The following is a 99,324-nucleotide window of genomic DNA, read 5'->3' on the forward strand; positions in this document are numbered from 1 at the left end:
CTTGGCCCTTGGCCGGGAAATCACAGAGCTCCACACCGGCGACCTCGCGAGGCTCGGCCCTGATGAACTCTACGAGATTGTGGGCAGGCGCAGCCGCTTTGTGAAGATCGTCGGGCTCCGCGTTGATTTGGGACGTGTTGAGCGACTCCTTGCAGATCTTGGCCTGGCCGCCGCGGCCGCTGGCTCAGACGACGTCGTGGTTGCAGCAGTGGAAGGCCAACACGATCTTGCCTTGGTGGCCAAGAGCCTTGCGCAGGATCTGGGCGTCCCCCGCGGGGCCGTCCAACTGCATTCGGTCGCAGACATTCCACGGCTCGGCAACGGGAAGCCTGACTATCCGGCCATCCTGGCGTTGTCTGCGCACCCTGAGCCAGGCCAAGGGGCAGAATCCTCCGTTCGCGTCCCGGGGACAGAGACTGTGCTCGAGATTTTCGCAGACGTCCTGGAACGCCCGGACATTACAGAGACTGACAGCTTCGTTTCCCTCGGCGGAGATTCGCTCTCCTACGTGGCGGCGTCGGTACGGCTTGAGCGTGCACTTGGCCGCATCCCGCAAGGGTGGCACCTCATGCCCATTTGCGAGCTTGTCCCGGCACCCGCAGCTGCAGGCAATCCAGTCCACCCGGCCCATGAAGGTGCACGCGCCAAAGCACTTCTCCGGAACTGGCGGGGAACGCTGGCAGCGCAAATGGAGACGGGGATCGTGCTGCGCGCGCTGGCCATCATTTTCATCGTGGCCACGCACATCAAATTCTTCTCCTGGGAAGGCACCGCCCACGTGCTGATGGCGGTGGCCGGCTACAACTTTGCCCGCTTCCAACTAACGGGATCCCGGCGGGAACGGCTTCGGAGGCAATTACGTGCCGTCACGCGCATTGTCGTACCCAGCGTCGTTGTCATCGGCATCGCGTTCGCCGTCACCGACGATTACGGCTGGCACAACGTGTTCTTGTTGAACTCAGTCGTTGGTCCCCAAGGGTGGACGGACATGTCCCGCTTCTGGTTCGTTGAAGTGCTGGTTCACATCCTGATCGGGTTGGCTCTCCTGCTGGCCATACCCGCGGTGGACCGCGCCGCACGCAGATGGCCATGGGCATTTCCACTGGCGCTGGCCGGCGTCGACCTCCTGCAGCGCTTCGACATCATCGAGTTGCCCTACCCTGGGCAGGGACCTGTCCTTTGGCTGTTCGCCTTCGGATGGGCTGCGGCTGTTTCGCGGGAGTGGTGGCAACGTGCTGCCATGACCGCCTTCGCCCTACTGACGATTCCCGGGTCCTTCAGCAACGAATACCGCAGCGCCACCATCCTGGTAGGTTTCCTCATCCTCCTGTGGATTCCTACCTTGCCCGTGCCGCGCGGCCTGCATCGCATCACGGCTCTTTTGGCCAGCTCGTCACTGTATATCTACGTCACGCACTGGTTGGTCTACCCGCTCTTTGAACAGGCCCATAAAGGGCTGGCCCTCGCGGCGTCATTGCTTGTGGGCGTGGCTTACTGGGCTATGGCGACGCGTGCCATGGGCAGCGTGGAGCGGTGGCTGCGTGACCGGCAAAAGCGGCGCCAAGTCAATTCCTCCGACCCACGGCCGGACAGGGTTTCAGAACCGGGTAGGGTTTCAGGGCAAGGCGGGGTTTCAGTGCTGGGCGGGGTTTCAGTGCCGGGCGGGGTTTCAGTGCTGGATGCGAGGATGCCGCATCGAGCGGGTTCTCGCGGATGAGTGTGAGAAGACCGGGCGCGCGCCCGAAAACGCCCTCGTGTGACCCTCGCGGCGGCCCCTCCGGTTCGAGGAGGTCCCATCTTCCCGGGAATGCGACGGAGCCAGCAGCATCAGCGGCACAATGGTTATCCCCAGCCAGACAATCACAGCCAGCAACGCCAGCATCAGGCCTGTAGTAGGTTCCATAGGTTAAGAATAGGCCGATTTGCCCTTGACCATAAGGCGCCTTATTGGTATATCCGCCGCGCCGAAGGCATCCTCACATGAGCCTTCCAGCGAACTGTGGCAGTCTTGATTCAATGAATTCCCAGCAGTCCCGCCCCATAGCGATGTCCCTTGACCGGTCAGCACAAGGTCGCAAGCCCGGCGTCGGTACAGGACTGCTTTTCTGCTTGGCCACCATCGCCAGCGTGCTGGGTTTGGTTGTCACGTACTACTTCTTCGTGCGGACCACTTTGGGTCAGTTCATAGACGAGTCGGCATTGGTTGAAGCCACCGAACTGAGCGGGTCTGCGGGCAGGGCGTCTACCAGGTTCCTGGATATGCTGCCCATCCTGTCGGTGGCCATCGCCGCCATCGTGGTGCTCTTCGTGACCGTTGCGCGTCGCCGTTGGACGGCTGCCGGAATCGCCGTGGCCGCGTGCATCGCTGCCAACCTGGCCACGCAAGTCTTGAAGTTCTTTATCCCGGACAGGCCCGACCGCGGCGTGCAGACACTTGAACTCAACTCACTCCCCTCCGGCCACACAACGTTGGCAGCGTCTGCTGCGGCGGCGGTCTTCCTGATGGTCTCGCCCCGCTGGCGGCCTCTCGCGGGCTTCCTCGGCAGCACGTTCGCGGTGGCCACTGGAGTTTCGACCCTCATCAACCAATGGCATCGACCATCCGACGTCGTAGCCGCTTTCCTTGTGGTGGGCGCCGTCATGCTGCCGGCTGGCTGGCTAATCCTTCGCAGTGGCAGTGCCTGGAATGTTTGGAAGGGCTACGGCGAGCACTGGGCGGCATCACGGCTCTGGGTATGGCTGACCGCCGTTGCTTTGCTCCTGGCAGCTATCGTGGCCGGCTACTCACTGCTCCAGGTAATGCCGGGACTCAGCGCCGACAGCACTGCGGACTACTTCTGGGCCGGGACTGCATTCATTGTGGTTGCTGGATACTTGTCAGCCCTGGGCGGGACGTGGCTGTTCGGCTTGGCGGCCAGGAAGCGCTAGGGCACAGGGGATCGAAACGTTCGACGGCGGCAGCCCGGCTTTCAAGCGACGCTCAAGTCGCGCTGCCGGCCTGGAACTGGCCGCTTGTTTGGGTGCGCTCAGTCCTCCGGGCGGACAGAATCGAAGAACCTGGGATCCCCGGCGTACTCCTTCTTGCTGGCCCGTGCTTGGTCCTGGATGAATTCCCGGTCATCTTCGGTCAGCAATGTGCCTCCGTGCCCGTCAACAGGACCGTCCTCACCACTTTCATGGTTGAGCTTGGCCGTTACCGTACGCGGGATGATCATGCTCCCGGGATTGTCGATAAGCCATTGCCGCGTATCCGGAGAAAGCTGGTTCCAAATTTCCCTGATGTGCATTCTTATCAGCACTGCCCTTCAATAATGGGGTAGTTGGATGGGACTCGCTGCGATTTAGCGCAAGTGAAATTGAATGTGAAGGCCGCACAGAATGTGTACGTACATTGAGCGAACCCAACCGCCGGGCGGGTGACGCCAAGATGCGCCACGGAATGGCCCAGCGTTAGGAGCGATTATCCTCAAAGCTCAGGCTACGCCCTTTCCGCCCATTCCTGACCACAAGTCCCGCAGACTTTTCTGCCTGGCACGTCGGCGGTGGAAGGGTCGTCCGGTTACCTTTAATCTAATCGATGGATCAAGAGTTTCCTTTCCGTTTACACGTCGGCTCCTGAACGGGCCTGGACTGTCTCGGAAGCGCTTTGGTTGCCCCCGGCACGGTAGCGGTAGGTGATGTTTTCGTCCTGGACGACGAAGGTTTCCACTCCGCCGCGGGACCAGTGCAGGACCAGCAGTCCGTAGCGTTCCGCGAGTTTGGCCAGGGTGGCGAAGGTGGTGACGTCGATGACCGGCCGTCCCTGCGGTGCCGTAATCGGGTGGACCCTCACCAGCAGCGCGGCGTAGCGGCGGCGGATGGCCGCGGCTTCATCGCTTGGGACGGTTCGTTGCGCGAACACGATCAGGATGGCAGCGGTTGTCATCGCTCCCAGCAACAGCACTGCGGAGATGATTCTTGCGGTGAGCGCGGTAATGGACCAGCCGTTGAACCCAAGCATCCGGGGGGCTGTTATGACTTGCTGAACCGTAGAGGAGTCCGTGACGGTGAGCTCGGTTTGGTCGTTCGCCAGGCCGAACTGCAACGGCGTGAGGCTCAGTTTCAGCTTTGGTGTGAACTCCGCCCCCGCGGCCGTGGTCACCCGCGGGGTGATAGCGACGGCCACCGGGGCCGATGCTACGCCCGTTGCTGTAGCAGCGGCTTGTGCTTTCGCTTCCAGGGCGTTCAGGTCCAACCGGACCGTGCCGTGATACTCCTGGTCAGTGAAGGCTGTGGGTCCGGCAAGGGGCAGCGTTGAATGCCAGCCGGATGGAGTTGAGAGTTCAGCGGTGACGGCGATGGTTCCCGGATCACCCTTGTAGGAGTAAGTGATGTCAACGATGGTGGCGAGTTTACGGAACACCGGGTCCGGTGAATTGGCGGTGGTGCCGTCGTAGGCAGCGCTTCGCCCGACGGCGGCGCTGTATGAGAAATCCATCTTCGTTCCACTTTTGACCGCCGACGCCGATGACTCCTCCAGTGGGCCGGACCAGGCCAAAACGCCCAGGACGGTACCGAGGATCCCCAGAACAAGCGTGACAATGGCAGTCACCCTCAGGGTGGGCGGGAGACCAGCAACGGAGAGCGGCCTGACCGGGAGCTCGGTGGTGTGTCGGGACATGGCTGTTTTCCTTCGCTTGCGCCGTTCTCGGACTGTGGTGGCTGCACCGCCGCCCACTATCAGGGCGAACGCAACGACGCCCAGGACCGGAGGGCTAGTCAGCAACTCCAACCAAGCTCCCCCTTGGGGAATATGTAGCACTGCTCGACCGGTGAGCTCACGAGCACCCGGAGTGAGCGGGTCTATGGATTCGTTGTTATCGCCCTTGAAGACAAACCCCGAGGCGTCACCGGCGATGATGCGGTGCAATGCGACGTCGTTTTTCGCGGGGAGCTTGTAAGCGGCTATCTCGCCAATCCCATAGGACGAGGCGCGCTGCACGATCACCAGGTCACCCTGGTAATAGACGGGGTTCATACTGTTGCCATGGGTGATGACCACAGACACTTGGCCGCTCATCAGCACTACCGCTGACACGGTCAGCAGCAGCGCAGCCAGCCCGGACAGGACAAACCCCATCACCCGCCGTACCGCCCGATTAGCCATATGTATCCCCCAAAGAAGTGAGGGCGGAGGCGGCCCAGTCTTGGGCCGCCCCCGCCCCCGAACTAGCTGACAGTGACGGCGAGGCTAGTCAAGCCCGTGTAGCCCGTCTCCGTATCGGCAGGGACGAAGGTGCACGAGGAAGCGTTGGAAGCAGTGGCCGAGCAGGTGAACGTTCCACCGGAACCACCAGACGGGGTAGCGGCAACGGCACGGCCATTGACAGTGCCCGCGAACGTGAGAGTGATGCTGTTTACCCGTGTGTTGGCGTCGGCGTCATCGAAGCCATAGGCGATGGTTGTCAATGTGGCGCCACTGACCGTCTGGCTGACGGTACCGCCGACAAACTGGTCGGCTGATGCCTGGCCTGTTTTTGTGACACCCGTACCGGTGAAGGCGGAACCCGCGGCGACGGCGAGGCCGGCAACGGACAGGGCGGTGATGATCTTTGCAGACTTGCGCATATTGGTTCTCTTTCGGTTTGGTTTGCCCGGCAGCCCCTGAGCGGACCCCGTGACCTGGCCACCTTTTCTAGATGGGCGGCGTTTGCGATGGAGTCCGGCCCGCCAACACGAAAGAAGTAAAGTCATAGCGATTCCCCCAAATCGTATTCGCTGTGCCGCTTGACACCTGGCCGGACTAACCGGCCCTGTTTCGGCGGAAACCACATCGACACTACGAAGCTAACAGCCTCACCCGCCGGTCCGGCCCGAACTGGGCAAAACCTCGACGAAAACTGGGGAAACCCCATGAAAGCTCAGGTGGTTCGCAGAATAGTCAATACGCGTTCGCGTAGTTCCCGCACTCTGAAAGGCTTGGTCATGAATTCATCGACCCCAGCCGCGAGCATGCTATCCGCAACGTCCGTGCGTCCGGTCAGCACAAGAATGGGCACATCACTGAATTCCCTGATCCGCAACGCGACCTCAAGCCCATTTAAGTCCGGCAGCCCAAAATCCAGCACGACGATGTCCGGCTTATACTCCCGCGCGGCATCGACGCCGGCCGCACCGGTAGCGACACTACGAACACTGACGCCGACCGAACCAACCACGGCACTGACAAGGCTCCGGAAATCCAGGTCGTCCTCTATGACCAATCCCACCCGTTCTGCAGGCATTTCCATCCCCCCTTGGACGCACGTCCTGCTGTGCGAGCAGCTTGTCACGCAGTCAGTAATAAGCTGTCAATCTTTGTAATAATGATACTAAGACGAATCCGGCGTTCTTCCCCGAACGGCCATTAAAACTTGGTTTGCCAGCGCCGACCGAAGAGACCCATATCTTAGGGCGGCCGGGCACGGAGAGCACCCCTGACAGGATTTTTGGCTGTCCTCGATAGGCTGGCTGGATGACGACGATCGAGGCCTTGGTTCCGACCTTGCTGGGGGTCGTCCTCCTCGTGACCCTGACCGCGGCAGTGCTGACCGCCTATAGAGTGCCTTACAGGTGGGCGCCAGCGTTGGCGATCCTAAGGGGGACACTTCAGTTAGCTGCGATCAGTGTCATCCTCAGCGGTGTCATCTCAAGTCCCGCCTTCGTGGCGCTGGCGTTGCTGATCATGTTTGCTGTGGCTGCAGCCACTGCTGCCCGCCGCGTCGGGTGGAGTTGGAAAAACCTTGGCCTCGTCGGCGGATCCATGGGTCTTGGCATCGCCGTGACGCTCAGCATCATCTTCGCAACTGGCGCGGTTGAGCTGACTCCACGTTATGCATTGGCGATTGGTGGCATCATCATCGGCAACGCCATGACCACGGCGACTCTGGCCGGTCGCCGTTTCTCGGAGGCCGTCACTGATCATTGGGAGGAAGTGGAAGGGTGGTTGGCCCTGGGTGCGACACCTCGCCGGTCGACGTTGGAATTGGCCCGTCGCGCCGTCTATTCAGCGTTGATTCCCTCGATTGACCAAACGAAGACCACGGGGCTGGTAACTCTTCCCGGTGCTTTCGTCGGGGCGATCTTCGGCGGCGTTTCACCGCTTGAAGCCGGGAGGTTCCAGATTGTGGTCCTAGCCGGAATCATGGCGGCCGGTGCGTTCACCGCCGTTTCAGTCATCGCTTCCCGTGCCGCTGTTCGGGTGCGTCCGGCGCCGTTGGACCGGTGATTCGGCTACCGGCGTCGTGAAGGCCAACGGCGGACGGACCTTTGGGCCACACCTTCCCGTGGGAGTTCTGGCTTTGTCGTTGCTACGGGCAATGTGATCCTCATGGAGGTTCCTTGCGGGCCCGTGTAGGCCACGTCCGCGGAGCCGCCCGCAGCGACGGCTATCTCGCGAACAAGGGACAACCCGATGCCGAAGCTTCGTTGCTGCTGGCCCACGCCTTGATGGGCTGTTCGGGCGAATCGGTCAAAGATCCGGGCCCGGTCAATGCCGGTGATGCCTGGACCCGTATCGGTCACGGTGATCGTGGCCTGGCCGCCGGCCACGTTGGTGGCGACCGTTATGTGGCCTCCCGCTGGCGTATGGACGAGTGCGTTCTCGGCCAGACCCAGGATTGCACGGTGCAGTCTTTGAGGATTAATAAGCGCCTGCGCTTGCCCCATGCTGGAACAATCCAGGGTGATGCCTCGGTCAACGGCCAATTGGCGGACACTGTCCACCACGTCCTGGGCAACCCCGGCGACGTTGGTCAGGGCAATGTCCGGTTCCTGTCCTGTTCCGATGGCGGATTCCAGGAGTTCGTTGACTATCGCCGTCAGCGCGGCCGTGTCGCTCCGGATCCGGGCAAGCGCTTGGGCGGCCGCCGTATCAGGTGTTGTCCCCCGCTGTGCCAGTTGAATTCTGGCGTCCAGGATGGCCAAGGGCGTACGCATCTCATGGCTCGCGTCTTGGACGAAGCGCCGCTGCATCGCCAGCGCTTCGCCCAGCGGACGGATCGCGCTTCGGGCACTGACCCAGCCAATGCCCCCGGCCAGCAGGATGCCGGCCGCCCCCGCGACGATCATGGCTTTGATCAGATCGTTGGTATCAAGATAGGCGTACACGGCGCCGGGTTCAGCAGGTTGCGGGCTGCCGGACTGGTTAAGGAGGTAGAGCGTAGACGCCGCCAGGAGGCAGAGGACCAGAACGGCACAGGCGGCACTGATGCGAAGAGCGATTCTCATCGATGCCCTACGGAGGAATGCCTGGTCCTGGCCCAAAGGAGCAGGATGTTTAGTCATTCGCATCGCCGATCTGGTACCCCACTCCGTGCACGGTGCGGATGATCGATCTGGAGATCTTCCTGCGCAGGTGGTGGACGTAGGTGTCGATCACTCCAGGCAGTTCACCTTGGCTCAAGGTGGCATTGATTAGCTCTTCCCGCGTGAACACGCGGTCCGGTTGGGCGGCCATCGTAGCCAGCAATTCACTCTCCTTGGCGGTCAATGAGGCGAGGAATCCGTGAATGGAACGGATGGACCTGGAAGAAGGGTCCAGTTCCCAGTCTCCAATACTGAAGGTCTTGAAAACTTGCTGGTAGCTGCGGGTCAACGCCCTTAGCCGGGCCCCCAGTTCCAGGACGTCGAAGGGCTTGGTCATGTAGTCGTTCGCGCCGGCGTCGAGTCCCCTGACCTTCTCCTCCGTTGCGCCGAGGGCGGTGAGTATGAGGATAGGGGTGGCGATGCCCCTGGACCTGAGCGCGGCAATCAGCGCGACGCCGTCCATGCCGGGCAGGCCCCGGTCCACCACCATCACATCCCAGGTCCGGGAGAGTCCCCGATGCAGGCCTTCATGGCCGTCGACGGCGACGTGAACCTGGTAGTCCGGCTCGAGGAGATCGGCGATGAGCGGCCCGAGGACGACGTCGTCTTCGACCAGGAGCAGTGATGGCTTGCTTGCAGTGATCACGAATCCATTGTTGCGCGCTGGTCATTTTCCGACTTACGGGCCCGCTTGTGTTTGAGGAATTCGATCCCCCACGGCAGCACGGACACGAGGACCATGACGATTGCTATGACGTCAATGTTCTTGGCCACGAAGTCAAAGCGGCCCAGCCAGGAACCGAGCAGCGTCACCGAGGCGGCCCAGAGGATTGCCCCGGTGATGTTCCAGAGAGCGAAGGACTTGTAGTTGTAGCGGGCAATTCCGGCGCTGAGCGGGGCGAAGGTCCGCACCACGGGTACAAAGCGCGCCAGGACCAGTGCCGGGCCACCACGGCGCCGGAAGAACTCTTCTGCTTTTCTCAGGTGCGCAGACTTCAGTATGCGGGCATCATCCGAGAACCATCGGCGTCCGAACCGGCGACCAAGCAGGTAGCCTACTTGGTCGCCTGCGATCGCCGCCACGCTCACGACGGTGATGAGTACGGGCAGTGTCAGATTCAGTTGCTGGTGGAGCAGCCCGGCCGTGAAGAGCAGCGAGTCGCCCGGCAGGAACGGGAACAGGACACCGGACTCGATAAAGATGATCAGGGCCACGACTGCCAGCGTTGCAGGGCCCAAACCCTGCAGAAGATTGGCAGGATCCAGGATTGGCAGCAGTTCGGCGGGGCTCAGTGTCGGTGCCAGAGCGAGGGCGTCCATTATGGCTTCTTTCGATGGGGACTCGCGTGGGAACGGGATGACGAGGCTGACTGGAGCCGGGCAACAATCGAGGGTGCGTGACGGTTCCAGAGACCAGCCATCAGCACGACGACGCCAATGGTTGCCGGAAACGATGCCATGACATCCAGGGGATAGTGCGCGCCGATGTAGACACGGGACCAGGCGACGATCACTGCGAGGATCGTTCCTGTCCAGAGAACCGGCTTTTCCCAGCGGCTACCCCGGGCCAGGAAATACGCTGCAATGGCCAGGGCGACCGCCAAAGACGTGTGCCCGCTGGGAAAGCTGTTGGATACCGGCTCGGGGGCCAGCGGGTCCAACAAGAGTGCCGGGTCAGGCCGGATCCTGCCGATGACCACCTTGAACAGTTGGCAGGTCAACCATCCCGAACCCACCGTGAGGGCAAACAGCACAGCTTTCTGCGGGGAACGTCGAATCAGCAGGAGATACAGACTTGTAGCGAGCACCACCAGCGCTCCCACCACAGGTGCGAACAGCAGGTTCAAGGCCAGCGCTAAACCGGTCAGGACAGGGTTATGGTTGCGGCTGAAGTTCTGATCCACAGACAGCTCAGCCGACGTGAAGCCTGGCACGAGCTGGACCGCCAGCCCGACGGCGATGACGACTGCCACCAATATCAGCCCAATGGCCAGCCAGTGTTTGGGCGCGGGCAGCCGCTGTAGGGGTACAGAGCGAGGTGTATGTTGCGGGAACATGGGACCCTTCGGCAAGACGTATCGTTCTTCCAATCCTCCGCGTGGGCAATTAAGAACTCGTTAAGAAGTCCCAGGCCGGGCTGCGAGTTTAGGTTTTGGATGCCCATTTTTCCCCATTTTTGGTGTACTTCGGCAAGATGGAGCCCATGATGGAGGAATGCAACGGGTCATCGGTTGGCTGGCCGCAGCCATCATCGTCACTCTCATCTTCGGAAGTGCCTATGTCACGCTGCAGCAGTTGGGCCGGCGCGCAGCGAATGATGCGCCGACGGCTGCTGCTGCGGCACGGGTTGAAGCCATTGGTTCCGCGGCGCCGAGTGCGCCGCCGCTGGAATTGAACCCTGACAGCGGTGTCTTCGTCATTGTCTACGGGGCGGATAACAAACCGGTGTCCGGCACTGCCGCCCTTCATGGATCCTTTCCCGTCCTTCCTGCCGGAGTGCTCGAGGCGGCAAGACGGACCGGATCCGATGCTGTGACCTGGCAGCCGGAGCCGGATCTGCGGATGGCGGTGGTGGCGCGCCCGGCTGGCGAACAGGTAGTCGTCGCGGGCCAGTCGCTTAAGCCTGTCGAGGACAGGAACTTGATGGTCCTGATCTTCCTGTCGACGGCGTGGCTGGGCAGCATGATTGTCCTTGGCCTGGGATACGGCGCGGCAGAGATCTTTCGGGGACGTTCGCTCCGGCGCAGCAGCCTTAGTCCTCTACGCTGAAACCCAAGACGTCGGAAAGGACCTGTCATGGCTGCTGAAGGAACGAAGGAAGACCCATGGGCGCTGGTCACGGCACCGGGCTCGTCGGAGTACTCCATGTACCGCGACCCGGAATCAGACCCACCAGCCCTTATTTGCCAAGTAGGGTCGACGACCCTGAAGTATCACCTGCGGGCCATCGAGGATCTGTCCGCTTGGCTCCGTGAGCAGCAAAACTGGGTGCCTCTGGGCGCAGCCGATGAGAACAAACCAGCACCAGAGGGAAGCGTCGAGGCATGGGGACGGGATCCCGCCAACCCTGTATCCGGATGGTACGGGCTCCGCAAAGGCTACCGCGGCCGCTTTGGTATGTACCTCCCGCCGCTTCTCGAAAAACTCGGGCTGGTCGAACTAACCCACGAGAAACGCAACAACATGGTTCGAGCCATCCCCAACTAACCACACATTGCCGTGGAGCAAGCGACTCAGGAACACGCGGCTTCCTGACCTTCTTTGAGCTTCCCTCGGCCGGGAAACACCCTGAAGGGGTTGATTTGTGGCTCATGCAGCGTCAAACAGGGTCCCGAAGCAACGCCACCCAAGAGCCAGCCAAGAATTAGGGCTAGTAGTTCCGCCGATGTCTCAATCGAGGGATTGCGACGGCGAACACGGCTGCCGCTGCGAAGCCCAGGACACCCGTGGCCCAGACGCCAGCAGCAAGCGAAATGGCAGCAGTCAGGGCAGACAAGAGCACAGGCCCACCCGTCGCACCCGAATCAGCAATGAACCGCCAGATGCCAAGGAAGTGGCTCCTTCCGTTATCCGGTGAGAAGTCAGCGCCCAGTGTCATGATGAGCCCGGAGCTGATGCCGTTGCCAAAGCCAATCAGCAGGGCAACCAGGAGCAGCGGAACGAACCCACCAGTGAACGGGATGAGGATCAACGCCGTTCCCATGATCAGCGTGGACGGAACCGCCACCCACTGCCGTCCCTTGCGATCCATGAGCTTCCCCGCGGGATAGAACACCAGCATGTCGATGGCGCCGGAGAGGCCGTAGATCAGCGATGCTTGCGTGGCATCCATGCCTAAGTGGTCGGCCCACAGCGGGATGACCACTTGCCTCGAGGCGCGCAGAGCGCTCAGCAGCAGGATTCCGAAGCCCACAGACAGAAACACACCGGCATGGGAAGCCGCCACGTTTTGGAGTGTGGAGGCCGGAGGAACCGGACCGCCGTCGGACGTATCCGGAGCTACCAAATCCGGGATGGTGAGCGACAAACCAGCAGCCGCCATCATCCCTACAAAACCAACCCAGTAAGCCCCGCTGATTCCGGCGAACTGCATCACGCCGGCACCGATGAACGGGCCGATAAAGATGCCGATCCTTGTGACGCCGCCCAAGGTGGACAGCGCACGGGCGCGGAACATGACGGGGACCGCCTCGGTCAGGTACTTCTGACGGGCGAGATTGAAGACGCTGGCGGACATACCGACCAAGATCATCGCCGCGGCCAGCAACCAGATCCCGTGCTCCATCCGTGGTGCAAAAGCTGCTGCTCCGAGGGCAATGGCTCCTACGGCACCTGCCCCAACAATTGCCCAGCGTTCGCCGAACTTTATGGTGATGAGCGAAGCCGGAATATTGAAGAGCCAGGACCCCAAGCCGATCAGCGTCACGATCAACGCCGAGACTGCCACGGATGCTCCAAGATCACGCGCCGATAGCGCGATCACCGGAAGAACCGCCCCCTCGCCGATACAGAACAACAGAGCGGGCCCGAAGGCCGGTAGCGCAATGCTGCGAAGGCTGAAGTCTTGGTCTTCTCGAGTGGTTGTCATCCCCTTCATCCTAGGACTCCAACCCAGCCGCCTCGCAGTTGTCGCAGTTCCGGAGATCCGGAACCGCAACAACTGCTCGCGAGACCAGGCCTCGTCCAGGTGACTAGATGCGGTTAGCGGTTGCCTTCCGACGACCGCCTGCTGACAGCGCCAAGCCCGTGAGAAGAAGGCCAAGTGCCCAGAGGGTGAAGCTGCCGTCCAATCCCGTAGTGGCCAAAGAGTTGGAACTCCCGACGCCGGTCGCAAGGCCCGCTGTCAGCGCGCCTTGAGTGCCGCCTGCGTTCACCACACTGCCACCTGGTTGAGCGCCGCCGACGCCGGTGGTCCCGACGCCGGCGTTGCCGAATCCGGGACCCCCAATTTCGGTCCCCGGATTGTTGGTGCCAGTGTCAATGCCAAGTCCTCCACCACCAGCAGGCTGGTCAACGGTTGGCGGGTTGACGACAGGAGGGTTGACCACCGGCGGATTCACAACGGGAGGATTGACCACCGGAGGATTCACAACGGGAGGATTGACAACCGGCGGATTAACCACGGGCGGATTCACAACAGGTGGGTTCACAATGGGAGCCGTGGTGCCTCCGACTGAAGCGCCACCAATCCCAAGCGATGTGGAGTCGACCGTGACCGGAGCGGTGATTGGAACAACCACCTGGGTCCCGGAAGCAACGCCGCCCGATCCGTTAGTGGTAGCACCCGACGTTCCCGCAGGAGCAGTCCCACCGGAAGTACCGGCAGTGCCAGCCGAAGAATCACCCAGCACACCAGCCGACGTCGAACCAACAGGCACCGGAGCGGTAACCGGAGCAGCCACCTGAGTACCCGAACCGATGCCGTTGGATCCGCTTGTGCTGGAACCCGACGTTCCCGTGCCGGAAGTACCAGGTGAGGTGCCAGTGTTGCGGGCTGAAGAACCACCCAGCGCACCAACTGACGTCGAACCAACAGTCACAGGAGCTGTAACCGGAGCAGCCACCTGAGTCCCAGAACCGATGCCGTTAGATCCGCTGGTGCTGGACCCTGCGGCAGTTCCCGTGCCGGAGGTACCGGAGGTGCCAGTGTTGCGGGCTGAAGAATCACCCAGCACACCAGCCGACGTCGAACCAACAGTCACAGGAGCTGTAATCGGAGCAACCACCTGAGTCCCGGAGACAATGCCCTTGGATCCGGAGGTGCTGGACCCCGACGTTCCCGCTGGAGCGGTCCCGCCAGAAGTACCGGCAGTGCTGGCTGACGAATCGCCCAGCACACCCGCCGACGTCGAACCAACACTCACAGGAGCCGTAACTGGAGCAGCCACCTGTGTCCCGGAAGCAACGCCATCCGAACCGCTGGTGGTAGCAGCGGGAGTAGCGGCAGCAGGTGTGCTGCCTGTATTCGAGGGTGCGCCGGACGTGGCTGATGAATCTCCACCCACACCCGCGGCAGTGGCTCCGATGTTAACAGGGACCAATATCGGAGCCACTACCTGAGCGCCGGATGCGATGCTTTCTCCCCCCGACGTTGTTGCCTGCGCTGGCGCTTGGGCCGGCGCAGAACCTGATGTTGCTGCTGGTGTTGTCGTTGCCGATGAGTCCCCCAGGACACCCGTCGACGTCGATCCCACTGTTACGGGGACCGTCACCGGTGCAACTACTTGGGTACCGGAGGCTGTGCCGCCAGTACCGTTGGTGCCAGCCGCCGTCGTCGAACTGCTTGGTGCAGTTGGAGCGGCAGGTTTGGCTGGGCCCGTCGCAGTGGAGCCCCCCAGCAGACCCACTGATGACGAGCCCAGGTTTATGGGCGCTGTTACGGGCGCGACTACCTGTGTCCCGGAGCCAACACCGTTGGAACCGTTGGTGCTGGCAGCTGGCGCTGTCCGTGCAGCCGGAGCGGCTGCGGGCGCCTTTGTGGTTGAGGATGAATCTCCCACGAGGGCTAGTGATGTCGCGCCTGTGCTGACTGGCGCGGTCACCGGTGCCACCACCTGTGTACCGGAAAGGGTTCCGTCCTTTCCACTGGTCGTATCTGCCGCGTTGGCCGCGGTCCCGCCGAGGGCTATCAAGCCTCCGGCAAAGCATGTGCCGATCAGGCACCTGCGAATTGTCGAGTTCATTGTGATCTTCTCCTGAAGGTCGTGTTCCCAAAGACGTCCGATGACGGATCGTCCGGCTAACCATCGGCCGCATGTAGAGGCGCGGCTGGGTTGGGGAACTAGTCAGGAGATGAGCCGGGATCGAAAGATACCGGCTTTGGATGATCTTCATTGCTGGCCGCTGCTGGACCAGAAAGTGTGTCTGCAGGAACGATCAGCGCACCCTGAAGGAAGGCTGCGGCAGGGCTTGGTGGCCCGTTTTGTGAGGTACCTGAGCCCGCGCCGGTGACACCAAGGGGTGCCGCATCGGGGTCGGCAGGCAGCTCGGCTGGAGCCTCAGGTTCGACGATGACAGAGGCGCCGGTTACGGCACCTGGTGAAGCAGGGGCAAAACCTCGCGCCAGAACAAAGGCCAGTGAAACGTCGGTATTGAGGGCGGGCGGGGTTGTCCCGAGGGGCAGGCCAGCGGATTCATTGGCCGAACCTTCGGCGGCTGAAGTCGCTGGTGAGGTCCCGACGGCGGGTGGCGGCACAGCTCCAGCACCAGGCGTCGCGGGGAGCATAGCGCCGTCGCCGCCCAAGAGCGGCGGAAGCAGGTTTCCGGGTCCAGGTAGCGGAGGCAAGACGTTGCCCACAGACGGCAGGGTCCTGTCGATGACCTCAACGACGGGCGCTACAACCGGGTTGGTCACGTCCGTCACCGGCTCCACGCCGATGGGTTTCAGGACATCATTTACCGGAGGAACAGCCGCCTCGACGGTGTCGTCAACGGTTCCAGTGGCTGGTTTGACCACCGTATCCACAACGTTGCCGACCGTGTCACCGGGAACTGCCCGATGAACCACGGGGACTGTGGCTACGACCTTGTCCGTGGAGTGCGCAACATGCTCAACCACTGGGGTTACAGCGGGAACGTGCACGCTTATCGGTTTCGCCGGGACAACGGCTTTCGCGGGAGCCGGAAGAGGTACGTTCGGCACCGGGATAGTGACGGCGGCTTTGGAGGGCTTGGGCCCGACGGAAGTTGCAACGGACGCGGCCGCCTTCTTGACCGCACCCGTTGCAGAACTGAGTGCCTTGTTGGTTTGCTTGCCGGCGGTGTCGGCTGATGAAACGGTTGACGTCACGGAAGACGTCACTCCGCCCACCAGCGAATGCTTATCGGTGATCCCGGAATCGGCGTTGGCGGCGGTCGCGGACAACGCCATCCAAATTGCGGTACCGGCGCCAGCGATCATGACGGAGCGGAGAATCTGAGTAGCGCGCGGAATTACGCGAATGGCCTTCATCTCGACACCCCCCAGGTAGCCGCAAACCGATGGTCGACTTCATCCTAGGACTGGTGTTACCCAATAGTCCATGGGGAGACAGTAATCAAGATGACAAATTTATAAGCAACCTTCATTTATGAAGAAGGATAGAAGCCAGTCTTCTCGGGTCCAAAATCAGGCGTTGCCAAGGATCCACCAGCAGCCCTCCCGTGCTGGGCATTTGTCTCCTGGAGCCGCTTGATGAACCAGCGCGACTGCTCTGGTCCATAAGGCAGCACCGGAATGGCCTTGGTTGCATCGTTGGGCATATCGCGGATGGACTGGGTTGCCTGCCGCACTGCCGTGCTCATGGTGTCGGCCATGGTCTTGACGAATTCGTCGCTCGCAGGCTTGCCGTGGCCTGGAACCAGGAACTCGTACCGGTGACGCAATGCGGAGATGTGCCGGAGGACGTCCGCCCATTCCTCGGGATATGAGTCCTCAAACGAAGGATGCGCCCCCTGCTCCACGAGGTCCCCCACGAAGAGCGTCGAATTGGTCCCCACCAAGAGGTCACCGTCGGTGTGGGCGCGGCCCAGGTAGAACAGTGTGGCCGTAATTCCACCCAGGTCCACCAGAACAGGCTGGTCGCCAACTATCGCGTTCGGAACAACGATGTCGACGGCGTCACCCTCCCCCGCGGCCATCTCCGGTTCGTTGGTGGCGACGAAGCGACGCTGGTTGTCGGCGTCCCGCTCGATGGTTGCCGCACAGTTGGCGTGCGCCCAGAACTCTGTCACGCCGTCGTCGGCAAAAACAGCGTTGCCGAAGAAGTGGTCGTAATGGGCGTGGGTGTTGACTACCACCAGCGGAAGCTGGGTCTTTTCGCGGACAGCAGCGAGGATCTCGCGGCCTTGACGCGGGCCACATCCGGTGTCGATGACCATGGCGAGCTCACTGCCCACCACGAGCCCGGTGTTGAGTAAGGACCCCTCGGTCTCCAAGACGTAGTTGTCCGTGCCAAGTTCGTGCCAAGCTGACAATGAGTTCTCCGTATCCAGTGCAATCCGGCGATGTTCAGGCCTCGATTCTACCCATGCGCAGCTGGGAGAAGCCGGAATGACCCGGTGGCAGGTGAACTCGGCGCGGACTACACGATGGCTGTCATGACGTTCCAGCCGGAACCAATCTGCCGGGCAGGAAGCCAACCACCCGAACCGTCACCGGGGTACAACCACAAAACCCCGGAACTGTTGCGGGCAACAACATCAATCTTGCCGTCCCCGTTGAAGTCTCCCGGGCCTTCGATAGCGGTCATGACATTCCAGCCGGAACCAATCTGCCGGGCAGCAAGCCAACCACCGGAACCGTCACCCGGGTACAACCACAAAACTCCTGATCCGTTACGGGCCAGAACATCAACGTTGCCGTCCCCGTCAAAGTCACCGGGGCCTTCAATAGCGGTCATGACATTCCAGCCGGAACCAATCTGGCGGGCAGCAAGCCAACCACCTGACCCGTTGCCAGGATAAAGCCACAAAACACCATTGGCATCCCGGGCAATCACATCGGTTTTACCGTCCCCATTGAAGTCACCAGGTGCCTCGATCGCGGCCATCCCGTTCCAGCCAGTACCGATCTGGCGGGCGGCAAACCAGCCACCGGAACCGTTGCCTGGGTACAACCACAAAACACCGTTCGCATCCCGCGCGATGACATCCATCTTGCCGTCCCCATTAAAGTCACCGGGTGATTCAATGGACGTCATGGCATTCCAGCCTGCACCGATCTTGCGGGCTGCAAGCCAGCCCCCGGAACCGTTGCCTGGGTACAGCCACAAAATTCCACCGCTGTCCCTCGCAAGGACATCGCTCTTGCCGTCGCCGTCGAAATCGGTGATTTTTTGAACGGAGGTCTTGAAGGTGAACTTCCACTCGGCCACTACTGCTGGGGCCAACGCATAATCTGCAAGAGCCCTGACAGTAACAGTCACTGCTCCACTGCCCGCGTATGTGCCAGCGGCAAGAACCTTTCCGCCGACCAAGTATTCAACGCCGGCCGACGTGGGAATCGTGTAAGTATCGTTCGACGTGCCATCCCGGTCAGTGAAAACTACGAGTGCAGGCGTCACCGGAAGGTGCCCACCAAACTTTGTGAGGGCCGCGGTGGCATCAATCAAACCGGCGCCACATCCGGCCGGACAGCCAGCAGGAAGTGGGCGCGATGACTCCTTCAGTTGCTGTTCCACGTGCTCCGGAGTGAGAACAACGCCCTCTGCCGAAAAAAGGAGCGCTGCGAGGCCTGCCACGTGAGGGGCCGCCATCGACGTTCCCTGCATGAACGCATAACCGGGCGCTCCCTGCGTGGTTTTCCCGGAGTTGTAGGTGGACAAGATGCCGTTCGCGGCCGAGGAAGTCATGTCGCCACCGGGAGCAGTTACATCAATGACGCTCCCGTAGTTGGAGTACGGCGCCTTTGCGCCTGTCCTGTCGCTGGCGGCAACGGTGATGACATTCTGGCAATTGGCAGGGCTGGAATCAGCCGCCGGGCGGTTGGAATTTCCGGCAGCAACAATGACCGCCGCCCCAGCGTTATAGGCGAAATTGATGGCGTTCTGGTAGGTAGCAGAACACGGCCTGATGCCACCGAGACTGAGGTTGATGACGCGTGCGGGGTTGGGATTGATGGGGGCCCCGGTAACTACCCCGCCTGCGGCCCAAATGATTCCATCTGCGATATCCGATGAATACCCACCACAGGCACCCAACGCCCGCACTGGAAGGATTTTTGCCTTCGGGGCAACTCCGGTTACACCGTAAGTGTTGTTGCCGATGGCAGCGATTGTGCCTGCCACGTGGGTTCCATGCCAGGAAGAATTGATCTGTGCGCTGCCCACTTCGCATTGATTTGCTGTGGACCAATCCCCGGGGTCTGTAGGATCCGCGTCCCTACCAGTCCCATCGCGGGCATCGGTAGCATCGGACATCATGTCGTAGCCCGGCAGCACATTGGCGTCGAGCTCCGCGTGACTGGTGATCCCGGTGTCCACTACTGCGACGACTACGCCTTCGCCGTGGTTGTATTGCCATGCTCCAGAAGGCCGAATACCGGCAAAATCTTCGGATAGGTCCCACTGCATCGGGTAGTAGGCATCGTTCGGATCAGCCGCCACGTGCATAATGGCGTCGGCTTCGGCGTAGGCAACGTTGGGATCCGCACGAAGGGTTTTCAAGAATTCCTCGGCTTTTGTTCCTGAAAGTGCCTTAGCGAGTTTGATGACTTGCCCACCGGCAGCGTTCTGGTGCGAGCTCTTAACAGCGACTCCGAGCTTCGTTGCCGCGCGATCTGCAGCCTGCTCAGCAGTAGCCTTAGCTGCTTTGACGTTGTCCCGTAACCCAACAATAAATTGGTCCGTGGCCGCCTCGGGTGCCGGCTGGAGTGATTGTGGGGTGCTCGGGATGATGTCACTGTCTCCCGCTACTGCTGGCTGTACGGCCAGTCCCCCGGTAATGAGGAGCGTGGTCAGCGCGAAACCTACGGTCCTCAAGGATCGCATTGGGGAGTTTTTTACCATGGTTGGGCATCCTAGGACGGCGACTGAGCTTGGTACGGCTGGTCGCGGGCAACTGGAGACCACCAGCTGACCCCCACAGAAAATTGTACGCAGAGTTGGCTGTCTTTTTAGCCAAGTCTTTTGTGAGGATTTGTCGAGGATTTGCCCCGCAAAGAGCGTTCAATCTTCCACGATGTTCAATACGGTTGAACATCGTGGAAGATTGAACGGTAGCCAGGGTTCCAGGGCGGTCTTCAACAAATCAGCCCGTTCAACCTAGTTGAAAGCGAGGCAGCGAACCATACGTCAGGCTTGCTGCTAGTAATCCTGAGCCGCTAGCTGGGCACGCTCAAACCCCATGGCTGCGAGTCCGGATTGCCAATCGGGGCTTGCGGCGACCGTTAGCGCCTCGACGTGAATAGGTTTGGGCGGTGCGACATGTCCGTTTCCCCAGTCCCCAAGAAGGACATGGATTTCGTTGTCTGGGTGCGATGCCGCCAGAAAAGGATTCATGTGATCCTCAACGTGAGAGAAATCCGTGCTGTTCTGCATGTACGCAACAACGTTGCCTCGTGCCTCGCGATAGAGCTCAACAAGATTGGTCGTGACGTCGTGCGGAAGCCGGGACATAGGGTCCTCACCCTTGACGCCATAGCAAACTTCCGCAAAACGCTCAACGGCTGGCAACTCGTACTTGGCAACGTTTGTCTGAGGATTCGAAACAAGGGCCAGCGAGCCGGGGAAATGTGCAGAGAAGAACAGTGATGCAAAGCCGCCGCCTGATGCGCCGTAGAAGACCAGTCGCTGCTCTCCCCACGTGCCCACGATGTGCTTGATGATTTCCAGCAGGTTCTTCTGGATGTTCATGCGTGAATTGCCGACGAACCATCCGAGGTTCAGCCGGTCAGTCAGGACTAGGCTTGGGTCCGAGATGAAGATTCGATTCACGTGAGCGTCGGACGAGACGCCCATGCCGCCGAAAGCGGGAAGCGTCCATTTCGGATCGATGGCGCCTTGGAAGAAGACCACGGTGGTATCGAAACCACGGTTTTGGCAGTTGACATCGATGGGAAGACCGTTTTCCACGATGATCTGGTATCCAGGCGGGATCTTGGTCACATTAAGGAACGCTTGGACGCTCTTGTAGTTTGTGACCATGTGCTTTGAGGGGTCAATGATTCGGGGCCTGGTAGGACAGGGGTGGTCGGGCCCGTCATCTTGACCGTTTAGAAAGTACGCGTCGCCACAGAGCTCGCAGAATCCAAAGCCCATATCGAACGCGTAGGCTCGCTTCTCGTCAAGGTTTTCCATTTTCCCCATCAGGACAAGATACCCGAACATAACGAGGGTCCACGAACCGTGTGACTTGCGCTGCACGCTCCCAGAGGCTAATCTGGCGCTCTTTTGGGCCGGGCCAGACTTGTTAGGCTTGTGGAGTTTCTTCTCTACCTCACGGGGGTTTGTCATGCCAGGTATCTTCATCTACGGGAGCTGTGTCTCTCGGGACACAAAGCCCTTCCTCGGCGATGACTGGACAATCGTCGGCTATGTCGCCCGTCAGGGCATGATCAGCGCCGCGTCGCCCAGAGCTGTACTTCGGGGCGAAAGCGCGTTGAAATCCAAGTTCCAGAATGAGTGCGTCCGCAACGACATCCGGTCTTCCCTCTTCAGCGCCATTGAGGCGGACGGACAGAAGACCGACATCTTCGTTCTCGACCTGGTCGATGAAAGACTTGGCGTCTATGAGCTAGGAAATAGGACATATGTAACCCAGACTTGGGAACTCGAGGAGAGCAAACTGCTGCAACAGCAGAGCACGAAACCGCGTCTTATCCCGTTCGCTTCGGACGAGCATTTTGAGCTTTGGGTCAAAGCCGCAGATACGGTCCTGGAAAAGATCGAGGCAACCGGGAAGCCGCTCATTGTTTTGTCACCTGAATGGTCCGAGTCGGCCGACAACGGTCAGGACGCCCTTCAGTACCGGGGCTACTTCTCCTCCACATGGAACAAGCTGTACCAGCGCTACTTTGATCATCTCCGCGACCGAGGGTGCAACGTGCTGTCGATCGGCCAGGACGTCGTCAAGGCCGCGGCAGGACATCAGTGGGGCCTCGCGCCGTACCACTACGTAGACACGGTCTACCACCACATGCGAGACGCGATCACGGCGGCCGTGAAGTAACTGCACACACAGATGGGGCCGTTGCTACCGAGCAACGGCCCCATCCGTCTACATATCCGCGAGCGCCCCACCAGGGTTCTCGATAGCGTCGGCCACGTACCGGAGGAAGCCAGCAGCGGTCTCGCCGTCGCACACGCGGTGATCGAAGGCGAGGGTCAACTCGGTAACCTTGCGAACGGCAAGTTCACCGTTGACCACCCACGGCCTATCGATGATGCGACCCACCCCGAGCATCGCAACTTCGGGGTAGTTGATGATCGCGGCGGAGCCATCTACTCCGAACACACCATAGTTGTTCAGCGTGAACGTGCCTGAGCCGAGTTCCGTTGGGGTCGCCTTTCCGTCACGCGCGACGGCGGTCAGGCGCCGGATCTCGGCATCCAACTCGCGGGCGCTCAACTGGTGCGCGTTCCGGACTGACGGGACCATAAGACCGCGATCTGTCTGTGCTGCGAAACCAAGGTTGATTCCGTCAAAACCGACGATCTCCTGTGAGCCGTCCTCCCCGATTTCAAAGCGCGTGTTCAGTGCCGGGTACTTTTTTAACCCAGCAGTGACAAAACGAGCGATGAAAGCCAGCAGACCAGGTGTGTCATGCGGAGCGCGCTTCTTCAGTTCAGCCCGCATCTCAAGCAAAGCGGTTGCATCCACGTCCACCCAGACCGTCGCCTCAGGGATCTCTGTGCGGCTCTTGGTCATATTCGCGGCAACTGCCTTGCGAACTCCGCGGACCGGTGTCCGGGCAGACACAGCCAGGCCGGTACGGGAATCGAGCTCGCCATCAGCAACGGCGACAGCCGAGGCCGGAGCCTTCTCACGAACAGCAGGAGCTTCAGGAGCTTCAGGAACTGAAATAGCAGCTTCCACATCCCTGCGCATGATCAGCCCACTGGCACCGGAGCCCTCGATGTTCTCCAGCGARACACCGTGGTCCCTGGCCATCTTTCTGACGAGCGGGGAGATAACCGCGCTGAGCTTGCCGGGGATGCGCGTTCCGGCGACAACCGGCTCGGAAGCAACCGGCTGATCGGCTCGCGTCTCCGTGACGCGATCGACGACGCCGACGCTCGCCTTCCGCGGTCGGGTCCGGCCTCCAGTTACGCCACCAGGAGTGCCGTATCCGATGAGTACGTTACCGGAGCCAGCTTTCTCCTCAGTGCGATACGTCTCGGCGGCCGCATCAACCTCAGGGGATGTCACGACCCCAGTCGAGACCGCATCTTCGGCAGAGGAGGGAGCTTCCGGCGCAACGGGAGCAGCGCCTGAACGAGCGATCGAGATCAGCGGCTTGCCGACGTCGAGGGTTTGGCCGGCCTCACCGTGAAGCTCCGCGACGGTGCCCGCATAAGGTGAGGGAACCTCGACCATAGACTTTGCGGTTTCGACTTCAGCGATCGGCTGGTCCACCTTAATTTCGTCACCGACTGCGACTAGCCAGTTCACGAGTTCGGCCTCGGTGAGACCCTCCCCCAGGTCCGGCAGACGGAATACCTGCATATCTGAGCTCATGGTCAGTCCTCCCATTGAAGGTCGTCGACGGCGTCGAGGATGCGGTCGACGCTTGGCAGGTAGTAGTGCTCCAACTTGGGAGACGGGAACGGGACATCGAAGCCTGTTACGCGGCGGATCGGTGCGGCGAGGTAGTGGAACGCACGCTCCTGCACCCGGGCCACGATCTCGGACGACACGGAGGCGAAGCCGTGCGCCTCGGCGATCACGACGGCGCGTCCCGTCTTACGCACGGACGCGCAGACGGTTTCGTCGTCGAAGGGGACGAGTGTGCGGACATCGATGACCTCGAGCGAGCGACCCTCTTCGGCCGCAGCCGCCGCCGCTGCGAGCGCAGTGGGAACGGACGGACCGTAGGCGATCAGAGTCGCATCGGTGCCAGGACGCGCAACCGCTGCACGGCCCTCGGTGGAGGTGCCGGCGTCGTGTTCTGCGCGCAAGGCGTCCAGGTCCACCTGGTCCTTGGACCAGTAGAGCTTCTTGGGCTCCATGAACATGACGGGATCATCGGAATCGATGGCTTCGCGCAGCATCCGGTAACCGTCTGCGACGGTTGCTGGGGTGTAGACCTTCAGGCCAGCGGTGTGGGCGTAGTAGGACTCGGACGAGTCGCAGTGGTGCTCCACTCCCCCGATGCCGCCGGCGTAAGGAACGCGGATGACCAGGGGCATTTTGAGCTTGCCCTTGGTTCGGTTGTGCATTTTGGCGACGTGGCTGACGATCTGTTCGAAAGCCGGGTAGGCGAAGGCATCAAACTGCATTTCGATGACAGGCCGCATACCGTTGATGGCCATGCCGACAGCCATGCCGACGATGCCCGATTCTGCCAGCGGGGTATCGAAGCAGCGCTGCTCGCCGAACTCAGCCATAAGGCCGTCGGTGATGCGGAAGACGCCACCCAAGATGCCGACGTCCTCGCCGAAGACCAGGACCGAGGAGTCAGCACGCATGGCATCGGCCATGGCCGTGTTGAGCGCCTTGGCCATGGTGATGGACTGCGGTCCGCTCGCCTCAGCGGTAGCTGCAGCGGACGCGGCGGCGCTTGCGGTGGCGGCGCTGACGTTGCCGTTGACGTTGGTGGTGACGGTCATTTCGCGCTCTCCTCTCGGGCGAGTTCGCCGGCAAGCAGTTCAGACTGCTCTTTCAGCTGTGGGGTGGGCTTGGAGAAGACGTACTTAAAGAGGTCCAGCGGCTGTACCGGGACATCTTCACCGAGGCCTTCGCGCAATTGGGTGGCGACCGCTTCTGCATGTTCCGCAATGCGGTCGTTGGCTGCGTCGTCCAGGAGCCCCTTCTCGGTCAGATAGGACTTCATTCGGGTCAGCGGATCCTTCGCTTGCCATTCGGCCACCTCACTGTCGGGGCGGTAGCGCGTGGCATCGTCGGCGTTGGTGTGCGCCTGCATGCGGTAGGTGTGGGCCTCGATCAGGAGGGGTCCAGAGCCTTCGCGGGCCAGCTTCACGGCACGGTCCATCACGGCGAGGAGCGCGACGAGGTCGTTGCCGTCCACTCGCTCACCGGCCATGCCATAGCCAACAGCCTTATGGGCCAGCGACGGCGCCACCGACTGGTGGCTGAGAGGAACGGAAATGGCGTATTTGTTGTTCTGCACGAAGAAGATGACCGGCAGGTGGAAGACGGCAGCAAAGTTCAGGGCCTCGTGGAAGTCACCCTCACTCGTGGCGCCATCACCGCACATCGCCATCACCACGGTGTCCTCACCGCGGAGTTTGGCAGCATGCGCGACGCCGACTGCGTGCAGCAGCTGTGTGGTCAGCGGCGTGCACTGGATACCGACGTGGTGCTTCTTGGGGTCGTAGCCACCGTGCCAGTCACCGCGGAAAATTGTCATCGCCTCGACGGGGTCCACCCCGCGCGTCATGACTGCGACGGCGTCGCGATAGGTCGGGAACAGCCAGTCACCTTCGCTGAGGCACATGGCAGCCGCAACCTGGCATGCCTCTTGTCCGTGACTCGACGGATACACAGCCATGCGGCCCTGCCGGACGAGCGCGGAGTTCTGATCGTTGACACGACGTCCGACGACGAGCTGCTCGTAAGCGGCCATGAGTTCAGCATCGCTCGGCGTGGGGTACTCGTGGCCGGGTTCGGTGCCCTGCTCTTCATCGGTGCGAAGGGTGCCATCCGGATTCACCATCTGAATCTGGTGCCGGGCCGGCAGCATGTAGTCCTCTACGCTGATGCCGAATTTTCTCTGGACGTCAGCAGCTTGGTCCTCTACTGCCGCTTCCGGCGCAGTGTGGTCTGCGTGGATCGTCATTGGTCCGTCCTTCTCTAGCCACTATGTGCTTCCAGTATGTTCCGGACAGCTGTTTCGTATCCAGCTTTCGCTCAAATCATGGAAGAGCATGCAGGAAGTGAGTATTCTGAAAGACGAATTGCAAATGTGAGCTGGGTAACGAGTCAGTTCTGTAGACGAATTGGAGACCACGTGAGCGAGACCGAGGCGGAGCAGACTGCCGTACCCCTGGACGATGTGGATCGGGACATCATCCGAGAGCTCACAACTGACGGCCGGATGTCCATTACCCAAGTGGCCGAGAACGTGCACATCAGCCGGGCGCACGCCTACTCCCGCATTGCCCGGCTTACAGGCGAGGGGGTTTTGACCAAGTTCACGGCACTGGTGGATCCCATCAAAGCCGGCCTGCGGTCTTCGGCCTACGTCACCCTCAAGGTCCAGCAGCATTCTTGGCGAGAACTGAAGGAGCACCTGCGGGCGATTCCCGAGGTCCACCACATCGCCCTGGTGGGTGGCGACTTTGACGTCATCCTGCTGGTCCGCGCCACGGACAACATCCACCTACGGCGTGTGATCTTCGACCAATTACAGTCCATGGACGGCATCCTGGACACCCAGACTTTCCTGGTGTTTGAGGACGTCGATACGCGGTAACTGCCCGGGCGGAGGCAACTCGTACGGAACGCACATTCGGGGACCATAGACTGTCCCCGTGCCCCTCAAAACCGCCTCCCTCACGCGCGCAGCTGTGCGGGTCGCTTTGTCGGTTGTGGCGATCGCGCTGCTATGGCTGATCGCCGCTTTTCAATTCTTTTACAGCCCTCCGCAGGCCATACCTCACCGTACCGACRCCATCGTCGTTTTAGGCGGGTTAAGCACGGAACGACTTCCAGTGGCTCAGGAACTCCAGGAGAGCCTGGACATCCCCTTTTTGGTAGTCTCGACAACAGGCCTTTCCGGCAACGTTGAGGGTGACGCGTTGTGCCATGAAGACGAAGACCCCGATCTGATTTGCTTCCGCCCCTCGCCGCTGAATACCCGGGGTGAAGCCAGAGGCCTTGCGGAGCTGATCAAGCAGAACGGGTGGAAGTCCGTCACCGTGGTGACGTCCGACTATCACCTCGTTCGTGCTGGCACCCTGATGCGCCAGTGCACCTCTGCAGAGATCCAAATGGTCGGCTCCCAACCCGACCTTTCGGCCCGAGCCTGGCTGGACCGATTCGTCGTCGAAACAGGCGGGCTCATCGACGCGTGGATGCAGCCGGAGTGTTCTTCTCACTAAGGTAGAGGGAAGAACTGTCAGAAAACACGTCGCCAAGCGACCGTCCATGGAAGGTGCACAAGGTGAGTCACACGCCAGCGGGCCCGCTTCCAGCGGGCCGTCACTTCAGGCGTCGTCGCTTGGGGTTTCAGCTCCCGTCGGCTCCTGTCCGCACGCCGCTTGCGCCGATAACCGACCACCCGCGGCCATCGTCAGCGCCGATCCCCATAGTCCCTACCAAGAGCTCCGAGCAGCAACAGTTCAAGCGCCGGGTGGCTCTGGTTCTTGTCGTTCTGGTTGTCTTGGCGGTTCCGACTCTTCTGGCAGTCCTGCTTTTAGCGGGCTAGCTTTCACAAGCCCGCTCGAGTGTCGATTCTGGCTCAGCGGCAAGCTCAGCTAGGATGTTGAAGTCTCTGTCTGTCGCAAGATCGCTCTCTTGGGGGAAAACGTGCCCAGTATCATGCCCATTTTCGGTACTCGTCCGGAAGCCATCAAAATGGCACCCATTGTTCACGCTTTGCACGAATCCGAAGAGTTCGACTGCATCGTTACCGTCACGGGTCAGCACCGGGAAATGCTCGATCAGGTCAACGAGCTTTTCGGTATTACTCCTGACCACGATCTCGATATCCTCCAGCCCGGTCAGTCGCTCACGGACATCATGACGCGCACCATGACCGGGCTCGACAAGCTTTTCTCGGCAAACAAGCCGGACGCCGTCATCGTTCAAGGTGACACCACCACATCTACAGCTGGCGCAATCGCGGCGTTCTACCATGGCATCCCCGTAATCCATGTCGAGGCAGGTCTCCGCAGCGGCAATCTCCTTTCGCCGTTCCCCGAGGAAGCCAACCGCAAGATCACCAGCCAAATCACGACGCTGCACCTTGCGCCCACTACCACCAGCCGGGCGAACCTCCTTGCCGAAGGCGTATCTGCTGAAGACATCGTCGTCACCGGCAACTCCGTCATCGACGCACTCTTCACCACAGTAGACAAGCAGATTCCCTTCACTGACCCCCAGCTCGAAGAACTTGCAGCCAGTGGTCGCAAGATTCTCCTTGTCACCACACACCGCAGGGAAAACCAGGGTGATGCCATGCGCGGCGTCGGCCGTGCCTTGGCCCGCATCGCAGACGCCGAGCCGGACCTCGTCATCGTTCTGCCCGCCCACAAGAACCCGGTTGTCAGGGAAGCGGTCCTGCCCGCCCTCGAGGGAAAGACGAATGTGGTCGTCACCGAGCCATTGGCCTACGGGGAGTTCACTCGAATGCTGTCCCTGGCACACATCGTCCTCACYGACTCCGGTGGAGTCCAGGAGGAAGCCCCAAGCCTCGGCAAGCCCGTTCTGGTGATGCGTGAAAACACGGAACGTCCTGAAGCGGTTGAGGCTGGCACTGTCACTCTCATTGGGACCGATGAGGAACGAATCGTCGCCCAGGTTGATCGTCTCTTGAACGACGCCGAGCATTTCGATGCCATGGCCAACGCAGTCAACCCGTACGGTGACGGTCGAGCGTCAGAACGCACAGTCGCTGCTATTGCAGAACTTCTGGGAGTCGGGCAGCGGATCGACGAATTTGGTGTGACAGTTTCCGTTTAGTACGGACGGCGCCTGCAACAGATCTGTCACGAACTGTTAGCACAATTTACAATTCTTTTTGGTGCTTGAAAGTTGTCGTCAAGTCATTGAGTTTGGCGTGCCCGCACGCCATCCTTTTGCCATAGGTCCATGGTCTCATCCTACGAGCCCAAGGATCCGCTGTGGCAAAGTTCAGGTCAGAGACGTCCGTCCCACCTACGGCCAATGCCAGACATACAACGGCCAGCCTTCTGGCCGCATTTGTCTTAGTAATAGGTTTCCTGCACGCATCGACAGCCCAAGCGGCTGCGCCACCTGTTTACCCCATTAGTGGCTACTTCATTTTTGGGAGCACCAGCGATTCGGTCAACTCGCAGAAACTCTCAGACATCAAAGCAGTCGGCGGCGATACTGTCATAACATTTGGATCGCGCATAAAACCCGCCACCCTGACGGACATTCCCGCCGACTGCAAGGTCAACGGAATAAACTGCGCGCAGGCCGCCGCCGCTGGAGTAAAGGTCAATCGATACTTCACATACTCAGACAGCGCTCTATGGGGGACGCCCTCACACGTCTGCCCTCGTGATATTTCCCTCACGGGAAATGGAAAGCCGTTCACAGTACTCGTCCTGCCAAACCAGGGCAGCAGCTGCACGTCCCCTAATGGACTCTATGATGTCGTCGTCATTAGTGGCGCAACCGCAGCGGGAACCGTTGGCGTCAATGTCTCCCTGGCAAAGACGGCCACCTCCTTGGGGATGAAGTACTACGCCGGGCTGCCGATGCCGGTGGCGCGTACAGACTACGGATACCTTCCTGATGTCACGTATCTTCCGGCCTTTACCCAGTTCACGGAGCGCTTCCTTCGCTACCAAGCCAAGGTTGCAAATGTGGCCGGATTGGCTGGTTTCTACCTTTCATACGAAATGCCAGTCACCAGCGGCACGACGTTCGATCCAATACTGAACCTCTACAAGATCCAGAACCAAGCCATTGCCCTGATACACCCCGGGCGCAGTGGAGTGGTAAGTCCTTACTTGGACGGACGGAAGACCGGGGGCCTCTCGCTCACTCAAGTCCGTGATGGGGCAGAAAAGATCGGAATGACGGCCGGCAACAATAAGCTTGCAGTTGCTATTCAAGATGGGATGGGGACGGGGAAATCGGGTGCATTCTTCGGAAACGAAGCGAACAACCCCGTAGATCAGTTCAATGCATCAATTGTTGGCACCGGGACGTGGGGAAGTAAGTATCAGGCCCCTGTCCGCGACTATTTTGTAGCCGCCGCGGAAGGCATTGATGGCACAGGAGCTGAACTGTGGGCGAATCTCGAGGGTATGGCGCCTGCAACGTCCCAGAATCCCTGCGATAGCAACTCGCGGGGTCAAACCACCAAGTCAAGAGTAGACAGGCAACTTCAACAGTTGGGAAACTCGCCCACGAGAGTCATCTCCTACATGTGGGACGGCTATTACACATGTACTGGCGCTTGGTCTCCCCTGGCCGAACGGTTGAAGGCTGGCAACATGACTCCGGTAATCACTGATTCGATCTTCTATGGCAACGGCGACGTCTTGGTCACGGGGCAGAATCTAAGCGGGGGGACGGTCTATGTGAAATGGACGGACACGTCAGGCCGAACCTTCGAAAAGACCGTAACCGCTGCCGACTACAACGCCGACTACGGCACGCAACATGGCATCAACCCACGGCTCGAATCAGTCACGGCCAAACTCGGCAGCACCTCGCTCGGGATTGGCAAGTACTACATGATTGACGTCGTAAACGGCGCAGGCGCAAAGAACGACGCCTTCTACTCAGATCGCGGCTAGAGTTCAGCTGTAAATAGACGAGGCCTTCTGCCCGTGGGCAGAAGGCCTCGTTCTGTCATCAAGTGACTTATTAGCGCGTGGAAATACCGCTCCCAGCACCCCAGGGGGACGTGGAAACAGTCACCAAGGAATTCACGTTTTCCAGAGAACCAACCCACTCCAGGTTGCTGATCTCCGCAGAGGGAAACGAAGCAGGGCGGACCTTCAGAGACTTGGAAGCCGGAAGGATAGCGAACGACACCTCCGGCGTGTTCAGGTTCTTGGGAACGTGGACCCGCAGATTGCGTGTAAGCGGAGAGGTCTTCAAGACCTCTGTGTATGCGACAGATCCGCCTACACTTACCGTCAGTTTGTACAACCCAGCTGACTCTTCGCTAACGCTGTGCGCCACCGTTGCTATCAGATCTGTGCCCTTGCCCTTGATCCGTTCGTGGGTTACTACTACGGACCTTCGGTCATGTCCGAGCATCCAGCTGACCTCTGGCTCGACAATATCGATGTCGCTAACAATTTGCTGAACGTTGAATCTTGTTGGTTCGCTCGCAAAGATGCGCTCCASCAATCCTTCAAATCTCATTTCAGCATTGAGCGGCCCCAGGACCGCTGTACGGGCTGCAGCCAGAATTCTCGTTGTACTTGCATTCGAGGAGGCCAATCTGGCGAGTTTCATAGCCAGTTCGCCCCTCTCCCGAACGGACACTGAGGCGATGCCGGCAGGACAGATGTTCATCGTGCCGACTCCGCGGGGCACCACCACCAGAGAACCTGAAGCCATGGCAAACGGCAAGGCTTCAGACGGCAGCGGACCCGGAATACTGGCATCATAGGGGGCCACAACAACGGTGGACTTCAAGGCAGCCGCCAGCAGCCCAACGTCGTTGAATTCCGCAGGTGATTCCTCAATGAACAACTCCAGCGAAGGCCAGTCGGCCAAGTCCCGGAAGGCTGCGGCTTGTTTGTTGAAATGAAGCCTCCGCTTTCCCGCTACTACTACTCGCTGCTCACGTTCGCGAACCCGTTCCGTGGCCATCCGGAACGAATGATCTACCAGATGCGGCAGGTGCTCCACTGATTCGAAGCCGTCGCTGACAAGTCCAGCGGCCACAGTTTCGTTCAAGACGCCAAAGTAGTCCACCCTGGACGCCAAGCGCTTAACCTTCTCGGCGCCCTTGGCGTGTTCAGCACCAATCACCGCAAGCCGGACACCGGCCGCGAGCAACTCATCCCTGCCCGCCTGTGTGATGCCACAATCCAGCCCCGATATGACGAGCAGTTCAGGAAGGTCCTTGACGGACTGAATGAACTTGGCCGCGTTGACCACAAATTTAAACTCGTTGTTGGGGTCGGGTACAAGGACACTCTTATATTGGGCAAGGTCAAGGGCTACTACGTTGTGTCCCAACGTTTGCAGCGCTCTCATGGCCACCGATGATGTGGAGGTTACTCTTCGGAATCCCACGCCGAGTACGGCAATTGAGCGGGCGTTCGACGTGACCTTCACCTCAATGCGCTCCTGCGGAACGGCAACTTCGGTTGAACGAATGGGTTCAGCTTGCTCGCGAGCGGCATCCACAGCATCAAATTGAGTGAACCAGAGACTGCGTTCAGTAGCATCCAGATCCTGCCAGGAATCATCAGAAAGTACCGATTCCAACGCCATGACGCGAGCCGCTGCAGAGTAGTTCCTGAGGAAACGATCGTGCGTTGAACGGCTCAGTTCTTCCAGTGAAGAAGACGCAAGCAAAGACTGAATGGTGTTGTCCAGTTGCGCTATCGAATCGACGCAGATGATCTCAGGGAAGGAGGCCAGGTCGTCGGCGTCCGGGACAATGGAAACGATCGGAATTCCCATTGCGGCGTACTGGATTACGCGACTTGGATACTGGAAGAAGCCCAGCTTGTCCAAACCCTCAAACCAGGTTTCGAGACCTTGGTGGTCCCGGAAGTACTGCGGAATATTGATCGCGAGTCCGGTTCTGGCACCGGCCTCGACCACTTCCTCGTCGCTGTCCAGGAACCCACCGCCGATTCGGTAGTAGTCCCGCCCCACGTTGCCATGAATTCGGATACTTGAGGTAAGCGAGCCTAAGTCGAAATACCTGGTCCGGCGAACTTCGTCGTGGACGTTGCCCAAGAACATTGCATCTGATTCCCGTGGCTGCGATCCAAACACATAGGGGAAAGCAGTTTGGTCTGTCCAGAACGGGAAGTTGATGCCAGTGGGACGCCCAAACATGGACTCGTAAAAATCCAATACCCGGGCAGTACCACAGTGGAGGACCACGTCATAGCTTTCCACAACTGGCCCATAGGAGAGATCCCAAAGGACCGGGTCATCAGAAAGCCATGCCACCAGGCGTGCGCCTGTGCGTTTAGCCCGTTCCAGCAGCGGCATCGGAAGACTGCCCGGCCTGAACACGAAAATCACGTCAGGACGAAAATCGATGACCTTATCCAACGTTGCGTTGAGGACGTGCAACTGCGCAGGACCGGTCGCAAACTTGTATCCATGGCCGACCTTCCCTGTGTTCAGAACCGTATGGCCGGCAGCCACGAGGGCCCGCTCAAGGGAGCTAGCTACGTGCGTTTCGACTATGCCATCAAACAAAGCAATTTTCATGATGATTCCCTAAACCGTCCAGGACGGATTATCTGAACTGGCGGATACCTCGCGTACATTGAACCGATCCGAAATCGCGACCAACTCTGAAGATTCAAAGACCGAACCAGGAGTCAAAGATTCGTGCACGAGGAGGGGCTTCCAATCAGCTGATATCGGCGAAATCCATGCACCTGAGAGAACGCGGAAGCCTTCGGTATCTTCAGGCCAGCTATCGCCAATGTAGGCACTATCTGGCTTCTTGGCAGTGGCCGTGACGGCCTTGCCTGTAACTCGGGACTCAGCGTCGTGAAGTGTATAGAGACGCAGGTCGCTTACGTAGTTAGGCGCGTAGTCAAAGGCCTCAGAGAACACGGTTACAAACGGGGAATCCAGATGAAAACTCTCGATGTCCTGAAGCGTTCGCAGGATGGTGGTGGTTTCGGACATGCCTCTGCGCTTCAATGCTGAACGAATTTCACTGTCGTCAGCTCCGACGCGGCAGACAACCACAACATTTTCCAACTCGATCGTCTGTTCTTTTGCCTGGGCGATGAGGCGGTCCAAGGACGACACTGAGGACGCGACGAGCACGGCCGTAACGCCATCGCGGGGAATCTTCCACTCAAGCCCGGCCATGGAATAGATCTGCTGCATCCGTTGGGCATAGGTGTGCTGCTGCAGCGTACGACGCCAGGCCTTATGTGTCGCGCGTTCACGGAAGTCATGATCGCCCACAAGGCGCCCAAGAACTTCCTTTGCCTCCGACTGCGTTTGCACTGTGAAAACTTCGTCAGCCGCGTAAGCACCGGCAATAGCCTCTGATTCAACGCTGACAACAGCTGTCTTGCTGCTGCTCAGTTCGAAAATCCGCCTCGCGCACATGCTCTTCGACTGCGGTACAGAATTTACATTTAGGAAGACCTTGTGGTGGCTGTATGCCCTCACCATTGCCGCGTATGGGAGGGAGCCCACCACGAACTGTGCGTAAGGTTCAGGAAAGGCATAGTTCGGATCCCCGCCGAGCGCCCGTGAGTATATCGACAAGCCCAGCTCTGCCGACGGGGGGAACAACAGATTCATTTGCTCACGGCGTTCCGGGAACTTGTGCGCAAAATACTGCCCTGCGAAGGCCACGTTTCCCACATTGGACTGTGAGTCACGTAGCGGCTTGTGAATACGCGGTTGTGCAGCAAAGGGAAGGGTGGCCACGTTGTCATGACCAGCCGCCGCCGCGTAATCCTTGATCAAGGACTCTTCGGACGTGAGGATCACGTCGAATTCCTTGGCTGCAGGGAGGAATTCTTCGAAGTGGGGCGGGTCTTCCTTGTTCCAGAAGACGGTAGGTATTCCTTGTTGTCTGCATGCTTGGATCAGTGAATAGAATGCCGTCTTGGGACCGCCGGGGCCGGTAATCTGATAGGCCCAATCTCCATCATTTCCACTCCAAGCAGACTCAACAAAGAGGACATCTGGACGAAGACGCTCCAGCGCCTCTGCGTAGTCCCTTGGGGAGATCGGCCACAGTCGCGCTTCAGGGGCAAAACACTGTGTCGAGAATTCGTCCAGGACCACCCCAACGGAAGGAAGGTCCCGAGTGGATTCAGGCAGGGCATAGGAAATCTCCAGCCCAAACGAATTATTCACCAGGTTGAACAAGCCAAGCTGGACGTTGCTCGAGTGCATCTCTTTCACGTTCCAATCAATTCTGCGCGGTTGTACGACTTCGACATGTTCCTTACGTAAAGTCGAGGATGAGCCTCGAGAAACGCCTGGACGGCGGGCCGAACATCGATGGCGGACGAGTCGACGATAACCACAGGCGTTTTAGGCCGGAGCCAATTGAAATACAACGCAGGGATGTTGTCTGTCAACGCAGTTCCTGAAGCAATACCCCCGAAGTCGATAACGACCATGTCGGCCGAGTGCGCCGTTACTCCGGCGAGGGAAGCAGCCGGAACCGGGCTTGCGGGCAAGAGATGACAACTTGCGCTCACGTCTTCTTGGGCTGTACCCAAAACGGCGCGGAAGGCAGCAATCTCCTGGTCCGACTCCACCAATCCTGCTGTTAGGGAGGGCCGTGGTTGCAGATGCGTCAGGCAGTTCGCGACCCATGCAGTTGAGATGCCGGAACCGATATGCACCACCGTTGCTGGCAAGTGATGACTGATTGACTCAAATATTCCACTTGCCGCTGCAACCGAAATGTTCCGGCTTTGTACGTGTCGGGTCATTCCCACCCAGTCACGAATCTGCTCCAAATGGGGGAAAGCCTCGGCGTTGGCAACGTGTTTAGTATGGTTCCCGACGGATACGAGCTTGGCCACGTCCGTTTCATTTAAGCGAACACTCTTGTCGATCGAATCCGCCGACTTGGCAATGTTCGATATAGCACGAGTCTGCTCAGTAGTCTTTTGCGTGTTCTGTCGCACGGCCGCTAGCGAACGGCGAACGGTGTAAGTGCCCTCGAAGAGAACCGGGACAGCCACTGCCAATCCGATGACAACGAGGAAAATCCCCAAGTTCTCGGATTCCAAGTATGAGATAAGGCCACCAGCGAAGATTAGGGCGCCGATTGCCAACCCAAGAATCCCTCTGGGCGTTCGAAGGAATCTGGTCAGCGGTGAGTCATTTTTGAGTCTTAACATTCTGCAATGCTCCGTGAAGTCGTTTCGTGCATCGAAGTTCTCTGGGAATTATTTAGTTTTCTTTGCACCGTGCTCCGTCCGGCTGGGGCTGTCCCGTTCGACTACCAGAGAGGTATTCGAACGAGACACCGGACGTCATCAGGCCTAGTTTGGAGGGGCTACTCGCGAACTCGCCGTCCTCGCTGTGTTGCAGCATCCAGGCCATCGAAACTCGGCGGGGCGAAGCCAAGTCCCTTCAGTCCTRCCGCCCAGTCATCGCTGGCGGCAACGTTTAGAACATCAGTTATGAGCGCCTTGGGGGGAGCAGCGTGTCCTTCGCCCCAGTCATCACCCATGAGTTCAAAGACGACATTGCTGTAGTACAAATTCTCAACAAACGGGTTCCTGTGACGTTCGATGTGGAATTTATCGGTGCTGTTCTGCATGTAGGCAACAGTGTTCTCTACCGGTTTGCTGTAGACCTTCACGAGATCCGTCGTGACGCTGTGCGGAAGTCTTTCCATGGCGTCGCTTCCACTGACCCCAAAACAGGTCTCGGCGTAGTTGGCAACGGGGACAGGCTCGTATTTAGCTATGTCGGTCTGTGGATTTGCAACGATTGCGAGAGAGCCCGGGAACTGCGAGGAATAGTAAAGAGAAGCAAATCCCCCGCCGGATGTACCGAAAAAGACGAGCCTTTCGCTACCAAATGACGAAACGATCTTGGCGATGATGTCTTGGAGAATCTGCTGCAGTCTTTGCTTTGAGTTACCCGCATACCAGCCAAGGTTCATAGTAGGGCTGATGATCAAGCTAGGATCAGAAATAAAGATCCTGTTTACATCGACTTCGCGGGAAACGCCCAGGCCAGCAATCATGGGTAGCCGGTACTCTGGACGTACCGCGCCGTGGAGAAAAACGGCCGTCGTCTTGTGCCCGCGATTTTGGACCAGGACGTCAATAGGAAGCCCTCCATGATCAATCACATGATATCCTCCCTTGATTTCGCGGGCGCTCAGGAATGAGCCAATCGAGGGATAGCCTGTGATCGCATGAACCTTTGGATCAATATTTCTTGCGCGGTTCATTCTCAACTCTCATGTCTTTGCTCGCTGAGGCGGCAAGCAGCTACAGGTCTGGGAACCTAGACAGCGATAGCCGCTGGCGTGGTTTCAAGGTTCAGCGCGCCGCGCGTGTCAATAACAATCTTGCCCGCGAGCAGCTCAGGGGCGACGGCCTTGACGTCGTCGTGATCGACCAGAACGACGACTACATCCGAGCGCTGGATGGAATCTTCGATCGAAACGAGCTCAACGTTGCTGCGGTTAACCAGCTGCTTGGGGAGTTCCTCCACGTGCGGTTCAGCAACGTTGATACGGCGATCCTGCAGAGCGTCGGCGAGGTGTGCTGCGATCTCGATGGCGGGTGATTCGCGGAGGTCGTCGATGTTGGCCTTGAACGCGAGTCCGAGAACCGAAACCTCTGCCGTGGTGGGCAGCGTCTCCAAAGCGGAAACGACCTTCTGGAAAACCCACTCCGGCTTGGCATCGTTGACTTCACGCGCGGTACGGATCAGGCGGGATTCCTCGGGAGCTGCTGCAACAATGAACCACGGGTCCACAGCGATGCAGTGGCCACCCACGCCGGGGCCCGGCTGCAGGATGTTAACGCGGGGGTGGTGGTTGGCCAGGCGGATCAGTTCCCAGACGTCAATTCCCAGCTTGTCGCTGATGACTGAAAGCTCGTTCGCGAAAGCAATGTTGACGTCGCGGTAGGAGTTCTCCACCAGCTTGGCCATCTCTGCGGTGACGGCGTCCGTGGTCAGGATCTCGCCCTGGCAGAACACAGCGTAGAGGTGCTTTGCCTTCTCGGCAGCCTCCGCCGTCATACCACCGACAATCCTGTCATTGGTGACGAGTTCGATCATGACGCGTCCCGGAAGAACGCGCTCCGGGCAGTGGGCCACAAGGATTGCCGGCTTCGAGTCGGAACCATCCAAGCTCAGGTCGGGCCGGAGGTTCAAGATGTACTGGGCCATGTGCTCGGTGGCGCCGGGAGGGGATGTGGACTCAAGGATCAGGAGTTCGCCGCCTCGCAGCTGCGGCGCAATTGCCCGGGCCGCGGCTTCGATATAGCTCAAGTCGGCGGAGCGGTCTTCCTTGAACGGTGTGGGGACGGCAACGATGTAGGCGTCAGCCTGGGGCGTGGAAGTACTCGCGCTCAGGTGACCCTGGCTCACAGCACCGGACACATGGACTCCGAGGTCCGGCTCGACGAATGGAACCTGACCAGCGTTCACTGCATCAACCGTGCGCTGGTTGACGTCTACGCCGATGACCTCGATGCCATTAGTTGCCAGGATGGCTGCGGTTGGGAGGCCTATGTATCCAAGGCCGATGACTGCTACTCGTTTGATGGTGTTCAAAGTAATGCTCCCCTTTTTATTTTCAAATCTTGAGTCTGGGCTAAAGCGTGACGTGTTCGGTGGGATTGCCCCAGAACCGGACTTCTCCTGAGGCGAGGAGCTCGTCGTCGGAGGCGTTCCAGGTGTGTCCCGCTCCGCTCCTGAGTTGGTAATAGTTGTATCGGTCAGAGGAATAGATCTTTCCGCCTGCTTGGGTCACTGCGTTCAGGAAGGCAGTGTCTTCGCCGCGGCTTCTGTCCTCGAACGGATGCTCTTCAAAGACGGAGCGTTTCGCCATGATGGTGGGTCCCATGACCATGTGGCTGAGCCGGTGCTCCATGTGTCCAAAACGGTACACAGCAGCATTCCTGCTCGAAATGAACATGAAGTGAGCGAGCTTGCCCACTACGTCCGCCCCCGAGTACTGCAGTGCGTTGACTTGGTCCCGTAGGTAATCAGGACCGTAATAGTCGTCGTCATCCATCTTGGTGAGTACCGCACCACTGGATTCGGCAACACACCTGTTCAGGCAGGCTCCCAGACTCAGCGATTCCGGCTCTTGAAGCAACGTCAATTGAGTCACGTTGTACTTCTTGCTAAGCCTCCGGATGGTGGAAGCATTGGGTTTGAATCCGTGCGTCAGCAACACGAGCTCAACGTCCACTCCCCGCTGGGAGCCAACTGTCTTGAAGATGTGCTCCAGTTGGTGTGGGCGAATGGTGGAAACCAGGGCAGTGACGGTTTCCGGCTGAACGGGCCTTTGACGTGCAGGCAACACGAGCCGTACAACTTCCTCAGCCCTGTGCGCGTATGTGTGCTCAGCCCAGATACGTCGCTGGGCCAAGTGCACGGCGCGATCATTGAGTTCGGGGCTGCGTATCAGTGCCTTGACGACGTCCGCCGCCTGCTCCGCACTGCCAACACTGTGGATTTCGTTGTCAGGGAAAAAACGGGGCAGTGCAGGGCTGGGCGTCGTTACTACGGGTGTTCCGGAGGCCGTGATCTCAAAGATCCGACGCGCACACATGCTCGGTGAGTCCACCACGGAGTTGACGTTCAGGAAGACCTTGTACGCCTTGTACGCGGTGAGCATCTGGTCATAGCTGAGCGAACCAACCACATGCGCGTCGTAAGGTGCAGGGAACTGATATTCGGGTTCTCCGCCCAACTGACGGGAGAAGATCTCAAGTCCGTTCTTGAATGTGGACGAACCCGTGATTGCGCCGTCCAAAAGAACCTGCAGTTGTTCCCGGCGTTCTGGATACTTGTGCGCAAAGTACATCCCAGCAAAGGCCACATCCCTGGAATGCCTGCCGTTCGCGGGCCTTACCGGGTTATGGATAGCAGGCTGGGCTGCGAACGGAAGAACCCCGATCCGGTCGTGGCCAAGGGCCGCACGATAATCCGGAAGCTTGTTCTCATCCGACGTGAAGACGGCGTCGAATTCGCGCGCCGCGGGAAGAAAGTCCTCAAAGTGCGGAGGGTCTTCCTTATTCCAGAAGACGGTAGGAACACTGTGCTTGCCGCACCACTGCATCAAATCCATGAACTCTTGTCGCGGCCCGTTGCTGCCTGTGAGCTGGTATTGCCACGAGCCGGAGTTGCCGTTCCATGCGGACTCGACAAACAAGAAGTCCACGCGCTGCTCTTGCAGTTGTCGGAGCCAGTTGTCTTTCTCGAGGAAAAGCACGTTCCACTCGTAAGAAAACGAACGAGCGGAAAAATCGTCCAGGATGACGGCAACTGTAAGGTCAGTGCGGCGGGGAGGAACGGCTGGGTAGTCAAAGTCGTCGAAGGACAAAGAGCGTCCGTCCTTGGCTCGGAGGATGGTTCCGCGAGCACTGCTAACAGAGCTCGCTGTAGCGGTCTTGTGCCGCCGATACCACTTTCGCAGCTGGGGTAGCCCTCCTTGGCGAAAATGCCATGCTGCCGTACGCACATCCGATACGTAGCGCATTACGCCCTGCTCCTGCGCATCTTGCTACGAGTCAGAACTTCCGTCATTTGTAGACTGGCGCGCGCTTCATCGCGGACACGTGCAGCTGTGATGTTGTTTCCCTTGGCCAAATTACCTGTGAAGTCCTGGTAGGCGCGAACAGTTTCTTCAGGATCGCCATCCATGATCAGGTGTCCCTTGTCCAGCCAGAGGACCCGGCTGCACATCTTGGTGATTGTGTCCAGGGAGTGGCTGACCAGGAAGACACAACCAGCCTGTTCGCGGAGTTGGTCCATACGTCGTTTGCTTCGATCACCGAACTGGGCGTCACCAGTGTTCAGGGCTTCGTCCACCAGAAGAATCTCGGGGTCGATGCTCGCGGCGATTGCGAAACGCAGCCGGGAGGCCATGCCCGATGAATATGACTTCATGGGCAGGTAAATGGAATCCTCCAGCCCACAGAGTTCTACGATGCTGTGGAACTTGGCCTCGACTTCCTGCCGGCTCATGCCCATGGCAAGGCAGCCAAGGACTACATTCTGATGGCCGGACAAGTCAGGCATCAGCGCAGCATTTACACCGAGCATGATCGGTGTGCTTGAAGCGAAAATCGCTCCCGATGTGGGGCGCATCTGACCGCTGATGAGCTTCATCAGCGTGCTCTTGCCCGAGCCGTTGCGGCCGATAATTCCCACAGACTCGCCTCGTTCCACCACCAAGGACAGTTCGTAAAGTGCACGTACCGTCACCGTGTTCGGCCGACGGCCCAGGCGGCTCAGGAAACTGGTGTCCCGGCGTTCTTGCGCGACGGCTTCAGAGTCGGTTGTGACCACACGGTATTCCATCGCTGCACGGTCAACCACCACACACGGATGGCCTTCAACATCCAGGACTTGCTCATCCGCGACCATAGGACTCCTCCCCTTGCCAGAAGAAGACCATACCCACGAGAAGTGCTCCCAGGGCCCAGACGGCCAACGTGGCCCAGGACTGCCAAGTGGGTGGCTGGGCATAAAGGATGCAATTGCGAAGGATATCGATGACGTTGAACAACGGGTTCATCTTCAGAACGGCCAAAATGTCAGGGTGCTTCACAAACTTCTCGTAGGAGTAGAAGATGGCGGAGCCATACATCCACGCGCGCATGAAGAACGGCAGCAGGTGGGTGGCATCGTGGACGCGCGAAATGATGCGGGCCAGAATCAGTCCAACACCAAGATTGAAGACTGACTGAAGCAAAAGTGCCGGGATGATGAGTAACCAGAGCCAAGTGATCTTCTCGACGGGCGGGATCAGGGTGATGATCAAGAGCATCGCGAGGATCAGCGGCACGTTTGACATCATTTCCCGGATGTTCATGCCGATCGGCAAAGTCGCCCGCGGAAAGTTGAAAGCCTGGACCACGGACTTATTGCTGTGGATGGAACGGGCACCGCTTGTTATGGCGCCCGATGTGCCCTGGAATATGAAGATTCCAATCACCAGATAGCCAACGTAATTCTCAATGCCGCCGCTGGTCTGGAGCAGAATGCCGAAAATAACGTAGTACGTCAGCCCATTGAAGATCGGGTTGAGCAGCAACCATGCACTACCCAAGCGGTCTCGTCGCGTGCCACTCTGCACCCTGGCGCGGGCGTCATAAAAAATGAACTCACGGAAGTCCCACAGCTGAACCAGGTAGTCCAGAAAGCCCGGGCGCGCACCAACGCGCGTCAGGCGGCGCATGTCCACAGCCAGTGGTTGTACCAGTGCTGGCTCGGGCAGTAGTGCTTTCTTCGCCGACATCAGCTGACCCTCCTTACGTTGTTAGACGCCCAAATTTTCATAAGCCCGGATGTATGCCTGGGCATTTGCCTGCCACGTCCTCGTAGCCAATACTTCCTGCCTGCCAGCGGCGCCGAGCCGCTTCCGTAAACCTTCATCATCAAGCAATTCGTACAACACCTCAGCCAGTCCCCCGGGATCTTCAGCGTTGGCCACTCTGCCGTTTACGCCGTCGTGCACTATCTCCCGCAAGGCGTCCAGGTTGCTGGCCACCACGGGCCTGCCCGAAGCCAGAGCCTCCACAGGTTTGAGCGGCGTCACGGCCCGGGTAACAGCGAGGTCCTTGCGTGGAACCACAAAAATATCCAGCGCCAAGTGGTACAGGCGAGCCTGCTCCGGAGGGACACGCCCTGTGAAGATGGTCCGTTCCGAGAGTCCCAAGCGCCGGACTTGGTCCTGAAGCGCGGGCGCGGCGGTGCCGTCCCCAACCAAAACCAGCTTCAACTGTGGCAGTCGTGGCGCAAGCAGCGCAAATGCTGTGACCAGATCGTCAAGGCCCTCGTAGTCGACAAGGCTGCTTACTGTCCCGATATAGAGCTCGTTCGGGTCCAGCCCCAATGTCAGCCGCGCCTCGCCGTGATCGAGCGGTTCTTCCAGGTAAGCGCCGCCCACGGCATTGGGGCAAATCAGGATTTTGCTGTCCGGAACGCCCATGGCCACGATGTTGTGTTTCATGGATTCGCCGAGCGTCACCACAAGGTCAGCGCTCTGCATGACATCGGCTTCCCGCTCGGTAAAAAGCTTGTACCGTTCGCTCCGGCGAGCTTCCTCGCTACGCGTTGACGCCCACGTGTCAGCCAGTTGTCCACGGACTTCGTAGGCCCACGGGACATCCAGCGCGTTTGCGACTTCCCGGGCTACCAGGCCGTTGACGAAGTGGGTGGTGGTGTGGAGGACAGACGGCCTAAAATCACGGGCAAGGGACAAAATGCCTTCAGCCTGCTGCTGTAAGCGACCATGCGTGGACGGCTTCATGCGCGCCGGCAGGAGACGTTCGTAGCGCACGCCATCAACGACGTCATGCTGCCGCGCTGTCAATGCGCCGATTTGCACGGGGTAACCCAGGCGCGTTGCGGCCATTGCTTCCCAACCCGCGTCCTGCTGGGCTGTCAAGATCGAATGGCTGCGCCGGGCGTAACCGCTGCCGGTATGCGGGACAGAGTTCGTCAGAAGGTGCAGGACCCTACGCGGTTGCGGTTTCACTGCGGATGCAATCAGCGAGGGACGCCACCCCTGAAAGACGCGGACTTYGGACTCAAGCCGCTGCCGCTGTTTCGCCATGCCGCCCCGCTCGCCAGCGAGGTCGACGACGGCGCCACTCATGTCGCCGTCGTACCACTTGCGTCTGGCGAGCGTCGCCGGAGTCCGGGTCGCCCCTGCGGCGAGGGGCAGGAAGACATCCGCCCATGCTGGCTGCCCGGCAGCGATGGCTACTTCTGCGGTCTTGCGGGCGCGGTCGCCATCAAGACCGGCACGGACAGCATGCTCAAACCGACGGGTAAGTCCGGAGGTATCCCCCGCCACGTGGCTGGCCAGCAGGAAGAGGGGACGGGCGGAATTGGGCGCAAGCCTGGCCACGAAACGAGCCAGCGGTCTGGCGATCCTGTACGGGAGCCGGCGAAGGACTTGGAGGAACAAAACAAAGGGCGACTCAGTGAGGTGCTCTGACACTGTTCCCGCGGTCAGGGCAATGTTCTTGAGGAGTTGGATCACGCAGTCCCCCCAACATCCGCTGACTCCGGATTGACCAAGGAGGTTATTGAGTCCATGTATCGCAGGGCCAGCTGAGCGTAGTCGGCGTTGTCCCTGACCCAGTCGCGTCCGCTGGTGCCTGAGGCAAGCCGGCTTCGGTCCTCGGAAAGCTCCCGCCACAGCTGTGCTACTGCTTCTGCGTTCGCCGCGACGACGTCGCCTCCGCCCGCCTCAATGATGATGCGTTCCGCTTCACCCCGAACCACCGCCGTGACGTGCCTGCCGATGGCCAGAACCTCGTAGGTCTTGGACGGGACAGTGGTCTCGAACGATTTCCAGTCATCACGGAGGGACACGATGCACGTATCGGCCTCACGGTATTTGTCCATGACTGCTTGACCCTGCAATGAGGGGAAGAAGGTCACAGGCGCGTTGAGGTCGCGGGCCAATTTCACCAGTTGCGGCCGACTCGTGCCGTGACCCACCAGTGTGAGGTGGAATCCATCGCCCAGCAGCGCGCTTGCCCTGATGAGGATGTCCAGGCGCTGGCTCTTGCCGTGATTTCCGAGATACACGGCATGAAAGACGTCCCGTTCCAAGGCCGGAGGCTCAAGGAAAGGCATCGAGTTCAAATCAAGGCCGTTGCTCACGGTGACGACGTTCTTGATGCCGCGGTCCCGCAGCGTCTCGGCAAAGCCATCGGTGACCGTGACAACCAGGTCCGCCCGCTGCTGGACGAACTCGACCACACGCTCCACCAGGCTTTTGACGCTGCCTTGCACGATTCGGGCGTCGCGGGCCAGGTCCGGCCAGGCATCCCGCATCTCGACGATGAAAGGTACTCTACGAACTCGGGAAAGTACGTATCCAGTAGCCAGCGTCGGGAGGCTCGGAGCGGTGGCGAGAATCGCGTCGGGTTTCTTGCCCCCCAAACCTATCGGAACGGACATCACAGCGGAGAAGAGTTGGTCAACGAAACGTGCCAGCGGCGAGGTGCCAAGATGCCGAAGGTAGGGCACGCGCCTGATGTTTTCGCCGTGCGGGCCTTCCTGGTGGGCAAAAGCAAATCCGGCCTTTCGCCGGGGCAGATCCCGCTTGCCATTGGGATAGTGCGCGACGGGAGCAACGACGTCGACGTCCCAGCCTGCCTTCCGGAATTCCCGGGTCAGAGACAGCCAACGGCGCTGCGGCGGGCTGTGCTCCGGCCAATATGAGTGGGTGAGAAGCATTAGACGCAACGGCAATGCAGGATTTACGGCAGCCGCGTCCCTGGGGAGGGAGGTATCCATGGACTACTTGCCGTTGAGGCGGGGTCCGCGGATCCCCTTTGAGCGCAAGGCACGGAAGTACGCAAGGCCCAGCAGCAGCAACACCAAGACCGTCAGGCCCTGGACAAGGGGGTTGTTCTCCGCAACGGGGGCGAGTGCCACCTTCAAGGGACCTGTGATGTCTGCACTGACAACTGGCGGGGCGGCGGTTTTGGTCGGAGTCGGCGTGGGCGTTGCTTCGGCGGTGGCCGTTGTGGTCTCTGCTGGGACTTCAGGCTCCACAAAGAAGTTCTCAATGGCGACTTCAGTTGGGACAACAGGAGCGGGCGACGTGGCAGGAGGAGTCACAGCAGGCACTTCCGCGGGCGGAGCGACGGGCTCGACGACGGGCGGCACCACGGGTGCGGGAGCCGGCTCCTCGGTCGGTTGGGCAGGATCCGTCGGGATAGGTTCCAGAGTGGCCGGAGGCGAGGACGGCTGAATGACGGGCGGGATGATGACCGGGAAAGTCGGCTCGGGAGTAGGCGATGGATCAGCTGGCTGTTCCGTGTCTGTGCCAGGGTTGGTTACCGTGGTGGCCATGGCCGGCTGGGTCGCAAAAAACCCAAGAACAGCCATCAATATGACCACAAGTGCGGCTTGAACACGTCTGATTCCGGTGCCCAACTTTCCCCCCGTTGATATGTCGTACAGAACGCTATTAGCGTCCGTTGCAGCGCGTCCACCTGAATGGGGGTGGGCGAGGCCACCAACCGCAGGAGGGCAGCCCGGTTTAGTCTAGCGTATGGATAACAGTCATTTGATTCCGTAGGATCGTCTGCTGATGCCGACCTCAAGGAACTCATGACGCTCATTCGCGGAAGCCGTCCACGCATCAAAGTCCTCCTCGCGGCACTTGCGCTCATAGTCGGAGTCGGAGGAACCGCTTTGGTTGCGCCGAGCCCCAGCACGGAGGCGGAGCGGCCGGTTCGGGATCAACAGTCCCCTGTGGCCCCAAGGCAAACTCCCGCTGCCCAAGCGCCAAAAGCGGCAAGCTACCCGATTGGCGGCTATTTCGTTTTCGCCACCCCGAGTACTTCGAGGAACCTACAGAAGCTCAGCGAAATTAAGGCAGCGGGCGCCGACACCGTCATCACTTTTGGAACGTCCCTCGCGCCAGCTTCCTTGGCAACTCTTCCCAAGGAGTGTGTCATCGATGGAGCGAGCTGCGCCAAGGCTGCTGCAGGAACCCTGGAAGTCGACCGCTATTTCACCTACTCCGACGGAAGCGTATGGAGCAGCCAAGCCCTGAAGTGCCCCAAGGACCGCAGGATCACCAGCCAAGGCAAGGCATTCGTTGTGTTGGTCCTCCCTGCCCAAGGCAGCGGCTGCACGTCCGCGAACGGCAAGTACGACGTCGTAGTTGCAGGCGGTGGCACGGCGGGCGGCATGGATCCAGCAACTTCCCTGGCCCTCGCGGCCACGAAACTTGGCATGAAGTTCTATGCCGGCCTGCCTCTGCCGGTGAAGAGAACGGATACGCCGTACCTCCCGGATGTTTCCTATCAGGGGACTTTGGCGCTATTTACGGAGCGCTTCCTTCAGTATCAGGCTGCGGCAAACAACGTGAAGGGCCTGGCTGGCTTCTATCACAGCACAGAAATGCCCGTCACCGATGGCCACACTTTCGATCCCATTCTGGATCTGTACAGGATGCAGAACCAGGCCATCCATCGAATCTTCCCCACTCGCAGCGCCATCGTAAGTCCCTACCTTGACGCGCGGGTGAGCGCTTTCAGTATCAGCCTTACGGAGGCCCGAAACGGGATCCGAAGAATTGCCCAGACGGCCAGCGGACTGCTTCTGAACATCGCCATTCAAGACGGCATGGGAACCGGCAAGGGTGGAGCGTTTCAGTCGAACGAGGCGAACTCGGCAGTGGACCGCTATGCGCAAAGCATCGTGGGTAAGGGCTCGTGGAGCAGCAAGTACGTGGCACCTATTAGGGACTATTTCCTGGCAGCCGCTGCAGGCATTTCCGGAACGGGCGCCGTCCTGTGGGCAAATTTGGAGGGCATGGCTCCGGCCACAGCCTCCAACCCATGCGGTGACAGTCTCCGCGGACAGAGCTCCAAATCGAGGATAGACCGGCAGCTGCAACAGCTTTCCAACGCGCAGAAGATCATTTCCTTCATGTGGGATTCGTATTACACCTGCGTTGGTACGGGCGTTCCCCTCAAGGCCCAGGTGGAGTCCGGAATTGCAACGCCGATTATTACGGATGCAACTTTTGACGCATCCACCGGTCTGGTGCGGATAACAGGGTTCAATCTTTCAGGTGGCAACGCCCAAGTGAAGTGGACTACGGAAGGGGGGCAGCGCCTCCTGAAAACCGTGAAGCCCACAAGCACAAATACAGCCTACGGAGTCCAGAGCGGCATGAACCCGGAACTGGAAATGGTCCTCGTGAACGTGGGCAAAACAACCCTGGCTGCCGGTCGGTACTACACGGTCAATGTCACCAATCAATGGGGCAAGGAAAACGACGACTTCTATTCGCAACGCGTCTACACGGAGCAGGCTTCCCGGGGCGACACAGGCTAGCCCCGGGCCTAACCTGTCAGATGAAGAACCTGTTCTTCCACGTCATTTGGTCCAGCTTGTGGCACCAATCGGCCCGCTCGTGCCCAGAGGATGCCAAGTCCAACTGACCCTCCAGTTCTCCGATGTCCAGCACATTCTGATCACTCGTGTATATGAAATCGTCCCGAGGATGGGTGGAGCTTCGCTCAGTCTGTGCGAGCGTGTAAGCATGCACGGAAGGACGCGTCCAGAAGATGCCTTTGCCGACGACGCGGGCCGGGACACCGGCTGCCGTGGAGTTGGACGGGATGCTTTTGGTGACCAAGGCGCGGGCCGCCAGGATACTGCCGGAACCGATTCGTGCCCCTTTGAGCAGCAAGGTGTCCTCGCCAAGCCACACGTGGTCCCCAACCCATATGGAAGCACTGGGATTGATTCGCTGGTGGGTCAGCGCGGAAAAGACGAGATGTGGATCGGCCGTGCGGAGGACAACGCGGGATGCAAACATGGCATCGCTGCCAATGATGACGTTTTTGCGTTCCGTTGGCAGAAAATGAGCCTCCGCCGTGAATGATGCATCCGGGCCTAAATAGAACACTGATTCTTCAAAAACAGTGGCAATCGGCCGCAAGTATCGTTCTGAGCGGCGTAGGTGAATGACTGCGCCGTCGCCTAGGAACCGAAGCCTTGAATTACGCAACTTGACGCCGTCCTCCACGAACAGCACGTTTCCCGTCCCCGCAAACTCCACCGAGGAGCGGAGAAACTCCGATTCGGGTGTCTGATTCAAGTGAACGACGTTGTCCGTAATGGTGGAGACATCCGCGTAGGAGCGAATAGTTTGCGTTTGCCCCATCCTTCCTGAACCAGCCATAGAGGCGCTATCCAACATTTACCTGCACCTCATGCGGGGTCGATGCCTCATCCACTATGGCAACAACCGTGGAGGCCTTCCAGTCCACTGCCCCAAAGGTATCCGCGGCCTCATCAGGCGAGCCGGCATCATGAACCACGATCAACAGCTGTTCGGCTCTCGCGGCAATGACGAATCTCAAGGCAAGCAGGTCCGCCATAGCCCAGCCGTCCAGAGGCTCCACGACGGCAACATGCGAAGCCTTACGCTCCCCACGGTCAAAGGTCTCGCCGGACACCTCGAATTCGGCATCGCTCACGAAGTGGATCTCCATCGTGTCGCCCTTGATATCTGCGCTGTAGCTGCGATACCGAAAGCGGGCGAAATGGTCACCGTCAAGGACCACATAGGTCTGTGGATCCTTCGCATGCAGGCTCAGAGCAGATGCACTCATTGAGTGCTGCAGTTTATGTTTCGAATCCTGCATCAAAGAACCGGGCAGAGTGCCAGTCCACTGAGTTCCGTTGGCTTCGATAGCGACAACCGCTGAAAGATGCTGGACCGGATCGTAGGCCGGAAAGAGCTGTTGCTTTTCCGAAGTGAACTTCAGGAAGTCATAGGAATGTTCAGACATCGACTGCAGAAATCTTGTCTGGCCTATCCAACCTTCAATGAACCAGTTGGCGCGGGCAATTTTAGCGGCGGCAGAATCAACCCGAACCTGCACTTGAATGCCGTTCTCTTGGGGGAAGGAACGTACTTCCTCGGCACCAATGTCCCGTTGCTGCGGGCTGCCGAGGAACCCACGGATAATGCCTAACATGGCAGGCAACGCTGCCCGTGCCACGTCAGAGTGGACACCATCAATGCGGTATTTGGTGAGGTTCGGAACGTCTTGAACAAGCTCGATGAGTGAGTGGTTGCTGAGTTCATCGGAGTTGGTGTAAAAATAGTCGATTCTTCGTCCCTCGGCGAAGTATTGGCGCAGGCTGTCCTCCGGCTGCTGTACATCATGGAGTGCACGGTTCCGGAACAGGTTGTCGCGAAAGAACGGCTTGTTGAAGTAATACGGCAAATTCATTTGCGGCACGGCTAGCAGGAGCTGGGCGGACGGGAAGTCATTCGCATAGTGGATGGCTATGCTGCCGCCTTTGGAAGCTCCGAAGAACAGCATCTGTGCTGGGTCGATACCGAAGCGGGTCCGCAGTTCCTCGATAGCCTGCCAAACCCGGTCGTACAAAGGCCGGCCAGCGTTGTCCACCATCATGTACGAGCCTGCGGCAAGGTAGCGGTCCTGAAAACAGACCATAAGGGTGTCCTTCAGGTCGGCATCGGTAATCGCCTTGAGATAACTGACGGCGTACGAGATCCGTGAAGTTGATGGCCCGAATCCCGGGAAAGTTATGAAGAGCTTCTTGGGATTGATGGTGTTGCCCCGGAGCGAATAGTAGGTGTCCCCGTGCTGCTCCACGCCGTACTGGTGATCGTATTTCAGCTGCTGCGGAGTAGTGAAAGCACCGCGGCCAATCTTCAGCTCATAAGGCGCGTCGATGTCCAAGGTAAACCGCTTGGGATCCTTCGACGTGACAATGATGTTGCGATATTCAAGCGGGAAGCCGCGAGCTGGTGGTTCTATCTTGTTCCCATAGACCACTTGGCCGTCCTGGAGCAGCCTGAATCCCTTACCCCTATGCACTTGCCACTTTGCAATAGTCAGTTTTGCAAAGTAGGTTCCTTGCGGCAGATTTTCGGACGCCAACCGGCGAATGCTGCCTTCCAAACCTTTTGCCTTGATAAATCGCCGTGCTGGTGCGTTGGCTGGGGAGGCCATCAGTTTGCGGGCGAAGCCGGTGCCGGCATGAGAGTAGGCAGCATCGACCGCGATGCCTGTGATGGTGCGCTTTATGCCTCGGATCTTTCTCATTAGAGACTCAGCATCCTCTCAACGATTTTGGCATTGATTCTTTGGGGGTCCACTCCCTGGAAGAAGCGTTCGCGGCGGGCACTGAATAGTTCATGAGGCAGGAGATAGTGCTCTTGGACGATGTGATCGATCAGCTCACTATGCACCTCAAAGACCGGGCCCAAGCCATCATCGCGGTAGTCCACTCGGCCTTCGTAGGGTTGCTCATGGAAGAAGTCCGCTGCGTCCCAGTGGTAATAGGCAATTGGCGTGCCAATAAAGGCAGCATCGAGCACGGCCGAGCTGTAGTCCGTGAAGACCATCTCAGCCGATGCGATGGCTTCTCGATAGCTCAAATCAGTCCTAACAACGTTCTTGGAGAACCCGAATTGGCTGGCTCTCTTTTCCACGTTTGGGTGGAGTTTCACGTGGAGAGTCCGGCCAGTTTCTTCGAGGAACGCCAGTAGCTTTGGATCCGAGAGGACGGCGTCGATTGCACGGAAGTACTCCGACTGGGCGAACTGTTCGGTGGACACTTGGTGCAGATTGAATCGCCACGTTGGCATGAAGAGCAGGTGCTGAGGCTCATGGGCCGTTCGGGTCAGGGCCTCGAAGCGGGGCAGCCCTGAATTCAGGGTTTCGACAGGTGCAAGCTTGCCCAGATAGTCGGCTTCGAGTTGGCCGGTGGCCACGAACACGTCGAAGTATTTGGAGAGGATCCAGTCGGTCATGTCGTTCAACTGGATGCCGTGTTGCAGATACACAAAGCGGGAGTTCGCGAAGGACTTCCCTCGATATCTGATGTTGTAAATCTGGGACGAAACCACGAGGTCCGAGATGAGGAACTTTTCGTAGAACTCGGTGGTGAAGATCGGGATCAGTTTGAAGCCCTTTGTTTGCAGCCGTTCCCAGTCCGGCGATTTCGGATTCAACGCAAAGTACGCCTCCGTGAACTCCCCATGGTTCGCCCTGAAATATTCATACAGGTGCTCGGCATTGTCGTCTGCCTGCAGGGGCCTATCAAAGAAGATCATGGTTGAGCCGAGAGTGATGGGTCGGCTGTAGAAGTCGTAGCTGGCAGCCCGTGAATAGCCAGGCCGTAGATGTCGCGGCCGGTACGACTTCTCGATGACCACTGTGTCGCCGCCGAAGTGCAATTCGTAGAGGGGCGGCTGAGACCCTTCCGACGGCTGGCCTTCACTAAAAGACAAATATGAATCACTGTCGCTCAGCTGCTTGTAGAGGTGGCTATCGAATTCCGGGTCAGACAGCCAGCGAATCCAGGACGCCTCCACCGGCTGCAACGGTTCAACGAATCGGAGCAGCTCGACGAGACGGTAGGACTGGACCACGTCCCGGAGATTGGCCAAGGCGACCTGTGTCACCTTCCCAGCCCGCATGCCGCGAAGAAACAACGCAACATACCGCACGAGGTGAAGACGGACTTCCTTCGAGGCCGCTGGGATCGTTGGGACCAGCCGCGTGACGTCGTGCGCTATTTGCTGGCCAATGGCGGTTTTGGTGTCAGATGCGACTGAGAAGCCTGTAGCGAGAGGCTTTACCGTTCCGATGGACCAGTACAGACGGTAACTGAGATACAGGGCCGAGCGGTCGACGTCGCTAATTGCTTCCAACGCATCCCTTAGCCGACGAGTGTTGAAAACAACGCCGAATACGTCAGTATCCCGGGCGTAGCGATACGCGTCGTCGATCGTGGTGGCGGCTACATTGTTTGGAATGCCGCCTGTGTACATTACTGGTTCAGCAAGATAGACGGTTCGTGCCCGTAAGTACTCGAGCATCGTGGTCATGTACGACGCCGATAGCTGATGCGAGGTCTTCATAAACACCACGTATTTGGTCTCGATGGTCTCGCTGAGCCTGGTGATGCTATCCGCTGTTAACACTTCGCCAACCTCGAGGATGGAGAACTGGGTTTCGTACCTCAGCCTCGCGGCGATGAGTCGTCTGTACATCGCAGACTCGCGGTCAAGTAGACCCGGAGTCTCTAGGACGATCGTAAGCAGGGGTGATGAGTCGAGCATCCTGGTCCTCAGTGAGTCGATGGTGAAGGGACCTCAACCATGCGATCCCTACATGCCGATTTTTAGTTCAAGGAAAGAGTGGCCCCAATGGCCGAATCGTGTCGCTGGAATGCCCGGAAGAGTCCCGTGCCGGACAAATTGATTTGCAGCTATCACTTCGTGAACGCTTGCGACCGGAAATGAGCACTTCAGGGAAGATGGACAACACTCCCAGCCGGGCGGTGCAGCATACCTGGCACAATCCACCTTCAATTAGCAGTCACCCACGGAACCACAGTGCCTTCGACCTGCATATATTGAAATCGCCGTGGCCAGCTCATGAGTGTCGACAACGGCAACTACTCGTTGGCGCTTGATAGAATCATCACTGCTGACGCCGACACCAAGGAACACATGACGCTCCCGACTGATACTGAAAATGCCGAGACTAAGTCCCGCCCTCGACGTCAAAAGAGCCCAAAAAAGACTGCGCGAAATGTGTTAATTGGCTTTGCGGCCGTCGTCCTAATCGCGGGCCTGATTGGAGGCGGCTACCTTTACAACTTGGCACAGACCTTCAACTCGGGGACTACGAAGATCGAGTCAGCCTTCCCTGACGAGGCCACCCGGCCCCAAAAGACCGCGCCTGCCAATGGCGCCCCCGCGCCCATGAATATCCTCGTGATGGGCAGTGATACCCGCGGGTCCGACGAATTGGACGTGGACACTGCTGTAGCCACGGATCAGCGCGCTGACACACTGATGCTCGTCCACATTCCGGCCGACCGGAAAAACGTGTACGCCGTTTCCCTCATGCGTGACCTGTGGGTGAACATCCCAGGGAAGGGCGAGTCCAAGATTAACGCGGCGCTCGCTCTTGGCGGTGTCCCCCTGATGGTCCAGACTGTGGAGTCCCTCTTCCAGCAGCGGATCGATCACGTGGCAATGGTGGACTTCGAAGGTTTCAAGGGCCTCACCGATGCCTTGGGCGGCGTGGAAATAGACGTAAAGATCCCGTTCGCACCTGCATCTGGTCCGATGAACGGCCACTACTACGCAGCAGGCAAGCATACGCTGAACGGCGATGAAGCACTCGCCTTTGTCCGCGAACGTAAGTCATTCAGCGATGGCGATTATCAGCGCGTGCGAAACCAGCAGGCGTATATGAAGGCCATCATCAGCAAGACGATTGCACGCGAAACCCTGACGAACCCTGTGACCGTCAGCAGCATGGTGAGCGCCGTTTCACCCTTCGTTAGCGTCGATAAGAGCTTCGACGCCGCTGCTATCGGCAGCCTCGCATTGGGCCTGAAGGACATTAAGGTGAATGACACTGTGATGTTTACCCTGCCCACGCTCGGCACCGGCACCTCCGTGGACGGCCAATCGATTGTCGTCGCAGACACCACTGCCATCTCCGAGATCGCCGGCGCGCTCTCCAAGGATCAGCTAGGCACGTATGTCACCGCACACGCACTCGAAAAGGGAAACTAGTGCGTAGGTCTGGGCACAGATTTCCGGAGATTCCTTCAGCTTCATAAGGCACCTCCACCGAGTCCGCTCTGGGCACGAACTCGGCGGGATTACGTCAATACAGACGGAGATGGCTTTCCCCAGCGTTTCCTGTAGCACTGGGCAAAAGGAGAGATGATACCGACGTGGAATCCCTACATCCATTCCGTATCCTTACCGTGTGCACAGGGAACATTTGTCGTTCGCCGGTGGCCGAGCGGTTGTTGCAGGCCGGGCTGGATCAGGTTTCAGACGCGAAGTTCGAGGTGAGAAGCGCTGGGACGCGTGCCATGGTTGGCGAGCCCATCCAGCCACTGTCTGCCGATATTATTCGAACGTTCGGCGGGAATGCTGCCAACTTCAAGGCACGGCAGCTTACCCCAGCAATGCTCCGCCATAGCGACCTCATACTCACCATGAGTTCTCGACACCGACCAGAGGTTCTGCAACTCGATTCATCGCTGCTGAAACGAACCTTCACGATCAGGGAATTCGCAAGGATGCTCAATGTTCTTCTGGACGATGCATCAGTAGCGCCCTCGGGAACGATTGCAGATTGGCATCAAGTCCCAGCCCGTGCTGCTGCAGTTCGTCACTTGGCAATACCGGAAGATGCCAGTGACAACGACGTCGTGGACCCATACCGTCGCGGATCTGACGTTTATAAACAAATGGAGGATGAACTCGCGCCTGCCATCCTCTCCATCCTGCGTTTTGCCAGGTTGAACGCGATATCTGACTCCGGGTTCGAGCTGTAAAGCCAATCCTAGCCTCGRCGGGATTGCGTTATGTTCGAGTAATGGAAGCACGCAAAATCGCTCTGGAATAAGGCAGAAGTTATAGTCAAACATGCCTTCCGCCCTTAACTCCGTACATCGTTCAACTTTTCGCAGTGACATAGCTGGTTTAAGGACGATCGCCATTGTCTCAGTAGTCCTAGTCCATGCCGGGGTGAGTTGGATACCTGGAGGATTTGTCGGCGTAGACGTTTTCTTTGTAATCTCCGGGTTCCTCATCACTGGTCAACTACTACGCGAAAATGAAGCTACAGGCAGAATCAATCTTCCGGAGTTTTGGGCCAGACGCGCCAGGCGGCTCTTCCCCGCGTTGGCCTTTGTAGCGCTGACGGTCTTGGCGGTCAGTCCGTTCATATTTTCACCCCTGGAGCTCAAAGAACTCGCAAGTCAGGCCGGCGCAGCTGTCCTTTCCGTATCCAATGTGCTCTTCGCATTCCAAGCTGCCGACTACTTCGGTCATGAAGTACAAGAGAGCCCTTTCCTCCATACGTGGTCCTTGGGAGTCGAAGAACAGTTCTATTTGGCTTTGCCCTTGCTCTTCCTGCTCATTTCGTGGGCCGCGAGACAATTGCGCTGGAGCATGCGTCTGGTTGCACTTTTGAGTTTGGCATCTTGTCTCGCTGTTTCGTTTGCTGCCTCAGCTGCTTTAACCCCAGAGCATCCGTTCTGGGCCTTCTATACAATCCCGACAAGGGCTTGGGAGTTTGCAGCAGGCGGGATTCTCGCAGTCGTTATAGGAGCCGTGAACTTGTCGAGGACAACGGCGGCAGTTGTTGCTTCCACCGGCGCGGCAGCCATTGTGGTTAGTTGCTTATTTATTGGAGCCAACCAACCCTTTCCGGGCGTAGTGGCGGCGCTTCCCGCTGCCGGTGCGCTGCTTGTGATTCTGGGCGGCTCGACGCCTAACCGGATGTCAAGTTTGTTTGGCACTAAGTTGATGGTTTGGACCGGCGAGCGGTCTTATTCCTGGTATCTCTGGCATTGGCCTGCCGTAGTTCTGGTTACTGTGAGCTTTGACGTCCACTCAGTGTGGCTTGGTCTTGCGGCGTCGGCACTAGCATTGGGCTTGGCGCACGTTACTTTCCTTTGGGTTGAGTCGCCGATCCGCGTGTCGAAGGCCCTTCGGGCCAGCAACCGCGCCACGTACACCGCCATGTCGGTGGGGCTTGTTGTCTGCGTTCTGGCCTCAGCGGGAATTTACGCAAGCGGTTCATTGGCGTCAACAACAGTAGAGAATCGGACATGGCTTGCCGTACGTGAACAGGGTGCGCCTCAGGCATGCCCGGAGCGCCGTCACGCAGATTCCGGCATCGCGTACTGTGTTTCAGGTTCGACTGATGCCGCGAAAACTGTCATGGTGATTGGCGATTCCCACGCTGCACAGTGGGTTCCTACGCTGGCGAGGGTCGGTGCTGAGAACGGTTTCCGCCTCGTAATTCGCGCCCTCGATGCCTGCCCGGCTGCCGATCTGACGGTCCTGGCACACGGCGCCGTTAACTCCGATTGCGATTCCTTCCATCGCGAGACTGAAGCGCTCATATACGAGCTTCGACCGGAAGTCGTTCTTACGGCGAATTCAAACAGCTATGTCGGACAAATCCCGGACAACGCGGGCAGTGTCAAATCTGTGGACACTCAGTCCAGATTGTGGCGGGCAGGCTTCGCGTCCATTATTGAAGCGGCGCGCGCTTCCGGAGCCGTGGCGGCAGTTATCGAGGACACTCCGAGGCCCGGAGGTGACGCAGGTGTGTGCGTGACACGTCCTGGCGGAACCGAGCAGGGTTGCTCTCCGACGCGTTCCAAGGCTTTTGAGGACATTGCCACTCTACGAGACGCGGAACGGGCCGTCCAAGAGGAATGGACAATCAATCACGTCTTAAGTTTCGACGACCACCTCTGTCCGACTGATACGTGCCTCATCGCCGATGGTGGAATCCCAGTTTTCACCGACAGCAACCACCTTTCCCAGGTCTGGGTCACCGCTCAGGAGCCGAAAGTCAGGGACTTCATCTCAGCCGCTTTGAAAGCCGCGATTAGTACTCCGTGAGCAAGGGACCTCTGTCGGTGCAAGTGTCTTCGGCTGCGGTTCGTTCCAACAGCTCGCGCAGCGACGTCATGAACGGTCCAATGAAGCTGCTGATCCGTATGCTCACCATCCGGCCGTCGACGACTGACTCCAGCAGAAATTCTTCCCCCTGCCGGGTCGTAAGGACACCTTCTGCGACCCAGACCGAATCCGTACTGCCGCCAAACAATACTGACTGGAGTCTGTTTCGACTGTCCACCAGGGCCCCCTCCGGATCGACTTGGGCTTCGTGTCTTCAACCTAAGACAGTGGCCACAGCGCAGCACGAGTAGTGGGTACTCGACTTTTGCAGTCATTGAGGTAAGGACTACTTGGATTTGATGCCGTAAAGGACATGTTCGAGTCCCCCTGACCTGTTGCGTCGGTGATAGAGTCTGACGGCGACACGAGTGGTTGGCAGCGGGCTGGCTGGCGTTTTCGGTATTTTCCGCATTACCTTCCGCTCAAATAAGGGGGAACGTGAAGATTCTTGTAACAGGCGCAAACGGGCGTCTGGGAATGGTCGTGCGCCAACAGCTTCAGCGCCGCGCAGATCTTTCCGCCATCTACCTGATCAGCCCCCGTGCCATCCCACAGACGGAAGCGGATGTCAGGGCAGACATCTCTGATCCCTCCGACTTGAAGCAGGCGATCCTGTTTGCGGAGCCTGACGTCATTGTTCATCTTGCTGGTGTCAGCGGGGCGGCATGCGACGCCAACCTGAAACTGTCAGAGGCTGTCAATGTCACGGCGATGCAGGTGCTCTGCGATGCCGCAATGACTGCGGGCACATCTCGCATCGTTTTTTCCTCTACGGCCGCCGTCTATGGTGACCGCAATACGGAACCTGTGAGCGAGGCGCATCAGGTGGATTTAAGCAGTACGTATGCTCGGATGAAACACGAGGCCGAGGAAATCCTTCGGGAGGCAACGGATTCGGCGGTACTTTCAAGTGTCGCCTTGCGGATTTTCAACATCTACGGCGACAAATTTTCAGACTCGCTCGTCCACCGTTTGTTGTCTTCAACGCCTTCAAGGCCCTCACGGTTGCAGGGCCTCGACACCTTCGTTCGCGACTACATTCACGCACCCGACGTGGCTGAGGCAATCTTGCGGTCCACCAACGTGCCGTTGCGGGGCCATCTGACTCTGAACATCGGAAGTGGCGAAGCCACGAGTAACAGGAAGCTCGTCCACCTTCTCAGCGAACTCGGAAAAATCCACTATGAGGTGGATGAACCGCGGGCCAGCTTCAGCTGTGCGGACATTGGTTTGGCTAGGAGGCAGCTAAACTTCTCTCCCGAAACTCTTGGTGACGTCCTGACGGCTTCAAGGCGTTAAGCCAGCCTTTAGGAAGAGGTCACACCGGTTCGCTCGCCCTGCTTGAACCACGTCAAGGTTCGCTCAATTCCGGTTTGCAGATCAACAGGTGTGACGTCTGGGAACAGTTCCTTCATCAAGCGGCCATCGCTTCGCGATGCCCGGACGTCTCCCGCCCGCGGATCGTGGTGGGAAATAGTCAGCTTCTGGTTCATAGCGCCTTCGAGGCCGGCAATCACCTCAAGCAAAGTTGCATTGGATCCGAAAGCCAGATTGACGGGACTTTCTGAGCTCAATTGCTGCTGGCAGGCCGCAAGAAGAACTTCGCAGACCGTGTCTACATATGTGAAGTCACGGGATTGCATTCCATCGCCGTGCACCTCCAGCGGCTCACCACGGAGCGCGGCGTCGAGGAACTTTGGGATAACTGCAGCGTAGGCATGGCCGGCACGTTGACCTGGCCCGTAGACGTTAAAGAATCGAAACGCCAGCGTCTGCATACTGTATGTGCGCCCATAGGCGATGGTGTAAGACTCGGCAGCAAGCTTGCTAGCCGCGTAAGGGCTTACCGGACGAGTCCAGTCAGTCTCGGACTTAGGCAGGACTGGATTGCTGCCGTACACGGAGCTCGACGAGGACATGAGAAAATGCTTGACGCCGTGCTGCCTGGCTGCCTCCAGGACGTTCAAGGTACCGGTTGCGTTGGCATGGTGGCTCTGCAATGGGCGGGCCACTGATCTAGGCACGCTACCCAGTGCTCCGAGGTGGACGACAGAGTCGACACCTTCCATAGCAACGTCGAGGATAGCCTCATCAAGAATGGACCCCTCGATGACATTCACAAGTCGTCCGGAAAGGTTTTCGGCATGTCCGGTGCTGAAGTTGTCAATGACTACGAGCTCAGCCTGCGGATCGTTTTCGTTGATGTATCGAACCAGGTTCGATCCGATGAAACCGGCACCACCAGTGATCAAAATCTTCATATTCCAAGTGCTCCTTTTCGTGCTGGTGCTTCGGAAAAGCCCAGCGTCTGTCATCGATCTAGCTCAGGCTCACAAATGCTCCACCGAAGCACCCTTCAGTGCATTTTTCGTGTCAAGCACCGGCACTCCGGAACTCTCCAGAATGTTTAAGTCAAAGTAGTCATGATCGGTGATCAAAAGGACCGCATCGGAATTGCTGACGGTCGCAGCATCCAATGTTCCTCGTAGCATTTCCGTGGGCCAGTGGTGGTCTTCAACAAGATCATCGACCCCTAAGACAATTGCACCAAACTCTTCAAGAAGTTCCCTGATTCGCAACGAGGGCGCCTCCCGGACATCCCCGGTGTTCTTCTTGTACGCCAGCCCAACCATCAGGATGCGTGAACCCTTCAGGGGCTTGCCCACGTTGTTCAGACTCATGAGCAGGCGGCGGACGACATAATCTGGCATGTGGTCGTTAATGTCGTTGGCAAGTTCAACGAAGCGGAACGCATGGCCAAGCTGACGGCGGACGTGCCAGGATAGATAGCTCGGATCCACGGGCAGGCAGTGTCCGCCGACGCCAGGGCCAGGTACAAACTTCATATAGCCGAAGGGCTTCGTTGAGGCAGCGTCGATGGATTCCCACAGGTCGATGCCCAGGGCATGCGCATAGATCGAAAGCTCGTTAACCAGGGCGATGTTCACGTGCCGGAAGGTGTTCTCCAGCAGCTTTGTCATTTCGGCTTCCTTGGGTGTTCCGACGGGAACAGTCCGGTCGACTAAGGTGTCGTAGAAATCCTTTACGCGGATGAGCGATTCAGGTCCGAGTCCTGAAACAACCTTTGGCGTCTCGACGAAGCCCCACACCTTATTGCCAGGATCAATTCGTTCCGGACTGTAGCCAACGTAGAAGTCCACGTCCGCCATCAGTCCCGATCCGGCTTCAAGTATCGGCACAAGCAGTTCCTCGGTGGTTCCGGGATGTGTGGTGGATTCGAGGATGACAGTGGAGCCGGGTGTAATGAATTGAGCCAGTGCCTTTGCCGAATCAGTGATGTAGCTCAAATCCGGGAGGCTCTCCTTAAGAGGCGTTGGCRCCGTGATAATGGCGAAGTCGAAACCAGCGATGTCGATGTAATTAGTGGTGGGGAGGTACCGCCCGGAGTCCAGACTGCGCCGCAGTTCCTCATTTGTGATGTCTCCGACAAACGATTCGCCTTGACTAAGTGCGTCGATCCTCCGTTCATCAATGTCCAACCCGATAACGTCATAACCAACTTCGACTGCTCTCATGGCCACGGGAAGGCCTACATAGCCCTGTCCGACTATGACTGCTTTCTTTGATTTGTCCATGAGCGGATTCCTATCAATTGTTTGCTGGAAGTTTGTCGTGATGGGAATTCTCAATGGAGGGCGCGCTCGGGTCTGAACCTCCTGGACGACCTGCTACTCGTAGCCGCTCCATCGAGGCTTTCCGGTGACGGGGCGGGTTACCTGAGCGCCGCTGCCGTCTAATGACCAACGCCCCGCATATGAGAAAAAGGCTCATGGTGGCGTAGCCAGTGACGCACGCCCATGCGGCGCCGAGGCCCCCATTGCCCGGAATGAACGCCAGCAGAAACAGACCCATGCTGACCATGCCCACAACGCCGGTCCAACTGGAGAGCTTAACATGCCCTGCGCCCGCCACCGCACGACTCAACACTAGATAGGGCGACAAGGCCACCTCGGCTAGGGCAAGTACGCGAACGATGTCAACCGCTGATGCATATTCTTCCCCAAACACCAGCGGAATGAGCCATGGCGCTGCCACGTACATCACCGCAGTGTAGGCCGCCGTTACACCAGCAGCTCCCATGACGAAGGTCAGCAGTTTCTTCCTGCCAAGTTGATTCTGTGCAGCATCACGGAAAGCGACTTGACCGACAGAATTGGATACGACCTGAATCAGGCTCGCGGGCGTTGTCGCAACGGCATACATGCCAACAGCACGAGTGTCGGCCAAAGCAGCAAGAAGATATTGATCAAGGCGATACGTTATGGACTGGCCCAAATTCATTCCCATTAGGCCGACGCCCTTGCGCAGTAGCTCTTTCGTCCCGCCTGATTTCGGTTCGGTCGCTTGGAGAACGACATCCTTGCCAATAATGCTGACGGCGATGACGCTCCGTGCAGTGAAACCGGCTGTGTAGGCAAGGACTGCAGATAGCAGTCCATGCCCAAGCAGCCAGAAGGCGATGAGGGCAGCAGCCGTAACCCCAAAGCCAATGCTATTCGCCATTGATGCACGGCTTGGGTAGCCGGTCGCGCTCAATGCGTCCGCAGTCTGATTGGCGAAGAATGCCGCCAATCCCAGAGGCAGCACCCCGAAAATAACTTCCTTGAAGCCCAAATGCACGTCAATGGCGCCAAGCACGAAGTAAGAAACGAGGACCAGGACTACCAATTGCAGGGCGCCCAACCACAGCGACGTTTTGGCATAACCGCGCATCGTGACGCGCGGATCCCGGGGAAGAAGGATGCGCACTGAAATGTTAGTACCAAGCCCACTTACCAGCGAGACGATCGTGACCGTGGTAATGAGGATCGCCAGGACCCCGCGGTCATCCGGCACGAGCATTCTGGCCGTGATAACACCGCACAATAAGGCGCCGAAGAGCCCAGCCACGCTCCATGCGGTGGTACCGAATACCTCTTTTCCTGACCCGGAACGAGTCGCTGCAACGAGACCTCTCAATGTACCCTGCGTCCTTTAAGCCAACTCAGCCCAATCGCGAGGAAAATGAGTGCCACCCCGCCGGTGCCCCAGGCGAAGATGGGGGCAAATGAGTTCCTGACGTGCATCAGAAGGAGCGAAGCGGCAATGCCAAGGAAAGCAAGAGGCAGGGGGCGCGGCTGAACGATGCAAAGGCGTGAGGCCAAGAATCCTGCCAGTGCCAAGGCTAAGAGTATGCCGGCGATACCGAAATTGTGGTGCCCTTCCGCGATGATTGAACCGCCGATGGGCCCTACACGGTGGGCAATTTCTGCGTTCATGAGACGAAAGTCCGTCTCCGCATCGTCCCTGGGCAGTCCGAGTATTCCCGCGAGGCCACGCTCCAAGGGAGCTACGTAGGTGGCCCCACCCATGTACGGTTCGTGAGCGGCTTCGTGCCAGCCGATCGTGGTGACAATTACCCGCGCGGAGTAGCCCATTTCTTCAATTGCCTTGATCGGCGAAGCGGATACCTCGTGAAGGGAGGTGTCCCCGAGCCCTTGGCTGCGGACCTGCTGTACCGCGGAGATCGCGACGAGTCCGATAAGGACGCAGACTACCATTGACGCGAACGAAGGTGTCTTCCTGCACCGGATGAAGACGGCAAGGGCCGCGATCAGCGGGAAGAGGGATTCACTGCGCAAACCCATTGGTAAAGCAAACAGCAAGAATGCGAACAAGAAGATCAGACCGGTCCTCGACAATATTCGAGTCGTGTCTTGCGCTATCAGCGCAGATCCGATGGTAATTCCGAAGTAGATAATGCCCACGGAATTTCCGGAAGTTGCTTCCAAATATTCGCTATAACTGTTCAGAAAGAACACCGGGCCGAGCTGCGTAAAGCAAACGAACAACCAACTTGCGACCGCCACTGACAGTGTTAGTCCACCCACGTCAACAATCGCGTCCCGCATGGATCGATCAGATGACTGTTCTTCCAGCTGAGAGGGCCTCATCTTCGTACCGGAGTTACTGGAAAGCCATGCGACAAAGCCTATCGCCGTCGCATAGCTCAAAAGGCCAAGATCAATGAGGTAGGCGGCTCGGATCATCACCGGGTCGCTGTACCAACCTGTCCACGTTCCATCGAGGAAGGACGCCATTCGTCCGTTGTCAAGGGCCGGGGAAACGAACAGCCCCAGATGGAAGAGGCAAAGGATCAAGAAGTACAGGAACGGAAAGGACCAAACGCCGTCGGAGAGTGATTTGGCGACTAGGTAGCCCAGAACGCACGCCAGCAGGAGCGAGATGATCGCCGCCCTTTGGATCGGGGCCTGCTCGAAGACGGGTCCAAGCACTAGCAGGCAGATCAGACCGGCGCTTCCGAGGTGAGCAAGAATGGCTCCGTGAAGTTTCGCGCGGGATTGGACCTCGTTCGGCAGAACTGCGCCCGGAGTCTTCATCTGAAGCTTCACGTGCGCCACAGCCCGCGAAAGTGGCTCACGGCCACATCGATATCCAGCTCCGAACCGCGCAACTTTCTGAGTGCCAGTTCCCGGGTTTCAGGTGTTGGCCTGTCCTCTAGTGCATCGCCGATGGCATCGGCCCAAACGGATGTGGCATATTCCAATGACAGGAGCTGTATCCCCTCGACATGCTTGGCCAGATGGACGGCGCCTGCAACATCAGACGCAATAACGGGTGTACCAGCCGCGCGTGCTTCCACCAGCACACCCGGTAATCCCTCCAATGTGGAAGTGAACAACAGGAGATCTGCAGAGGCCAGCAGATCAGGGACATCGATGCGTTCGCCTGCAAAATGGACCCGGTGTGTAACACCTAATTGCTCCGTTAGCGACAGCCACCGAGACCTGTTTATTGCCGACTGGGATGCGTCAGCTCCATCGCGACCCACAAAAACCAAAGCGCCCTTCGGGTTGGCTATGGCGTACTCGCCGAAGAACCGGATGGCACCGTCTCTGTTCTTCGTTGGGATGTCAGCACGACCTATGTGGAGAACCAAGGGATCCGCGGATGCGATCCCCAGCTCGTCGCGAATGTGGGCGGTGCCGGTGCTGGAAAACTTGTCCAGATCGAAACCTGTCATCAAGACGCGACAGCGTGGGTCATCCCTCCAATTTTCCTTCCATGCCACAGTTAGGGTTGAGGGAGAGATACCGATGATGTCGGTTGCGAACAGGTTAAGCAACCAGCGCATAACCGCGTACTTAGCCCGTGCTGGCAGCGACTGTTCAGCACGGGGCCGTCCGTCGCTGCTGAAATTTGCGATGCGGACGCGGGCGCCACCAAGAGTTGCCAACGCGAGGATGAATCCAGAAGCAAGATGAACGTGCGAGTGGACGACTTTGATGCGGTTGGCCCGGAGAAACGCGACGAACTTCAAAGCAAACCAGGGACTGGAGAGGCGTATGGGGACAATCTCGGCCCCCGCCGCTCGATAATCGGCTGCCAGGGATCCTTCCCGTCCCGTGAGAGTGACCATTGTAAGTTTCGGGCCGTTCGCAGGCAGGGCGCGGGCTACTTCAAGCATCCGCATCTCGACGCCACCGCGATCCACGGATCCAAGGATGTGGGCAACAGTAGGGCCACTCTTTTCCGGCAACGTCATGTTCTTTCCATTGCTTTAGGCGCCCCGCCCAGTTGGTTGAAAAAGTCTGAAACCCTCTGCGGGTCAAGCGTAGCGGTGATTTGGCGAGCATGTTCCAGGTTTGTTGCCGCCTGCTGTGTCATCCAATCATGGTTGTTAAGTGCTGAGTGCAGCAGGCCCGTGAGTTCTTCAATGGATCCTGAGGCAAAGAGGCAATCTGGGGGAAGCAATTCAGGGATTCCCCCGATGTTGGAACCAATGCAGGGAAGACCGCGGGCCATCGCCTCAATGAGGGCTCGTGGGACACCTTCCGTGCGGGATGGCATGGCGAAAAGGTCAGCACGGTCCAGGATGTCGCGTACGTCCTCGGGCGTTTCAACGTGTCCATGGAATGTGACATGGTTATCGATGCCCAAGTCTTTGGCTAGCTCAACGAGGACAGGATGTTTGACACCGCCGCCAACCAGTTCCAGGGTAATGTCCTGCCCCTTACTTCTGAGTTGGGCTGCTGCCCGAAGCAGGAGATCGTGCCCCTTGTACATCTGGTTGTGCGTACCCACGGCGACGACTATGTTGCCCTCCCGGTCGTGCCGAGCAATTTTCGGTTGCGCAGCAAGGGTGCCGTCGGTGATGGCTAGTCCGCTTCGGACGAGCGAGGCGGCGCCTGCACGCACAGGATATCGTCGCTGTAGTGTCCTCTCAGAGACGTAGATTGCCCCATCGACGCTGGAAACCTGTCGCGCCATAAGAAGTTTCGCCAGCCATGCCAAATTAATTCCCAGCCTTCCCGCCACACCGGACTTGAGAACGTCATAGGGGTCGCCCACCACGTGAGCGAACGTCCGGGCTCCCAGCCGGTGACCGGCACTAACGGTGATTCCCCCGATTACACCGGGGAACCGACCGCCGTACACAGCAGTGGCGTCCTTGGAAAACTGGCGTACAAGTTTGCGTATTTGCATGAATCGGGCCGCCATGCCTCGCGCTCCCTGATAGGAAGGAACGGCTAGGACCCTAACACGGTCACCCTCTACAAGGCGGCCGCTGTTCCGTGGGAGGTCTTCGACCCGGGCTACAATCATGACTTCGTCAAAGCTGTTGAGCCACAGCAGATGGTTCTCGTACCAGTCTTGGGAAGCATCTGAGTAGATACGGCCGTCCATGCCTCGGTGCAAGCGTGCTTCAGTTGCATAGAAGACTCTTCGGTGACTCGTAGTCATGGGGTGGGTCCAATCTCAGTCGCAAGTGTGATGAGTGAGGAAGTCATGGCCTACTTTTGCTTTCTGGTCATCAAGCTGCTTCTCCCGGTCTCGGTTTCGCCGGCGTAAAAGAGGTATTGGCGTTTCCACAGTCGCTCCCGGTCAAATTCGCGGAACACGACAACTTGGGCATTGCGAGCAACTGCCTTCGCCTCTTCAGGGTTTTTCAGGACCGTGCCTAGTGCTGCTGCCAGCGACGACGCGTCATCGATGGGCACGACAGCCCCGCATCCCGGATCTGGAATCACGTCGCGGACCCCCGTTGCGTCGGTCGCCACGATTGGCGTTCCGGAGGCAGCCGCTTCCAGAAGTACCGTCGGAAGGCCTTCCCTGCGGGATGGAAGGCAGAGCAGGTCTAGTGCTGCATAAACTATCGAGGTGTCCTCCACGTTGCCGGTCATGTGGACCCAAGGCTGACGGAAGGCAGCTACTGTCTCTGGAAGCAGTGATTCGATCCCGTCGTCCGGCCCGACCAGCACCAGATGGACATCACCGAGATGCTGTCTAAGTGACTGCATTGCACCCACAAGCGCGTCTATGCCCTTGTCCGCAGTTATGCGGCCGACGAACCCGACAACTTCGACCTCTGCCGGGATGCCATGGTCCGCGCGGAATGATTTGCGCAGCTCTGGGTCCTGTCCCTTAAGTTGATAGCTTTCTAAGTCGATGCTGTTTGCCGAGCCTTTACCGAAAACCCTAACGTCATCCGTGAGTCCTGCTTGGATCATTTGCTCCTTCAGAGCGTGGCCGACAGCTACGACGTCTGTAGAAAGCCAAATGATCGTTTTTTCGATAAGTAGCATCAAGCGCTTGCTGACCCCAGTCATGGTCTCGGCTCGAAGACCATAAACGTAGTAGATACGCCGAGGCTTCCGCAGCAGCCAGGAGGCGATTGCAGCCAACAGTGAGGCCTTCGGTGTGCCGTACACAACAACGTCAGGCTGGAGCTTTCGGACGAGCCTAAAAATCCGCCAAAGGGCACGAAGATCCGATAACACCGACGGGTCACGTTCAATCGGCAGCGCGTACGACGCTACCTTGTCCCGCTCGGCAAGAGAACCCAGAAGGCCGGTATCGCTTGATGCAACGGCAACGCGCATTCCCTGGCGCTGCAGGTAACCCAACTGGCCGCTCAACTGAGAGCTAACCGAGATGTCAGTAGTCTGGATGAAAAAAATGTCTGTCGTGGAGTTCATTCTTGAGCCCATTCTCCTGCTTCCAACGTATGTCCACCCATACCCAAAGAGTGGCCCGCGGACCCTTCGCTGATGGGCTGGCCAAACCACAGCACCTCTGCCCTACGGACGGCGCTATCCATCTTGGGCGAGCCGATTTTCGAGACCCAGTAACCAACCTTGAGCATCAATCGGCACAATGCTGGTGGCAGCTGGACGGGTTCTTTGTGGCCGTACTGGAGCACTACGTCGCGCACGGTTTGTCCTTCCCACGGCTGCACACTCACAGTCGGCACGGCTTGCGACGTTTCACCTATGCGGAGCACGTACTCCGCAAGTCCGCCAAGACTTGACACAGGTGAGGGCGCGGAGCCAGGTGCGGCCACGCTGGCAAGTGGTGAACGAGCGAAGTTAATCAGGCTCTGCGTGGTGCTTCGGCTTGGGTCCTGAATGGATGTGGCCCGCACGATGCGGACCCTCAAAGGCGCCGTGGGAGCCTCATCCATGAGCAATTGCAGCCCTCGTTCGCCGAGGGCTTTGGACAGTGAATAAGGAGAGAAAGGTTGCTGATCCCACGAACCATCAAGCACGGGCCGCCGCCCCTGCACAGCCGCACTACTTATGTGTACGTATGTGCGGACACCGGCTCGTCGTGCCGCCAGCCAGATAAGTGCCGGCAACAGTGCGTTTGCACCAAAAAGGTCAGGGCTCTGGTCAGCGCCGGGGGTAGCGAGGCCGGCTGCGTTCACCACGACATCGTGGTCCGCAAATGAGGAGGCCAACGCGGTGATCTCGTCTTCGTGCTTTGAAGCTTCCGCCACAATCCCGTGGGCGGACCATTTTGGATCAGCCAGCAGACGCGGGGAGACTTGTGTAGAGACGCCATGACCCGCAGACGCCAAGGCGTCGATGATGGCCCCACCGACGAATCCGCTGCCCCCAACGACGATCCAGTCAGCCATCGAAACGGCTCCTTCCCACGGAGCCGCGACGGGTGACTGCCCAGCGGCGAATTAGGGTCGGGGTCATGAGATAGCCTGCGATGAGCACTCCAGCCACGGCGAGGTACACCACCGTTGTCCAAGGCGTGGCGTTGGCAGCCAGTATTCCGAGGGCGCCTGTCGCGCAGCTGCCAGCAGATACGATGGCCGCAACGTGAAGATGGGACACGCCAAGATCTTCGAGTTGGTGGTAAATGTGACTGCGATGGGATTCATACCATCGCTTGCCGCCCGCAATTCTGGACAGCAAGGTATACGAGGCATCGGCCAGGTAGATGGCTGTTGGACCAAGGACTGCGAGGAGCGGTATCCCGGAGCAAAGGGCCGCCAATGCAGTGACGGAAACTGCAGCGCCAAGCAAGTAGCTGCCGGTATCTCCAAGAAATATCCGATTCCGCCCAAGATTCCATGGCAAGAACGCCACATATACAGCAGCAAGCACCAATCCAGCTGCAGTCAACCAGGGCTGCGATGAGAGCACCCCAATCACAGCGTAAGTTCCACCGAACACTGCACCGTTCAAGCCCGAGATTCCGTCGACCCCATCCATGAAATTGGCGACATTTATGAATCCGGTTATGAACAGTCCGCCCAGGGGTACGATCCACGGGTCGGCGCCAGAAACGGCAACCACGGCCCCGGCGGCGGAAACCCCGATCAGCAGTTGGCTGGCCGCGCGGTACTTGATGGAAATTCCTTTGAAGTCCTCCAGCCAACCCGCCACGGCCGCTGCCACTGATGCCAGAAGAATACAGATGGCTAGTTTCGCCGCATGCCCCTCCGCCAAGATGACAAAAAAACCGGCTATGAATCCGACAAGGGCTGCCAGACCAGCCCCGCGGATCGCCGGGGACGAATGCGAGGAGCGGGCGGATGGGATGTCGACGACCCCCAGTCGCCGCAGCAGGGGCAGGACCACATATGGAGCAAGAAGGCTGGCCAACAGCCCGAGACCCGCTGCCGCGAGCTCAAATCTCACGCTGGCCCCTTCGAAGCGAGTTTGTTCGTTCCCGTTTCAAAGTCATCCGCAAAAAGTTGGTACCACGCTTCGATGTCGAGGTCATCGGGCTTAAGTTGAGCGGCCATGGTGTGGGAGATCTTGGGATGGATCGGACGCACATCTGATTCGTTGTGACTGACCAAGACTTCGTGAAGCTTCTCGCCTTCGCGAAGCCCTGTATAGATAATCTCAATGTTCTTGCCGCTGGCTGCGATCATCCGCTCAGCGACATCCTGGATCCGGACAGGCTCACCCATATCCAGGATCAACACCTCTCCTGGGCTCCCGATGCCGCCCGCCTGCACGACAAGCTGGCACGCCTCGGGAATTGTCATGAAGAACCTAGTAACTTCTGGATGTGTGATGGTCAGCGGACGACCGGCGGCAATGAGCGTCTGGAACGTCGGAAGCATAGATCCCCTGCTGCCGATGACATTACCGAAGCGCACGGACAAGTAACTTCCGTCACAGTTGGCAGCAGCCCAGGCGGTAAGCTGCTCAGCCAGCCGCTTTGAATGCCCGAGCACACTCGTCGGGTCGGCGGCTTTGTCAGTAGAGATGTTTACGAAGGTCGAGACACCAGCTTCGCGAGCCGCGTTCAGGACGTTGAGTGTGCCGAGAACGTTGGTCTTCCAAGCCTCGCCCGGGTATTGCTCCAGCATCGGCAAATGCTTGAGCGCAGCCGCATGAAACACCACCTCGGGCTGCCGTTCCCGGAAAATTTCCTCCAATGCCTGTGGGTCACGGATATCGGCCAGGACAACATCCTTGGTGTCGAGGAGCCCGTGCCCCGCGATTGATATCTGCGCACTCTGAAGACCGGACTCATCGCGGTCCAGCATCATCAACTCGGCCGGTTCGAATCTGACGATCTGACGGCACAGCTCAGACCCGATGGAACCGCCAGCCCCCGTCACAAGGACACGTTTGCCCTTAAGGTAGCCGGCAATGGATGCCACCTCAGTGTCCACGGGATGCCGTCCAATAAGGTCTTCTATGGCGATGTCACGGACGTCGGCAGGCGCGGCTCTGCCTTCCATGATCTCGCTTAGGCTCGGAAGGACCTTAACTTGAATGCCGCAGGCTGCTGCTGCATCCGAAATAGACCGAAGGAGTTCCGAATCAGCCCTGGCAATCGAGACGATCAGGACTTCAACCTCAGATTCATTCACGATCTGCGAAAGTCGGCTGCTGTCGCCCAGGACGGGGACACCTGCGAGCCTAAGGTTACGCTTCGAAGGATCGTCGTCGATTAATCCGACAGGCTGGTAACCGGAATGAGCGTCGGCGTACATATTCCTGATCAACAACTGGCCCATGTGGCCCGCGCCGTAGATGAGCGTGCGTTTCGCGTCCGTTTGTGGCTTGAACAGGCGATCGGAGTTCAGTCGTCGGAGATATCGTGATGAACCCATGAGGAGGAAGGCCAGAGGCAGTGCCATTAGAGTTGCGCTGCGGGGAATTCCCAGGCTCTCGCCGAGGAAGACTACGGGGATGCCAACGAGCATGGCAACGGAAATAACGGTAACCAACAGGGCCGCAGCCTCTTCAAAACTCGCAGAAGTGTAGCGCCCCCGGTAGAGCCAAAATAGCCAGCCGACGAGAAGCTGGGCGATGACAAGGGCAACACAAACGGCCAGCAGTGGAGGCAAGCTCATTTGACTGCCATCAAACTCGTAGCGGAAGAAAACACCGACAATGAGCCCGATAATCCAGGACACGGCATCCAAGCCAAATTGAAGGCGGTGGCTGAATGGGGTCAAATGCGAACTATTTTGGGGAGCCATCTCCGTCGAAGGCGTCCCCACAAGGTCTCTTACGGTGTTGATCCGGTTGTTGTGTTTCATCGACTATCCCCAATGTTGTGCAAGTCAGACTGAGCTGAGCCCTAGAATCGCGAAGCGCTGAACGGCTGGTGAACCCGACGCTGACGACTGAAGTCTGCATCGGGATTCGATGCGCCCGGCATTCTCAAATATGGAAGCGAGAGGCACCGAAGCGTACATTCCGTTTCTCCCGGCCCGCCTACGGCCTTAGGCTGCCGTGGCGCATTTCTTGGCGATTCCTGGCTTCAGTCGAACGCCTCTTACCTTTGTCGACTTGAGGTTTGTAGTCGTAGTAATTGTGATCACCCTTGGTTGCCGGAAGACGGTTGATGACCACGCCCAACATACGCGCACGGACGGCTTCGATATTCGTGACAGCCCTGGCCAAATCGGCCTTCTTGGTTCGACCATCAACGCTCACGACCAGCAGGATGCCGCTGGCGTTCGCCGCCAGGACAGCAGGGTCCGTGACTGGGAGCAAAGGTGGGGCGTCAATAATGACAACTTCATACTCAGATTCCAAGTGAGTGAGTAACTTGTCCATGGTCGAAGACCCAAGTAACTCGCTTGGGTTCGGTGCCAAACGCCCCGACGCCAAAACGTGAAGCTGGCCGGCAGGACCCCAGGTCTGAATGGCGTCCTCGAGCGCCACGCTGCCCGTAAGGACGCCAGTAAGCCCCACGGAGCCTTCTAACCCCAAGTAGTTGGCCACACGCGGTCGCCGCAAATCGGCATCAATGAGAAGAACTCGAGTCCCGCTTTCGGCGAGCATAATCGCCAAATTGACAGCGGTAGACGTTTTTCCTTCGCCTGGGATCGACGAGGAAACTACGACACTCTGGTGCCCGCCACCGAGGTTCGTGAACGACAGGTGTGTTCGCAGCTGACGAAAGCCCTCTGCCCGCGGACTATATGGGTCTCCCTGGGTTAGTACAGGGGTCTTTTCCAAGGAAGGATCGCCGACGAATGTGCCCAGAACGCCGGCGCTGACGACTCGCTCGATGTCGTCCTGGGTCCGTAGCCGTGTATTGAGAACTTCACGTACGAACGCGAAGCCAAGGCCAAGGACCAGCCCCGCAACCAAGCCTAGAATCAGGTTCATCATGGGTCGAGGTGAAGAAGGGCTGACGGGTGGCTCTGCCCGTTCGAAGACGCTCAATTTCACCAGTGAAACATCCTCGACGGACGCAACGCCTTTAATTAATTCGTCCGCCGTGGAGTTGGCAATCCTCGCCGCGAGTTCGGGGTTTGCGTCGGAAGCCGTAATGTCGATCAGCACGGTTTGAGGGGGCGCAGAGGCTGCAACGCGACCCGCCAGTTTCCTTGATCCGCCTGGCAGACTTARGTCATCGGCAACTGCCTGAAGAACGCGGGGGCTCGTTGCGAGACTTACATAGGACGTCACCCGGTTCTGTGCGAACATGTTTCCCTGCGTCACGTCAGTTGCTGAATTGCCGCCCTTGACGGAGACGAACAATTGTGAATGTGCATCATAGGTGGGCGTCTGGGTCAACGTTTGTCCCAATGCCACGAGAACGGCCACAGCCGTGACAAGCAGTATGGAAATCCAGCGCTTGCGGATGACATGCAGGTAAGTACGCAACTCCACGGGGTTCCCCAATATTTTCGTGAGCGATATCCAACAAGGCGGCGAGCCGAGGCGATCGGTCCGCTCACCGTTATTAGATCATGCCGTATAACCGACGTTGCAACATAGGTAGACATGCCTAGTCATATGCTTACGCTTGGTAATTTTGACGCTATCATGCATCACTCATGCAGGTTTAAATGCTCTTGCCGCACGCCCGTAATTCTCAACTAAAACTGGTTGACAAAACTTGTTGAGAGTGAGTTTTCAGCGCTTCAGGGCCATTGGGGCAACCCCAGCTGCCGGAGCAACCGTGCAAGATCCAGAATTTTAGACCTGCCGGCATGGCGGGGTGTCCCGCTTGGCACTGTACTTAGATCGCTTGTGCACGTCTTCCTGGGCGATGAAGAGATCGACCGGAAACTGCTACGCCTCGGGGCGAGCCTCACATGCGGACCATTTCATTGTTGGATCACCTGGCATGGCCAAGATCCAGAGCCTAACTCCACAATGCGCGGTACCACCTACCCCTCCGGCGCGACCCCAGAGCTCCACACGAGTAGGTGTCGTGAATAATCCGAGTAGCCAATGCAGGTAATACAAGTGTTCTCCGGCGCGGAGATGCAGGTACGGCAAGTAGTAAACGCGCATTGTGCACAACTAACTCGAGTACTCATTACTGTTGTTAAGGACCTACATTACACACTATTTTCGAATTGTGATGAGACACCATTTCAAGAATGAAAGTTCAAAGCTTGGCAGGGTTTCCGTTCACTAATTCTAGAGTTGGCGAGTAAGACCTTTCTTCCCGGTCCGCCAGGTTCATCGGCCGAGGCTTTTTCCAAGCCGCCGCCGAGATAACTACCTCACGGGAACCAGCGAATAGGGGTGTCTTCATGAGTAATGGCAAAGAGCATGTGGATCGCTCGGTGACAGAACGCACTACCGACATAGGGCGTAGGGGGATTTTTAAATTCGTCCCCTTGGCAACGGCCGTAGCCGCCAGCGAGGGTTTGTTGGTTCTGAACTCAGGCTCAGCTCATGCTGCCGGAATCGCGTCAACAGTGTCAGCCGCGACTGATCCTTCGGCCCAGTACGTACTGCGTACGAACGAACCGGTGAATGCGAGAGACTATGGTGCGGTTGGGGACGGCATCGCCGACGACTCGGTTGCCATTACCGCCGCACTTCGCGCTGCCGGAGGCAGATCTGTTGTGTTACCAGCAGGGACCTATTTGATTCCGTCTGCGACCCGACTCCAGATGTTCGCGAGTTACTCATCCCTGGTTGGCGATCCCTCCGGTTCGTCCGTGCTTAGGTTTACTCACCCAAGCGGGGGTATCGATGTGGGCAATGGAACGGATTTCATCTACCAGAACCTGATACAGAATCTAGTCATCGACGGGTTCAACATAGCCCAGACCCCTTTGCGACTCCGGAAGTCCGAAGAGATGGGCATGGTCAATGTCAGGGTTCATCAAGCCGTTGTTGCCGCAATCGAAACCACAGACACAAGCCTGTTTCATTCGACGCGTCTCCAACTCGCCCGTGCCCCAATCGGAATCAAGACTCTGGGTTACCTAGGCACTGCGGGACTGCACGACGGCAACTTTTATCTTTTGGACAGCATCGTTTCCGTGGAAGGTACGGGTGTCGCACACTTAGTAGTGAGCGGCGTGACTTACATTGAATTGGTCAAGGCAGGCGTCAGATTCAACCGGGTGGGAGGTCCTATCTCAATCGGTACAATACATTTTCGTGATTGTTATGTAACGAGCAGCCTGGCGGAGTTTTCACTATTCAAGGGCGTGGCGGCAACTGGCATAAATGCGGGCGCGTTGCTGGCGACGGATCTCAATGCGTACCTACCAAATGTGACGACACCACCATTCGTGGATTTCAGGGGTTTAAACAACTCCGGTTCGACGTTGCGAGCACGGCTCACCGGGGGAAACTTCACGCTTACGTCACTCGGATCCGGAAAACTCGTGGCCGTCCACAAATCGCAGAACTGGTTCCAGTTTTTCGTTACCCTAGCCAGCATCACGGGTGCTGCCACGAGTCAATTCGCCAACCTATATGTAACTGGAGGCGTGGCGCTCAGCCCGCTTCAACTAGTTGGCTCCGGTAGTCCAGAGAAACGCGAAATGGCGCCGGTCGGTTCGACCTACCAAAACTACGGAGGCGGCGCTGGAACAACGCTCTACGTCAAGCAGAGTGGAAACGGAAGCACTGGCTGGGTTGGTAAATGACGAGGGCGGTCATGAAACCCCAACAAAGTGGCGCTACTTGAAACGCTTACCTCCGTTGACGACTTATGAGCCRGACCAAGGCTCCGGGGCTGGTTTCTACTCCACAGTGCAACCTAGAAACGCCTCAACATCCTCAGCAACCCGTTCCGGGCACTCCCACAACACCAGGTGACCCGTCTTCTCGTAGATCTTCAACTGAGCTCCAGGGATACGGCTGGCGAGGGTTTTTTGATGGTGTCGCGGCACAATGTGGTCATGGGCGCCCCACAGGATGAGCGTGGGGGCTGAGATGGTTCCGGCTTCGGTTGGCGGGACAGCCTCGTAGTAGCCGCGCAAGGAAGCCTTCCAAACGGCCGCCGGCATGGCCAAACCGTCCCGCACCCTGTCCTCGATATATTCAGCGGGCACAGCGTGCAGCAGCCGGTACCACGATAAAGAATCCCGAACCCAGTCCTCCGAAATTGGATCAGCGAGCGCCTCCACCTCGTCCGCAAACGGTGGTTTCCCACGCAGGCTCAAGGGAGATCCCACCAGAACCAGTGATGCCACGAGTTCCGGATGCGTCACGGCAAGTTGTTGCGCCACGTATCCCCCGCTGGATGAACCCAATACGTGAGCCCGCGCTATGCCCAGGGCATCAAACATGGCGAGAACATCTTCCACAACCGCTGTGAGCGAGTACCCGTCTTCGGGCTTGTCAGCCCCACCATGGCCGCGCAGGTCCGGCGCCACCAGAGTGAGAGACGGCAACGAGGCAATCAGCCGCTCAAAACTCCGCCAGGATTCACCCCACGCATGCACCAAGACCAAGGGCGCGGCGTCGTCGTCGTTCGGTTCATCAAGGTGACCCTGCACAAAGCAGGGCACGTTGATCCCGGTGCGCAGAGCGATCGTCCTGACCTCGGACTCCATGCGGTCAGCGTACGCCGGCCTTGGCTACAGCACGACCGTCGTGGCTGAATCCGCTGCCGTCTGGCATTCCGCGCAGCATGTCGAGTGCTCGGAGGACTCATCACTGACGGACGCACCGGGCACGGTGCAACAAACGTCGCCACGCCACGCGTTGATTCCCTCGCGCACGGCGACGGCGGCAATCACCAGAGCTGCGCCGGCATCGGCCCACCACCAACCCAACGTGCTGTTCAGGACCAGACCCATGAGCAGCACAGCAGAGAGATACGTGCACAACAGGGTCTGTTTGGAGTCAGCTACGGCCGTCTTGGAACCGAGCTCATGTCCGGCTCGGCGCTGCGCCCATGACAAAACGGGCATGATCGCCAGGCTGAGGGCCGCGATCACGATGCCTGGCGTCGAGTGCTGGGCCTCTCCCCCACCGGTGAGGGACCTGATGGCCTCGAACGTGACGAAGGCGGCGAGGGCGAAGAAGGAAATCGCGATGATCCGCAGGGTTAAGTGCTCGCGCCGCTCGGGATCCTTGGCAGAGAACTGCCAGGACAACGCCACTGCGGAGGCAACCTCGATCACCGAGTCCAGCCCGAAACCAATCAAGGCCGACGAATCCGCTGCACCCCCAGCCCACAATGCCGCTGCCGCCTCGATCACGTTGTAGGTGATGGTGGCGGCAGCGAAAAGTCTGATCCGACGTGTCAGGACGGTTCTGCGTTCCGATGCTTCCCGCAGGTCCGTGCTCAAGCCAAGCACGTCCCATCAGGAGCACAGCAGTTGGGATCCACCTCTAAGACCACACCGATTAGGTCCTTGATGGCGTGACCCAAGCGAGCGTCAGCCAGTTCATAGCGGGTCCTTCGCCCGTCGGGAATCCCGACAACCAGGCCGCATCCGCGCAGGCAGGTCAGGTGGTTGGACATGCTCTGGCGCGAAACACCCAGGGAATCTGCAAGTTCTGAGGGGAAAGCCGGCGCATCAGCCAGGGCAAGGAGTACGCGTGCCCTGGTGGCGTCCGAGATCGCATAGCCGAACCGGGCCAGCACCGGGGCATGGGTGAGGGTTTCCATATAGTTAAAGTACAGTGGTCGCTGTATTCAGGCAATCGTGTACTGAATCTCCACGGGAAACGTCAAACCCGCGCCGTCCCACACGCGGCGGCGGCAGCTCCGCCGTCGTACGCTTTCCCGACACGACAGAGGCGGAGCCACCCTGGTAGGTGGCCCCGCCTCTGGTGCGTTGGGATTATCCAGTCCTGCCCCCGTCTGTCGGGTTACCTGTTGCGTTGGTATGCAGGGTGGGTCCCACCGCGTACCGACCTGGAATTGCCGGCAGTCATGTGAAAAGTTGCGGTTTAGAGGATGCCGGTCGGAACCAGGAGGGCCCAGGCCAAGGCGGGCGCCACAAGGACCACTCCACCGGCGTAGATCATCAACTGCTTGTAGACGCGCTGACGGTCTGATTCCTGGGCGTTGGCCACGATCAGTGCGCCGTCGGTGGAGAAGGGCGAAACGTCCACCACAGTTGCTGCGATAGCAAGGGCTGCAACCGTTCCTGATGCACTCAACGTGCTGGACGCCAGCAGCGGTCCGGCGAGCGGGATGAACGCGGTCAGCAGCGCTGTGGACGAGGCAAATGCTGAGCCGACGCCGATGACGTAGCAGAGAACCAAAGCGATCAGCAGCGGTGCGCCGAGCGCCAAAGCCATCTCTGCAAGGGTGTCGATAACGCCCACATGCTGAAGCAGGGAGACGTACGTGATCATGCCGGCCACCAGGAGGACGGTGGACCAGGAAACGCCGCCGATGAAGGTCCGGTGTTCCTTGATGTTGACCAGCGCCAGCAGCAGGCCAGCGGAAAGGGCAACAAAGCCAATCGGCATCCGGAAGCCCAAGGTGCAGACGAGCATTACACCGATCAGCAGGAGCGTCAGGATCTGCTGGCCATGAGGCCGCGTGGTGCGGGGAGTTTCGAGATCCACGTTCTGGACCCCTGCGCCATCCTTCAGCTTTCCGAAGACGGCGAACAAAGCCAGGGAGAGCGCCGAGAGAAGCAGGTTGATGGCGAAGCTCGCGGCGAAGAGTCCGCCCTGGGAAATGGGGAAGCCGTTATCGTGGGCGATGTTGTGGACCAGGACGCCGGCAACCGACAGTGGCGAGAACCCACCGGCGTGTGCGCCATTGATGACGAAGGCACCCATGAGGACGGGGTGGATGCGCGACTCGTAAGCGAACCCCATGGCGGCAGGCGCCAGAAGTGCGACGGCGGCAGGCGAGAAAGTGCCCAGCGAGGTCAGTGCAGCAGCAATAAGGAAGAAGACCCACGGCAGCAGCATCGTCTTACCCCTGACGAGGCGGACGCAATTCTGCACGATGATATCGATGGTTCCATTGCGGTTCGCCATGCTGAAGAAGTACGTCACGCCGATGATCGTCAGGACGATGCTGGCCGGGAACTCCTCCAGGATCTCCTTATCGGACATTCCCAGCATGAAATACCCGACGCCGAACGAGGCTACCAGCCCCATCACACCGATGTTCAGGGGCCACTTGGTAGCGACAACGAACATGAGGACGAGGATGACCAAGGGAATGATCTGGGTCGCGGTCAGGGTCTGCTCCGTTCCCGAGGTGGCCGCCGGGTTGAAAATGGCGCCTCCGAACATCAGAGCGGCCAGACCCAGGACAGCAATCACGGCTGCTGTTATCAGCAGGATACGGCGGCTGCGGTTCGGACGTTTGGAATCAGCCTCCTGAACATCATCCACTGATGTGGAGGCGGCTTGGTAATCGGTCTTAGTCATGATCTTTACTCCTCGTTGAGTGGGCTGATGTCACTGAGCGGCTGATGCGAAGGAAGGCTCGACGGCGCTGCCGAGGAGTTCCGGGAGATGCAGGGTGGTGCTGGCGATGGTGCGTGCCGTCCGGTCCACCCCGACCAACAGGGACCCGTCGCGTTCTTCGCTCCAGGTCTCGATCACGCCCGCAGGAGTCCGAAGCCGCAGGATGGATCGCGGTTCACTGCCCGTGATGTTGTTGAGGACAGTTCCTGGGGTACTTGCTGCAAGCGTCAGGGCGATGCTTCCGGTAATTGCCAGGGCCGGGTGGGGCTTGCCCATGGAGAGCATCATGACGTTGACGTCGGCAGTGTCGTCTGCTCCGGGGGCTCCGACTATTGCGAGCTTGGGAATAGCGCGGGCAGCGTCCTTGACTGTTGGGGCCAGGCCCATCCGGACTGCGGCCTGCCGCCGGATTTGGTCCAGGGTGTCCAACTGCAGTTTCACTCCCGCCTGCCAGCTCTCGAAGCGGGCAGTGTCCAGGCCCAGCTCCTCAGCCTTGACGATCACAACTGGAGCTCCGGCGTCGACCATTGAAACTGTCCAGCGCGTGCCGCCGGCACTTATCGTGTCCGTTGCTTCACCGGTGGGCAGCAACTTCCCGGTCGTCTTGCCGGCTGGATCCTTGAAGCCCAGGCCCACCCGGTATCCGGGAAATACGACGCCGGGCATCTGGGCGTCCGGGACGATCGGCAAAGCGCCCGCTGGGGTGGCAACGCGCTGGATGATGATCTGGCCGGTGTTGGTGTTGCGCGTGACGATCCGGGTGTTGTCGCCGCTGGGCGTCACCCAGCCCTTCTCGATCGCGTACAGCCCAACAACCGCGGAGCAGTTTCCGCAGTTACTCCCCCAGTCCACTGCCGCTTCCTCGATGCCGACCTGGGCGAAAGTGAACTCGACGTCGACATCCGGGTCTGCGGGACGGCGCAGAATCATGGCCTTGCTGGTGGTGGACGTTGATCCTCCGACGCCGTCAATCTGGCGGTGGTCCGGGCTTCCGAAAAGCCGGGGCAGCAAAGAGTCCAGGTCCTTGTGGGTTCCGTCCAGGTGTTCACCTTCGAAGACCCAACACTTGCTGGTGCCTCCACGCATCCATTCAGCTTCAATCTTCATGGCAATCCGTCCATCTCCTCGTGCCGCTCTGGGTTTCAGGGGCCTATTAGAAGAATGATGCGGATCACAAATGAAGACAATGTTGGATATTTGATGGGGTGTGTAGAGATGCTTCATTCATTGAGCTTCAGGACGCTTCTGGCTGTCTGCCTTCTGTTTATGGGTTGCCTTCTGCGCAAAAGCTAGGGGAAATCACGCAGGATTGCATAGAATGAACCAAAACCAGAGGAGAGTTAACTGATGCTTAATGATCACGGTCAGGAATTATTCGACATTCGGCGCTTGGCTCTGCTGGTTGAGGTGGTGGAGCAGGGATCCATCACTGCTGCGGCCGATCTGATGCTCTACACGCCATCGGCGGTTTCCCAACAATTACGGAAGCTGGAACAGGAAGTAGGGCAGCCGCTTCTTACCCGCCGCTCGCGTGGAGTGGTGCCGACAGAAGCCGGCCAGGTGCTTGCCGGGCACGCCCGCAAGATGGTGGGACAGATGCGCGCCGCCCGGAACGACCTCGACCAGATCGCCGGCCTCCGCCGCGGCTCCCTGACGGTGGGCACGTTTCCCACCCTCGCCGGATCGTTCTTGCCGCTTGTGATCCGCGCCTTCAAGAAGCGATACCCGGCCATCAGCCTGTCAGTCCGAAGCGCGCGCTTTGAGGAACTGGTCTCGGACCTCGAATCCGGAGAGACCGGCCTCTGCCTGCTCTGGGACTACCCTTGGCATCGCTTCCATGACGACGCCATCCGGATAACCGAAGTTTTCCAGGAAAGCACAGTCATCCTCGTGGCCAAAGGACACCACCTCGCCGACCTCGATGAAGTAAAGATGGAGGATCTGAAAAAGGAATCCTGGATTGTACGCGCGGATGCGCATCCCGTGGTGGAAGTGCTCCGGCGCTCGGCCAACGAGGCCGGATTCGAGCCGACCATCGGATTCCTGGCCAACGACTACCAGGAAGCACAGGCCATGGTCAGCGTCGGAATGGGCGTCGCAATGGTGCCCAAAACCGCCGTCGCACTCCAACACCCGGATGTCCGTGTGCTGAGCCTCGGCGCTGCTGCACCACTGCGCCGGGTTCTCCTTGCCCAACGTCAGGACAAGGTCTACGCCCCGGCCGAGGTCGCGTTCCATACAACACTGTTGGAAATCGCCCGCGAGCATGTTGGGGATTACCTCTAGGGCCGTCACTGGATCCCAGACCATCCCCTGCACCGCTGGAACGGATATCCTTTGTTATGCCCATCCCGGACACACCGCCGTCGAACTTCCCCGAAGAACCTGGAGACATGTCCGGGGTCCTTCACGACAAGCTCACTATCCCGGAACGGCACGTTGCACCGCGGAGCCAGAAGGTCCTCTACGTCATCGCGGTGATCCTCGCGGTGGTCGGCGTCGGATCCTTCTTCCTCATCCTCGCCGAAGTAAAGCAAAAAATTGATCTGGCCACAGTGGATGAGAGGGTCAGCACGTGGTTCGTGAGCCAACGCTCACCGACGGCGACGACGATCATGGGTGTCCTTGCCACCATTTTTGGCCCTATCGTGATGCCGATCATCGTCGCGGCCGTGACCGGGATCTGGATACTCAGGGCGCGAAAGCTCTGGCGACCGCTCTTGCTTGCCGGGGCCATGCTGACCGGCGTGATCCTCGCCCAAGTCATTACGCGCTTGGTCGAACGGCCAAGACCGCCCATGGATCTCATGATGCTCGGCGCTGACAGCACCTACTCTTTTCCGTCGGGCCACGTACTCGGCGCCTCCGACTTCCTCCTCGTGGGGGCGTTCCTCGTCTTTTCGCGCCGCCACAGGATAGGTGCTGTCATTGCCGGCTTCAGTGCCGCCGCCGCAGGGATCGCCACCCAAGCCGTCAGCAGGCTCTACCTCGGCTACCACTGGCTCACGGATGTCCTCGCCTCCGTCTCTTTGTCACTCATAGTGCTGGCCGCAGTGATTGCCTTGGACACCTGGCGCACCACCAAGGCACTGCCCGGGCCTGAAGAGATGGCTGAGAAAAAGCGCGGCTGACGCATGACCTCAGTTCCCCCATCTCGGCGGGTCAACTTCAGAACACGTTCTGAATGAGAGTTGGTACATGAGCGCAGCAACTCGATCACGAAAGACCGGGCAGATGTTTTTGCAGCAGCCGCAGACCACCCCGTCCGGGTAACCGCCGTGACGGCGAGGCTCTCGTTCTTATGTCCGAGAGCGCCGATGCGGCACGCATTTCACTGCTGGAACTGGCAGCCCAGCTGGTTGCAGTCTCAACAAGCACGGAGGGAACGCTTGCCGCCCGCATGAGCGATCGCTTCCCGTGGATGCTTGCCCTGAGTCCAGCTGACCGCGAGGTTGCGCCGATGATGTCCTGGCTGCAGCCAGAGCGTCCTTCGCTACCAATCAGCCTCATCTAGCCATTGCAGAATTGACCTCATGGCGTGAGACTGCCACGGCGATCGCAGCCGGCCTCGGCAAGGAACCTTTGGAGTGGCTCGACGACTCGGAAGCCGTCGAGCGTCCTTAGCACATGGCGAGGAGGGAAAAGACCGAAAAAGTTCAACTACCCTCTTCGCGGCGAACTGGGTCTTGTGCAGCGTGGTGGGCTACCCACGAACGGTAGCAGCACAAGCCCAAGAGTTGAGTGATGTCCCCCGGACACTTTCCGCACTCTGGGCGAGATAGGACCCACCGTCGTCGCGCGGTGTTATGAACTGGGTTTCATTCGCATCTTGCGCAGGGCGGCTACCGCGAACACGGCGGCGAGTGGCAGGGCGACGACGACGGCGCTCAGCCACGCGCCTGTGCCCTGCCAGCCTTGGACGGCGGCGTTGAGGGCTTGGACGCCGGTCGCCGCGGCGGCGAACAGGAAGGCCGCGGCCGCGAGTGACGGCGCGAGGCCTGCCGGGAGTACGGCTTCGCGGGGCAGAAGTCGCCATACGAGCACGAGGACAAGGCCCAGCACCCCGAGGACTACGCGGTATTCGACGACCTCGCCCCAGTGATGCTCGGCGGCGGCCTGGGCGCAGTCGAGTCCGGGGTAAGGGGCCTGCAGGACCGCACATCTGGCGGCCGTGTAGGCGACACCGGGCAGGTCGCCGGCTACGAAGCCCGCACCCCAGATCCGGCCGAACAGCTCCGATATGGCGCCGCTGACCCCGACGGCGATTGCGCCAACGGCCGCGAGGCCAACCACGGGGCGCAGGAACGCGCGCAAAGGCAGCCGGGCGACGTCGTGAAGTGACGGGCGCAGGACCGGCGTCACAGTGCTGACCGGGCCGAAGCGGTGGACAGCTTCGCGCTCGGCGTCCTCCGGGCTCATGCCCTGCCCGCGGAGCCGGGCGGCGCATTCGCGCAAATGCGCCTCGGTCTCGGCGAGGAGCCGGCGCCCAGCGGCGGGATCACCGTCCCGCGCTGCGATGAAGAGCTCGTCGAGGTAAGCGTCGATGGCCCCGCCTTCAGTCCCGGCGCCGTTCTCCGCGCTCACGACGCCGCTCCAAGAACACCGCGGACCGCCGCGGAGAAGCCTTTCCATTCCTCCACCCTGCGGGCCAGCTCGGCGTGCCCGGCCTCGGTGAGCGCATAGACGCGCCGGCGACCGCCGGGGTCATCCGCCCAGCGGCTCGCGACGCACCTCGCCGCCTCGAGCTTGTGCAGCGCGGGATAGACCGAGCCCTCCTGGAGCTCGATCCGCGCGCCGCTGCGCTCGTGAATGCGTGCGATCAGCGCGTAGCCGTGTGCCTCGCCTGCACCGAGCGAGCTGAGCAGAAGAAGGTCAAGCTGTCCGTTCACTGAACTACGTCCCATACCTAGGGAGTCTAGGTATGGGACGTAGTGCTGGCAAGAGCACCCGCATTCCTGTCGAGGTCAGCATTGCGTTCTATCAGTTTTAGGTGTTTCAAACTTTTCCAAGATTCTCGTTACAGTTTGTTGGCTGCCGGACATTAACAGGGCATGAGCTTGCAAACGATGGGGGAACGTGTGGATCTGGAGAGGGAACAACGGTTCCTGGCCGCTCACACGGCGTCCCACGACCGTATCTACCGCTATTTCCGACGTCGGACGGACGGCGCCGCCACTGCGGAAGATCTGTGCGCCGAGGTTTTCAGGATTGTCTGGGAGAAGTCAGGACACGGCGATGACCTCTCGGCGGTCGTACTTTTCGGGGTAGCCAAGAACGTCCTCCGAAACCATGACAGGTCCGTTTCCCGCTCTGCTGGACTCATTGGAGCTTTGCGGTTGGAGCGCACTGATGGAACACCTGCTGAGGGATCCGCCGTCCTGGATGCAATCGAGCTGCTTGCCCCGAAGGAGCGGGAGGTCTTACTGCTGACGTACTGGGACGGACTCACCGCCGTCGAACTATCCCAACTCCTCAATATCTCGGCAACTGCCGTGCGGATGCGCCTGCACCGGGCTCGGAAAGAACTGGGCCGGATACTTCAAATGGAAACAGTGTCAGAAGGAGCACCGGAATGAGTCACGACAACTCTGCTTTCGACCTACTCTCGGCCGCCGATCCTGCACTCACAATCACCGACGAGGAACTGAACCGCAGTCGCCAGCGGTCGTTGTCGTTCGTCAATTCAGAGGCCACTCATATCGCGATCGGCGGATCCATCCATGACTTCCACCGGATGCCTGCCAAACGTCACTGGGGGCGCTTCGCAGTCGCCGGGCTTGCCGCAGCAGCAGTCGCAGTGAGTGTACTGGTCGGTTCGACCCTGGCTTCGCGTCCGGACAACACCGCGGCGGTCCCGACCGCGGAAGCAGTCACCCCGACGGCGACACCGACCGGTTCTGGAACATCTTCCCTGTCGGGGCCCACTATTACCGATTCCTTTGGCAACGTCGATTACTACACCACAGTCCCCGGTGACACGACAGCGGCAGTGGCTGCATACTTCCACATCACCGAGAAGAAACTCGCTGAATTCAATGGGATTCAGCCAGGCAGCGAACTGGCACCCAACACCACGCTACGACTAATCCCTGCTCCAAGTCCGATGAACGGGGCGAAAGGGACGGCTACCGTGGATGCGAACGGAATACCCACTAGTTACACAATCGAGCCCGGTGACACCCTTGGTGGGATCACCTACCGGTTCGGAATCACTCAGGAGCAACTGGCCGAAGCCAACAAGGTCCCGTTCGTGTACGAGAAGGGCAACACCTACTTTATCCGTGCCGGGAGGCACATCCAGCTGCAGAAAAACTCCATCGACAGCAGATCCGGTAGTGGAACGACTCTCAACAATTCATCCGGCCAGACAATCTTCTACACCACGGTCGACGGCGACTCCTTCGACAGCCTCGGCTACAAATTTCGATGCACCACGGAGCAGCTGCTGCAATACAACCCGTCCTTGGCAGCGGACCGCCCAATCCCCACGGGGACCAAAGTGAGACTCATAGCCGGAGAGCTGAAGATTGACGGCGCCCAGGGAACCTTCACCGCGGATGGCGATGGGATCCCACAGACCTACACGACTGCCCCGGGGGACACCGAACGCCAGATCTCCTTCCGTTTCGGAATGCCTGATCTGGAATGGGCGAACCGCCCGCTCACCGGCACCGACCGTGTCTGGTACGCCTTCTCAGACCTGCCCTCCGGAGAGTTGGCCCCAGACCAGACAATCAGCCTCAACCTGACCAAGCCCATCCACAAATGACCCCGCAAGCTAAGCCGGCGAAGCCTTCTCATTAGCAGAAGGGGGGCAAGTTGAGCGTCGAACAACCAGGTTTGCCGGGCAGACGATTTGCTGGTCCGTTGACTCGCCTTTGATCAGGCTTAGCGAGAGACGGCCGGCGAGTACGCCTTGCTCAAACGGTGTTTGATGGACGGTTGTGAGGTCCATCGTTTCTGCCATCGGGTGGTCGTCGATCCCGATGATTGACATATCCTGGGGGACGCGAAGGCCAGATCGCCGCAGGCTTTGGAGAGCGCCGTAGGCAACTTCGTCAGAAAAGGCAAATACTGCGGTGGGCAGGCGAGACAGGGTCAGAATTTTGTCCATGCCCTGGGAGCCGCCATCAAGGCCCCATGGAACGGAAACTACGAGTTCCTCATGAGCGTCAATACCTGCCGCGGCGAGTGCACTCCGGTATCCTCGCTCGCGGCCAACGTCGGCGGAGTACTGTTTGCCTTCCGGGTCAACACTGCTGATCATCGCGATCCGCCGATGTCCCAGCCCCAGCAGATGATTGACGGCGTGTCGCGCCGCCAACTCCTCATCGATCCCGACCGAAGGACGCCCAGGCGTAATGCTTCCCGCCACAATGGCGTGAACCCCCATTGCGTCAAGACGCTCCCACTCCTCCTCTGTGATGGGGAAGGCAATATTGATGATGGCATCCACTTTTCGACGCGCGGGGAGTTCCTCGAAAAACCGGCGCCTGTCTTCGGAGCTATCGAGAGGGTAGAGGAGCACATCGATACCGGCGGCCGTTAGTTCTGCAGCTACGCCGGCGATGACAGCCGAATAGAACCACTCGTTGATCATGGGAGTGATAAGCCCAACGCGTCCGGTTCGCCCGCCGGCGAGTTTCGAGGCTTCGGGTGAGACGACGTAGCCAAGTTGTTCGGACAATTGCTGGATCTTGAGGCGGGTGCGTTCGGACACGCCTTTGCCCCCTGCCAGGGCGCGCGAGACTGCGCTCACCGAAACGCCCGCCTCCCGGGCTACGTCCACCATGTTCACTGAATGTCGATCCCCATTGGCCATTCTTCAATAGTACTGGATTGAACGCATACGTTTGCGTAAATTTGCTCAAAAAGGAAGCGTTTTCACTTGAACGTGAAGGCCAGCAACTCCTGATCCCAGAAATTAACGCTTGACCCTGCCGATCTGAGCACCTATCTTTAACTCAAACGTTTGCGTAAGAGACTCAAGTCACAGCTGACGAGTCGCGTCGACGAACCGCTTCGACCAATCCCGCCCGTCGAAAACCGGCAATGATGCCCGGAAAGCAGAACAGGAAGCACCCTCTCTTGAGCACCAAAACCCCAACCATGCATGCCGACGTCGAGGAAGTGTCGGGTGCAGACTGGTGGCGGCAAGCCGCCGTGTACCAGATCTATCCGCGGAGCTTCTCTGATTCCAACGGCGACGGCCTTGGCGACGTCAAAGGCATTACGGCCAAGGTCCCATATTTGAAGTCACTCGGGATTGACGCCGTTTGGTTGAGCCCCTTCTACCCGTCGGCTCTCGCAGACGGCGGCTATGACGTGGACGATTACCGCGACGTGGACCCCAGGCTGGGCAGCTTGGCGGACTTCGATGAGATGACCGTTGCGCTCCACGCCGCGGGCATCAAGCTGATCGTGGACATCGTGCCCAACCACTCCTCTGACCGGCATGAGTGGTTCAAGGAGGCCCTCGCCGGATCCAGGGGCTCCGCCGCCCGGAACCGCTACATCTTCCGTGAAGGCAAGGGCGCGGAGGGCGAGTTGCCGCCGTCGGACTGGGAATCCCTTTTCGGCGGCCCGGCCTGGGAGCGCATTACCGAACCGGACGGCACTGCCGGGCAGTGGTACATGCATCTGTTCGCCAAGGAGCAGCCGGACTTCAACTGGGACAACCCGGAGGTGCGCGAGGACTTCCTCAGGACCTTGCGTTTCTGGGCCGATCGCGGCGTTGACGGTTTCCGCATCGATGTGGCGCACGCCTTGGCCAAGGATCTGACGGAACCGCTGTTGGCAAAGGCTGAACTGGCGGCCGAGAACGAGACCGTGGACGGTACGCACCCGTTCTGGGACCGGGACGAAGTTCAGGAGATCTATGCAGAATGGCGGGCCCTGTTCAACGAGTACACCCCGCCGCGCACCGCCGTCGCCGAAGCCTGGGTGCATGCAGACCGACGCGGCCGCTATGCCAGCCCAGAGGGCCTGGGACAGGCATTCAACTTCGATCTCCTGCAGGCGGCCTTCGACGCCGGACAGTTCAGGGAGATCATCACCCGCAACCTGACCGAATCCGAGATCACCGGCGCGCCCTCCACCTGGGTGTTTTCCAACCACGACGTCGTCCGGCATGCCACCCGTTATGGGCTGCCCAAGGGTCCAGGGCGCAACGGCCCCGCCCAGGCGTGGCTGATGTCCGGCGGCAACGAACCTGCCCTGGACCGTGAACTGGGCCTGCGACGGGCCAGGGCCGCATCCCTGCTGATGCTTGCCCTGCCAGGATCCGCGTACCTGTACCAGGGCGAGGAGCTGGGCCTGCATGAAGTCGTCGAAATATCCGACGCCGACCGTCAGGATCCGACTTTCTTCCGCAACCCGGGCGTCGACGTCGGCCGTGACGGCTGCCGCGTCCCGCTGCCCTGGACCACCGAAGGCATCGCATTCGGATTCGGTAAAGCCACGGCGCACCTGCCGCAGCCGGAATGGTTCAGCGCCTACGCCGTGGCAACCCAGCAGGACAACCCCGGATCCACGCTTGCCCTTTACCGTGAGGCCTTGCGGCTCCGGGGCAGCCTTCAGACCGAGGAACAGCTCAAATGGATCAACCACCGAAATGATGCAGTGCTGCACTTCATCCGACCCAACGGCTGGCAGTCCATAACGAACTTCGGCGTCCAGCCCGTCGCCTTGCCGGCCGGCACCGTCGTCGTCAGCAGCGGTCCCCTTATGGATCGAAAGCTTCCCGCGGACACCACCGCGTGGATCATCTGAACCCGTTCACACCCCTCGACCCACCGGCGTCCCTGCCGGGGTTCACTTACGAAGGAGTAATCATGAAAGTAAAGCTGTCCGCCACGGCGGCACTAATAATGGCAGGCGCCCTGGCGCTCTCCGCCTGCGGCGGCAACGCCAACGGCGGGACCACAGCCGGTGGCGGCGACGCCGCAAACAGTTTGGACGGCCGCGGGCCCATCACTTACGTCCAGGGCAAGGACAACAACAACGTCGTCCGCCCCCTGATCGAAAAGTGGAACGCCGCACACCCGAACGAGAAGGTCACGTTCAAGGAGCAGACGGACCAGGCCGACCAGCAGCACGACGACCTGGTCCAGCACTTCCAGGCCAAAGATGCCGGGTATGACGTCATGACCGTCGACCTCGTCTGGACCGCGGAATTCGCTGCCAAGGGGTGGCTGCAGCCGCTCAAGGACAAGATGGCGATCGACACCGCCGGAATGCTCCCTTCCACGGTCAACGGGGCTTCCTATAAGGGAACGCTGTACGCAGCACCGGAATCTTCCGACGGCGGCATCCTGTACTACCGCAAGGACCTGGTCCCCACGCCGCCCAAGACCTGGGACGAAATGATGAGTATGTGCTCCATCGCCAAGGCCAACAACATCGGCTGCTACGCCGGTCAGTTCAGCAAGTACGAGGGCCTGACCGTCAACGCGTCTGAGGCCATCAACTCCGCGGGCGGTTCTGTGCTGGACAAAGATGGCAAGCCCAGCCTGAACACCCCCGAGGCCAAAGCCGGACTTGAGAACCTCGTCAAGGCCTACGCAGATGGCAACATCCCCACGGAAGCCATCACCTTCCAGGAGGAACAGGGACGCCAGGCCTTCCAAGACGGCAAGCTCCTGTTCCACCGCAACTGGCCCTACCTCTACAACCTGGCCACCACCGAAGGCTCCTCCAAGGTCGCGGACAAGCTCGGCATGACGGCACTACCGGGCAAAGACGGTCCCGGCGCATCCTCGCTTGGCGGTCACAATGTTGGAGTAAGCGTCTACTCCAAGAACAAGGCCACCGCTGCTGACTTCCTGAAGTTCATCACCTCGGAGGAATCCCAGAGGTTCTTCGCCACTCAAGGTTCCCTCGCCCCCGTACTCACCAAGCTGTACGAGGACAAGGAACTTGTGGCAAAACTGCCGTACCTGCCGGTCCTGAAGACTTCCATCGAGAACGCCGTTCCCCGCCCAGTAACCCCCTTCTATCCTGCCGTGACCAAGGCCATCCAGGAGAACGCCTACGCAGCCATCAAGGGCGAGAAGCCCGTGGACACTGCCCTGTCAGACATGCAGAAGTCCATCGAATCCGCCTCTGCGGGATCGTAGTTCTGCCATGACAACCCAATTAGGTCCGACGCCGGTCAAGTCACCGGCGTCGGGCGGTACCCCCAGCCATCGCGGCTCCAAGAGCGTAGGTGAGGACAACAAGATCCTCAGTCAAGGCAAGTGGGCTTCCTGGCTCCTGGCCCCCACCGTCATCGCCTTGGGCATCGTCATCGTTTACCCGATCATCAGCGCCATTGTCATGTCCCTCCAGAAGGACGCCGGACTCGATCCTGCCACTGGACTCTTCGCCGCGGGCGGCCCGGCAGGCCTCCTGAACTACGTCAACTGGATCGCCCAGCAATGTTCAGCCCCGGGCGGCGGAACCGCGGCCTGTCCGGCGGGAACCCTCGGCGGCCAGTTCTGGTCAGCCACTGCAACAACCTTCTTCTTCACCGTTGTCACCGTGGCCCTGGAAACCGTACTGGGCTTCTGGATGGCCATGATCATGGCCCGCACCTTCAAGGGCCGGAGCTTGGTCCGCGCCGCCGTGCTCGTGCCGTGGGCCATCCCCACTGCCGTCACGGCCAAGCTGTGGTTCTTCATCTTCGCCTTCGAAGGCATCGCCAACAAGCTGTTCAACACCACCATCCTGTGGACCGGTAGTGAATGGCCGGCAAAATGGGCGATTATCATCGCCGACGTGTGGAAGACGACGCCGTTCATGGCGCTGCTGATCCTCGCCGGCCTGCAAATGATCCCGGCCGAGGTTTATGAGGCTGCCAAGGTGGACGGTGCCACTGCATGGCAGCGATTCCGGATGATCACACTCCCGCTGGTGAAGCCGGCGCTTATGGTAGCCATCCTGTTCCGCACGCTGGACGCACTGCGTATGTTCGACCTCCCGTACATCCTGACCGGCGGCGCGAACAACACCACCACACTGTCCATCCTGGTGATCAACCAGATCAGGCAAGGGTTCAACTCGGCGGCAGCGCTATCGACCATCACGTTCATCATCATCTTCATCGTCGCCTTCATCTTCGTCCGCTTCCTGGGCGCGAATGTCGTCGAACAAAGCGGCGCGACCGGGAAGGGGAAGAAATGAGCACTCTGACAGCCACAACTGCCCTGAGAGCAGAACAGGACAGGGGCCGCAAGATGGCCCAGAACCGTGAGAAGTGGGCCCAGGGGCGCACCTACATCAGCGCCGCAGTCATCCTTATCTGGTGTCTGGCGCCCGCGTACTGGATGGTGGTCACGGCCTTCCGCGATGTCGGCTTCACCTACGACACCTCGATCCTTCCCACCCACGTCACGTTGGATAACTTCAACACTGCCTTCGATACTTCCTTCGGCAACCGGTTCGGTCAGGCACTGCTGAACAGTGTGTTTATCGGCGTGGTCGTCACGGCTGTCTCGTTGCTGATTGGTGTATTCGCCGCCTACGCACTGGCGCGGCTGAACTTCCGATTCAAGTACCTCGTGCTGGGCTTCATACTGGGAGCCTCCATGTTCCCGGGCGTTGCCCTGATCACCCCGCTCTTCCAGCTTTTTACCAACATTGGCTGGATGGGCACGTACCAGGCGCTGATCATCCCGAACATCTCGTTCGTGCTGCCGCTGACCGTCTACACCATGACCTCCTTCTTCCGCGAAATGCCTTGGGAGCTGGAGGAATCGGCCCGGGTGGATGGCTGCACGCAGGGCCAGGCGTTCCGCAAAGTGATCATGCCTCTCGCGGCGCCGGCGATCTTCACCACGGCAATCCTGGCGTTCATCTCCTCCTGGAATGAATTCCTGATCGCCAGCCAGCTATCCAGCGACGCAACCCAGCCGGTCACGGTGGCCATCGCGAACTTCGCCGGAGCGCAGCCGAACCAGATTCCCTACACCGCCATCATGGCTGCCGGAACCATCGTCACGATTCCGCTGGTGATCCTGGTCCTGGTCTTCCAGCGCAAGATCGTAGCCGGCCTCACCGCGGGCGCAGTCAAGTGACAGGTACGGAAGTGAATGCGAACCAGAACGATGGAAGGGTCCGCCGTGAACACCGGCGGACCCGCTCCGGGGAGGACTTCGACATCATCATCGGCTTACTCGGGTTCTGGGCCGTCGTCCTGCTGGTCGTCACCGTCTGGATGGAGGTGACCGCCCAGCCGGCCCTCGGCTGGGCATTGGGCCTGCTCGGCGTGCTCCTGGCCCTCTACGGCATGGTGCGGCTTCGCCGGCGTCTGCCCGCAAGGACCGCCACCCGGCGGAACTAGGAACCTGCACGGCAGAAGGTGTCGGTGTTGAGGACCCGGACTGTGCGGGGCCGCCTCGGAGCGGTGGCAGCATGAGCCGAACACTCACGCCCCTTCCTGCTGCTGGTGCACTGCCGTAAAGTCGGGCCATGAATGCTTCGGCTTCTGATCCGGATCCAGTCCTCGATCCCACCGCCGGGTTCCGACGCCGCAGCGCCGCGATCGCCTTGCCGGTTGCCTTCGTCTGTCAGCTAGTCTGCAATTCGCTCTACGCCGGCGCATCAACCTCGACCGGCCTCAGCGACACGGGCAGCTCCGCCGGTGGCCTCGAGCTCGCCGCTGCGGCTCCCGGTGCCTTGCTGGCAGCCATCATGTTCGCTCTGGTCGGATCACTGCTGGCAGTGCTCGGGCTTCCCGCTGCGCTGCGACTGCTTCGTCCGGCCCGTCCGCGACTGTCCTTGTGGGCTGTGGCGCTCATGGTTTCCGGCTACATCAGCTACTTCGGTATCAGCTTCGCCAACCTGGACAGGATCGCCCTGGCCACGAGCGGCGTGGATGCGGCCGCCGCCCTGGATGCGTCACCCGCCGGGACGTGGGGCCAGCCGTTCTACCTGCTCTTCGCCATCGGCAATATTATTGGCACGCTACTGCTCGGCCTCGCGGTGACCCTGGCCGGCCGCGCCGTCGGGGTGCCGTGGTGGGCTGGCGCGCTCATCATCTGCTGGACCATCGGCCACGTCACCAACATCGTCGTCGGCAACGAGTGGTTCGCCGTGGCCGGTGGCGCGCTTGAGATCGTCGGGCTCACATTCGTTTCCGCGGCGGTGTGGCGGTCGACGAACGCGGACTGGGTGGCGCGCGGCTGACCCATGGTCTCCCCTCTCATTGATCCAAACTTGACGGGTCGAATTCGCTTGGACTGAGAGACGATGGAGGAGAAGGAGGAGCCATGTCAGCACTCACGCACACCATAGAAATCGACCGTCCGCCAGATGAGGTTTTTGCGTATGCGAGCGACCCCCTGCGCTTCCCGGAGTGGCAGGCTGACGTCCTGGAGGTGCACTTCGAGGGCGACGGCGGCAGGGAGGTCGGGTCGCGGTTCACCACCACCCGGCGGATTGGACCCAACGAGCGAACGATGACCCAGGAGATCACGGAGGTTCAGCCGCCCCATCGGTTTGCCGCACACGGCGTCGAGGGCCCGATCCGCCCTCACGCGAGCATCGACGTCGAGCCGCTCGACGACGGCGCGAGGTCGCGTGTGACGTTCGAGCTCGATTTCGAAGGGCACGGCTTCGGCAAGGCGCTCGTGCCCGCCGTACGTCAGCTCGCCTCGCGGGGTGCCCCAGCGAGCCACAGGCGGCTTAAGGAGCGGCTCGAGGCGCCCGAATAAAACCGACGCTCGTGGCCAACAACCGCCGCGGCGGAAGGCCCCGGAACCACGGCTTATTTCACGGTGGTGACTTCACTGACCCGCCTTCGCACTCCTGCATTCACCCGATGGGAAGCCTGTAGTGGCGAAATTAGTCAATCCACCGCAGATTAAAGAGTTCGAAGACCTCCTCAATAGCGGGGTCTTCGGGTGACAAGTGGTGCATTTCGATGCCGCTTATCTGAGGGCTGACACCTGTGAGTTCGTCCGGTCGCTCGTAGATTGCCCAGAGGGAAATGTCGTCACCCAAGCGGGAATTGAAGCGGATGCCATGAAAATACCCGGTGCTCCAGATGTAATTGGAGACTGCCTGGGTGATGGGCCTTGCCCTTTTGTCCTTCAGGGTCGCCGCATCAAAGTCCTCATACTCTTTAGCTTTCGCCATGGACATGAATCTCGGTCGTAGCCCGGCAATGGTGGCCATGGCAGTTATGTTGCAGAACTGCCCGGTCAGTGTCGCTGACGATGCGATGCGTGGCTCCAGCCAGGAATATGCAATGAATCCGGCGGCGCAGGTGGGATACATTTCTGCGTCGTGCAGATCCTCCTCGATGTCTTCCATCTCGGCCGCCGTTTCCACGGACGGTCGCAGACTCGCCAACACCTCCGCCAAACAAGCCTGCAATGTTCCGCCAGCATAGATGGTTCTGAACTCTCCGTCGGGGTCATCCCACCGGCCCTGGAACCGCCCGTCCTCCGCCCGGCTCCAGTCCACCCACGCCCATGGATACGGGCGGAATCCGACTCGCCAGACAGTGCAATCCGTGGATTCCCCCTGAAGCGATGCGGCACTCACGCGGCGGAAGAGGAAGCGAAGGCCCTTGCTGCTGCCAGCACTTTAGGTCCGGATTCGTCCGGATCCTCGTCACGTAGAACCTTTGCGGGAGACAGGTCGTCGAGTAGCGGGTTCATCCCCTGGAACCAGGCCTGAACGACCGCGGCCGAATCGGCCTCGCGAAGTGTGCCTGCAATCTGGTAGGCGGCCCGCAGCCTGTTCTCAACCGAAGCGGACGGCTTTCTCTGATCGTTTGCGTCAGCCCACTGCCTCACCGCTCGTGTTTCCTTGACCGACCCCAAATAGGCAACCAGTCGCGCACCCAGGAGATCCCGAAGGGCCTGAACCAGCTCGGGGACTTCCATGTTCATCGCATCAAAGTGGGCTCGTAGACCGATGCGTGGTCCGAAGGGGCTGCTCATGGCCTCATCTTCGCCTATTGCATTAGGTATGGCAAGACATGACAGGTCAAAACACGTGAAGATCACAACTCGAATCACACGCGTATGACAGTAATTGGGCTTAGGGAGCTATGGAATGCCACCGATGGTTGTCCGAGTCCGTTAGATTCCCGTTGAGGTGGTAACGGCGGCTGCCATTGCCTTGGGGAGGGCGTTGTCTACCAGGACGGCTGCGATGGCGGCAGCGGTGGCGAAGGTATCGGTGTTGAGGACCCGGCTGCGGGCTGAGGCGCCGTCCAGGAGCAGCGCCAGTTGCTCGCCGAGCTCTTCGGGGTTGCTGGCGCCGGCCTCGCGGGCGGTATCGATGAGCCGGGCGGCAAAGTCTTTTTTGTAATCGCGGGCGTAGGTGCGCGCCGGGTGGCCGGGGTCGGGGATTTCCACGGCCGCAGCGATGAATGGGCACAGGGGCGCATGGATGTCGAAGATGGCGAGGAGCCGCTCGCGGGCTGTGAGGTCGGTGCGGTCGAAGACCTCGGGCAGGATATCGGGATCGAACTGGCGGAGGCACTCGGCGATCAGATCGTCCTTGCCGGGGAAGTGCTGGTAAAGCGTTCGCTTGGACACCTCAGCCACAGAGCAGACCTGGTCCATCCCGGTGCAGTTGATGCCCTGGTCGCGAAACAGCTGTTGTGACGCACTGAGGATGCGCTCCCGAGCACCTCTACCGCGGCGCAGACCCCGAGGCCCCTTCTCCAAATCCGTCATGAAACCAGCTTATCTCAAAAATGGTACGGATCGGTGTACTTAACTTGCGCATGGCTCGAGGTCGTGGATACGTTAAGCAAACAGGTCGGTGTACTTAGCATCGGCACGAATATGAACGGAGCACTCATGGGAAAGCTTGATGGCAAGGTCGCAGTGATCACCGGTGGATCCACCGGCATGGCGCTGGCAGGCGCAAAACTGTTCGTCGAGGAAGGAGCGCACGTCTTCATCCAGGCCCGGCGGCAGGAAGCGTTGGATGACGCCGTCGAGTTGATCGGCCGTAATGTCACCGCCGTCCAAGGTGACGCGGCCGACTTGGACGACCTGGACCGCTTGTACGAAACCGTCAAGCGCGAGAAGGGTTCGATCGACGTGCTGTGGGCCAGCGCCGGAATGGGCGAACCCGCCGCCCTCGGCGAGATCACCGAAGAACAGTTCCACCGCGCCTTCTCGCTCAACGCGCGCGGCACCCTCTTCACCGTGCAGAAGGCACTGCCGCTGATCAACGACAACGGCTCGATCTTCATGACTGGCTCCAACGCCTCCCTCGGCGCCTTCCCCGGCTGGAGCCTCTATGCGGGAAGCAAAGCCGTCCAGCAAGCTTGGGCCCGCGTCTGGCTCAACGAACTGCGCGACCGCAAGATTCGCGTCAACGTCCTGACCCCCGGCCAAGTCGCCACAGCCAAGCAGGCAGAACTTTTCGACGACGCAACCAAGGCCGCCTTCGAGTCCCTGATCCCCCGCGGAACGATGGGCCGTCCCGAAGAAATCGCCTCAGTTGCCCTGTTCCTCGCCTCCGACGACTCCAGTTACGTCAACGGCCTGGAACTGGTGGCAGACGGCGGCACCACCGCACTCTGAAGCACACCTTGAAAACAAGAAAAGAGCACAACTCATGAGCAGCATCACCATTATCGGTACCGGAAACATGGCCCGCACCATCGGCACGCTCGCGGTGGCGGGCGGCAATACCGTGGAGGTCATGGGACGCGATCAGTCCAAGTCCGATCACCTGGCGAAGGTTTTGGGCGGGGGTTCGACGGCGGGTACGTGGGGTACCGCACCTGCCGGGGACATCGTCATCACGGCCTTGTTGTACGACGGTGTCGTTCCGGTCGTCGCCGAGTACGGAGACGCCCTGGCGGACAAGGTCATCGTGGACATCAGCAATCCCTTCAACCCCACGTTCGACGGGCTGGCCCACAAGGAGGAGACGTCGATCGCGTACGAAGTCGCCAAAATTGCCCCTGCCAGGTCCAGTGTGGTGAAGGCATTCAACACCATTTTCCGCAATGTCCTGGAGAAGGGCCGGCCCGACGTCTTCATCGCGGGCGACAATTCGCAGGCCAAGGCGGACGTTGCGGCGTTCATCAAGAGCCTCGGCCTGCGCGCTCGGGACGTCGGCGGCCTGAAGATGGCGCACTGGCTCGAAGGAATGGGCCTGGTCACGGTGGGCCTCGCTGGCAACGGAGTGGGTCACTGGGACTTCGCCCTCGGCGCCAACGAATTCACCGGCTGAACCACCTGGGGCTGTACGGGAGTTAGTCCTGTCGGATTTGCATCATCAGCCCAAAGAGGTCCGGGAGACCGTGCTCTTCACTGATTTGACCGTTTGTGAATCGATAGATGTTCATTGCCTGCGTTTGGATTGGTTTGCCTGTTGCAGGTACGCCGAGGAAGTCCCCTTGGTGTGTGCCACGAAGGATGAATCGTGCGGCAACCGTGTTTCCTTCAATGATGGTTTCCTCCAGTGACCACTGGACGTCGGGAAACGCCTGTCGCATTATTCCGATGATTTCGAGGTAGCCCCTGGGACCCTGCACTGGCTCTGGCAGAAAGGGCACATGGAATGTTGCCGACGGCGAGATGATCTCGTCACCAATCTTGTCGTCGGCTGAATTGATGAATTCAACGAATCGGTCCATGCGTCCGCGGAGCTCTTCGGTCATTTTGCTGCTTCCTTCACGTCTCTATTGGCTACGGCACACACCGCTGGTTGCGGGTATTACTTGATGAACTCGGGGTCCCGCAAGCGGGTCAGCTCGCTCGCTCGGCAGCCGCCGTCGACCGATTGGCATTTCGCAGCCGGCCCAGCAGTTCCACGAGATCATGCGTGGTTTGCTCGGTAAGCACGGGATGCAGCCGTAGATCCAGCTCGGCCTCAACAGTCTTCCTGGCCCGTTCCAGCAGCGTGCGACCGTCCACCGTTAGCTCGATGAGGGAGGATCTGCGATCGTCCGGGTTGTTTCTCCGACGGCAATGTCCGGCCTTTTCAATCCGGTCAATGAGCTTGCTCGTACCTCCGACGGTAATCGCAAGAGCCGAGGCCACATCGAAAACCCGGCACGTACCCAGGCGATCGACGACGGCCATCGGTTCAAATCTGCTCATTGGAAGGCCATGCTCTTTGCGCAATCTGCTGTCGAGCGCGTCCCAGAGCTCAGTTTCCAATCGGGTCAGTTCGCTGAAGAGAGGGTATAGAAACCCAGTTTCGATGCCCTTGTTCATGAAGAGACTCTAACACTTTGCTTCCATGGAATATAGTTCTACGGAAACAAGCATTGGAGGTCGCTAGCGGTTGCAGGGCGGAATTTACAGCTTCGCCCAGCCTCCGCAGCCTTCGGTGATGAACCTCTGGCCCGGAACCAGTTTCACCATGGGGAATCCACTCGTCACAGCTCCCTCGGAGCTGTCGATGCTGCCTGGGCGCGTGATTTGCCAGGAGCAGGCCCGCGTGACTTCTTTCGTGGTTCGGTACGTTCCCGGGGCGATATCCTTCCCAACAATCCACGTCCCGTCTTGGATGATCCCGTCTTGGATGGTGTTCGGAGCTTGCGGAGCAGCTCCTGGACCAGCGGCAACCGCCGAATCACGAACCGCTTCAGCCACGGCAGCAACGCCGCCCAGGAAAAGCGAGACGGCCCCCACGACGGCGATCACTATCGCAGCCTGTTTGCTGGGTAACGCAGCCCAGGAGGGCCTCTTGAAAATGAGCGAATAAATACCCGTCAGCAACGCCGCCATGCCGATGAAGATCAGGATTGATTCGCCGTTCCCCGTCACTGCGTTGGCGAGAGCAAGTACGGCAAGCAATGCGCCGACCATCCAAAAGGACGGACCGAAGCGCTTCTTGGAACCGCTGGACCAATTTTCCCGCGGAGGGTTCTGCGGGAAGGGTGGGGGTCCGAAGCCCGGTTGTTGGAAGGGCTGCTGCTGGTAGTAGGGCTGGTACTGAAAAGGCGGCTGCTGGTAATGGTGTGGCACCGGAGCAGCAGCGGGTGCGGCAAACGGATGCGACGATCCGTACGGAGGCGAGCCCGGCGGCGCGAAGGGCTGTAGCTGTTGTAGCGGCACCGGTGGCACATCCCGCTGGCCGTAAGCCGGACCATCCGTGTCATTTGTCATCAATTCCCCCAATGAAAGTAACCGGCATGACGCGTTCCTCAGCAGCTGGCGCAACTACGCCTCAGACTACGACACCGAGTCGTAAAATGAGGGGGCACGAAGCAATCACGGTTTGCGTGGTTGAACGTGCTTGAGAACGGAGAGCGCCATGCTCAAGATGCTCATGTGCAAACTGAACTTGAATCACGCCTGGCACGTGGAATCAGCAGAGGATGGCAGCGGCCGTTACAGGCGTTGCACGCGGTGCGGTAAATACGACCGCGACTGGGACGGTAGCGGCTTTATGCACTGAACGGGCCTATGCCTTCATGTTCTCCTGGGATGGCGTGGCCGGAAGCGACAAAGTAAAAGTGCTGCCCCTTCCGGGTGTACTGGTGCACGTGATGCTGCCGCCGTGCCGTTCCACGATGGACTTTGTAATGGACAGTCCGAGGCCCACCCCTGGAATGGCGGCCTGCCGGGCAGCACCTGTCCGGAAGAAGCGCGTGAAAATCTTGGACGTCTCCTCTGTGGTCATACCCATGCCGGTATCTTGAACTTCCAGCTGGATCCACCCGTCGTTCCGGGCGGCCCTCACGGTGACCCGTCCACCACCCGGGGAGTACTTGATGGCATTGGACACGAGGTTATCCAGGGCCTGCCCCAACCTCAACGGATCAGCATCTGCCCACAGCGGCGAGGGTACATCGGCCACAAGGCCCACATTGGCAAAATCCGCCTGCGCGTGGGCTGAAACCAGGCTGTTTTCAACCAGGCCCGCGACGTCTGTACGCCGAAGGTGGATGCTCTCCACTGCGGCGGCTGACATGAGCAGATCGTCCACCAGAACGCGGAGCCGCTCCGCATTGCGCTCGGCGACTTCCAAGCGGGTCCTCGCTCTATCCGAGAGCTCTTCATCGCCCCGGAGCACCAAGTCCAAGTTGCCAAGGATCGAGGTCAGCGGGGACCCGAATTCGTGCGAGACGTTGGCAACCAGTTCATCCTTGGCCGCGAGGGCCTGGACGACGTCGGTCACGTCACGAAACACAATGACAGCTCCGCCAAAACCTTCGTCCACGCCATACTTCATACTCCGTGCGGCGGTAGAAATGGCCCGCTGTTCTGCTCCCGTACCGAACCACACCAGGTAATCCGAATACGTCTCCCCCTGGGCTGCCCGTTGAGTGGGGCTTTTTTCGGGCGGAAGCGGTGTCAGCCGATCCTGGCCAAAGATCAGGAGCTCGTCCCGTGTGGGAGCTGCTCCAGACCGGGATGGAGTCGCCACGCGATGGAATTCTTTTTGTTGGTTGTTGGTCAAAAGCGTCTCGCCCTTGGAATCGAC

At 59.4% G+C, this 99,324-nt stretch carries 87 protein-coding genes (1 of these 87 cut by a window edge); 30 read left to right on the top strand and 57 right to left on the bottom strand.

The genetic code is table 11. The features are described from left to right. On the top strand, window positions 1–1,717 hold the 3' portion of the coding sequence (locus AB4Y87_RS12020; protein ID WP_442004567.1) for an AMP-binding protein. It extends 1,010 nt beyond the left edge of the window; only the last 1,717 of its 2,727 coding nucleotides appear in the window; its start codon lies beyond the left edge, outside the window; the stop codon is at window positions 1,715–1,717. A gap of 299 nt (window positions 1,718–2,016) precedes the next feature. Further along, window positions 2,017–2,928, top strand: coding sequence for a phosphatase PAP2 family protein (locus AB4Y87_RS12025; protein ID WP_442004568.1), 912 nt, complete (start codon window positions 2,017–2,019; stop codon window positions 2,926–2,928). Window positions 2,929–3,026: 98 nt separating this feature from the next. Here the strand turns inward: AB4Y87_RS12025 and AB4Y87_RS12030 are convergent, their stop codons facing one another. The 4 genes from AB4Y87_RS12030 to AB4Y87_RS12045 all read right to left on the bottom strand — a co-directional run bounded on the left by AB4Y87_RS12030 (window position 3,027) and on the right by AB4Y87_RS12045 (window position 6,263). After that, window positions 3,027–3,215, bottom strand: a complete 189-nt coding sequence (locus AB4Y87_RS12030) for a hypothetical protein (RefSeq protein WP_442004569.1) — start codon at window positions 3,213–3,215, stop codon at window positions 3,027–3,029. A 386-nt stretch (window positions 3,216–3,601) separates the two neighbouring features. Then, on the bottom strand, window positions 3,602–5,146 hold the full coding sequence (locus tag AB4Y87_RS12035) for a signal peptidase I (protein ID WP_442004570.1): 1,545 nt from the start codon (window positions 5,144–5,146) through the stop codon (window positions 3,602–3,604). A gap of 62 nt (window positions 5,147–5,208) precedes the next feature. Beyond that, window positions 5,209–5,607, bottom strand: a complete 399-nt coding sequence (locus tag AB4Y87_RS12040) for a hypothetical protein (RefSeq protein WP_442004571.1) — start codon at window positions 5,605–5,607, stop codon at window positions 5,209–5,211. 293 nt (window positions 5,608–5,900) lie between these two features. Further along, complete coding sequence (locus AB4Y87_RS12045) at window positions 5,901–6,263, bottom strand: response regulator transcription factor (protein ID WP_442004572.1); 363 nt, start codon at window positions 6,261–6,263, stop codon at window positions 5,901–5,903. A gap of 230 nt (window positions 6,264–6,493) precedes the next feature. On the opposite strand from AB4Y87_RS12045, the gene AB4Y87_RS12050 reads away from it, so the two are divergent. Then, window positions 6,494–7,246, top strand: coding sequence for an ABC transporter permease (locus AB4Y87_RS12050; RefSeq protein ID WP_442004573.1), 753 nt, complete (start codon window positions 6,494–6,496; stop codon window positions 7,244–7,246). 5 nt (window positions 7,247–7,251) lie between these two features. Here the strand turns inward: AB4Y87_RS12050 and AB4Y87_RS12055 are convergent, their stop codons facing one another. Genes AB4Y87_RS12055 through AB4Y87_RS12070 form a run of 4 tightly spaced genes read right to left on the bottom strand, consistent with a single transcriptional unit; the run spans window position 7,252 to window position 10,298 of the window. Continuing rightward, a complete protein-coding gene (locus AB4Y87_RS12055) occupies window positions 7,252–8,304 on the bottom strand; it encodes a sensor histidine kinase (RefSeq protein WP_442004574.1) in 1,053 nt (350 codons plus the stop codon). Beyond that, entirely contained in the window at window positions 8,297–8,971 is a 675-nt protein-coding gene (locus AB4Y87_RS12060; RefSeq protein ID WP_442004575.1) for a response regulator transcription factor, read from the bottom strand. Before AB4Y87_RS12060 ends, AB4Y87_RS12055 begins: the two co-directional genes overlap by 8 nt. Then, window positions 8,968–9,645 (bottom strand): DedA family protein, encoded by a 678-nt coding sequence (locus AB4Y87_RS12065; protein WP_442004576.1) that lies wholly within the window; start codon window positions 9,643–9,645, stop codon window positions 8,968–8,970. The genes AB4Y87_RS12060 and AB4Y87_RS12065 overlap by 4 nt, the downstream gene beginning before the upstream one ends. Beyond that, the gene (locus tag AB4Y87_RS12070) at window positions 9,645–10,298 is read right to left on the bottom strand and encodes a phosphatase PAP2 family protein (protein WP_442004577.1); all 654 of its coding nucleotides are present in this window, start codon (window positions 10,296–10,298) and stop codon (window positions 9,645–9,647) included. The genes AB4Y87_RS12065 and AB4Y87_RS12070 overlap by 1 nt, the downstream gene beginning before the upstream one ends. A 241-nt stretch (window positions 10,299–10,539) precedes the next feature. On the opposite strand from AB4Y87_RS12070, the gene AB4Y87_RS12075 reads away from it, so the two are divergent. Together AB4Y87_RS12075 and AB4Y87_RS12080 are read left to right on the top strand one after the other, a co-directional pair. Then, a complete protein-coding gene (locus AB4Y87_RS12075) occupies window positions 10,540–11,094 on the top strand; it encodes a hypothetical protein (protein ID WP_442004578.1) in 555 nt (184 codons plus the stop codon). A gap of 27 nt (window positions 11,095–11,121) precedes the next feature. Then, window positions 11,122–11,532, top strand: coding sequence for a DUF6855 family protein (locus tag AB4Y87_RS12080; protein WP_442004579.1), 411 nt, complete (start codon window positions 11,122–11,124; stop codon window positions 11,530–11,532). Window positions 11,533–11,695: 163 nt separating this feature from the next. Here AB4Y87_RS12080 and AB4Y87_RS12085 read toward each other — a convergent pair whose 3' ends face one another. The 6 genes from AB4Y87_RS12085 to AB4Y87_RS12110 form a co-directional block, all read right to left on the bottom strand. After that, on the bottom strand, window positions 11,696–12,913 hold the full coding sequence (locus tag AB4Y87_RS12085) for an MFS transporter (protein WP_442004580.1): 1,218 nt from the start codon (window positions 12,911–12,913) through the stop codon (window positions 11,696–11,698). A gap of 103 nt (window positions 12,914–13,016) precedes the next feature. Beyond that, a complete protein-coding gene (locus tag AB4Y87_RS12090) occupies window positions 13,017–15,008 on the bottom strand; it encodes a beta strand repeat-containing protein (protein WP_442004581.1) in 1,992 nt (663 codons plus the stop codon). 98 nt (window positions 15,009–15,106) lie between these two features. Then, window positions 15,107–16,276, bottom strand: coding sequence for a hypothetical protein (locus tag AB4Y87_RS12095; protein ID WP_442004582.1), 1,170 nt, complete (start codon window positions 16,274–16,276; stop codon window positions 15,107–15,109). Between the two features lie 116 nt (window positions 16,277–16,392). Further along, window positions 16,393–17,280, bottom strand: coding sequence for an MBL fold metallo-hydrolase (locus AB4Y87_RS12100; protein WP_431116117.1), 888 nt, complete (start codon window positions 17,278–17,280; stop codon window positions 16,393–16,395). 107 nt (window positions 17,281–17,387) lie between these two features. Further along, window positions 17,388–19,811, bottom strand: coding sequence for a S8 family serine peptidase (locus AB4Y87_RS12105; RefSeq protein WP_442004583.1), 2,424 nt, complete (start codon window positions 19,809–19,811; stop codon window positions 17,388–17,390). A 297-nt stretch (window positions 19,812–20,108) separates the two neighbouring features. Beyond that, window positions 20,109–21,167 carry a hypothetical protein gene (locus AB4Y87_RS12110; protein WP_442004584.1) on the bottom strand — a complete coding sequence of 353 codons (1,059 nt, stop codon included), beginning with the start codon at window positions 21,165–21,167 and terminating at the stop codon, window positions 20,109–20,111. Window positions 21,168–21,255: 88 nt separating this feature from the next. On the opposite strand from AB4Y87_RS12110, the gene AB4Y87_RS12115 reads away from it, so the two are divergent. Further along, window positions 21,256–21,972: a DUF6270 domain-containing protein gene (locus tag AB4Y87_RS12115; protein WP_442004585.1), complete on the top strand. Its 717-nt coding sequence runs from the start codon at window positions 21,256–21,258 to the stop codon at window positions 21,970–21,972. Between the two features lie 48 nt (window positions 21,973–22,020). On the opposite strand, the gene AB4Y87_RS12120 is transcribed toward AB4Y87_RS12115, so the two are convergent. Genes AB4Y87_RS12120 through pdhA form a run of 3 tightly spaced genes read right to left on the bottom strand, consistent with a single transcriptional unit; the run spans window position 22,021 to window position 25,762 of the window. After that, window positions 22,021–23,481, bottom strand: coding sequence for a dihydrolipoamide acetyltransferase family protein (locus AB4Y87_RS12120; protein WP_442004586.1), 1,461 nt, complete (start codon window positions 23,479–23,481; stop codon window positions 22,021–22,023). A 2-nt stretch (window positions 23,482–23,483) separates the two neighbouring features. Continuing rightward, window positions 23,484–24,572: an alpha-ketoacid dehydrogenase subunit beta gene (locus AB4Y87_RS12125; protein WP_442004587.1), complete on the bottom strand. Its 1,089-nt coding sequence runs from the start codon at window positions 24,570–24,572 to the stop codon at window positions 23,484–23,486. Next, a complete protein-coding gene (pdhA, locus tag AB4Y87_RS12130) occupies window positions 24,569–25,762 on the bottom strand; it encodes a pyruvate dehydrogenase (acetyl-transferring) E1 component subunit alpha (protein WP_442004588.1) in 1,194 nt (397 codons plus the stop codon). Before pdhA ends, AB4Y87_RS12125 begins: the two co-directional genes overlap by 4 nt. 171 nt (window positions 25,763–25,933) lie before the next feature. Between pdhA and AB4Y87_RS12135 the strand changes: the two genes are divergently transcribed. From AB4Y87_RS12135 to AB4Y87_RS12150, 4 genes are all read left to right on the top strand, one after another. Continuing rightward, window positions 25,934–26,398, top strand: coding sequence for an Lrp/AsnC family transcriptional regulator (locus AB4Y87_RS12135; RefSeq protein WP_223934236.1), 465 nt, complete (start codon window positions 25,934–25,936; stop codon window positions 26,396–26,398). 58 nt (window positions 26,399–26,456) lie between these two features. Further along, window positions 26,457–27,026, top strand: coding sequence for a YdcF family protein (locus tag AB4Y87_RS12140; protein WP_442004589.1), 570 nt, complete (start codon window positions 26,457–26,459; stop codon window positions 27,024–27,026). 427 nt (window positions 27,027–27,453) lie between these two features. Beyond that, window positions 27,454–28,608 carry a non-hydrolyzing UDP-N-acetylglucosamine 2-epimerase gene (wecB, locus tag AB4Y87_RS12145; RefSeq protein WP_442004590.1) on the top strand — a complete coding sequence of 385 codons (1,155 nt, stop codon included), beginning with the start codon at window positions 27,454–27,456 and terminating at the stop codon, window positions 28,606–28,608. A gap of 161 nt (window positions 28,609–28,769) precedes the next feature. Further along, window positions 28,770–30,422 carry a hypothetical protein gene (locus AB4Y87_RS12150; RefSeq protein WP_442004591.1) on the top strand — a complete coding sequence of 551 codons (1,653 nt, stop codon included), beginning with the start codon at window positions 28,770–28,772 and terminating at the stop codon, window positions 30,420–30,422. Between the two features lie 70 nt (window positions 30,423–30,492). Here AB4Y87_RS12150 and AB4Y87_RS12155 read toward each other — a convergent pair whose 3' ends face one another. The 11 genes from AB4Y87_RS12155 to AB4Y87_RS12205 form a co-directional block, all read right to left on the bottom strand. After that, window positions 30,493–33,042, bottom strand: coding sequence for a hypothetical protein (locus AB4Y87_RS12155; protein WP_442004592.1), 2,550 nt, complete (start codon window positions 33,040–33,042; stop codon window positions 30,493–30,495). Between the two features lie 9 nt (window positions 33,043–33,051). Beyond that, a complete protein-coding gene (locus tag AB4Y87_RS12160; protein ID WP_442004653.1) occupies window positions 33,052–34,707 on the bottom strand; it encodes a CgeB family protein in 1,656 nt (551 codons plus the stop codon). A gap of 5 nt (window positions 34,708–34,712) precedes the next feature. Beyond that, complete coding sequence (locus AB4Y87_RS12165; RefSeq protein ID WP_442004593.1) at window positions 34,713–35,558, bottom strand: hypothetical protein; 846 nt, start codon at window positions 35,556–35,558, stop codon at window positions 34,713–34,715. A gap of 269 nt (window positions 35,559–35,827) precedes the next feature. Then, window positions 35,828–36,736: a hypothetical protein gene (locus tag AB4Y87_RS12170; RefSeq protein WP_442004594.1), complete on the bottom strand. Its 909-nt coding sequence runs from the start codon at window positions 36,734–36,736 to the stop codon at window positions 35,828–35,830. Between the two features lie 56 nt (window positions 36,737–36,792). Then, complete coding sequence (gene wecC / locus AB4Y87_RS12175; RefSeq protein ID WP_442004595.1) at window positions 36,793–38,073, bottom strand: UDP-N-acetyl-D-mannosamine dehydrogenase; 1,281 nt, start codon at window positions 38,071–38,073, stop codon at window positions 36,793–36,795. A gap of 40 nt (window positions 38,074–38,113) precedes the next feature. Then, window positions 38,114–40,009 carry a glycosyltransferase family protein gene (locus AB4Y87_RS12180; RefSeq protein WP_442004596.1) on the bottom strand — a complete coding sequence of 632 codons (1,896 nt, stop codon included), beginning with the start codon at window positions 40,007–40,009 and terminating at the stop codon, window positions 38,114–38,116. Further along, window positions 40,009–40,899, bottom strand: coding sequence for an ABC transporter ATP-binding protein (locus AB4Y87_RS12185; RefSeq protein WP_442004597.1), 891 nt, complete (start codon window positions 40,897–40,899; stop codon window positions 40,009–40,011). Before AB4Y87_RS12185 ends, AB4Y87_RS12180 begins: the two co-directional genes overlap by 1 nt. Next, window positions 40,886–41,773, bottom strand: coding sequence for an ABC transporter permease (locus AB4Y87_RS12190; protein ID WP_442004598.1), 888 nt, complete (start codon window positions 41,771–41,773; stop codon window positions 40,886–40,888). The genes AB4Y87_RS12185 and AB4Y87_RS12190 overlap by 14 nt, the downstream gene beginning before the upstream one ends. A 21-nt stretch (window positions 41,774–41,794) precedes the next feature. Continuing rightward, a complete protein-coding gene (locus tag AB4Y87_RS12195; protein WP_442004599.1) occupies window positions 41,795–43,525 on the bottom strand; it encodes a glycosyltransferase family 4 protein in 1,731 nt (576 codons plus the stop codon). Continuing rightward, window positions 43,522–44,793, bottom strand: a complete 1,272-nt coding sequence (locus AB4Y87_RS12200) for a glycosyltransferase family 4 protein (RefSeq protein ID WP_442004600.1) — start codon at window positions 44,791–44,793, stop codon at window positions 43,522–43,524. The genes AB4Y87_RS12195 and AB4Y87_RS12200 overlap by 4 nt, the downstream gene beginning before the upstream one ends. Before the next feature lie 3 nt (window positions 44,794–44,796). Further along, window positions 44,797–45,354 carry a hypothetical protein gene (locus AB4Y87_RS12205; protein ID WP_442004601.1) on the bottom strand — a complete coding sequence of 186 codons (558 nt, stop codon included), beginning with the start codon at window positions 45,352–45,354 and terminating at the stop codon, window positions 44,797–44,799. A 261-nt stretch (window positions 45,355–45,615) separates the two neighbouring features. Here AB4Y87_RS12205 and AB4Y87_RS12210 point away from each other — a divergent pair, with 261 nt between their 5' ends. Then, complete coding sequence (locus AB4Y87_RS12210) at window positions 45,616–47,355, top strand: DUF4434 domain-containing protein (protein WP_442004602.1); 1,740 nt, start codon at window positions 45,616–45,618, stop codon at window positions 47,353–47,355. Window positions 47,356–47,371: 16 nt separating this feature from the next. Here the strand turns inward: AB4Y87_RS12210 and AB4Y87_RS12215 are convergent, their stop codons facing one another. The 3 genes from AB4Y87_RS12215 to AB4Y87_RS12225 all read right to left on the bottom strand — a co-directional run bounded on the left by AB4Y87_RS12215 (window position 47,372) and on the right by AB4Y87_RS12225 (window position 52,135). Beyond that, entirely contained in the window at window positions 47,372–48,190 is an 819-nt protein-coding gene (locus tag AB4Y87_RS12215) for an acyltransferase (RefSeq protein ID WP_442004603.1), read from the bottom strand. A 25-nt stretch (window positions 48,191–48,215) separates the two neighbouring features. Next, a complete protein-coding gene (locus AB4Y87_RS12220) occupies window positions 48,216–50,018 on the bottom strand; it encodes a hypothetical protein (RefSeq protein ID WP_442004604.1) in 1,803 nt (600 codons plus the stop codon). 92 nt (window positions 50,019–50,110) lie between these two features. Next, the gene (locus AB4Y87_RS12225) at window positions 50,111–52,135 is read right to left on the bottom strand and encodes a CDP-glycerol glycerophosphotransferase family protein (RefSeq protein WP_442004605.1); all 2,025 of its coding nucleotides are present in this window, start codon (window positions 52,133–52,135) and stop codon (window positions 50,111–50,113) included. Window positions 52,136–52,453: 318 nt separating this feature from the next. On the opposite strand from AB4Y87_RS12225, the gene AB4Y87_RS12230 reads away from it, so the two are divergent. From AB4Y87_RS12230 to AB4Y87_RS12245, 4 genes are all read left to right on the top strand, one after another. Continuing rightward, complete coding sequence (locus AB4Y87_RS12230) at window positions 52,454–53,608, top strand: LCP family protein (RefSeq protein WP_442004606.1); 1,155 nt, start codon at window positions 52,454–52,456, stop codon at window positions 53,606–53,608. Between the two features lie 164 nt (window positions 53,609–53,772). After that, the gene (locus AB4Y87_RS12235; RefSeq protein ID WP_442004607.1) at window positions 53,773–54,384 is read left to right on the top strand and encodes an arsenate reductase/protein-tyrosine-phosphatase family protein; all 612 of its coding nucleotides are present in this window, start codon (window positions 53,773–53,775) and stop codon (window positions 54,382–54,384) included. A gap of 91 nt (window positions 54,385–54,475) precedes the next feature. Beyond that, on the top strand, window positions 54,476–56,470 hold the full coding sequence (locus tag AB4Y87_RS12240) for an acyltransferase family protein (protein WP_442004608.1): 1,995 nt from the start codon (window positions 54,476–54,478) through the stop codon (window positions 56,468–56,470). Window positions 56,471–56,968: 498 nt separating this feature from the next. Then, window positions 56,969–57,829, top strand: a complete 861-nt coding sequence (locus AB4Y87_RS12245) for an NAD-dependent epimerase/dehydratase family protein (protein ID WP_442004609.1) — start codon at window positions 56,969–56,971, stop codon at window positions 57,827–57,829. Between the two features lie 8 nt (window positions 57,830–57,837). On the opposite strand, the gene AB4Y87_RS12250 is transcribed toward AB4Y87_RS12245, so the two are convergent. The 11 genes from AB4Y87_RS12250 to AB4Y87_RS12300 all read right to left on the bottom strand — a co-directional run bounded on the left by AB4Y87_RS12250 (window position 57,838) and on the right by AB4Y87_RS12300 (window position 71,946). Further along, window positions 57,838–58,791 (bottom strand): NAD-dependent epimerase/dehydratase family protein, encoded by a 954-nt coding sequence (locus AB4Y87_RS12250; protein ID WP_442004610.1) that lies wholly within the window; start codon window positions 58,789–58,791, stop codon window positions 57,838–57,840. A gap of 69 nt (window positions 58,792–58,860) precedes the next feature. Further along, window positions 58,861–60,126 carry a nucleotide sugar dehydrogenase gene (locus AB4Y87_RS12255; RefSeq protein WP_442004611.1) on the bottom strand — a complete coding sequence of 422 codons (1,266 nt, stop codon included), beginning with the start codon at window positions 60,124–60,126 and terminating at the stop codon, window positions 58,861–58,863. A 13-nt stretch (window positions 60,127–60,139) separates the two neighbouring features. Next, window positions 60,140–61,441: a lipopolysaccharide biosynthesis protein gene (locus AB4Y87_RS12260; RefSeq protein ID WP_442004612.1), complete on the bottom strand. Its 1,302-nt coding sequence runs from the start codon at window positions 61,439–61,441 to the stop codon at window positions 60,140–60,142. Window positions 61,442–61,506: 65 nt separating this feature from the next. After that, window positions 61,507–62,943, bottom strand: a complete 1,437-nt coding sequence (gene wzy / locus AB4Y87_RS12265; protein ID WP_442004613.1) for an O-antigen polysaccharide polymerase Wzy — start codon at window positions 62,941–62,943, stop codon at window positions 61,507–61,509. After that, entirely contained in the window at window positions 62,940–64,097 is a 1,158-nt protein-coding gene (locus tag AB4Y87_RS12270; protein WP_442004614.1) for a glycosyltransferase, read from the bottom strand. Before AB4Y87_RS12270 ends, wzy begins: the two co-directional genes overlap by 4 nt. Beyond that, entirely contained in the window at window positions 64,094–65,296 is a 1,203-nt protein-coding gene (locus tag AB4Y87_RS12275; RefSeq protein ID WP_442004615.1) for a glycosyltransferase, read from the bottom strand. Before AB4Y87_RS12275 ends, AB4Y87_RS12270 begins: the two co-directional genes overlap by 4 nt. Before the next feature lie 50 nt (window positions 65,297–65,346). Next, window positions 65,347–66,531 carry a glycosyltransferase gene (locus AB4Y87_RS12280; protein ID WP_442004616.1) on the bottom strand — a complete coding sequence of 395 codons (1,185 nt, stop codon included), beginning with the start codon at window positions 66,529–66,531 and terminating at the stop codon, window positions 65,347–65,349. Further along, window positions 66,528–67,472 carry an NAD-dependent epimerase/dehydratase family protein gene (locus AB4Y87_RS12285; RefSeq protein ID WP_442004617.1) on the bottom strand — a complete coding sequence of 315 codons (945 nt, stop codon included), beginning with the start codon at window positions 67,470–67,472 and terminating at the stop codon, window positions 66,528–66,530. Before AB4Y87_RS12285 ends, AB4Y87_RS12280 begins: the two co-directional genes overlap by 4 nt. Continuing rightward, a complete protein-coding gene (locus AB4Y87_RS12290; RefSeq protein ID WP_442004618.1) occupies window positions 67,465–68,490 on the bottom strand; it encodes a UDP-phosphate glycosyltransferase in 1,026 nt (341 codons plus the stop codon). Before AB4Y87_RS12290 ends, AB4Y87_RS12285 begins: the two co-directional genes overlap by 8 nt. Further along, window positions 68,487–70,274, bottom strand: coding sequence for a polysaccharide biosynthesis protein (locus tag AB4Y87_RS12295; RefSeq protein ID WP_442004619.1), 1,788 nt, complete (start codon window positions 70,272–70,274; stop codon window positions 68,487–68,489). The genes AB4Y87_RS12290 and AB4Y87_RS12295 overlap by 4 nt, the downstream gene beginning before the upstream one ends. Before the next feature lie 262 nt (window positions 70,275–70,536). After that, entirely contained in the window at window positions 70,537–71,946 is a 1,410-nt protein-coding gene (locus AB4Y87_RS12300) for a polysaccharide biosynthesis tyrosine autokinase (protein ID WP_442004620.1), read from the bottom strand. 875 nt (window positions 71,947–72,821) lie between these two features. On the opposite strand from AB4Y87_RS12300, the gene AB4Y87_RS12305 reads away from it, so the two are divergent. After that, on the top strand, window positions 72,822–74,177 hold the full coding sequence (locus tag AB4Y87_RS12305; protein ID WP_442004621.1) for a glycosyl hydrolase family 28-related protein: 1,356 nt from the start codon (window positions 72,822–72,824) through the stop codon (window positions 74,175–74,177). 96 nt (window positions 74,178–74,273) lie between these two features. On the opposite strand, the gene AB4Y87_RS12310 is transcribed toward AB4Y87_RS12305, so the two are convergent. The 5 genes from AB4Y87_RS12310 to AB4Y87_RS12330 form a co-directional block, all read right to left on the bottom strand. After that, window positions 74,274–75,089, bottom strand: a complete 816-nt coding sequence (locus tag AB4Y87_RS12310; RefSeq protein ID WP_442004622.1) for an alpha/beta fold hydrolase — start codon at window positions 75,087–75,089, stop codon at window positions 74,274–74,276. A gap of 24 nt (window positions 75,090–75,113) precedes the next feature. Beyond that, on the bottom strand, window positions 75,114–75,830 hold the full coding sequence (locus AB4Y87_RS12315) for a cation transporter (RefSeq protein ID WP_442004623.1): 717 nt from the start codon (window positions 75,828–75,830) through the stop codon (window positions 75,114–75,116). Beyond that, on the bottom strand, window positions 75,827–76,153 hold the full coding sequence (locus AB4Y87_RS12320) for an ArsR/SmtB family transcription factor (RefSeq protein WP_442004624.1): 327 nt from the start codon (window positions 76,151–76,153) through the stop codon (window positions 75,827–75,829). The genes AB4Y87_RS12315 and AB4Y87_RS12320 overlap by 4 nt, the downstream gene beginning before the upstream one ends. Window positions 76,154–76,437: 284 nt before the next feature. Further along, window positions 76,438–77,886, bottom strand: coding sequence for an SLC13 family permease (locus AB4Y87_RS12325; protein WP_442004625.1), 1,449 nt, complete (start codon window positions 77,884–77,886; stop codon window positions 76,438–76,440). A gap of 30 nt (window positions 77,887–77,916) precedes the next feature. Next, the gene (locus AB4Y87_RS12330) at window positions 77,917–79,032 is read right to left on the bottom strand and encodes a PrpF domain-containing protein (protein WP_442004626.1); all 1,116 of its coding nucleotides are present in this window, start codon (window positions 79,030–79,032) and stop codon (window positions 77,917–77,919) included. Window positions 79,033–79,272: 240 nt separating this feature from the next. Here AB4Y87_RS12330 and AB4Y87_RS12335 point away from each other — a divergent pair, with 240 nt between their 5' ends. The 3 genes from AB4Y87_RS12335 (at window position 79,273) to AB4Y87_RS12345 (ending at window position 81,439) form a co-directional block, all read left to right on the top strand. Next, entirely contained in the window at window positions 79,273–80,211 is a 939-nt protein-coding gene (locus tag AB4Y87_RS12335) for a LysR substrate-binding domain-containing protein (RefSeq protein WP_442004627.1), read from the top strand. Between the two features lie 56 nt (window positions 80,212–80,267). After that, entirely contained in the window at window positions 80,268–81,056 is a 789-nt protein-coding gene (locus tag AB4Y87_RS12340) for a phosphatase PAP2 family protein (protein WP_442004628.1), read from the top strand. A 170-nt stretch (window positions 81,057–81,226) separates the two neighbouring features. Beyond that, window positions 81,227–81,439, top strand: coding sequence for a hypothetical protein (locus AB4Y87_RS12345; protein WP_442004629.1), 213 nt, complete (start codon window positions 81,227–81,229; stop codon window positions 81,437–81,439). A gap of 290 nt (window positions 81,440–81,729) precedes the next feature. Here AB4Y87_RS12345 and AB4Y87_RS12350 read toward each other — a convergent pair whose 3' ends face one another. Continuing rightward, window positions 81,730–82,509: a permease prefix domain 1-containing protein gene (locus AB4Y87_RS12350; protein WP_442004630.1), complete on the bottom strand. Its 780-nt coding sequence runs from the start codon at window positions 82,507–82,509 to the stop codon at window positions 81,730–81,732. Then, complete coding sequence (locus tag AB4Y87_RS12355; protein ID WP_442004631.1) at window positions 82,506–82,829, bottom strand: PadR family transcriptional regulator; 324 nt, start codon at window positions 82,827–82,829, stop codon at window positions 82,506–82,508. Before AB4Y87_RS12355 ends, AB4Y87_RS12350 begins: the two co-directional genes overlap by 4 nt. A gap of 147 nt (window positions 82,830–82,976) precedes the next feature. On the opposite strand from AB4Y87_RS12355, the gene AB4Y87_RS12360 reads away from it, so the two are divergent. Then, complete coding sequence (locus AB4Y87_RS12360; RefSeq protein ID WP_442004632.1) at window positions 82,977–83,501, top strand: RNA polymerase sigma factor; 525 nt, start codon at window positions 82,977–82,979, stop codon at window positions 83,499–83,501. After that, window positions 83,498–84,694, top strand: coding sequence for a LysM peptidoglycan-binding domain-containing protein (locus tag AB4Y87_RS12365; protein WP_442004633.1), 1,197 nt, complete (start codon window positions 83,498–83,500; stop codon window positions 84,692–84,694). The genes AB4Y87_RS12360 and AB4Y87_RS12365 overlap by 4 nt, the downstream gene beginning before the upstream one ends. A gap of 9 nt (window positions 84,695–84,703) precedes the next feature. On the opposite strand, the gene AB4Y87_RS12370 is transcribed toward AB4Y87_RS12365, so the two are convergent. Continuing rightward, complete coding sequence (locus tag AB4Y87_RS12370; protein ID WP_442004634.1) at window positions 84,704–85,747, bottom strand: LacI family DNA-binding transcriptional regulator; 1,044 nt, start codon at window positions 85,745–85,747, stop codon at window positions 84,704–84,706. Between the two features lie 287 nt (window positions 85,748–86,034). On the opposite strand from AB4Y87_RS12370, the gene AB4Y87_RS12375 reads away from it, so the two are divergent. The 7 genes from AB4Y87_RS12375 (at window position 86,035) to AB4Y87_RS12405 (ending at window position 92,618) form a co-directional block, all read left to right on the top strand. Beyond that, window positions 86,035–87,696, top strand: a complete 1,662-nt coding sequence (locus AB4Y87_RS12375) for a glycoside hydrolase family 13 protein (protein ID WP_442004654.1) — start codon at window positions 86,035–86,037, stop codon at window positions 87,694–87,696. A 62-nt stretch (window positions 87,697–87,758) separates the two neighbouring features. Continuing rightward, on the top strand, window positions 87,759–89,042 hold the full coding sequence (locus AB4Y87_RS12380) for an ABC transporter substrate-binding protein (protein ID WP_442004635.1): 1,284 nt from the start codon (window positions 87,759–87,761) through the stop codon (window positions 89,040–89,042). A 7-nt stretch (window positions 89,043–89,049) separates the two neighbouring features. Further along, the gene (locus tag AB4Y87_RS12385) at window positions 89,050–90,087 is read left to right on the top strand and encodes a carbohydrate ABC transporter permease (protein ID WP_442004636.1); all 1,038 of its coding nucleotides are present in this window, start codon (window positions 89,050–89,052) and stop codon (window positions 90,085–90,087) included. After that, window positions 90,084–90,980, top strand: coding sequence for a carbohydrate ABC transporter permease (locus tag AB4Y87_RS12390; RefSeq protein ID WP_442004637.1), 897 nt, complete (start codon window positions 90,084–90,086; stop codon window positions 90,978–90,980). The genes AB4Y87_RS12385 and AB4Y87_RS12390 overlap by 4 nt, the downstream gene beginning before the upstream one ends. Window positions 90,981–90,991: 11 nt before the next feature. Next, complete coding sequence (locus tag AB4Y87_RS12395) at window positions 90,992–91,246, top strand: hypothetical protein (protein WP_442004638.1); 255 nt, start codon at window positions 90,992–90,994, stop codon at window positions 91,244–91,246. A 128-nt stretch (window positions 91,247–91,374) separates the two neighbouring features. After that, window positions 91,375–92,091 carry a hypothetical protein gene (locus AB4Y87_RS12400; RefSeq protein WP_442004639.1) on the top strand — a complete coding sequence of 239 codons (717 nt, stop codon included), beginning with the start codon at window positions 91,375–91,377 and terminating at the stop codon, window positions 92,089–92,091. A gap of 83 nt (window positions 92,092–92,174) precedes the next feature. After that, window positions 92,175–92,618: an SRPBCC family protein gene (locus tag AB4Y87_RS12405; RefSeq protein WP_442004640.1), complete on the top strand. Its 444-nt coding sequence runs from the start codon at window positions 92,175–92,177 to the stop codon at window positions 92,616–92,618. 130 nt (window positions 92,619–92,748) lie between these two features. On the opposite strand, the gene AB4Y87_RS12410 is transcribed toward AB4Y87_RS12405, so the two are convergent. From AB4Y87_RS12410 to AB4Y87_RS12420, 3 genes are all read right to left on the bottom strand, one after another. Continuing rightward, window positions 92,749–93,453: an RES family NAD+ phosphorylase gene (locus tag AB4Y87_RS12410; protein ID WP_442004641.1), complete on the bottom strand. Its 705-nt coding sequence runs from the start codon at window positions 93,451–93,453 to the stop codon at window positions 92,749–92,751. After that, a complete protein-coding gene (locus tag AB4Y87_RS12415) occupies window positions 93,450–93,854 on the bottom strand; it encodes a hypothetical protein (RefSeq protein WP_442004642.1) in 405 nt (134 codons plus the stop codon). The genes AB4Y87_RS12410 and AB4Y87_RS12415 overlap by 4 nt, the downstream gene beginning before the upstream one ends. Window positions 93,855–93,995: 141 nt before the next feature. Then, the gene (locus AB4Y87_RS12420) at window positions 93,996–94,598 is read right to left on the bottom strand and encodes a TetR/AcrR family transcriptional regulator (RefSeq protein WP_442004643.1); all 603 of its coding nucleotides are present in this window, start codon (window positions 94,596–94,598) and stop codon (window positions 93,996–93,998) included. 126 nt (window positions 94,599–94,724) lie between these two features. Between AB4Y87_RS12420 and AB4Y87_RS12425 the strand changes: the two genes are divergently transcribed. Beyond that, window positions 94,725–95,459 carry an SDR family NAD(P)-dependent oxidoreductase gene (locus AB4Y87_RS12425; protein ID WP_442004644.1) on the top strand — a complete coding sequence of 245 codons (735 nt, stop codon included), beginning with the start codon at window positions 94,725–94,727 and terminating at the stop codon, window positions 95,457–95,459. Window positions 95,460–95,493: 34 nt separating this feature from the next. Continuing rightward, window positions 95,494–96,117, top strand: coding sequence for an NADPH-dependent F420 reductase (locus AB4Y87_RS12430; protein ID WP_442004645.1), 624 nt, complete (start codon window positions 95,494–95,496; stop codon window positions 96,115–96,117). Window positions 96,118–96,139: 22 nt separating this feature from the next. On the opposite strand, the gene AB4Y87_RS12435 is transcribed toward AB4Y87_RS12430, so the two are convergent. The 4 genes from AB4Y87_RS12435 to AB4Y87_RS12450 all read right to left on the bottom strand — a co-directional run. Then, window positions 96,140–96,547 (bottom strand): ester cyclase, encoded by a 408-nt coding sequence (locus tag AB4Y87_RS12435; protein WP_442004646.1) that lies wholly within the window; start codon window positions 96,545–96,547, stop codon window positions 96,140–96,142. An 88-nt stretch (window positions 96,548–96,635) separates the two neighbouring features. After that, window positions 96,636–97,106 carry a MarR family winged helix-turn-helix transcriptional regulator gene (locus AB4Y87_RS12440; protein WP_442004647.1) on the bottom strand — a complete coding sequence of 157 codons (471 nt, stop codon included), beginning with the start codon at window positions 97,104–97,106 and terminating at the stop codon, window positions 96,636–96,638. An 84-nt stretch (window positions 97,107–97,190) separates the two neighbouring features. Further along, a complete protein-coding gene (locus AB4Y87_RS12445) occupies window positions 97,191–98,003 on the bottom strand; it encodes a hypothetical protein (RefSeq protein ID WP_442004648.1) in 813 nt (270 codons plus the stop codon). Window positions 98,004–98,301: 298 nt separating this feature from the next. Next, the coding region (locus tag AB4Y87_RS12450) for a sensor histidine kinase (RefSeq protein WP_442004649.1) at window positions 98,302–99,324 on the bottom strand (1,023 nt) is incomplete at its 5' end.

Source organism: Paenarthrobacter sp. RAF54_2, assembly GCF_052113945.1.
Taxonomy (GTDB): domain Bacteria; phylum Actinomycetota; class Actinomycetes; order Actinomycetales; family Micrococcaceae; genus Arthrobacter.

Excerpts from the sequence above, each read along its gene's own strand:
- AB4Y87_RS12420 (WP_442004643.1), bottom strand. The coding sequence starts at position 94,598 with ATGACGGATTTGGAGAAGGGGCCTCGGGGTCTGCGCCGCGGTAGAGGT.
- AB4Y87_RS12050 (WP_442004573.1), top strand. The coding sequence starts at position 6,494 with ATGACGACGATCGAGGCCTTGGTTCCGACCTTGCTGGGGGTCGTCCTC.
- AB4Y87_RS12160 (WP_442004653.1), bottom strand. The coding sequence starts at position 34,707 with ATGCACTCGAGCAACGTCCAGCTTGGCTTGTTCAACCTGGTGAATAAT.
- AB4Y87_RS12380 (WP_442004635.1), top strand. The coding sequence starts at position 87,759 with ATGAAAGTAAAGCTGTCCGCCACGGCGGCACTAATAATGGCAGGCGCC.
- AB4Y87_RS12335 (WP_442004627.1), top strand. The coding sequence starts at position 79,273 with ATGCTTAATGATCACGGTCAGGAATTATTCGACATTCGGCGCTTGGCT.
- AB4Y87_RS12205 (WP_442004601.1), bottom strand. The coding sequence starts at position 45,354 with ATGGCCACCACGGTAACCAACCCTGGCACAGACACGGAACAGCCAGCT.
- AB4Y87_RS12125 (WP_442004587.1), bottom strand. The coding sequence starts at position 24,572 with ATGACCGTCACCACCAACGTCAACGGCAACGTCAGCGCCGCCACCGCA.
- AB4Y87_RS12065 (WP_442004576.1), bottom strand. The coding sequence starts at position 9,645 with ATGGACGCCCTCGCTCTGGCACCGACACTGAGCCCCGCCGAACTGCTG.
- AB4Y87_RS12370 (WP_442004634.1), bottom strand. The coding sequence starts at position 85,747 with ATGGCCAATGGGGATCGACATTCAGTGAACATGGTGGACGTAGCCCGG.
- AB4Y87_RS12080 (WP_442004579.1), top strand. The coding sequence starts at position 11,122 with ATGGCTGCTGAAGGAACGAAGGAAGACCCATGGGCGCTGGTCACGGCA.
- AB4Y87_RS12055 (WP_442004574.1), bottom strand. The coding sequence starts at position 8,304 with ATGACTAAACATCCTGCTCCTTTGGGCCAGGACCAGGCATTCCTCCGT.
- AB4Y87_RS12215 (WP_442004603.1), bottom strand. The coding sequence starts at position 48,190 with ATGGGGCAAACGCAAACTATTCGCTCCTACGCGGATGTCTCCACCATT.
- AB4Y87_RS12280 (WP_442004616.1), bottom strand. The coding sequence starts at position 66,531 with ATGAACTCCACGACAGACATTTTTTTCATCCAGACTACTGACATCTCG.
- AB4Y87_RS12445 (WP_442004648.1), bottom strand. The coding sequence starts at position 98,003 with ATGACAAATGACACGGATGGTCCGGCTTACGGCCAGCGGGATGTGCCA.
- AB4Y87_RS12115 (WP_442004585.1), top strand. The coding sequence starts at position 21,256 with ATGCCAGGTATCTTCATCTACGGGAGCTGTGTCTCTCGGGACACAAAG.
- AB4Y87_RS12320 (WP_442004624.1), bottom strand. The coding sequence starts at position 76,153 with ATGGAAACCCTCACCCATGCCCCGGTGCTGGCCCGGTTCGGCTATGCG.
- AB4Y87_RS12085 (WP_442004580.1), bottom strand. The coding sequence starts at position 12,913 with ATGACAACCACTCGAGAAGACCAAGACTTCAGCCTTCGCAGCATTGCG.
- AB4Y87_RS12435 (WP_442004646.1), bottom strand. The coding sequence starts at position 96,547 with ATGACCGAAGAGCTCCGCGGACGCATGGACCGATTCGTTGAATTCATC.
- AB4Y87_RS12180 (WP_442004596.1), bottom strand. The coding sequence starts at position 40,009 with ATGCGCTACGTATCGGATGTGCGTACGGCAGCATGGCATTTTCGCCAA.
- AB4Y87_RS12340 (WP_442004628.1), top strand. The coding sequence starts at position 80,268 with ATGCCCATCCCGGACACACCGCCGTCGAACTTCCCCGAAGAACCTGGA.
- AB4Y87_RS12360 (WP_442004632.1), top strand. The coding sequence starts at position 82,977 with ATGAGCTTGCAAACGATGGGGGAACGTGTGGATCTGGAGAGGGAACAA.
- AB4Y87_RS12310 (WP_442004622.1), bottom strand. The coding sequence starts at position 75,089 with ATGGAGTCCGAGGTCAGGACGATCGCTCTGCGCACCGGGATCAACGTG.
- pdhA (WP_442004588.1), bottom strand. The coding sequence starts at position 25,762 with ATGACGATCCACGCAGACCACACTGCGCCGGAAGCGGCAGTAGAGGAC.
- AB4Y87_RS12270 (WP_442004614.1), bottom strand. The coding sequence starts at position 64,097 with ATGACGTTGCCGGAAAAGAGTGGCCCTACTGTTGCCCACATCCTTGGA.
- AB4Y87_RS12240 (WP_442004608.1), top strand. The coding sequence starts at position 54,476 with ATGCCTTCCGCCCTTAACTCCGTACATCGTTCAACTTTTCGCAGTGAC.
- AB4Y87_RS12345 (WP_442004629.1), top strand. The coding sequence starts at position 81,227 with ATGTCCGAGAGCGCCGATGCGGCACGCATTTCACTGCTGGAACTGGCA.
- AB4Y87_RS12425 (WP_442004644.1), top strand. The coding sequence starts at position 94,725 with ATGGGAAAGCTTGATGGCAAGGTCGCAGTGATCACCGGTGGATCCACC.
- AB4Y87_RS12415 (WP_442004642.1), bottom strand. The coding sequence starts at position 93,854 with ATGAGCAGCCCCTTCGGACCACGCATCGGTCTACGAGCCCACTTTGAT.
- AB4Y87_RS12200 (WP_442004600.1), bottom strand. The coding sequence starts at position 44,793 with ATGGATACCTCCCTCCCCAGGGACGCGGCTGCCGTAAATCCTGCATTG.
- AB4Y87_RS12105 (WP_442004583.1), bottom strand. The coding sequence starts at position 19,811 with ATGGTAAAAAACTCCCCAATGCGATCCTTGAGGACCGTAGGTTTCGCG.
- AB4Y87_RS12090 (WP_442004581.1), bottom strand. The coding sequence starts at position 15,008 with ATGAACTCGACAATTCGCAGGTGCCTGATCGGCACATGCTTTGCCGGA.
- AB4Y87_RS12045 (WP_442004572.1), bottom strand. The coding sequence starts at position 6,263 with ATGCCTGCAGAACGGGTGGGATTGGTCATAGAGGACGACCTGGATTTC.
- AB4Y87_RS12400 (WP_442004639.1), top strand. The coding sequence starts at position 91,375 with ATGAATGCTTCGGCTTCTGATCCGGATCCAGTCCTCGATCCCACCGCC.
- AB4Y87_RS12095 (WP_442004582.1), bottom strand. The coding sequence starts at position 16,276 with ATGAAGGCCATTCGCGTAATTCCGCGCGCTACTCAGATTCTCCGCTCC.
- AB4Y87_RS12075 (WP_442004578.1), top strand. The coding sequence starts at position 10,540 with ATGCAACGGGTCATCGGTTGGCTGGCCGCAGCCATCATCGTCACTCTC.
- AB4Y87_RS12035 (WP_442004570.1), bottom strand. The coding sequence starts at position 5,146 with ATGGCTAATCGGGCGGTACGGCGGGTGATGGGGTTTGTCCTGTCCGGG.
- AB4Y87_RS12390 (WP_442004637.1), top strand. The coding sequence starts at position 90,084 with ATGAGCACTCTGACAGCCACAACTGCCCTGAGAGCAGAACAGGACAGG.
- AB4Y87_RS12025 (WP_442004568.1), top strand. The coding sequence starts at position 2,017 with ATGAATTCCCAGCAGTCCCGCCCCATAGCGATGTCCCTTGACCGGTCA.
- AB4Y87_RS12375 (WP_442004654.1), top strand. The coding sequence starts at position 86,035 with ATGCATGCCGACGTCGAGGAAGTGTCGGGTGCAGACTGGTGGCGGCAA.
- AB4Y87_RS12405 (WP_442004640.1), top strand. The coding sequence starts at position 92,175 with ATGTCAGCACTCACGCACACCATAGAAATCGACCGTCCGCCAGATGAG.
- AB4Y87_RS12185 (WP_442004597.1), bottom strand. The coding sequence starts at position 40,899 with ATGGTCGCGGATGAGCAAGTCCTGGATGTTGAAGGCCATCCGTGTGTG.
- AB4Y87_RS12190 (WP_442004598.1), bottom strand. The coding sequence starts at position 41,773 with ATGTCGGCGAAGAAAGCACTACTGCCCGAGCCAGCACTGGTACAACCA.
- AB4Y87_RS12385 (WP_442004636.1), top strand. The coding sequence starts at position 89,050 with ATGACAACCCAATTAGGTCCGACGCCGGTCAAGTCACCGGCGTCGGGC.
- AB4Y87_RS12230 (WP_442004606.1), top strand. The coding sequence starts at position 52,454 with ATGAGTGTCGACAACGGCAACTACTCGTTGGCGCTTGATAGAATCATC.
- AB4Y87_RS12275 (WP_442004615.1), bottom strand. The coding sequence starts at position 65,296 with ATGACTACGAGTCACCGAAGAGTCTTCTATGCAACTGAAGCACGCTTG.
- AB4Y87_RS12285 (WP_442004617.1), bottom strand. The coding sequence starts at position 67,472 with ATGGCTGACTGGATCGTCGTTGGGGGCAGCGGATTCGTCGGTGGGGCC.
- AB4Y87_RS12325 (WP_442004625.1), bottom strand. The coding sequence starts at position 77,886 with ATGACTAAGACCGATTACCAAGCCGCCTCCACATCAGTGGATGATGTT.
- AB4Y87_RS12365 (WP_442004633.1), top strand. The coding sequence starts at position 83,498 with ATGAGTCACGACAACTCTGCTTTCGACCTACTCTCGGCCGCCGATCCT.
- AB4Y87_RS12225 (WP_442004605.1), bottom strand. The coding sequence starts at position 52,135 with ATGCTCGACTCATCACCCCTGCTTACGATCGTCCTAGAGACTCCGGGT.
- AB4Y87_RS12330 (WP_442004626.1), bottom strand. The coding sequence starts at position 79,032 with ATGAAGATTGAAGCTGAATGGATGCGTGGAGGCACCAGCAAGTGTTGG.
- AB4Y87_RS12305 (WP_442004621.1), top strand. The coding sequence starts at position 72,822 with ATGAGTAATGGCAAAGAGCATGTGGATCGCTCGGTGACAGAACGCACT.
- AB4Y87_RS12210 (WP_442004602.1), top strand. The coding sequence starts at position 45,616 with ATGACGCTCATTCGCGGAAGCCGTCCACGCATCAAAGTCCTCCTCGCG.
- AB4Y87_RS12030 (WP_442004569.1), bottom strand. The coding sequence starts at position 3,215 with ATGATCATCCCGCGTACGGTAACGGCCAAGCTCAACCATGAAAGTGGT.
- AB4Y87_RS12430 (WP_442004645.1), top strand. The coding sequence starts at position 95,494 with ATGAGCAGCATCACCATTATCGGTACCGGAAACATGGCCCGCACCATC.
- AB4Y87_RS12250 (WP_442004610.1), bottom strand. The coding sequence starts at position 58,791 with ATGAAGATTTTGATCACTGGTGGTGCCGGTTTCATCGGATCGAACCTG.
- AB4Y87_RS12355 (WP_442004631.1), bottom strand. The coding sequence starts at position 82,829 with ATGGGACGTAGTTCAGTGAACGGACAGCTTGACCTTCTTCTGCTCAGC.
- AB4Y87_RS12220 (WP_442004604.1), bottom strand. The coding sequence starts at position 50,018 with ATGGCCTCCCCAGCCAACGCACCAGCACGGCGATTTATCAAGGCAAAA.
- AB4Y87_RS12040 (WP_442004571.1), bottom strand. The coding sequence starts at position 5,607 with ATGCGCAAGTCTGCAAAGATCATCACCGCCCTGTCCGTTGCCGGCCTC.
- AB4Y87_RS12440 (WP_442004647.1), bottom strand. The coding sequence starts at position 97,106 with ATGAACAAGGGCATCGAAACTGGGTTTCTATACCCTCTCTTCAGCGAA.